At 59.6% G+C, this 115,343-nt stretch carries 95 protein-coding genes, 2 tRNA genes and 1 riboswitch (2 of these 98 cut by a window edge); of the genes, 30 read left to right on the top strand and 67 right to left on the bottom strand.

Annotated elements, in window-relative coordinates; genetic code table 11:
• The 12 genes from lysS to ACTQ0H_RS00970 form a co-directional block, all read right to left on the bottom strand.
• Positions 1-916, bottom strand: the start of a protein-coding gene (lysS, locus tag ACTQ0H_RS01025; protein ID WP_154514782.1) for a lysine--tRNA ligase. Its footprint begins 1,049 nt before the window's first position; 916 of the gene's 1,965 nt are visible here — the first part of the coding sequence; its start codon is at positions 914-916; its stop codon lies beyond the left edge, outside the window.
• Between the two features lie 79 nt (positions 917-995).
• A complete protein-coding gene (gene greA / locus ACTQ0H_RS01020) occupies positions 996-1,466 on the bottom strand; it encodes a transcription elongation factor GreA (RefSeq protein ID WP_006234960.1) in 471 nt (156 codons plus the stop codon).
• A 106-nt stretch (positions 1,467-1,572) separates the two neighbouring features.
• Positions 1,573-1,848: a twin-arginine translocase TatA/TatE family subunit gene (gene tatA, locus ACTQ0H_RS01015; protein ID WP_195838497.1), complete on the bottom strand. Its 276-nt coding sequence runs from the start codon at positions 1,846-1,848 to the stop codon at positions 1,573-1,575.
• A 112-nt stretch (positions 1,849-1,960) separates the two neighbouring features.
• Positions 1,961-2,037 (bottom strand) — tRNA-Pro (locus ACTQ0H_RS01010).
• A 49-nt stretch (positions 2,038-2,086) separates the two neighbouring features.
• Positions 2,087-2,983 carry a 4-(cytidine 5'-diphospho)-2-C-methyl-D-erythritol kinase gene (ispE, locus tag ACTQ0H_RS01005; protein ID WP_441067650.1) on the bottom strand — a complete coding sequence of 299 codons (897 nt, stop codon included), beginning with the start codon at positions 2,981-2,983 and terminating at the stop codon, positions 2,087-2,089.
• A gap of 2 nt (positions 2,984-2,985) precedes the next feature.
• A complete protein-coding gene (locus ACTQ0H_RS01000; protein ID WP_118206416.1) occupies positions 2,986-3,282 on the bottom strand; it encodes a Veg family protein in 297 nt (98 codons plus the stop codon).
• 114 nt (positions 3,283-3,396) lie between these two features.
• Entirely contained in the window at positions 3,397-3,843 is a 447-nt protein-coding gene (gene dtd / locus ACTQ0H_RS00995; RefSeq protein ID WP_117797049.1) for a D-aminoacyl-tRNA deacylase, read from the bottom strand.
• A gap of 3 nt (positions 3,844-3,846) precedes the next feature.
• A complete protein-coding gene (gene rdgB, locus ACTQ0H_RS00990; protein WP_441054895.1) occupies positions 3,847-4,488 on the bottom strand; it encodes an RdgB/HAM1 family non-canonical purine NTP pyrophosphatase in 642 nt (213 codons plus the stop codon).
• 142 nt (positions 4,489-4,630) lie between these two features.
• Positions 4,631-5,356, bottom strand: a complete 726-nt coding sequence (gene rph, locus ACTQ0H_RS00985; RefSeq protein ID WP_117799672.1) for a ribonuclease PH — start codon at positions 5,354-5,356, stop codon at positions 4,631-4,633.
• Positions 5,357-5,409: 53 nt separating this feature from the next.
• A complete protein-coding gene (murI, locus tag ACTQ0H_RS00980) occupies positions 5,410-6,294 on the bottom strand; it encodes a glutamate racemase (protein WP_117769301.1) in 885 nt (294 codons plus the stop codon).
• A 53-nt stretch (positions 6,295-6,347) separates the two neighbouring features.
• Positions 6,348-7,259: an HAD family hydrolase gene (locus ACTQ0H_RS00975; protein WP_441538161.1), complete on the bottom strand. Its 912-nt coding sequence runs from the start codon at positions 7,257-7,259 to the stop codon at positions 6,348-6,350.
• A 130-nt stretch (positions 7,260-7,389) separates the two neighbouring features.
• Entirely contained in the window at positions 7,390-8,907 is a 1,518-nt protein-coding gene (locus ACTQ0H_RS00970; RefSeq protein ID WP_441538163.1) for a Mur ligase family protein, read from the bottom strand.
• Positions 8,908-9,109: 202 nt separating this feature from the next.
• Here ACTQ0H_RS00970 and ACTQ0H_RS00965 point away from each other — a divergent pair, with 202 nt between their 5' ends.
• The 3 genes from ACTQ0H_RS00965 (at position 9,110) to ACTQ0H_RS00955 (ending at position 11,530) form a co-directional block, all read left to right on the top strand.
• Positions 9,110-9,325: a hypothetical protein gene (locus ACTQ0H_RS00965; RefSeq protein WP_441538165.1), complete on the top strand. Its 216-nt coding sequence runs from the start codon at positions 9,110-9,112 to the stop codon at positions 9,323-9,325.
• Between the two features lie 203 nt (positions 9,326-9,528).
• A complete protein-coding gene (asnB, locus tag ACTQ0H_RS00960; protein ID WP_441538167.1) occupies positions 9,529-11,397 on the top strand; it encodes an asparagine synthase (glutamine-hydrolyzing) in 1,869 nt (622 codons plus the stop codon).
• Between the two features lie 57 nt (positions 11,398-11,454).
• A tRNA-Val gene (locus tag ACTQ0H_RS00955) sits at positions 11,455-11,530 on the top strand.
• A gap of 348 nt (positions 11,531-11,878) precedes the next feature.
• Here ACTQ0H_RS00955 and ACTQ0H_RS00950 read toward each other — a convergent pair.
• The 12 genes from ACTQ0H_RS00950 to ACTQ0H_RS00895 form a co-directional block, all read right to left on the bottom strand.
• Entirely contained in the window at positions 11,879-13,162 is a 1,284-nt protein-coding gene (locus ACTQ0H_RS00950) for an aminotransferase class III-fold pyridoxal phosphate-dependent enzyme (protein ID WP_441538169.1), read from the bottom strand.
• Positions 13,163-13,230: 68 nt separating this feature from the next.
• On the bottom strand, positions 13,231-14,211 hold the full coding sequence (argB, locus tag ACTQ0H_RS00945; protein ID WP_441535956.1) for an acetylglutamate kinase: 981 nt from the start codon (positions 14,209-14,211) through the stop codon (positions 13,231-13,233).
• Positions 14,212-14,292: 81 nt separating this feature from the next.
• Positions 14,293-15,561: a bifunctional glutamate N-acetyltransferase/amino-acid acetyltransferase ArgJ gene (gene argJ, locus ACTQ0H_RS00940; protein ID WP_441535955.1), complete on the bottom strand. Its 1,269-nt coding sequence runs from the start codon at positions 15,559-15,561 to the stop codon at positions 14,293-14,295.
• Positions 15,562-15,695: 134 nt separating this feature from the next.
• Complete coding sequence (argC, locus tag ACTQ0H_RS00935; protein WP_427795080.1) at positions 15,696-16,766, bottom strand: N-acetyl-gamma-glutamyl-phosphate reductase; 1,071 nt, start codon at positions 16,764-16,766, stop codon at positions 15,696-15,698.
• 263 nt (positions 16,767-17,029) lie between these two features.
• A complete protein-coding gene (locus tag ACTQ0H_RS00930) occupies positions 17,030-17,440 on the bottom strand; it encodes a pyridoxamine 5'-phosphate oxidase family protein (RefSeq protein ID WP_427718303.1) in 411 nt (136 codons plus the stop codon).
• A gap of 54 nt (positions 17,441-17,494) precedes the next feature.
• On the bottom strand, positions 17,495-17,941 hold the full coding sequence (locus tag ACTQ0H_RS00925; protein WP_441063642.1) for a pyridoxamine 5'-phosphate oxidase family protein: 447 nt from the start codon (positions 17,939-17,941) through the stop codon (positions 17,495-17,497).
• Between the two features lie 30 nt (positions 17,942-17,971).
• The gene (locus ACTQ0H_RS00920; RefSeq protein WP_441535954.1) at positions 17,972-18,772 is read right to left on the bottom strand and encodes an energy-coupling factor transporter transmembrane component T family protein; all 801 of its coding nucleotides are present in this window, start codon (positions 18,770-18,772) and stop codon (positions 17,972-17,974) included.
• Positions 18,772-20,676 (bottom strand): energy-coupling factor transporter ATPase, encoded by a 1,905-nt coding sequence (locus ACTQ0H_RS00915; RefSeq protein WP_441547695.1) that lies wholly within the window; start codon positions 20,674-20,676, stop codon positions 18,772-18,774. The genes ACTQ0H_RS00920 and ACTQ0H_RS00915 overlap by 1 nt, the downstream gene beginning before the upstream one ends.
• Positions 20,673-21,263, bottom strand: coding sequence for an ECF transporter S component (locus ACTQ0H_RS00910; RefSeq protein ID WP_441042574.1), 591 nt, complete (start codon positions 21,261-21,263; stop codon positions 20,673-20,675). Before ACTQ0H_RS00910 ends, ACTQ0H_RS00915 begins: the two co-directional genes overlap by 4 nt.
• A gap of 5 nt (positions 21,264-21,268) precedes the next feature.
• Positions 21,269-21,461, bottom strand: a riboswitch (FMN riboswitch).
• A 371-nt stretch (positions 21,462-21,832) separates the two neighbouring features.
• The gene (gene groL, locus ACTQ0H_RS00905) at positions 21,833-23,470 is read right to left on the bottom strand and encodes a chaperonin GroEL (protein WP_441538174.1); all 1,638 of its coding nucleotides are present in this window, start codon (positions 23,468-23,470) and stop codon (positions 21,833-21,835) included.
• Between the two features lie 96 nt (positions 23,471-23,566).
• On the bottom strand, positions 23,567-23,860 hold the full coding sequence (gene groES, locus ACTQ0H_RS00900; protein ID WP_427718293.1) for a co-chaperone GroES: 294 nt from the start codon (positions 23,858-23,860) through the stop codon (positions 23,567-23,569).
• Positions 23,861-24,781: 921 nt separating this feature from the next.
• Positions 24,782-26,425 (bottom strand): amidohydrolase, encoded by a 1,644-nt coding sequence (locus tag ACTQ0H_RS00895; RefSeq protein ID WP_441538176.1) that lies wholly within the window; start codon positions 26,423-26,425, stop codon positions 24,782-24,784.
• A 304-nt stretch (positions 26,426-26,729) separates the two neighbouring features.
• Here ACTQ0H_RS00895 and ACTQ0H_RS00890 point away from each other — a divergent pair, with 304 nt between their 5' ends.
• Positions 26,730-28,193 (top strand): M20 family metallopeptidase, encoded by a 1,464-nt coding sequence (locus tag ACTQ0H_RS00890; RefSeq protein ID WP_441067625.1) that lies wholly within the window; start codon positions 26,730-26,732, stop codon positions 28,191-28,193.
• A 140-nt stretch (positions 28,194-28,333) separates the two neighbouring features.
• Here ACTQ0H_RS00890 and ACTQ0H_RS00885 read toward each other — a convergent pair whose 3' ends face one another.
• The 11 genes from ACTQ0H_RS00885 to ACTQ0H_RS00835 all read right to left on the bottom strand — a co-directional run bounded on the left by ACTQ0H_RS00885 (position 28,334) and on the right by ACTQ0H_RS00835 (position 38,784).
• Positions 28,334-29,605 carry a zinc-ribbon domain-containing protein gene (locus ACTQ0H_RS00885; RefSeq protein WP_441538178.1) on the bottom strand — a complete coding sequence of 424 codons (1,272 nt, stop codon included), beginning with the start codon at positions 29,603-29,605 and terminating at the stop codon, positions 28,334-28,336.
• A gap of 150 nt (positions 29,606-29,755) precedes the next feature.
• Positions 29,756-30,778: a YitT family protein gene (locus ACTQ0H_RS00880; protein ID WP_441538180.1), complete on the bottom strand. Its 1,023-nt coding sequence runs from the start codon at positions 30,776-30,778 to the stop codon at positions 29,756-29,758.
• A gap of 207 nt (positions 30,779-30,985) precedes the next feature.
• Positions 30,986-31,507: an Asp23/Gls24 family envelope stress response protein gene (locus ACTQ0H_RS00875; protein WP_441538182.1), complete on the bottom strand. Its 522-nt coding sequence runs from the start codon at positions 31,505-31,507 to the stop codon at positions 30,986-30,988.
• Between the two features lie 44 nt (positions 31,508-31,551).
• The gene (locus ACTQ0H_RS00870; protein WP_427795557.1) at positions 31,552-31,929 is read right to left on the bottom strand and encodes a DUF2273 domain-containing protein; all 378 of its coding nucleotides are present in this window, start codon (positions 31,927-31,929) and stop codon (positions 31,552-31,554) included.
• A complete protein-coding gene (locus ACTQ0H_RS00865) occupies positions 31,922-32,467 on the bottom strand; it encodes a hypothetical protein (protein ID WP_441015154.1) in 546 nt (181 codons plus the stop codon). Before ACTQ0H_RS00865 ends, ACTQ0H_RS00870 begins: the two co-directional genes overlap by 8 nt.
• Positions 32,468-32,632: 165 nt before the next feature.
• Complete coding sequence (locus ACTQ0H_RS00860; protein WP_154514825.1) at positions 32,633-33,439, bottom strand: YebC/PmpR family DNA-binding transcriptional regulator; 807 nt, start codon at positions 33,437-33,439, stop codon at positions 32,633-32,635.
• Positions 33,440-33,604: 165 nt separating this feature from the next.
• Positions 33,605-35,788, bottom strand: coding sequence for a DUF6020 family protein (locus tag ACTQ0H_RS00855; RefSeq protein WP_441547694.1), 2,184 nt, complete (start codon positions 35,786-35,788; stop codon positions 33,605-33,607).
• Positions 35,789-35,933: 145 nt separating this feature from the next.
• The gene (gene lgt / locus ACTQ0H_RS00850) at positions 35,934-36,755 is read right to left on the bottom strand and encodes a prolipoprotein diacylglyceryl transferase (protein ID WP_154514827.1); all 822 of its coding nucleotides are present in this window, start codon (positions 36,753-36,755) and stop codon (positions 35,934-35,936) included.
• Between the two features lie 109 nt (positions 36,756-36,864).
• Positions 36,865-37,143, bottom strand: a complete 279-nt coding sequence (locus ACTQ0H_RS00845) for a NifU family protein (RefSeq protein ID WP_370450539.1) — start codon at positions 37,141-37,143, stop codon at positions 36,865-36,867.
• A 176-nt stretch (positions 37,144-37,319) separates the two neighbouring features.
• Positions 37,320-37,844, bottom strand: a complete 525-nt coding sequence (locus tag ACTQ0H_RS00840; RefSeq protein WP_154514829.1) for a deoxycytidylate deaminase — start codon at positions 37,842-37,844, stop codon at positions 37,320-37,322.
• Between the two features lie 88 nt (positions 37,845-37,932).
• Positions 37,933-38,784, bottom strand: a complete 852-nt coding sequence (locus ACTQ0H_RS00835) for a type III pantothenate kinase (protein WP_154514831.1) — start codon at positions 38,782-38,784, stop codon at positions 37,933-37,935.
• A 306-nt stretch (positions 38,785-39,090) separates the two neighbouring features.
• Here ACTQ0H_RS00835 and ACTQ0H_RS00830 point away from each other — a divergent pair, with 306 nt between their 5' ends.
• On the top strand, positions 39,091-40,791 hold the full coding sequence (locus ACTQ0H_RS00830) for an OPT/YSL family transporter (protein WP_441547693.1): 1,701 nt from the start codon (positions 39,091-39,093) through the stop codon (positions 40,789-40,791).
• A gap of 209 nt (positions 40,792-41,000) precedes the next feature.
• Positions 41,001-42,140, top strand: coding sequence for a DUF389 domain-containing protein (locus ACTQ0H_RS00825; RefSeq protein ID WP_441015161.1), 1,140 nt, complete (start codon positions 41,001-41,003; stop codon positions 42,138-42,140).
• Between the two features lie 69 nt (positions 42,141-42,209).
• Here ACTQ0H_RS00825 and ACTQ0H_RS00820 read toward each other — a convergent pair whose 3' ends face one another.
• The 4 genes from ACTQ0H_RS00820 to ACTQ0H_RS00805 form a co-directional block, all read right to left on the bottom strand.
• On the bottom strand, positions 42,210-43,922 hold the full coding sequence (locus ACTQ0H_RS00820; RefSeq protein WP_441547692.1) for an aryl-sulfate sulfotransferase: 1,713 nt from the start codon (positions 43,920-43,922) through the stop codon (positions 42,210-42,212).
• A 328-nt stretch (positions 43,923-44,250) separates the two neighbouring features.
• Positions 44,251-45,210, bottom strand: a complete 960-nt coding sequence (locus ACTQ0H_RS00815; protein WP_154514839.1) for a 3-hydroxyacyl-CoA dehydrogenase — start codon at positions 45,208-45,210, stop codon at positions 44,251-44,253.
• A 281-nt stretch (positions 45,211-45,491) separates the two neighbouring features.
• Positions 45,492-50,255: an acyl-CoA dehydratase activase-related protein gene (locus ACTQ0H_RS00810; protein WP_441547691.1), complete on the bottom strand. Its 4,764-nt coding sequence runs from the start codon at positions 50,253-50,255 to the stop codon at positions 45,492-45,494.
• Positions 50,256-50,266: 11 nt separating this feature from the next.
• On the bottom strand, positions 50,267-50,977 hold the full coding sequence (locus ACTQ0H_RS00805; protein ID WP_427728052.1) for a TetR/AcrR family transcriptional regulator: 711 nt from the start codon (positions 50,975-50,977) through the stop codon (positions 50,267-50,269).
• Positions 50,978-51,063: 86 nt separating this feature from the next.
• Between ACTQ0H_RS00805 and ACTQ0H_RS00800 the strand changes: the two genes are divergently transcribed.
• The 5 genes from ACTQ0H_RS00800 to ACTQ0H_RS00780 all read left to right on the top strand — a co-directional run bounded on the left by ACTQ0H_RS00800 (position 51,064) and on the right by ACTQ0H_RS00780 (position 57,733).
• Positions 51,064-53,316, top strand: coding sequence for a hypothetical protein (locus ACTQ0H_RS00800; protein WP_441547690.1), 2,253 nt, complete (start codon positions 51,064-51,066; stop codon positions 53,314-53,316).
• A 165-nt stretch (positions 53,317-53,481) separates the two neighbouring features.
• Positions 53,482-54,237 carry a hypothetical protein gene (locus ACTQ0H_RS00795; protein ID WP_441547689.1) on the top strand — a complete coding sequence of 252 codons (756 nt, stop codon included), beginning with the start codon at positions 53,482-53,484 and terminating at the stop codon, positions 54,235-54,237.
• 48 nt (positions 54,238-54,285) lie between these two features.
• Complete coding sequence (locus ACTQ0H_RS00790; RefSeq protein ID WP_441547688.1) at positions 54,286-55,614, top strand: hypothetical protein; 1,329 nt, start codon at positions 54,286-54,288, stop codon at positions 55,612-55,614.
• A gap of 2 nt (positions 55,615-55,616) precedes the next feature.
• The gene (locus tag ACTQ0H_RS00785) at positions 55,617-56,690 is read left to right on the top strand and encodes a hypothetical protein (RefSeq protein WP_441547687.1); all 1,074 of its coding nucleotides are present in this window, start codon (positions 55,617-55,619) and stop codon (positions 56,688-56,690) included.
• Positions 56,691-56,698: 8 nt separating this feature from the next.
• Positions 56,699-57,733, top strand: a complete 1,035-nt coding sequence (locus ACTQ0H_RS00780) for a hypothetical protein (protein WP_441547686.1) — start codon at positions 56,699-56,701, stop codon at positions 57,731-57,733.
• Positions 57,734-57,965: 232 nt separating this feature from the next.
• Here the strand turns inward: ACTQ0H_RS00780 and ACTQ0H_RS00775 are convergent, their stop codons facing one another.
• The 3 genes from ACTQ0H_RS00775 to ACTQ0H_RS00765 all read right to left on the bottom strand — a co-directional run bounded on the left by ACTQ0H_RS00775 (position 57,966) and on the right by ACTQ0H_RS00765 (position 61,118).
• Positions 57,966-59,012, bottom strand: coding sequence for a hypothetical protein (locus ACTQ0H_RS00775; protein WP_441056371.1), 1,047 nt, complete (start codon positions 59,010-59,012; stop codon positions 57,966-57,968).
• Between the two features lie 164 nt (positions 59,013-59,176).
• Positions 59,177-60,010, bottom strand: a complete 834-nt coding sequence (locus tag ACTQ0H_RS00770) for a hypothetical protein (protein WP_441056370.1) — start codon at positions 60,008-60,010, stop codon at positions 59,177-59,179.
• A 10-nt stretch (positions 60,011-60,020) separates the two neighbouring features.
• A complete protein-coding gene (locus tag ACTQ0H_RS00765) occupies positions 60,021-61,118 on the bottom strand; it encodes an RtcB family protein (RefSeq protein WP_441547685.1) in 1,098 nt (365 codons plus the stop codon).
• A gap of 222 nt (positions 61,119-61,340) precedes the next feature.
• Here ACTQ0H_RS00765 and ACTQ0H_RS00760 point away from each other — a divergent pair, with 222 nt between their 5' ends.
• Both ACTQ0H_RS00760 and ACTQ0H_RS00755 read left to right on the top strand, forming a co-directional pair.
• The gene (locus ACTQ0H_RS00760; RefSeq protein WP_441547684.1) at positions 61,341-62,351 is read left to right on the top strand and encodes a helix-turn-helix transcriptional regulator; all 1,011 of its coding nucleotides are present in this window, start codon (positions 61,341-61,343) and stop codon (positions 62,349-62,351) included.
• A 7-nt stretch (positions 62,352-62,358) separates the two neighbouring features.
• Positions 62,359-65,646, top strand: a complete 3,288-nt coding sequence (locus tag ACTQ0H_RS00755) for an ATP-dependent helicase (RefSeq protein WP_441547683.1) — start codon at positions 62,359-62,361, stop codon at positions 65,644-65,646.
• A gap of 24 nt (positions 65,647-65,670) precedes the next feature.
• On the opposite strand, the gene ACTQ0H_RS00750 is transcribed toward ACTQ0H_RS00755, so the two are convergent.
• From ACTQ0H_RS00750 to ACTQ0H_RS00725, 6 genes are all read right to left on the bottom strand, one after another.
• Positions 65,671-66,120, bottom strand: a complete 450-nt coding sequence (locus ACTQ0H_RS00750) for an HAD hydrolase family protein (RefSeq protein ID WP_441547682.1) — start codon at positions 66,118-66,120, stop codon at positions 65,671-65,673.
• Positions 66,074-66,529, bottom strand: a complete 456-nt coding sequence (locus ACTQ0H_RS00745; protein ID WP_441547681.1) for an HAD family hydrolase — start codon at positions 66,527-66,529, stop codon at positions 66,074-66,076. The genes ACTQ0H_RS00750 and ACTQ0H_RS00745 overlap by 47 nt, the downstream gene beginning before the upstream one ends.
• A gap of 87 nt (positions 66,530-66,616) precedes the next feature.
• The gene (locus tag ACTQ0H_RS00740) at positions 66,617-66,955 is read right to left on the bottom strand and encodes a P-II family nitrogen regulator (protein ID WP_441547680.1); all 339 of its coding nucleotides are present in this window, start codon (positions 66,953-66,955) and stop codon (positions 66,617-66,619) included.
• Positions 66,956-67,107: 152 nt separating this feature from the next.
• Positions 67,108-68,385 carry an ammonium transporter gene (locus tag ACTQ0H_RS00735; protein WP_441063671.1) on the bottom strand — a complete coding sequence of 426 codons (1,278 nt, stop codon included), beginning with the start codon at positions 68,383-68,385 and terminating at the stop codon, positions 67,108-67,110.
• Between the two features lie 198 nt (positions 68,386-68,583).
• Entirely contained in the window at positions 68,584-69,603 is a 1,020-nt protein-coding gene (locus tag ACTQ0H_RS00730; protein WP_441063672.1) for a putative ABC transporter permease, read from the bottom strand.
• Between the two features lie 3 nt (positions 69,604-69,606).
• Positions 69,607-70,143: an HD domain-containing protein gene (locus tag ACTQ0H_RS00725; RefSeq protein WP_441063673.1), complete on the bottom strand. Its 537-nt coding sequence runs from the start codon at positions 70,141-70,143 to the stop codon at positions 69,607-69,609.
• A gap of 227 nt (positions 70,144-70,370) precedes the next feature.
• Here ACTQ0H_RS00725 and ACTQ0H_RS00720 point away from each other — a divergent pair, with 227 nt between their 5' ends.
• From ACTQ0H_RS00720 to ACTQ0H_RS00695, 6 genes are all read left to right on the top strand, one after another.
• Complete coding sequence (locus tag ACTQ0H_RS00720) at positions 70,371-72,152, top strand: 1-deoxy-D-xylulose-5-phosphate synthase (protein WP_441063675.1); 1,782 nt, start codon at positions 70,371-70,373, stop codon at positions 72,150-72,152.
• Between the two features lie 650 nt (positions 72,153-72,802).
• Complete coding sequence (locus ACTQ0H_RS00715; protein ID WP_441032898.1) at positions 72,803-73,798, top strand: glutamate ABC transporter substrate-binding protein; 996 nt, start codon at positions 72,803-72,805, stop codon at positions 73,796-73,798.
• Positions 73,799-73,936: 138 nt separating this feature from the next.
• Positions 73,937-74,596 carry an amino acid ABC transporter permease gene (locus ACTQ0H_RS00710; RefSeq protein WP_154514877.1) on the top strand — a complete coding sequence of 220 codons (660 nt, stop codon included), beginning with the start codon at positions 73,937-73,939 and terminating at the stop codon, positions 74,594-74,596.
• The gene (locus ACTQ0H_RS00705) at positions 74,593-75,426 is read left to right on the top strand and encodes an amino acid ABC transporter permease (protein ID WP_373094275.1); all 834 of its coding nucleotides are present in this window, start codon (positions 74,593-74,595) and stop codon (positions 75,424-75,426) included. The genes ACTQ0H_RS00710 and ACTQ0H_RS00705 overlap by 4 nt, the downstream gene beginning before the upstream one ends.
• 36 nt (positions 75,427-75,462) lie before the next feature.
• A complete protein-coding gene (locus ACTQ0H_RS00700; protein ID WP_117840240.1) occupies positions 75,463-76,227 on the top strand; it encodes an amino acid ABC transporter ATP-binding protein in 765 nt (254 codons plus the stop codon).
• 87 nt (positions 76,228-76,314) lie between these two features.
• Entirely contained in the window at positions 76,315-77,124 is an 810-nt protein-coding gene (locus ACTQ0H_RS00695; protein ID WP_427793644.1) for a gamma-glutamyl-gamma-aminobutyrate hydrolase family protein, read from the top strand.
• A 71-nt stretch (positions 77,125-77,195) separates the two neighbouring features.
• Here the strand turns inward: ACTQ0H_RS00695 and ACTQ0H_RS00690 are convergent, their stop codons facing one another.
• Both ACTQ0H_RS00690 and ACTQ0H_RS00685 read right to left on the bottom strand, forming a co-directional pair.
• The gene (locus ACTQ0H_RS00690) at positions 77,196-79,076 is read right to left on the bottom strand and encodes a diguanylate cyclase (protein ID WP_441063676.1); all 1,881 of its coding nucleotides are present in this window, start codon (positions 79,074-79,076) and stop codon (positions 77,196-77,198) included.
• Positions 79,077-79,287: 211 nt separating this feature from the next.
• Positions 79,288-80,085 carry an alpha/beta fold hydrolase gene (locus tag ACTQ0H_RS00685; protein WP_441063677.1) on the bottom strand — a complete coding sequence of 266 codons (798 nt, stop codon included), beginning with the start codon at positions 80,083-80,085 and terminating at the stop codon, positions 79,288-79,290.
• 236 nt (positions 80,086-80,321) lie between these two features.
• On the opposite strand from ACTQ0H_RS00685, the gene ACTQ0H_RS00680 reads away from it, so the two are divergent.
• From ACTQ0H_RS00680 to ACTQ0H_RS00670, 3 genes are all read left to right on the top strand, one after another.
• On the top strand, positions 80,322-81,098 hold the full coding sequence (locus ACTQ0H_RS00680) for a radical SAM protein (protein WP_441063678.1): 777 nt from the start codon (positions 80,322-80,324) through the stop codon (positions 81,096-81,098).
• 169 nt (positions 81,099-81,267) lie between these two features.
• Positions 81,268-82,155: a type I methionyl aminopeptidase gene (gene map, locus ACTQ0H_RS00675; RefSeq protein ID WP_441063021.1), complete on the top strand. Its 888-nt coding sequence runs from the start codon at positions 81,268-81,270 to the stop codon at positions 82,153-82,155.
• Positions 82,156-82,278: 123 nt separating this feature from the next.
• Entirely contained in the window at positions 82,279-83,220 is a 942-nt protein-coding gene (locus ACTQ0H_RS00670; protein ID WP_441547679.1) for a D-2-hydroxyacid dehydrogenase, read from the top strand.
• 285 nt (positions 83,221-83,505) lie between these two features.
• Here the strand turns inward: ACTQ0H_RS00670 and ACTQ0H_RS00665 are convergent, their stop codons facing one another.
• Positions 83,506-84,891 carry a M18 family aminopeptidase gene (locus tag ACTQ0H_RS00665; RefSeq protein WP_441063020.1) on the bottom strand — a complete coding sequence of 462 codons (1,386 nt, stop codon included), beginning with the start codon at positions 84,889-84,891 and terminating at the stop codon, positions 83,506-83,508.
• A 161-nt stretch (positions 84,892-85,052) separates the two neighbouring features.
• Here ACTQ0H_RS00665 and ACTQ0H_RS00660 point away from each other — a divergent pair, with 161 nt between their 5' ends.
• Both ACTQ0H_RS00660 and ACTQ0H_RS00655 read left to right on the top strand, forming a co-directional pair.
• Positions 85,053-86,138, top strand: a complete 1,086-nt coding sequence (locus ACTQ0H_RS00660; protein ID WP_441063019.1) for a carcinine hydrolase/isopenicillin-N N-acyltransferase family protein — start codon at positions 85,053-85,055, stop codon at positions 86,136-86,138.
• A gap of 140 nt (positions 86,139-86,278) precedes the next feature.
• Entirely contained in the window at positions 86,279-87,358 is a 1,080-nt protein-coding gene (locus tag ACTQ0H_RS00655) for a 6-phosphofructokinase (RefSeq protein WP_154514896.1), read from the top strand.
• A gap of 512 nt (positions 87,359-87,870) precedes the next feature.
• Here the strand turns inward: ACTQ0H_RS00655 and ACTQ0H_RS00650 are convergent.
• Both ACTQ0H_RS00650 and ACTQ0H_RS00645 read right to left on the bottom strand, forming a co-directional pair.
• Positions 87,871-90,636, bottom strand: coding sequence for an FtsX-like permease family protein (locus ACTQ0H_RS00650; RefSeq protein ID WP_441063018.1), 2,766 nt, complete (start codon positions 90,634-90,636; stop codon positions 87,871-87,873).
• 5 nt (positions 90,637-90,641) lie between these two features.
• Positions 90,642-91,343, bottom strand: a complete 702-nt coding sequence (locus ACTQ0H_RS00645; protein ID WP_427718202.1) for an ABC transporter ATP-binding protein — start codon at positions 91,341-91,343, stop codon at positions 90,642-90,644.
• Positions 91,344-91,657: 314 nt separating this feature from the next.
• Here ACTQ0H_RS00645 and ACTQ0H_RS00640 point away from each other — a divergent pair, with 314 nt between their 5' ends.
• Positions 91,658-92,893, top strand: a complete 1,236-nt coding sequence (locus ACTQ0H_RS00640) for a chloride channel protein (RefSeq protein ID WP_441063017.1) — start codon at positions 91,658-91,660, stop codon at positions 92,891-92,893.
• A gap of 206 nt (positions 92,894-93,099) precedes the next feature.
• Here the strand turns inward: ACTQ0H_RS00640 and ACTQ0H_RS00635 are convergent, their stop codons facing one another.
• The 3 genes from ACTQ0H_RS00635 to ACTQ0H_RS00625 all read right to left on the bottom strand — a co-directional run bounded on the left by ACTQ0H_RS00635 (position 93,100) and on the right by ACTQ0H_RS00625 (position 97,010).
• Complete coding sequence (locus ACTQ0H_RS00635) at positions 93,100-93,678, bottom strand: methylated-DNA--[protein]-cysteine S-methyltransferase (RefSeq protein ID WP_441538205.1); 579 nt, start codon at positions 93,676-93,678, stop codon at positions 93,100-93,102.
• Positions 93,679-94,374: 696 nt separating this feature from the next.
• The gene (locus ACTQ0H_RS00630; RefSeq protein WP_154514908.1) at positions 94,375-95,400 is read right to left on the bottom strand and encodes an aspartate-semialdehyde dehydrogenase; all 1,026 of its coding nucleotides are present in this window, start codon (positions 95,398-95,400) and stop codon (positions 94,375-94,377) included.
• A 221-nt stretch (positions 95,401-95,621) separates the two neighbouring features.
• On the bottom strand, positions 95,622-97,010 hold the full coding sequence (locus ACTQ0H_RS00625) for an aspartate kinase (protein ID WP_154514910.1): 1,389 nt from the start codon (positions 97,008-97,010) through the stop codon (positions 95,622-95,624).
• 103 nt (positions 97,011-97,113) lie between these two features.
• Between ACTQ0H_RS00625 and thrC the strand changes: the two genes are divergently transcribed.
• Positions 97,114-98,631: a threonine synthase gene (gene thrC, locus ACTQ0H_RS00620; protein WP_441063016.1), complete on the top strand. Its 1,518-nt coding sequence runs from the start codon at positions 97,114-97,116 to the stop codon at positions 98,629-98,631.
• A 203-nt stretch (positions 98,632-98,834) separates the two neighbouring features.
• Positions 98,835-99,716 (top strand): homoserine kinase, encoded by an 882-nt coding sequence (gene thrB, locus ACTQ0H_RS00615; RefSeq protein ID WP_154514914.1) that lies wholly within the window; start codon positions 98,835-98,837, stop codon positions 99,714-99,716.
• A gap of 395 nt (positions 99,717-100,111) precedes the next feature.
• On the opposite strand, the gene ACTQ0H_RS00610 is transcribed toward thrB, so the two are convergent.
• The 11 genes from ACTQ0H_RS00610 to ACTQ0H_RS00560 form a co-directional block, all read right to left on the bottom strand.
• Positions 100,112-100,810, bottom strand: a complete 699-nt coding sequence (locus ACTQ0H_RS00610) for a helix-turn-helix transcriptional regulator (protein WP_441063015.1) — start codon at positions 100,808-100,810, stop codon at positions 100,112-100,114.
• On the bottom strand, positions 100,776-101,459 hold the full coding sequence (locus ACTQ0H_RS00605; RefSeq protein WP_441063014.1) for a DUF3990 domain-containing protein: 684 nt from the start codon (positions 101,457-101,459) through the stop codon (positions 100,776-100,778). Before ACTQ0H_RS00605 ends, ACTQ0H_RS00610 begins: the two co-directional genes overlap by 35 nt.
• A gap of 101 nt (positions 101,460-101,560) precedes the next feature.
• On the bottom strand, positions 101,561-102,151 hold the full coding sequence (gene yihA / locus ACTQ0H_RS00600; protein ID WP_055252447.1) for a ribosome biogenesis GTP-binding protein YihA/YsxC: 591 nt from the start codon (positions 102,149-102,151) through the stop codon (positions 101,561-101,563).
• Positions 102,152-102,193: 42 nt separating this feature from the next.
• Positions 102,194-102,931, bottom strand: coding sequence for a 5'-methylthioadenosine/S-adenosylhomocysteine nucleosidase (mtnN, locus tag ACTQ0H_RS00595; RefSeq protein ID WP_441048673.1), 738 nt, complete (start codon positions 102,929-102,931; stop codon positions 102,194-102,196).
• Between the two features lie 79 nt (positions 102,932-103,010).
• Positions 103,011-104,129, bottom strand: coding sequence for a serine hydrolase (locus tag ACTQ0H_RS00590; RefSeq protein ID WP_441063013.1), 1,119 nt, complete (start codon positions 104,127-104,129; stop codon positions 103,011-103,013).
• Between the two features lie 227 nt (positions 104,130-104,356).
• Positions 104,357-105,175 carry a pyruvate formate-lyase-activating protein gene (gene pflA, locus ACTQ0H_RS00585; protein WP_441063012.1) on the bottom strand — a complete coding sequence of 273 codons (819 nt, stop codon included), beginning with the start codon at positions 105,173-105,175 and terminating at the stop codon, positions 104,357-104,359.
• 187 nt (positions 105,176-105,362) lie between these two features.
• Positions 105,363-106,217, bottom strand: coding sequence for a DegV family protein (locus tag ACTQ0H_RS00580; RefSeq protein ID WP_441063011.1), 855 nt, complete (start codon positions 106,215-106,217; stop codon positions 105,363-105,365).
• Positions 106,218-106,767: 550 nt separating this feature from the next.
• Positions 106,768-107,019, bottom strand: coding sequence for an autonomous glycyl radical cofactor GrcA3 (grcA3, locus tag ACTQ0H_RS00575; protein ID WP_055252439.1), 252 nt, complete (start codon positions 107,017-107,019; stop codon positions 106,768-106,770).
• An 85-nt stretch (positions 107,020-107,104) separates the two neighbouring features.
• Positions 107,105-109,156: a formate C-acetyltransferase gene (gene pflB / locus ACTQ0H_RS00570; RefSeq protein ID WP_427718174.1), complete on the bottom strand. Its 2,052-nt coding sequence runs from the start codon at positions 109,154-109,156 to the stop codon at positions 107,105-107,107.
• 469 nt (positions 109,157-109,625) lie between these two features.
• Positions 109,626-110,648, bottom strand: a complete 1,023-nt coding sequence (locus tag ACTQ0H_RS00565; protein WP_441040829.1) for a 2-keto-3-deoxygluconate permease — start codon at positions 110,646-110,648, stop codon at positions 109,626-109,628.
• 108 nt (positions 110,649-110,756) lie between these two features.
• Positions 110,757-111,506, bottom strand: coding sequence for an SDR family NAD(P)-dependent oxidoreductase (locus ACTQ0H_RS00560; RefSeq protein ID WP_427728112.1), 750 nt, complete (start codon positions 111,504-111,506; stop codon positions 110,757-110,759).
• Between the two features lie 288 nt (positions 111,507-111,794).
• Between ACTQ0H_RS00560 and ACTQ0H_RS00555 the strand changes: the two genes are divergently transcribed.
• The 3 genes in view from ACTQ0H_RS00555 to ACTQ0H_RS00545 are tightly spaced (each overlapping or abutting the next) and all read left to right on the top strand, a layout consistent with a single transcriptional unit that may run on beyond the window.
• Positions 111,795-112,244 (top strand): MarR family winged helix-turn-helix transcriptional regulator, encoded by a 450-nt coding sequence (locus ACTQ0H_RS00555; protein ID WP_154514934.1) that lies wholly within the window; start codon positions 111,795-111,797, stop codon positions 112,242-112,244.
• Positions 112,241-114,607, top strand: a complete 2,367-nt coding sequence (locus ACTQ0H_RS00550) for an ABC transporter ATP-binding protein (protein WP_441063010.1) — start codon at positions 112,241-112,243, stop codon at positions 114,605-114,607. The genes ACTQ0H_RS00555 and ACTQ0H_RS00550 overlap by 4 nt, the downstream gene beginning before the upstream one ends.
• A protein-coding gene (locus ACTQ0H_RS00545; RefSeq protein ID WP_154514936.1) for an ABC transporter ATP-binding protein crosses the window boundary here: on the top strand, positions 114,607-115,343 show its beginning. Its footprint extends 1,120 nt past the window's final position; the window shows 737 of its 1,857 coding nt (coding positions 1-737); the start codon lies at positions 114,607-114,609; the stop codon falls past the right edge of the window. Before ACTQ0H_RS00550 ends, ACTQ0H_RS00545 begins: the two co-directional genes overlap by 1 nt.

Raw genomic sequence — 115,343 nt, 5'->3', positions numbered from 1 at the left:
CGGGGTTGCCGATGGCCTTGTTGGCAGCCTTGATGACGCCCTGGGCGAGCGCCTTCATACCCTCGAGATCGGAGAAGGCACGGTAGGCCTCCATCGTGGTGAACTCGGGGTTGTGGGTGAGGTCCATGCCCTCGTTACGGAAGATACGACCGATCTCGAAGACGCGCTCAAAGCCACCGACGATGCAGCGCTTGAGGTGCAGCTCGGTAGCAATGCGCAGGTAGCACTCCTGATCGAGAGCGTTAAAGTGCGTGATGAACGGCTTAGCCGTAGCGCCACCCTGAATGGTCTGCAGAATGGGAGTCTCGACCTCCATGTAGCCGTCGGACTCCATAAATCGACGGAAGGTGGAGAGGATCTGCGAGCGCTTGCGGAAGGTCTCGCGGACATCGTCGTTGGCGATCAGGTCGACATAGCGCTGACGATAGCGGGTCTCCTTGTCGGAGAGACCGTGGAACTTCTCGGGCAGCGGGCGAACGGCCTTGGAGAGCAGGGTCGCGCTCTTAGGGGCGACGGAGAGCTGGCCGCGCTGAGTGCGCACAACCACACCGGTCACACCCAGGATATCGCCAAGGTCGAGGGCCTTGAGCGTATTCCAGGCTGCCTCATCCATGTCGTTGATGCGGCAGAACAGCTGAATCTCGGCCGTTGCGTCGCGCACGACGATGAACATGATCTTGCCCTGACCACGCTTGGCGACCACGCGGCCGCCGATCTTCACGACGTCCTCGGTGTCTTCGCCATCGGCAAGATCGGCATACTTAGCCTCGATGTCGGCAACGTAGTCCTCGATCTCGGAGTGCTCGGGATAGGGGTTCTGGCCCGCCTCGAACAGGGCGGCGCGCTTGGCCAGGCGCGTGGCGCGCTCGTCGTTGAGCGTCGATGCCTGCTCGGCGGCGTTCTGGTTCTCTGCCATAAGTTAGCTCCTCAAACTAAAACGCTCCCCAGGATTCGGTCCCAGGGAGCGAAAACATACCTTTACGCGGGACCGTGGTCTAGCGTGCGATCTTGGCGATGGTGTAGACGCGAGTCTTGCCGGAAGGCGTAACGACCTCGACGGAGTCGCCCTCGCCGTGGCCGATGATGGCGTGGCCGACCGGGGACTCGTTGGAGATCTTGTGCTCGAGCGAGTTGGTCTCGGTGGTACCGACGAGCGTGACTTCCATGACCTCACCGTTGGGATCAATCAGCGAAACGGTGGAACCGATGGAGACGGTCAGATCGCCCGTGGTGGCAGCAACCTGAGCGTTGGCGAGAATAGCCTGAATCTCGGCAATGCGAGCAGCATTCTGAGCCTGCTTGTCCTTGGCGGCATCGTACTCGGAGTTCTCCGAAAGGTCGCCAAACGCGCGGGCTTCCTTGATGTCCTCGACGATCTCCTTGGCGTAATCGCCCTCACGCCAAGCGAGCTCCTCGACGAGCTTCTGGCGGCCCTCAGCGGTCAGTACGATCTGGCTTGCGTCCATACGGATATCTCCCCAACTATGATGTAACAATCAACTGTCAACATAACGAAAAAGACCGGCTAGCCTGCGGGCAAGCCGGTCAGGTGCTCACCCCAAAGGGATGGGACTACTCTGCGTCCGCGTCGCCGTCCTCTGCCTTCTTTTTCTTGGCGGCGGCGAGCTGGGCCTCGAGCTCTGCGATCTTCTTGTCCTCCTCGGACTCCTCGACCACAACGTCCTCGGCCTGCTTGGTCTCGTCCTTATCGTCGCCCTCCATACCCTCGCGGATATTCTTGACGGTAGAGCCGAGGGACTTGCCGAGCTTCGGCAGGTTCTTGGGCCCGAAGATAATCAGGACAACGACGAGAATAATGATGAGCTCAGGAGCCCTCAGTCCAAACATGTAGACCTCCACAAAACAGCGAGACAAGCTCGAATGAGTATACCGCGGGTATCGCGGTATCACAACAATAGCTAAAAAAAGGGACCGCAAGAAGCGGTCCCTCCTCATGCTCTGGTCGGGTTGACTGGATTTGAACCAGCGACCCCTGCGTCCCGAACGCAGTGCTCTACCAAACTGAGCCACAACCCGTTAGCTCGACTATAGTAACAAAGTTTTTCGCCGCGTGCTAGAGAAATTTTTATTTCTTTGGCGCGTCGATTTGTACCGTGTTGGGAATAAGCTCAGTCGCGCAGGACCACCAGCCATTTTGCTGGGCGGCGTCGGCAAGCCTTTCGGCCGTGGCGGCGGTGTCGCAAATGGCAAACGAGCAGGCACCCGACCCGCACACGTCCACGGCAACGGTTCCCTCCTGTTCGCTCAGCCAGTCGAGAACCGCCTGGATCTGCGGCTCCATCAAAGCAGAAATGACGCCCAAGTTGTTATGGATGAGCGAATACGCCATCTTCGCATCACTCACGCTAAGAGCCGATACAATGGCACCGGACGCAGTCGCGGGCACCGGGGCCTCGTCAAAACGTCGATAGGCCTCAATTGTCGAAACGCTCGCCTCCCGCGGCTTGACCAGCACAACGGGCGTCACAGGAAGCGCGGGGTACTCAGTTGCCAGAACGTCTCCCCCACCCACGTAGAATGCGGGGCTCGTATGCAAAAAGAACGGCACGTCGGCGCCGATGCCACGCGCAATCTCATCCAGCGCAGGATCAGTGCGGTCGATGCCCCACAGCTCAGCCAGGGCAACGATAACCGCCGCGGCATCCGTCGAGGGGCCGCCCAGGCCGGCGCACAGCGGGATGCGCTTCTCAATCGTCACGCACACGTTTGCCTCGCGCCCGAAATGATCGGCCATGGCGACGGCGGCGCGGTAGGCAGTATTCTTTTGCATGGGAAAATCTGATGCCGGAACCGTCTGGACGGTCAACGCCTGCGCCGGCGTGACCGTCACGGTATCGGCTAGGCCGACAGCTGCCATCAGGGAATCGACTTTGTGGTAGCCGCGGGTATCGCGCTCGGTATGAACCCCCAGGTAGAGGTTAATCTTTGCCGGCGCAGTAAGGATGAGGGACCGATCGGTCACCGTTAATGCTCCTCGAGCTGGTTGCCGAGCGGAGTAAAGATGTGCTCGCCGCTCTCGGGGTCGAACAGTTCAACCTGACCGGTAAGGACGTCGATGTACTGGTAGGACTGACGCGACTTGCGGCCGCGGCGCTCGTCAACCTCGACGATAAAGACAGCCGGGTGGACGCTCTTGATGGTACCCATGCGCTCGACAACGCGGGTACGGCCCATGTTGGCCTTCACCTTGACGCGATCGCCCACCATATCGGTCAGCTTCTCGTGGATGTCGTCGACGTAATTGACTTCCATCTCTTCCATGAACAGGGCCTCCAGAAGGTGCAATTCAAAAAGGGGATAATACCCCTAAGATAGACAAAACTCTAATACTATAGCACCCTGTTACAACCCCACGCAAGTAGCTAATTAGGCTACTTACAGATTGTCGGTATCGAGGACAATGGTGAACGGGCCGTCGTTGACCAGGTCGACTTTCATGTCGGCGCCAAAGATGCCGTGCGCCACGTGGTCGACGTCCTGGGCGACGAGCGTCAGAAAGTACTCGTAAAGCTCGTTGGCAACATCGGGCGCGCCAGCATCCGTAAACGACGGACGACGGCCGTGGCGGCAATCGGCAAACAGCGTAAACTGCGACACCACGAGCACCTCGCCGTCGACATCGGCAAGCGCCAAGTTAGTCTTGCCGTTCTCGTCCTCGTTGATACGCAGCCCGCGGAGCTTGCCCCATAGTTTATCGGCCTCGGCACGCGTATCGCCATGGCCCACACCCAGCAATACCAGATAGCCGCGCCCAATGCGGCCCACGCACTCGCCGTCGACCGTCACACCGGCGTTGAGCACGCGTTGCACCACCGCACGCACGGCCTACTCCTCGCCCGTGAGTTTGGCGGACAGGTGCTCGAGTGCATGGAAACGATGGCTGATGGCGTTCTTCTCGTCCGCTGTGAGCTCGGCCATAGTCTTGCCCGGCGTATCGACCGGCAGGAACAGCGGGTCGTAGCCAAAGCCGTGGTCGCCGCGGCCCTCGTGTGCGATAACGCCCTCGCAGGCACCCTCGCCATAGGTGACCAGGCCGTCTTGGTCGATGAGCACAACGACGCTCATAAAGCGTGCGGTGCGATCCTCGTCTGCCACGCCTTCCAGATTAACGAGAAGTTTGGCATTGTTGGCGGCATCATCGCCGTGTACGCCCGCATAACGCGCGCTATACACACCCGGCTCACCGTCCAGCGCGTCGACGACCAAGCCGGAATCGTCGGCGATGGCCATAAGGCCCGTCTCCTCGACCGCAGCCTGCGCCTTGATGATGGCGTTCTCCAAAAACGTCGTGCCGTTTTCCTCGGGGTCCTCAAAATCGCCCAGCTGGCCGAGCGCCACAAAGCGCACCTCGGGCATGACCTTGCCCAAAATGGCCTCGATCTCGGTGAGCTTATGGGCGTTACCCGTGGCCACAACAATGGTCGCCGCCGGGTCGAGGGTGTCGATGTCAATCTTCTCAAGTGCCATAGCCGGCCTCCTTGTCTCTTATAGCAATGCCGCGTAGAGGACGACGAGGGCCTCGGCCTCTCCCCTCTCAATCAACGGCAGTCTTATACTTCGGCGTTTTCGCAGATTAAACCTGCCAAAATCAACATCACCTTTTGGCAGGTTAGGCGAGGGCTTGACGCTGAAGCTCGATGAGCTCGGCGATGCCCTTGTCGCCCAGATCGAGCAGGGCGTTGAGACGCTTGCGGTCGAAGGGCGCCTGCTCGCCGGTACCCTGGAGCTCGATCATCTCGCCAGAGTCGGTGGCGACGAGGTTCATGTCGACCTCGGCGTGGCTGTCCTCGGAATAATCCAAGTCGAGCAGGGTGTTGCCGTCGACGACGCCCATGGAAATAGCGGCAACCTGACCGGTAAGCGGAATGCGCTCGAGCTTGCCCGCCTCGACCCACATGGCAAGGGCGTCGTGCAGCGCCACCCAGGCGCCGGTGATGCTCGCCGTACGCGTGCCGCCATCGGCCTGGATCACATCGCAGTCAACGGTAACGGTGTACTCGCCGAGCGCCTTCATATTGACGACGGTGCGCAGGCTGCGGCCGATCAAGCGCTCGATCTCCATGGAACGGCCCTTGCGGTTGGCATGTTCGCGCTTGCAGCGCTTGCCGGTCGACGCCGGCAGCATCGCATATTCCGCCGTTACCCAACCGGCCTTAGCGCCCTTGCGCCAGCCCGGAACGCCCTCCTCGATGGTGGCGGCGCACAGCACGCGCGTGTCGCCAAACTCTGCCAGGCACGAGCCGTGGGCGTGCTTCATGACGCCGCGGGTGAGCTTAACGGGACGCAGCTCGTTTGCGGCGCGGCCGTTAGCGCGGTTGACCTGCATATATTCCATGGAACTATCCTTTCGGCAAAAGATGTGGCGAAGACTCCGGCGACATTGCGTGCCTAACCGAGTTCGTCGATATCGACATGCTCGATGCTTTTGAGCGGCTGGCCAAAGATAAAGCTGCCCGCCACCGCAAACTCGGCAATGTTGTCGGACGTGGTGGCAAAGCGATGCTGCGGCTCGGCGGTGTTGCCCGCCAGCTGCTCACGGCGCGTGAGGATATCGGTCAGCTCGCGAGTGGTCTCCTCGGCGGAGCTCACCACGCGCACCCCGGGCCCCAACGCATGACGGATGGGGCCCACCAGCAGCGGAAAGTGCGTACAGCCGAGCACCACGGTATCGATGCCACGATCGTGCAGTGGCTCGACTGTGGCGTTGACCAGCGCGCGAACAGCTGGCGTATCAAAAATATCCTCGTTCTCGAGCCACTGCTCCTGCAGATGCGCGCCCGAGGCGAGCTCGTGCTCGACAACCTCGACAAAGCTCGAAGCAGGGCAGCCATACACGTCCACGCCGGCATCCAAGTCCTGGATGGCGCGCGTGTAGGCGCCCGAGCGGATGGTGAGGTTGGTGGCGAGCACGCCCACACGGCGCGTGCGGGTGCTGTTGATGGCGGCACGCGCGCCCGGCGCGATTACGCCAATCACGGGGACATCGAGCACCTGCTGAGCCAGGCGAAGCGCCGCTGCCGTCGCCGTATTGCAGGCGATGACCATGATCTTGACGTCGTGTCTCGAAAGCCAGCGCCCCGCCTGTAGCGCAAACGAGCGCACCTCGTCCTCGGTGCGGGTGCCGTAAGGGCAGCGCTTGGTATCGCCAAAGTAGTAGACGGACTCGTGCGGAAGCGCCGTCGCAATCGCGCGCGCAACCGTCAAGCCGCCCAGGCCCGAGTCGAACACGCCGATGGGGCGCGTATCACCGGCCAGATTCTCGATATCGGACATTACCTCACCAGATTCTCTCTCGAAAAGATATGGCCAAGCGTAACGGCACTGCGCTATGAACGGGCCGCGACGAGCAGCTCCGCCGTCGCCGCCCAGCCGTCAACGATCCTGCCACGCGTGACAAAGGCGTTATCGCAGGACGCAAGAAACTCGGACGCGCCGGCGCTGGTCAGACCGTTCTCAACCAGGCAGAACGTGCCCACGTGGTCGGCCATGTAGAAATCAGACTCGGAATCGCCGAGTGCCAGCGTCTCGTCGCGCTCGATGCCCAGATGCTCGCAGAAACGCGCGACCGCCACGCCCTTGTCGAGACCCGACGGATTGATGTTAAAGGCACGACCGTCCTCGACGCGATCGAGCTCGAGGGTCGTCGGCTTGGACAGATGAGTCAAGTGGCCGTTGCAGGCCCAGACCAGACCGCAGCCGGCCTCGTCGAGGATGGCCTGCGCCTCCTCATCGGGAATATCGCCGCGCATGCCGACGGTGACCTCGCGGTACTTATAGCCAGTCGACATGTCGTTGTGATACTCGATCTTGTGCGGCCAGCGAGCGAGAATCTTCTCGCACACGCCGGTCTGCTCAATCACCTGGTGCGGCGTAAGGCCGCAGGCGGGGTCGTAAGGCATGTCGCCGGTCAGATACTCCCAGTCGTTGGCCTTGAGGTCGTACATGACCAGGCCACCCATCTCGCCAATGTAGGAGTTGAGGCCGAGCACGCGGGCATCTTCGTGGATCATGGTGCGGTTGCGACCCGAGGTGGGAATTACCTGGATGCCAGCGCGGGCAAGCGCCACGACGGCCTCGACGAGCTTGGTCGAGGGATTGCCGTCGTTGTCGCGCAGCACGCACGAGCCGGGCGCGAGCATCGTGGCGTCCAGATCGGTAAAGACATACTTGACCTTGGCAAGGCGCTCGCGCATCTCGCCCGAAAGCTCGGCAACGGTCGGCAGGGTGTTGTGGGACATGGTCACTCCATTTATTACGTAGAAAAGACTTAATCTTGGTACCGCGTTTTCCCTAAGGTGAACACGCTTGAGAGGCACCGCATCATCGGGCGTCGATGATTCGCAAACGCCATCCTAAAGGCAGCAGCGCTTAGGCGTCGTACGCCGCAAGGATGCGCTTGAGAACCGAGCCATCACGCTCGCAGGGCTCGGGTCCGTTCTTGCGCAGCATGCACTCCTCCTCGCCCTTGCCGGTCACGATAACCACAGCGGAGCGGTCGGTCTCGCGCACCGCCGTCTCGATAGCGGCGGCACGGTCGCACACGATCTGCCAGCTATCGTTTCCCTGCGCCTGGACATTGCGCGCGATCTCGGCGCAGATGTCCTCGACGTCCTCGGGGCCCGGGTCATCCTCGGTAATCACGATGCGATCGGCGTACTTGCCGGCAGCGATACCCATCGTAGTACGGCGATCGACACCCTTGCCTCCCGTTGCACCAAAGACAACCGCCAGCTCGCGCTCGGGATAGTTCTCGCGCAGGTCGCGCAAAAGCGTCTCGAGGCTCATGCCGTTGTGCGCATAGTCAACGACGCCCAAAATCTTGCCCGATGCAGACGGATAGAGCTCCATGCGACCGGGAACAAAGACGCCCTCAAAGCCATGGACGATGCCCTCTTCGGAAATGCCGAGGGCCTCGGCGCAGGCAATCGCGGCAAGCGCATTGGACACGTTGAACTTGACGGGCGTGGGGATCACGATGTCACGCGTAAAGCGCGGCGTGCGGACCGTGGCGATCACGCCGCAATCGCCGTTGCGAATGGCCAACGCACGCACGTCGGCGCGTCCATCGGTCAGCGAGAACGTCACCGTGCGCTCGCAGCGGGACGCCGCCTCGAGCACGCGGTCGACGTGGTCCATATCGAGGTTGACCACGGCAAAGCGGCTCTGCGAAAAAATCTTGAGCTTGCTGGCAAAGTAATCCTCGAGCGTGGGGTGCTCGATCGGCGAGATATGGTCCTCACCGATATTGGTAAAGGCGCCCACTTCAAAGTCAATCTTGCCCGTACGCTCGTATTTGAGGCCCTGGCTCGACGCCTCCATGACCAGCCACGGAACGCCCGCCTCGGCGGCATGTGCGATACGCGACTGCAAAAGGAAGGACTCGGGGGTCGTTAGCTTAGAAGGACCGGCCTCGATACCGTCATCGAACTCGATACCCGTGTTGAGGGCTGGTCGATGACGGCCCGTGAGCTTAGCCTCGTTGGCAAGAATGCCACGCAGATAAAAGCTGCAGGTCGACTTGCCCTTGGTGCCCGTAAAAGCGCAGACCTTCACCTTCCCCGAGGGATGACCGTAATAGGCGTCCGCCACCACAGCGAGCGTACGGCGGATATCGTTGACGATCACAGCGGGAATATCGACGTCGTAATCGACCTCGGACACGTACGCCACGGCGCCTTCGGCAATCGCCGAGACCAGATACTCGGGCTTGAACGCACGGCCCTTGCAGACAAACAATGTGCCCGGACGTACCTGGCGCGAGTCGTCGGTCGCAAACTCGATGCGCTGGTCGCAAAGAGTATCCGGCTTGGAAACAACAAGGGCCTCGGCCTCGAGCAGCTCCACATAGCGCATCAAAGCCAGCTTCTCCTTCGTCGTACCCGACATATAACGACCTTTCTCGCTAAACCTAACCTTAAAAGAGCAAAAACCGTCCCAGATGAATCCGGCCGCGCCCCTGTATTATCAACCATCCTAATATGCCACCTGACCTTGCGAGTGTCTCAGCACCCTAAAAACTTGCAAGGACCAGCGCACGGTTAATTCGAAATAACAAAACCCCCGCCCTACAAATGCGCGTGATGCAGGGATGACCAGTGAGTTTGTCATGCTCTACAAGGACACGTCGCTGTTTTCGAGTGTCGGCGTCATGGAACTCATGCTGTTCTCCAAAAACCTCACGGCCACCACGGGCAACATCACATCCTACATTTGCGCCGCACCCTACTATCTGGTTGTGACGATTCCGCTCATCCACGTCGTCGCCAAGGTAGAGCACCGCCTTGCCAAGCGCGGCAGGCGCTAGCCCCTCTCGCGCTCTCGCACACAGCAATCGTCGCAGTCACGGCCCGCCGCTTCACCCAACGTGCGGGCCGTGGTTTTTCGGTCCCCTCGGCGCTTATGCCCCATCACGAAGCAAAAGATTGGCATGATAGTAAGGATTGATTGATATCGACTGCTGCAAACCTTGCGGCAGCGCACCTAAGCCGTCAGCAGAAAGGATCTTGCATGTGCGGTTTTGTCGGTTTTACCGGTACAGATGAACAGAGTGAGCTGGTTCTCACGGCCATGATGAATCGCATCATCCATCGCGGGCCGGATATGGGTGGCCAGCACATCGTCGATAACGTCGCCCTCGGCTTCCGCCGTCTTTCGATTCTCGACCTTTCCGAGGCTGGCGCTCAGCCCATGTCGAGCGATGACGGCAAGGTCACCATCGTCTTCAACGGCGAGATCTACAACTTCCAGGAGCTTCGCGCCGAGCTCGAGGCTGCCGGCTACGTCTTCCACTGCAACGCCGACACCGAGGTCCTGGTGCACGGCTACGAGGCGTGGGGCGAGGACCTGGTCAACCGCCTGCGCGGCATGTATGCGTTCGTGATTCACGACCAGAACAGGAACAAGCTCTTCGGCGCCCGTGACATCTTTGGCATCAAGCCGTTCTATTACTACCGGGCCTCCGACGGCTCGCTGCTGTTTGGCTCCGAGATCAAGAGCTTCCTGGACCACCCCAAGTTTGAGAAGGCCGTCAACCGCGACGCGCTGCGTCCCTACCTCACGCTGCAGTTCCCTGCCACGGAGGAGACGTTCTTTAAGGGCGTGTTCAAGCTTGCCCCCGCGCATTGCTTTACGTACGACCTTACGACCAACACTATGGACATCAAGCGCTACTGGAGCTGCGACTTTACCGATGACAACTCCAAGAGCTTCGAGGAGTACGTGAACGAGTGCGACAAGGTCGTGCACGAGAGCGTTGCCGCGCACCGCATCGCCGATGTTAAAGTTGGCTCGTTCCTCTCCGGCGGCGTCGACTCCAGCTACATTGCCGCCTGCCTCATGCCCGACACCACGTATTCCGTCGGCTTTGACTACAAGAACTTCAACGAGACCAACTACGCCGCCGAGCTTTCCGACAAGCTTGGCATTAAGAACGTGCGCAAGATGATCACCGCCGACGAGTTCTTCGACGCGCTACCCGATATCCAGTACCACATGGACGAGCCACAATCGAACCTCTCCAGCGTGCCGCTGTACTATCTGGCACAGATGGCCGCCGAGGAAGTTACCGTCGTCCTTTCGGGCGAGGGCGCCGACGAGCTGTTTGCCGGCTACGAGTGGTACGAGGACACCCCCGAGATGCGATCCTTCAAGAAGCGCGTGCCGCTCGGCGTGCGCCGTGCCCTGGGCTCGCTCGTTCAGCATCTCCCCTACTTTAAGGGTCACAACTTCCTGACCAAGTGCGCCGAGGTCCCCGAGCGCTGGTACGTGGGCCAGGCAAAGGTGTTCGACCCGTCCGAGGTTGACGAGGTTCTCAAGCCAGCTTACGACACCGGCAAGAACGCCTCCGAAATGTGCGCAGAGTACTACAAGCAGGTCCCCGACTGCTGCGAGCTCTCTAAGAAGCAATACCTGGATATGAACATGTGGCTTCCGGGCGACATCCTGCTCAAGGCAGACAAGATGTGCATGGCACACTCCCTGGAGCTCCGCGTTCCGTTCCTGGACAAAAAGGTCATGGAGTTCGCCGAGCATATTCCCGCCAACTACCGTGTCAACGAAGAGGGCTGCAAACTTGTCCTGCGCCACGCCGCCAATCGCACGCTGCCCGATGAGTGGGCAACACGCAAGAAGGTTGGCTTCCCGGTGCCAGTTAAGTTCTGGCTGCGCGAGCAGAAATACTACGACTACGTCAAGGAGTACTTCACCGCACCGTGGGCTGCCGATTTCTTTGACACCGATGCGCTCATGAAGCTGCTCGACGATCACTTTGAGGGCCGCGCGCTCAACCAGCGCAAGATCTACACCACGCTGACGTTCCTCATTTGGTACAAGCGCTTCTTTATCGACGAGAACAAGGGCACCGAAGTCGCCGCTTAGATTTCGTTATGAATTAGCGGTGAACCCCGCAGGGTTTCCGCTATACTCAATTCCCGCGGGCGATTGGCGCAACGGTTAGCGCAGGTGCTTTACACGCACAAGGCTGGGGGTTCGAATCCCTCATCGCCCACCACTTGATTGAAAAGGCTCCCAGCGATGGGGGCCTTTCCCTTTTGGGCCCAGTGCAGAGGGATTCGAACCCGCAAGGGTGCGGAGCTGAGGAAACGCGAAGCGTTTTCCAGCGCAGCACGCGAGGAGCGGAGCGACGAAGCGGAAGCGGGCGGCGCCAGCCGCACGCGGACATCCCTCATCGCCCACCACTGAATTGGAAACGGTCCTCGCAAGGGGACCGTTTTTGTTTGCACACGGCCTATCCCAGCCATGGTAAATCGATAGCAAAACGGGCTCCAGTTTGCCCAATCGTGCGCCAAACGGCACGTGACGGTCTGGAACCCGCTTCAAACTGCTATGCCTGATGGCGCTAAGCTAAAACACCCGCCAGGATCTCGATTAGGCTGTCCACATCGGCTTCCTCGCACACGAGCGGCGGCAAGAAGCGCAGTGTATGTGCACCTGTAGCGTTAATCACGGTACCAGCCACCAATGCGCGAGCCACAACGTCGTGCGCATCACCCGCAGCATCGTCCAAATCGCAGCCGAGCATTAGGCCGCGACCACGCACCTCGGTAACATGCGGCAGCTTGGCGAGCCTTGCCTCCATATAGGCACCCACCTTGGCGGCATGGTCTGCGTAGTCACCGCGCACAAGCGCGGAGAGCGTCGCGGCACACGCCGCGATGGCCAAGCAGCTGCCGCCGAAGGTCGAACCATGGTCGCCGGACTTAAAGATGTCAGCGATTTCTTTCTTTGCCACCACGGCACCCATGGGCACGCCGTCGGCGATGCCCTTGGCAAGACTCATGATATCGGGCTCCACACCATAAGTCTGGAACGCAAACGGCTTGCCGGAGCGGAAAATACCACACTGGACCTCGTCGGCGATCAGCACGGCACCCACCTCGTGTGCCAAGTCGCGCGCCGCAGCCATAAACTCCTCAGTCATGGGATGCACACCGCTTTCGCCCTGGATCGGCTCGAGCATCACAGCGCAAATCTCGCTTCCCAACTGCTTAAAGATTGCGTGCAGTTCATCTACATCGTTGGGTGTGCATGCCACAAAGCCACCCGGCAGCGGGCGGAAACTGTCCTGCAGCCAATCCTGCATGGTCGCCGCAATGGTCTCGAGCGTACGACCATGAAATCCGCCGCGCATACACACGATGGTGTTGCCACCGTTGCCGGCACGTTTGGCATACAGACGCGCGAGCTTCATAGAGCCCTCGTTGGCCTCGGCACCGGAATTGGCAAAGAACGTCTCCCACACCTGCTCGCCCGCAGCCGGAGCGCCAAGCGCCGCCGCCGTGGTCTCGTCGCCAGCGGCAATCGCGTCGGCAAGCACGCGCGCACCGTCCGCATCGTCGTTGGCGAGCTTGGACAGCAACGCCGCGACCTGGCCGCGCTGCTCAATGTAGAAGTAGTTGGAGACATGAAGGAGCTTCTTGGCCTGGGCCTCGAGCGCCGAGAGCACCGCCGGGTTGCCGTGGCCTAGGCTGCATACGCCAATACCTGCAAGAAAGTCGAGATATTCGCGACCGTCGTCGCCGGTGAGCTTCATGCCGTGGCCCTCGACAAACTCGACCGGCGAGCGGCCAAAGGTTTGCATAACGTAGTGGGATTCGAGCGATTGTTGAGCTGCAAGTGACATGAGATGCCTTTCGTTAAGCGCCAGGTGGCGCGGACTGTGGGTGTAACGGTGTGACGATTTCTAACCAGCTAGACCGTCTGGAGCTTCTCGACCTCGTCGAGGTTCTCGGTCAGGCGCGCCGCAAAGGTCGAAAGCGGGTGCGGGTGCGTATCAAATTCGTAGGCCGTCTCGGTAGAGTGGATCACGGTGCCGACGCCGGCATCGGTCAGCAGCTCCAGGAGCAGCGAATGCGGCGTGGTACCGTTAATGATGTGAGCGCGAAATACGCCGCCGACAAGCGCATCGACGGCTGCGCGCAGTTTGGGAATCATGCCCTTATCGACCTCGCCGGCGTAGAGCATCTCATTAACCTCGTCGAGCGTTAGGTTGGAGATGAGCGAGTCTTTATCGCTAAAGTCCTTGTACAGGCCGTCGACGTCGGTCAAAAAGATCGCCTTGTGCGCGTGGAGCGCCGCCGCAACGGCACCGGCGGCGGTGTCGGCGTTGATATTGAAGAAGCCACCGTCCTCCCCCGCCGCGACGGTAGCGATGACGGGAATATACTCGCTATCGAGCAAGTTCTCGATGTAGTCGGTGTTGACATGCGTCACTTTGCCCACGCGTCCGAGCTCGGGGTCGAGCGGCTCGGCGATGAGCGTGCCGGCGTCGCTGCCCGATACGCCCACGGCCAAGTTACCGTGGTGGTTGATTGCCGCCACCAGCTCTTGGTTAACCTTGCCGCCCAGCACCTCGCGCACGATATCCATGGTCGCCGGCGTGGTCACGCGCTGGCCGTTCTTAAACTCGACGGGCATATCGTAATGGCTCAGCGCCTCGTTGATGGCTTTACCGCCGCCATGCACGATGACGGGGCGCATGCCGATAATCTTGAGCAAAACGATGTCGCTCATCACGTCGCGACGCAGTTGCTCGTCTACCATGGCGGCCCCGCCATACTTGATAACGACCGTCTTGCCGGTCAGGTTTTTAATCCACGGCAGCGCTTCGAACAGCAGCTGCGCAGTTGCTTCGTTGGATTCGCTCGAACGACAATCGCGTGCGAATTTCATAATCTGCCTCGTCTTTCGTATCGTTATCGCGCTGTGCTCCGCTGCCCGCAATCGCGGCGAGATGCGCAGCGTGCCTGGAGTCTAGGAGCGGTAGTCACCATTGATTGAGATGTACTCGTGCGTGAGGTCACAGGTCCACACGGTCGTTGCCGCGTCGCCTGCGCCCAGGTCGGCCGAAATCACGATCTCGGGCGCCTCAAAACGTCGCAGGGCCTCGTCCTCGTCAAAAGGAACAGTCAGGCCATCGCGGCAGACGGGCATGCCCATCATGTCGATGGAAACGTCTTCCTGATTAAACTTTACGCCGCACTTGCCGAGCGCCATGGCAACGCGACCCCAATTGCAGTCGTGGCCAGCGATGCAGGTCTTGACGAGCGGCGAGTTGGCGACGGCGCGGGCGGCGATATCGGCTTCCTCGTCGTTGGCGGCGCCGGTGACGTTAACCGTCACGAGCTTTGACGCACCCTCGCCATCGGCCGCGATGTTACGCGCCAGGCTCTCGCACACCTCGTGCACGGCAAAGGCCAGCTCGTCAAAGGCGTCAGTGCCCTCGACGATGGCCTCGGCATCCGCGGCGGCAGCGCCAGAAGCCAGCATGATACAGGTGTCGTTGGTCGAGGTATCGGAATCGACCGTCACTTTATTAAAGGTCTGTTTAACGGTCGAGAGCAGTAGGGTGTGGAGCGCCGCCGACTCGACGGGGGCATCGGTAGTAATGACCGCGATCATGGTGGCCATATTGGGCATGATCATGCCCGATCCCTTGCACATGCCGCCCACCGTATAGGTATTGCCTGCGTGCCCCGCGGCCTCGCTGCTGTAGCGAACGGCATACTCCTTGGAATGCGTATCGGTCGTCATGATGGCACGGGCTGCATCGGCGCCGCCATGGGCAGAGAGTGCCTCGTAGGCGGACGGAATTGCCGTCTCAAACGTGTCGATCGGCAGAATCTGTCCGATCACGCCCGTGGAGGCAACTAAAATCTGTTGGGGTTCACAGCCAATGACCTGCGAGGCGATATTGCACGTCTCACGCGCACAGGCAAGGCCGGTCTCGCCCGTGGCGGCGTTCGCGTTGCCGGAGTTGATTGAAACACCGGCGATGATGCCATAGCCCTTGTCCGTACCGCCCAGGTTGGCACGGCTCACCTGCACGGGCGCCGCACAAAAGCGGTTAGTCGTAAACACGCCGGCCCCGGGACAGGGTTTATCGGGCACAACGAGCGCGTAATCCAGGCGCTCGGGATTCTTGCGGAATCCGGCATGGATGCCCGCCGCCTTAAAGCCGGCTGCCGCCGTTACGCCGCCCTCTACGGCACGAATCTTGATATCGAACTGCTCAGCATTCATCGTCTTTACGACTCCTTATGTCAAACAAAAAATGGGCATCGGTTGGTGCGCCATGCCAGCCACAATCATGAGACCAGCTTAAAAGTGGCGCCAAACTCGATACCCGACTACCAAATCGTTAATAATCGAATGTGCTACACCGGGCACGCCACTGTGGGCAAGCCTCGTCGCTCGTCAAAACCAAAGACGATGTTGGCGCACTGGACCGCCTGGCCCGCAGCGCCCTTGCACAAATTGTCGATGGCGCCCGTCGCCACCAGCACGCCCGCACGCTTGTTGAGCGCAAGGCCGATCTGGGCGGCATTGGTACCGACAACCGAAGCCGTCTTGGGCTGCTGGCCGGCATCGAGCACGCGCACAAAGGTACGACCGGCGTAGAACTTCTTGTAATGGTCGACGGCATCCTCAAGAGTCAGCGCTTCGAGAGCCTGCGTTGCGAGCGGCAGCGTCACCGTAGAGAGCAGGCCGCGCTTGAGCGGTGCCAGGTGCGGAGTAAAGACGACGCGATCGGTAAGGCCCAGAATTTGCTCGATTTCTGGCGTATGGCGATGTTTTCCTACGCCATAGGCCTCCAGATTCTCGTCCGCGCTGCAAAAATGGGTGCGGGTGTTGCACGACTTACCGGCACCCGTCACGCCACTGATGGCGTCGACGACTACGGGGCCGCTCTGGGCCACCCAGCCCGCACGCACGGCAGGCGCGGCAGCAAGACTCGTTGCGGTGGGATAGCAACCGGCGCAGGCGACCAGTACGGGCTTGCCGTCGGCGTGGTCGGATGCAGCGGTCTCTAAGTCCTGGCAGAACAACTCGGGCAGACCGAAGGCACGTGTTTTAAGCAACTCGGGGCTCGTGTGCTCGGCGGCATACCATGTCTCAAAGACGGACGCGTCGCTCAGACGGTAATCGGCCGAAAGATCAAAGCAAGAGACACCCGACGCAAGCAGAGCGGGCACCTGTGCCATGGCAGCCGTGTGCGGCACGGCGAGAAATACCGCATCGCAGCTCTTGAGTTCAGGGGCGTCATGCGTGGTGAAAACCAGATCGCTCACGCCAGCAAAGCTCGGATACACCGCGGACAGCAGCTGGCCGGCATCGGCGTTGGACGTAATGGCAACAAGTTCAAACTCGGGATGGCCGAGCACGAGGCGAATAAGCTCGGCGCCGGCATATCCAGCCGCGCCGACGATTCCAACCTTTAAAGACATATCGGACTCCTTGTCTGCGGTCTTATGCGTCGTTGCGCATTCCGCAGCCGTCGTTATGAGGTAGGTTGAAACTTTAGCACCCGAGAATGCATATTTACGCAAATAATTTGTGTCTTCATGCATTGAAGCATACCCGACACATTCGCTTGAAAGAATTGACAAAAAATAAGCGAGCTCTGCATTAGCCGCAGCGCATCATACTGCTGGCCAATGCGGAGCCCACCTTATACGGAATACCAAACTTAAGGGTCGCCCAGAGCAGCCTAGAGCTCGACCGGAACCCATTCGTCGTGATTGCAGATAAAAGCCTCGGGGTCCTCGACGCTAAAGAAGACAAGCGTGGGATCGTTAGGCCCCTCATAGTGCTCGCTCAAGCGCTCAAGATGCTTCCACCCGGCCTCGCGCATTTCATCCGAAGCCCGGTCGTCCAGACCCGCACGTCCGCGCAGGATCAACCAACCATGGCCCGGCCACCAACTCGTGGCCTCAAAGCGCTGGTTTTGCAGCAGCTCTTGCCACACATCTTTGGTGCGCGCCGTTACAAACCACAGTTTGCCGTCCTGAATCTGCGCAAACGAGAACGGACGCACATGCGGCTGCCCGTCCACGCTCGTCGCTAGGTACCACGCCGGCACCGACGTCAGATACTCCAGCACCGTATTCAATCCGTCCACGTTTCCTCCTGTCATCTGACCAGTCTTTTTGGAATGGGCAGCCAATTTGGGAAATTAAAGCTCGAGGAGCTCTTCGCTGCCGTCGATATCGCAGAACCGCGCGGCGATGTTGCGGACCGAGAAGAACGCAAGGCGGTCATCGTTGGCACTATCGTGTTGCTCGCCAATGCCCACCATGTGCTTAAAGCCCGTCTGGCGCACCTTGTCACTCACGAATGCATCGTCCTCGAGTGCGGCCTCGCCAGTTAACACGATCCAGCACTCCCCCGGCTTCCAGCCCGACACCTCAAACTTGGGATTCTTGCTCAACTCCGCCCACACGTCCTTGTCGCGCGACGTGCAAAACCACAGCTTGTCGTTATCGACCATGGCAAACGAAAACGGCCTCACGCGGGGCTGATGCCCGTCGTTTGCATCGGTCGTGGCAAGATACCACGCCGGAATGCGCCTGAGATACGAGCAGACGCGTTCGAGCTGAGCCGTGCGATCGATGTCGGTCATAGAGACCCCTTTCTTGCGCTCGAATCGAGCTTAGACGAGTTGAAGATTGATAACGACAACGCATGCCACCAGCAGCGCCATCGCCACCGCGGCCAGTGCATCCCCGCGGCCAAACGTAAGCGCATGCAGACGCGTGCGTCCCCGCTCGCCGTGATAGCAGCGCGCATCCATGGCGGCCGAAAGCGTCTCGGCATGACGGAACACGCCAGTAAACAGCGGAATCGCCACACTGCCGAGCATGCGCACGCCACCGAGCGGACCGCCCGTCACGCGCGCGCCACGGCTTGCCTGTGCATCGGCCGTCTGTTTCATCTCGGTGGCAAATTGTGGCATAAACCGCAGTGCGATACCCATAATCATGCCGAGCTCGTGCGCCGGAAGCCCCACGCGCGCGAATGGTGCGAGCAGGCGCTCAAAACCCGCGGTGAGGTCGAGCGTCGGCGTGGTGAGCGTAATGGCGCTCATGCCGGCCATCATCATCGTCAGACGACACGCCATAAACGTCGCAGAACGCAGCGAGCCCTCGCTCACCTGCAAAAAGCCAAACTGCCACAAAATGCGGCCACTCTGATCGGAAAACAGGTTGAGCACCGCGACCACCACGACAATCGCCAGCAGTGGTGCCATCGACGATAGGACCCGACGCAACGGAACCCGGGCCGCGACATAGACCAGCACGACAAAAATTTCGACCGGAACCAGCCCGCGGAAGCTGCCGACGGTGAGCGCAGTGATCAGAAATGCGAAACCTAGGAGCAACTTAGTGCGCGGATCCAGGCGATGCACTGCGCTTTCCCCCGGATAGTAGCTGCCAAATGAGAATGCCTCCATTAGCAGCCCTCCTCTTGCGTGGCCATCTTGAAACCAGCCTGACGCGACGCCCTCAAAGGTCCGTCCGCGCAGCCTAGCAGCATGCCGGACAGCTCGTCGGCCAGCGACTCAACCGTATAAAGCTTGTCGCAGCGGAGCGGCACACCGGCTTGCACGAGCGACAATGCCATGCGCTGCGCAGCGGGAACGCCCAAACCGATCGATTTGAGCTCGTTCGCGTGCGCAAAAACCTGTGCGGGCGTTCCATCGGCAAACACCGCGCCCTCGTTCATCACAACGATACGGTCACAACAATTTGCCAGGTCATCCATGCTGTGCGAAACCATGACAACGGTCAGGCCCTCACGATGGAGCCGATCGATGAGCTCCAGGAAATCCCTGCGCGCAGCCGGATCGAGCCCCGCCATGGGCTCGTCGAGCACCAGGACCTCGGGCTCCATGGCGAGCACGCCGGCAAACGCCACGCGGCGCTGCTGACCGCCCGAAAGCTCAAAGGGGCTCTTGTCGCCTATCGCGGCAAGGTCGAGGCCCACGCGCGCAAGCGATGTTGTGACACGGCGAACAACCTCGTCTTGCGGCAGGCCAAGGTTGCGCGGGCCAAACGCCACGTCCTGCGCCACGGTCTCGGCAAATAGCTGGCGCTCGGGATACTGAAACACCACGCCGACCTTGGCCTTAACCGCGGCGGCGCCTTTCTTGCTTGATAGGTCGAGCCCCAGTGCGCAAACGCTCCCCTCCTGTGGACGAATCAGCCCGTTGAGATGCTGAACCAGCGTTGATTTACCCGAGCCGGTATGACCCGCCAGGCCCAGAAACTCGCCGCGACGCACCGTCAGCGAAACATCACGTAGCGCCCAGGGGCTGTTTGGATCGTTGCCCCAAAGAGCCTGTTTGCCCGATGCGCCCACAGTGGTCGAGCGCTTGCGCCATCGGCGGCGCTCGCGGGCGCTCAGCGAGTAACTATGCGAGAGGTGCGAAATCTCGATGACGGGTTCCGACGCGACCATCCCGTCGGCTGCAGAGGATGCATGGTCAAGCACACGAGAATCGGATGCGGAGGGCCGCCCAGCGACGTCCGCCCCGCTCCGCTCAGCATAAACCTGTGCAATCTCGGCGACCATATCCGCCTCACGCACCTGCGCGCAAACGGGTACGCCCTTCGCGCGGAGTGCCCTACCTAGACAGCACGACGCCGGCATATCCAGGTTGAGCTGGGCAAGTTCGTCCGCCCGCGTCAGAATCTCCTCGGGCGCACCGAGCATGGCAACGCGCCCCGCCCGAAACACCGCGACACGATCGGCCTCGGCGGCCTCTTCCATAACGTGCGTAATCATCACGATGGTCATGCCGCGATCGTGCAACGAGCGGCAAACCTTCATGAGACCCTTACGTCCACGCGGATCGAGCATCGAGGAAGCCTCGTCCAATATGAGCACGCGCGGTTCCATGGCGAGCACGCCGGCAAGCGCCACGCGCTGCTTTTGGCCGCCCGAAAGTGCATGGGTCTCGCGGCGCTCAAAGCCCACCAGGCCCACACCCTTCAGCGCCTCGCGTACGCGCTGCGCAATTTGCGCCGATGGCACGCCAAGGTTTTCGGGACCAAACGCAACGTCATCTTCGACAAGCGTTGCCACCAGCTGATCATCGGGATTCTGGAATACCATGCCCGCGGTCGAACGAATGTCGTAGACCAACTCGGGATCGGATGCATCCATGCCGTTGATACGCACCGTTCCTGCATCGGGCTGCAGCAGCGCATTCAGATGCTTGGCAAACGTCGACTTGCCCGACCCATTGCCGCCGAGGATGCAGAAAAACTCGCCATCCTCGATGTTCAGATCGATACCGTCGAGCGCCGGCGTGACACCGTCATAGCTAAAGGAAACGCCTCGACAATCAATCATGCGCGGCCTTTGACCTGGTTCTTTTTAGGCGTGATGAGGTTGGAGACCGCCTTGTACACTGCAAGCGTGAGCACCGAGTTGAGCACGGTCTTGATAAGGTTGAACGGCAGCACGGCAGGAACCATGAGCGGAGCGATCGCATCGACCGAGCCATACCAGAACCATACGCCAATGGTAAGGTTTGCGACCATAGACAGCGCCGTAGCGGCAATGACGCCGAACACCAGGCCAATCACGGCACCCTTATAGGTATGCATCTTCTGGTAGACGATAGCCGCGGGCAGAATGTAGCCCAGCGTGGCAACCAGGTTCATAAGCGCACCGACCCAGTCACCCGTGGTGAGCGCGTGAATAACGATAGCCATAGCGGCAACAGCAGTACCGGTGCCGGGACCATACGCAAAACCGCACACCATCGCCGGCACCAGCGACGGGTCGTAGGTCAAAAACGGCGCCGAAGGAAGGATGGGCAGCTGCACGTACATAAACAGGGCGCCCAAGGCGCACATCAGCGCCATGGTAACGAGCTGTTTGGTGCTCCACCTATTCGTGTTCTCAAAATGGATATGCTGCGACTGTTCAGACATAAGATCACCTGCCTCTTTCATCCGGACTCTAACCGTTGGTACTGGGATTTCACCAGTTCAGCCGACATGCGAACCAACGCACGCACGGGTCGCGGACTCATCGGCTCGGACGCAGGTACCTCGCCTGCGCCACGGCGCCCCTCTGGCACCGTCCGATTTACCGCCAGTGGGGAATTTCACCCCGCCCTGAAACAGCAATTGGAAGTGTAGCACGAGCAGGTATTCGCGCAAGTATGTCAAGGGTAATTTATGGTGGGGATCAGTTGCCGCAACAACCACGTTCCCCACCCTCCCCAAAGTAACGCGCTTTTCGCGGCAAAGCCGCGAAACAGCGTCCGGGATACGTATCCCCAACAACCACGTCCTTCTCCGCCCGCCGACTTCAAGGCCGTAAACGCAGGGGATCCGGGGGCGTGACGGGGTTTCTCTCCGGAACATTCCGCAGGACGCAAAGAGGCTCCGCAGCGCAAAGCGCGATGCGGAGCCTCTTTGCATGTCCGAGGACGTTCCGGAGAGAAACCCCGTCACGCCCCCGGGATTCCCGGTGGGAGTTCTAGACCTTGTCGGCCTTAGTACATACCGCCGCCCTGCTGACCGGCGGTAGCAGCAGCGATAGCATCCTCAAGCTGAGTGTTCTTGGGCACATCGGAAACCGTGGCCTCGGTGATGAGGATCAGGCTGGCGACAGAAGCAGCGTTCTGCAGGGTGACGCGGCTGACCTTGACGGGGTCGAGGACGCCCATCTCGATCATGTCGCCCCACTCGCCGCTGGCAGAGTTGAGACCCTGGCCAGCGGGCAGCTCGGCGACCTTGTCGACCACGACAGCGCCCTCAAAGCCAGCGTTCTTGGCAATGGTTGCGACCGGAGCGGTCAGAGCCTTCTTGACGATGTCGACGCCGATCTTCTCCTCGGGGTCGTCGATCTCGACTGCATCGAGCGCAGACACAGCGTCCATGAAGGCGACGCCGCCGCCAGCGACAATGCCCTCCTCGACAGCAGCGCGGGTTGCCTGCAGGGCGTCCTCGACGCGGTGCTTGATCTCCTTGAGCTCGGACTCGGTGGCAGCGCCGACCTTGATGACGGCAACGCCACCGGAGAGCTTGGCCAGGCGCTCCTGGAGCTTCTCGCGGTCGAAGTCAGAGGTGGTGTTCTCCATCTCGCCCTTGATCTGAGCAATACGGGCGTCGATGGCCTCCTTAGAGCCAGCGCCGCCGACGATGACGGTGTTGTCCTTGGAGATGGTGACGGACTTAGCGGTACCGAGCATATCGGCGGTGATGTCAGCGACCTTCACGCCCAGCTCGTCCAGAGCAGCCTGACCACCGGTGAGGACGGCGATGTCCTCGAGAATGCGCTTGCGGCGATCACCGTAGCCCGGAGCCTTGACGGCGCAGACGTTGAGGGCGCCGCGGATCTTGTTGAGGACGAGGGTGGGCAGAGCCTCGCCGTCGATGTCCTCAGCGATGATGAGCAGGCCACGGCCAGCGCGCTGGACAGCCTCGAGAACAGGCATGATGTCCTGGACGCTGGAGATCTTCTGGTCGGTGATGAGGATGTACGGATCCTTCATCACGGCCTCCATGCGGTCGTTGTCCGTGACGAAGTAAGCGGAGACGTAGCCCTTATCGAACTGCATGCCCTCGACGGTGTCGATGGTGATGTCGAACGTCTGGGAATCCTCGACGGTGATGACGCCGTCCTTGCCCACGACTTCCATGGCCTCGGCGATCTTCTCGCCGACCTCGGGGTCACCGGCGGAGATGGTACCGACGGAAGCAATCTGCTCCTTGGTCTCGACCGGCTTGGCCTGCTTCTTCATCTCGGCGACGGCGGCGTTGACGGCCTTGTCGATGCCGCGACGGATGGCCAGCGGGTTGGCGCCAGCGGCGACGTTGCGAAGACCGTCGTTAACGATGGCCTGAGCGAGCAGGGTTGCGGTGGTGGTGCCGTCACCCACGGTGTCGTTGGTCTTGGTGGCGACCTCCTTCACCAGCTGGGCACCCATGTTCTCAATGTTGTCCTCGAGCTCGATCTCCTTGGCGACGGAAACGCCGTCGTTGGTGATGGTCGGGGCACCGAACGTGCGCTGCAGGGCGACATAGCGACCCTTGGGGCCCATGGTGACGGTAACGGCATCGGCCAGAGTGTTGACGCCCTTGGCGAGCTTAGCGCGGGCATCGGTATTGAACGTAATGTTCTTTGCCATGGTAGGTAATCCTCCAAAAGAAATGTGACTCACGTCGCCGCTTCCGAGTCCTATGCGGCGACCGCGTTCAAAGACGAATCAGAGAGCCTGATGAGACTAGGCCTCGACGACGGCGTAGATGTCGTCGGCGCGCATCAGCAGATACTTCTCGCCGTCGACCTTGACCTCGTTGCCACCGAACTTGCCGTAGATGACAACGTCGCCTTCCTTGACGTCCATGGGGATGCGCTCACCCTTGTCGTTGACCTTGCCAGCGCCAACGGCAACGACGGTGCCGCGCTGCGGCTTCTCCTGAGCGTTGCTGGCGATATACAGACCAGAAGCGGTCTTCTGCTCGGCCTCGTCGGGCTTGACCAGAACACGATCTGCAAGCGGTTTCAAAGACGACATGCTTGTCTCCTCCTTTTTGGGCCGCGTGGTTATGCCACGCGAATTAACCCTATTTGTTTGCGTACGCGTTGAATGGTACCCACGAATGGCGGGTTATACAACACAGAGTCAAAAAATCTTATTTTTTGACACTTAGATTTTCTGAATGCCGGGGGGATAACTTGTGCGCAGCTCCCGTGTGGCGCCGGAGGGGCGGGGCATAAGGTTTCCTGCTCGGGCAGTCCTGCTCGCACGAAGGCCACATTACGTGGCCTTCGGCTCGTGCGGAACTCGCGATAAACCTTATATCCCGACCCTCCGGAGCCACACGGGAGCCAAGTTAACTAGTTCGGGCGCGGCATTCAGAAACGTCAGTGCAGCAAAATGGCGATGCGGATAGGAACATGGCCATGGCTTTCGCTGCATGCACGGGTCCCCTGGGGAGCACCGTGCATTTTTGGGAGTATTCAGCAGACCAGGATGGCTGTATACGCGCCAGACACATCTTATTGGTCCCAAGGACGCCTTCGACCGGCGATTTGGGTCGGCAGGCAGACCCCATCAGGGCATAAAGGCATGCCTCGTGCCTGCCCGGACGCCAAAATGACGTCAATCCCCATGACATTACCCGACCGCAACGGCGCCGGCAGAGCTCGCAGTGCTGAATACTCCGTTTTTTGCACGGCCCAGGCGGGGGTACATCAGGGCCAGAAAGAACATCCCAACCTTTTTATGCAATCTGTAATGGGAAGTATGCAAAACACCATGAGGCAGCATTGCAAATGTCCAATTTGAACGCGCGGGGCAGCAGAGCCTCCACCCCACGCACAAATCCGGCAGAGCAGGGACGCTCATAACGATTCCCCACCGATATGCAGACGTGGCTCGAGCGCCATCCCAAAATAAGTCGCCCGGGCCGCGTTTAACGACACGGCATGAGCATCAGCGCTCGTAGATGAGGTTACCGGCTAGGTAGGTGGCCTGAACCTTGGTGGCTTGCAGCTCTTGGGGGTCAACGGTGAGCGGGTTTTGGTCCAAGACCACCAGGTCAGCATACTTGCCGGGCTCCAAGCTGCCGAGGTTTTGCTCGTCGCCTGCTGCATAGGCGCTGCCCAAGGTGTAGTTGCGCAAAGCCGTTGCCGCGTCGATGCGCTCGCTCGGCAACCAGCCGCCCTCGGGCCAGTGGCTTTTGGGGTCCTGGCGTGTGATAGCCGTGTAGAGCACGTCCATGCTGGTAACGGGCGTGATGGGGCTGTCGGTACCGAAGGCTTGGCGAATGCCGCGCTGCTTATAGGTTGCGAACGGCCACATGATGCGGCTGCGCTCCAAGCCCAAATCGCGCTCCGGTCCACCCGGGTCGAGCGTAATGTGGCAGGGCTGGCTCGAGGCGACCACGTTGAGCTTGCGCAGGCGGTCGATGTCCTCGGGCAGGAGGTTCTCCAGGTGCTCGAGCGTGTTGTGGCCGTGCTGGGGCAGGCCGTACAGACCGGCGGCTTCCTCGAAGATATCCAGCGCGGCATGAATCGCACCGTCGCCGATAACGTGGATGCGCACGGCGCGGCCGCGCTCCGCAGCCGCCAGAACCAGCTTGCGCATGCGCTCGGCGGAAACCGTCAGACGGCCTTGGTCGCCCGGGAAGCGCGGATTGGCATAGGGCTCGGTGAGATATGCCGTATGTTCGCTCGACACACCGTCAAAGAACTGCTTAAAGCCCGGCGCCGAAAGCAGTGCGTTGTTCGCGTAACGTGCCTGCAGCTCTTCTAGACGCGACTGGTCATCCAGCAGCGTGGGGAACAGATGGGCACGAATGCCCAGCTTGCCGGCTGTCTGCAGTTTGTCGTAGACGTCGTCGCGGATAAAATCGCAGCCCGGCATGGGCATGAGCGACATGTCGCAGATCGAGGTGATGCCCTGCTCGGCCATGCGCCTCATTTGATCGGCGTAAGCGCTTGCGATGCGATCTTCGCCCAGCCACTCAAGGCAGCGCGGCAACAGCTGCATGGCAGCCGCCTCGTGAGCAATGCCCGTGAGCTCACCGTTTGCGTCCTTGTCGTAGCTGCCGCCCGCTGGCGGCTCGCTGTCGCGCGTGACGCCGAGCGCCTCGAGAGCGCGACTGTTGAGCCACAGCGTGTGGCCGTCGCCCGAGTACATAACGCAGGGACGATCGGGAAATACCGCATCGAGCGACGCCTTGGTAGGATGCTCGGGCGGGTCCCAACGGTAGTCGCGCCAGCCCTGCGTCACAACCCAAGCGTCGTCGGGCAGATCCTGGGAAAACTCGAGCGCGTGCCGCACCAGCGCCACCTCGGACGTGCCCCCATCCATGAGCATATACGGCGAGGAACCGACCGAGGTATGAAAGAAGTGCAGATGAGCGTCATGGAAACCGGGGCAGACAAACTGCTCGCCGTAGTCGATAACCGGCGTGGCGGCAGGCGCGGCGGCGATCACGTCATCGGGCTTGCCGACTGCGACGATACGGTCGCCTGCGATGGCAATCGCCAGCTCACGGGCGGTATCGATGCCATCTTGCGAGGTAAAGACGTTCTTAGAGCGGATAATCCGATCGATATGTTGCATGGGCATCCCCATCTCTGGCAGGAAATTCAACACCCCCGAGTGTACTCCACCGCCACAGTTGCAAAACGTCAAGCGGTAAACGGCACCTTTCCCAACCCCAACGGCCCCGCCTGCCCCTTGTGGACGGGGTAGAAATGGTAGATTTCAGGCTTGACAGCCGCATCCAAGGCTGCGTGCATAAGCAATTTGGACCTGTCAAGGTTACGGAGGTATCCATTTCTACCATTTCTGCCCCGTCCCCAAGTGGCAGGTGGCATACTGGAAAGAGCCTGTACGATTTTGCGATAAACCAGCAAGGAGCAAATCGACCATGACGAAGACCAAGGCACAGCAGATTATGGCAGCGACCGAGGCCCGCGCGGCTGATGACGTCACCGCAGCCATCCAAGATATCGCCGCCGAGTTTGAGCCCTACATCATCAAGCAGCGCCGGCACTTCCATAAGCACCCGGAGCTGAGCCTCGCCGAAGAGCGCACGACTTCTGACATCGCCAACCAGCTCGACGCCATGAATATCCCCTACGAGCGCCCGCTTAAGACGGGCCTGGTGGCGACCCTTCGCGGCACCGCACCCGACGCCTACCGCGAGGACGGCACGCCGCGCCGCCGCATCCTGCTGCGCGCGGATATCGACGCCCTACCCGTCACCGAGCAGACCGGCGAGGAGTTCGCCAGCGTCAACGAGGGCTGCATGCACGCCTGCGGCCACGACTGCCACATTGCCATGATGCTCGGCACGCTGCAGATCCTGCGCCATATGACCGACGACATCCACGGCGAGGTCCGCATCGTCTTCCAACCCAGTGAGGAAAACGGCCAAGGCGCCAAACTCATGATCGGCACGGGCGTGCTCGACGGCGTCGATGGCGCCTACGCCGCACACATCTGGAGTGAGGTCGACGCCGGCACCGTAAGCTGCGAGCCCGGTCCGCGCATGGCCAATACCGACTGGTTCCGCATTGATGTCCGCGGCACCTCGTGCCACGGCGCCATGCCCCAGCGCGGCCACGACGCCGTCATGGTGGCGGCCGAGATCGTCAACGCCCTGCAGACCATCGTTTCGCGCGAGATCAGCCCCTACGAGCCGGCCGTCATTACCGTCGGCGAGCTGCACGGCGGCACCGCGCGCAACGTTATCGCCGGTACCGCCTACCTCGCCGGCACGGTGCGCACCTATGGCGATTCGACGCACGAGGAAATGCCCGAGCTCATGCGCCGCATCGTAGAGCACACTGCGGCGGCCCTGGGCGCCGAGGCTGAACTTACCGACTACACCATCGCCAACTACAAGGTCGAAAACGACGTCGCCTCGAGTGAGCGTTGTCGTCAGGCCGTGGTCAAGTGTCTGGGTGCAGCCGGCGAAGGCCATTATCGCGGCACGCTTTCGGGCGAGGATTTCTCGGAGTACCTGCGCCGTGTACCGGGTGTGCTTGCCTTTGTGGGCACGCGCAACCCCAAGATTGGCGCCACGTACGCCCAGCACTCCTGCTTCTATAAGATCGACGAGAGCGTGCTCGCCAAGGGCTCCATGGTAGCCGCTCAGTATGCCATCGACTTTTTGGCCGAGCCCACGCAAGAGGAGCTCGACGGCCCCGCTATCGCCGCGGTTGCCGAGACCAATCCCGATCTGGCAGCCAAGCTACGCTCTGCCAAGGCAACGGCCGCCGAGGCCCGCGACGCCATGCACGACGCCCGCACCGCCCGCCATGCCGCCATCAAGGGCATCCACGAAGCTCGCACCGCCGCTCGTCACGAGGAGAAGCACAACGAGTAGTCGAATCGCGACCATCTCGCAGCCGTAGCCACATCGCGATGTCAAAGCGGGGGCGGACGTTTCGACACGTCCGCCCCCGCTCATTCGTCAAGCACTATTTCTACCATTTCTATCCCGTCCCCAAATGGCAGGTGACAGGGCTACTCGTCTTGCGGGTCCTCGTCGGAGCTTGGCTCGGGTTCCGTCTCGGGCGCGGGTTCCGTCTCGGGCTCGGGCTCCGTCTCGGGCTCGGACTCCGTCGTGGGCTCGGACTCCGGCGCAGATCCCAGGACAGACTCAGGCGCGACATCCGGAGCGCTGTAACCCGAAGGAGCGGACTTCTTCTCGAAGGGCAATACAAACGTCAGGACGTCATCCTTATCCTCATCGGCCCACTCGCTTGCATAGCGTGCGACCCAATAGCCAACGGCACGGTGCTTGAGCATCTTGCCAAAGACCGTTAGAAATACGGTGACGAAAGCGATCAGCACCAGGAACAGCACGAGTGAGATGCCACCGCCGGTAACAATTGCCTCAATACCCGTAGGACGATAGTAGTAGCTATACATACCGACAGAGGCAATAGCGCCAAAGACCGCCGTCAAGATCCATGTGACAACGTTGGCGACCAGGCCCGTCAAAAACTCGGGAAGGAATGAAGCGCAAAACAGCTTGGTCTTATTGTTCTTAAAGGCCGCCCAGACCTTGTCGAGCGAAAACGCGCTCTCGACGCGACCGGTCACCGCAAAGTGCATCACGGCGATATCGGCGAACATCTTAAAGAAGACTCCCAGGACCGCCGTGGCAATCATAGCCAGGACAAGCAGGCCAAGCGAGCCAAACAGCGCAGTCTCGAGCGCAGAAGAGCCGTAATACGAATACGAGCCCGCCGCGCCAATTACCACGCTCTCCACCAGCGAAAGCACTACACCAATAACGGGAATGGCAGCGATAATCTCGAGCACGACCGAAATAACGCTCGAAAAGACCCCGAGGCCAAACGATGTGGAACGCATCAACGGACGATCCATGCCGTCATCGATCTTAAGCGACAGGTCGCGACCCCACTCGATGCCAAAGCCCGAACCGCACACACTCGCCACGCAGGCGGCCAAAAAGCCGATGGCAGCTGCAATACCGCCGATAACGGGAATGAACAGCACGAGCACCGACACGACGCAGATAAGCGCCGGCAAAAAAGCAATCTGGCACACGCGCTGCAGCACGCCCGGAGTCTTGGTCATGTCTTGGAACGCCTGAGCCACACAGCCCTTTGGCGCATTCGCCACGGGCGGTTGCGGAACAAACTGCTGGGGCCGAGACTGTCCCTGGGGAGCGGGGCCGGCGGCCCTGACCTCGGTATTAGGGGCACCGCACACGCCGCAGAACTTGTCGTTATCGCCCATGGGGGCGCCACACTGCGAACAGAACATCGAAATCATCCCTTCGTATCTAGAGCGAATCACCCAGATCGCAAACGACGTCTTTGGCAACATTATCGCGCAATGTGGGGACAAATACCCCAAGATGACCGATTTGAAACGTAGGCGGCTTTATTCAATGGTTCGAAGGGTATATCCGCGCTAGTTCGTGCCGCGGAAGCCCTTGCCCACGATCTCGGAGCTGTCAACGATCGTGATAAACGCATCTGGATCGATATCGCGGGTATAGCGGCGCAGTTGCACTGCCTCGCGACGGCTCAGCACGCTCATGATCACCGTCACGCAATTGCCCGAGAAGGCACCGTAGCCGCGGCTGATCGTTGCCGTGCGGTTGAGATGCTTGACGATAAACTCCTCGACTTTGCGCGGTTCGGAGCAAATAATCGTACAGACCTTGCGCAAGTGAATGCTCTCGATGGCCTTGTCGACCACAAGCGTCTTGGCAAACAGGCCGAGCACGCAGTACAGGCCAACGCGCGGACCGTACAAAAAGGCCGCGATAGTCACGATGCCGATATCGACCAGTAGCAAGGCGCGTCCGATCTCGAGCGTCGTGCGACGCTTGAGGATCATGGCAAGGATATCGGTGCCGCCCGTCGAGGCGCCAATATCAAAGACAATGGCACTGCCGAGCGCCGGCAAAATCACGGCAAAACACAGGTCGAGCCACATATCGCCCGTCATCGAAACATCCGGCGGAATGAAGAGCTCAAACAGCGAGACGTAGGCCGAAAGCGCAAACGAGGCAAAAACGCTCCAAAGGATTGCCTTGCGCTCCAAAAAGATAAAGCCCAAGACGACGAGAACCGCATTGATGATCCACATAAAGACGCCGACGGGCAGAGTCGGGAACAGCGTGGAAAGAATGACCGACACGCCCGAGGTTCCGCCGAAGGCAAAGTGATTGGGGGTTTTAAAGGCCACGATGGCGAACGCCGTGAGGATCAGGCCCAGATTGAGCTCGGCGAAAAAGCGCGGGAAGCCCGGCTCCTGGCTGCGCTTGCGGCCGGCACGCTCGCCGCGCTCGATATCGGCGCGATCGACCACGCGCTCCATCGGCACCACGGGAGGACGATGCACCTCCTCGGCGGCACGCGATGCCGCCTCTGCCGCGGCGGCCTCAATCGCCCATGCCTTGCTTTCTGTTTCGTGCTCGTCGGCCATTACGGCAACCCCTCGTTAACAATTTGGAAACAATGCGCCCATTAGGGTAACGCGGAACGCGAAGATTGCAACCCTAAGTTAGACGAGCGGAATGACTACATCGAGGGCATATAGAAAACGGTCGACCGCACTTTTGCTTGCGCGGTCGACCGTTTAGCGTTTTCGCAGGTAAAACCTATCGAAACAAACCTGTCCCTATTTGGTAGGTTACTCGTGCTGGCTGGTGCGATGCTCGTACTCCTCGGGGGTGATGACATCCTCGATGCGCAGGTTGACGCCTGCCACCTCAAGGCCGGTCATCGCGGCCAGACGCTCGGTCACGCGCGCCTTAACGTCGTCGAAAATCGCGGGTGCGTAGGCGCCGTACTCGATAATGACGGAAATGTTGACGACCACGCGGTTGTCATCGGTGACCTCGACCGTCACGCCCTTGGTCAGGTTCTCGGCACCAAACTGCTCCTGCACAAAGTGCATAAGGTTGCCCTTCATGCCCAGGACGTGCGGCACCTCGCGGGTGGCCATGGCGACGATCTTCTCGATCACACCGTTGGAATAGGTCAGCGAATCCTCGGACTCGCCCGCTTCCTCGTCATCCTCGTCCGCATCGTCGGCGGGCTCGGCCTCGACGAGCGCCCCGTCCTCGAGCGTTACGTCCTCAGCCTCGGCGGCGACGGTCTCGTCTGCCTCGAGCTCGGTATCGGCCACATCGACCTTCGTGTTAAAAGCCATGGTTCCTCCTTATGCCCACCGCGCACGCGGCGGTCGAATACATACTAGCGGCCGCTAAACAGACGGCCGAAGAAGTTGACGATCCCGTTCTCGCCGTCACGGATCTGGCCAATCACGGCGCCGATCAGCACAAAGAATGCGATGACGAGTGTGTCCCATAGGCCGAGCGTGAGCACCAGCACGGCGAGCACAAAACCAGCGACGGCCCCGAGCGTGGTGTTGGGATGACGGACGGCATAGCTCCAGATGGCCGCCCCCGTACCCTTAATGAGACCCATGGCCTCGTCAAAGTCGTTGGCGGCGCTGTCGTGCTGCTCGCCAGCCTCGGGGGTGGTGTCGGCGGACTCGCTCGCCGGCGTAGCGTTCTGGTCGATCGTCAGGCGCGGGGTGCGGACGGTCTTGTCTTGATTGGTATCACTCACCGGAAACCTCCACGGTCTGGACGGTAGTCTTGGACGGCAAAAAACGGACGCGCGCGGTCGTGCCCGGCGTGCCGAGCATGGTGTCGCAGGCCTCCTCGATACGTTGCTGCATCGCGGTTGCAAGGGAGGCCACGTCCCGGTCATCGAGCGCGATGGCGTCGACCTTAAAACGGACGAGCGATTCGTCGGAACCCTGCACGCGCGCCTCGACATGCTCGACCATCACACGGTCGTCGCGCTCCGCCGCAGCGCGAGCGCACGAGGAAAGCGCTGCGAGGGTGACCTCGATGTTGCGCTCCCCCGCCGGATGTACGCAGGACGGCTCGCGACGCGCGAACATCAGGCGGAAAAACCCGATGAGCACGCCAAGTGCCACGATGGCGGCGCACACCGTAACGACGACGCGAGGCATGGTGTCACGCAACAGCAGCATAAAGCGATACGTATACGGTCCCCAGAACTGGCAGACAAGCGTGCCCAGCGCCACGATGGCGGCGGCAAGGTACACGGTTGCTAGGGCTCGTTTGAGTACGCGCACGCGCGCTCCCTTCAGGTTTCGGTCCACAGAATGCAAAACGATTCGCATCATTATAAAAGAGCCGGGTCCGGTGCCATACGCACGCGGATCCGGCTCATCTATTCCACGAGGCTTGTATGCTCGCTTCATTATGCCCAGATATGCACGGCTTAACCCGTGCAGGCGCTACTCCTCCTCGAGGGCAGCGATGACCTCGTCGGTCATGTCCATGGTGCTGTAAACATCCTGAACGTCGTCGAGCTCCTCGAGACGGTCGATGAGGCGCTGGACCTTCTTGGCGTCGGCACCGGAGACCTCGGTCGGGGTGGTCGGAACCATAGTGGTCTCGGAGCCCTTGACCTGGATGCCCTGTTCCTCGAGCGCCTTGGAAACAGCCATGACGTCGTTGGCGGCGGTCCAAACGATCCACTCCTCGCCGGCGTCCTCGTAGTCGTCGCCACCGGCCTCGGCGATAGCCATCATGAACTCTTCCTCGTCACCGGCAGCACCGTTGGCGATCATGGTCTCCTTCTTGGCGTTCTCGTCCAGGATCTCCTTGGCGACGACGATCTGGCCCTTGCGCTCAAACTGGAAGGCGACGGAGCCGGAGGTGCCCAGGTTGCCGCCAGCGTGGGAGAAGGCGGAACGGACATCGGCGGCGGTACGGTTGCGGTTATCGGTCAGGCAGTCGACGTAGACGGCAACGCCGGCGGGACCATAGCCTTCGTACACGATGTTCTCGTAGACGGCGGCATCGGCACCCGAACCGAAGGCCTTGTCGATAGCGGACTTGATCTTGTCCTTGGGCATGGACTGAGCCTTGGCCTTGGCAACGGCAGCGGCGAGGCTGGCGTTGTTCTCGGGCAGCGGGTCGCCGCCGAGACGGGCAGCAACGGTGATGTTGCGGCTCAGCTTGGAGAAGAGGGCGGAACGCTTGGCGTCCTGCGCGCCCTTACGATGCTTGGTTGTGGCCCACTTAGAGTGTCCGGACATACGTGTCTCCTATCGGTTTCGACCTAAAGCCCAGCGCAGATGCTCGGGCAATATAAACAAACGTCGTTATGATATACCTACTGGCCTGCGAGATAAACCCCAAAATGAAGGCGTCGTGATGATGCAGCCCCTTGGTGCAAAGTAACCTGTCCCCTTTGCACCAAGTTAGAACCAGAGGAGGTCGCTGCGGGTGATGGTGGCGCCGATGGCGAAGGGCATGCAGGCGATGACTGGATACAGGTAGCGCATGTAGGTCGAGCCGTTGCAGGGACCGATCAGGCACACGGCGAGCACACCCAGCAGCGGCACCCAAATGGCCAGCCCGCGCCACGAATGACGACGTAGCAGATAGACCACCACAGCGATCATGATCCACACATAGGTGGCCGAGCTCATGGTGAGCGAGATAAACGGGATGCGTTGTACTGCCACGCGATACAGGTTGATCAGGTGGTCGCACCAGCGCACAACCTTGCTATCGACCGGATGGAAGTCGAAGTACTTGAGGTTATCGGGCTTCGCCATGATCTCGGCACTGCGCGCCGTGCTGTAGACCCACGCATCGCGGGCACTCGGATAAAAGTAGCCGTAGTAGTTATTGATGAGCGCCGAGATATAGCACTCGGGATCCTTTTTGAACATCTGGGCCCACGCCTCAAAATAGGCCTTGATGTCCTCCTGCGAGGCGTACTCGTTAAAACAGTTTTTTACGGCATCCGACTTGTCGGGGTTGTAACGGCGGCCCAGATTCTCGTACTTGAGCACCCGATCGATCGCAGCGCGTTCCTTATCGGTCACCAGACCGTCGCAGGGAGCTTCCTCAATCGTGCCGTCGTCTTTGACCTTGGGGTTAACGCCCGAATTAAGGCCGTCGTGCTTTTGGACGAAGCGCGCCGTCTGTTGAAACGGAATCGAGAGGATCTCGCGCTTGGAGCCCGGCGTGATATCGTGCGCGGGCATAAAGACCTTGGTAAAGTACATGTTGGAGGCAAGGCAGAGCACGAGCACCGCGAGAACGCCGGCCCAGCGGAAGCGCGGCGTGGCGCATGAGGGTGCGACGCCAGACTGTTTGACCACGCGACGGGCCACATGCGCGTCCCAGGCGCAAAACGCCGCCGCAATCACGCAGGCCGCCAACGGAAAGACCAGGCCGCCATTGCGCAAAAACGTGGAACCCATGGCGCCCAGCACGAGCAACAGCCAGTCGTGGCGCGCAAAGAGCACAGGCGTGCGCTCGCCCGCGCGCTCGGCATTGACATCGCGACGGGGCAGGCCACATGCCACGAGCTTGACGGTCTGAACGAGCAGTACCAGAAACGCATCGGCAAACAGTACGTCTTTGGTCAGCAGCGCCGCGTAGTTGGAGAACATCGGCATAAACGCAAAGAACAGCAAGATGACGCCGCGGACCGGCAGGCTCACGCCCAGCTTGCGCAGCGACGATATGGAATAGGCCACGCAGGCGGCCGTGATGACAAATTGGGCGCAGGTGTAGATGGCAAGACCCGCATTGGCGCTATTGAATAGCGAAAGCCCCAGTTGCACACACGAGCCGATGATGGCCGTGTGCACCACCGGATGATGGCCGTTGAGCAGCACGTTGGGGTTAAGCAGGCGCAGGTAGTCGCTCGTGCCGTTGGGGTAGTTGAACCATTGGCGGATCTGCGCGCCCGTATCTCCCATAAAGAGGCCGGGCAGCGAGGCGATAAGCGTGGGCGCCCAGACAATCATGAGTACAAGAAACGGCCCAACAAAAGGATGGACCGAGAGCACGGCGTGGGTAACACGCCACACGCGGCCAAAATGCGCCTCCGAAAACGGAATGCGGCGAGAACTCAACCAATCCAAAAACTCAAAAGCCAGATAGAAGGACACAATCGCCAGAAGCATCCAGCCCGCGCCGCCAATCCAGGCGCAGATAACACGCGCCTTGTCGCCCAGCACAATCTCGGCCGAATCGGTGAGGTCGTAACTGCGGCCGAACACCATGCAGACGGCAAAGAACAGCGACGGCAGCACGACCGAGGGGCGCCAAGCGTCACCGCGGCCAAAGAACACATAGCGAAACGGCAGCGTGAGCAGGCAGGCCAGCGCGAGCAGCATCACAGCGTCGGTATGGCCGGCAAATGAGAGGAGTACCTCGTAGCACACGTAAAGCATGCCCGTCGCCTTGGGATCGATCGCCAGGACCGCGTTGCTCGACACCGGGGCGGGATCGATGGAAAACGCCGTGGTCGCCAGCAGGGCGAGCAAAAATGCGACGAGCGTCTGCTTGGCGGGATAGCGCTTAAACCAAACGATGCGGGCGGCGTCGCGCGCAGCCGTTGTGGAGAGATCGGAATCCTTCACAGTCCGAAAAGCCTTTCTAGAAACCTGCCAAAAAGGGACAGGTTTATTTTGGCAGGTTTTATCTGGGGAAACGTTACGGTTCTGTCATCGTTGCCTGGCAAAACCACCACAAAGGTGCCTGTCCCCTTTGTGGTGTATGTGGTGGTTAGGCGTCGAGATAGATGCGCTGGGGACGGTTGCGACGGAGGGCAAAAATGATGAGCGCCAGGCCGGCGATCACGAGCGGCAAACTCAGCAGCTGGCCCATGGTGATGACGCCGCCCAGCAGATAGCCCAGCTGGGCATCGGGCACGCGCACGAACTCAACGAGAAAGCGGACGATGCCGTACCCCATCACAAACACACCCATAAACGTACCCTGGGGCAGCAGCGGTTTTTTGCGGCTGAGCACCTGCAGAATGCAAAAGAGCACAATGCCCTCGAGGAATGCCTCGTAGAGCTGGGATGGATGGCGCGGCATATCGCCCGCGGTGCCGCCAAAGATCACGCCCCAGGGCAGATCGGTCGGCTTGCCCCACAGCTCGCCGTTGACAAAGTTGGCGCAGCGCCCCAGGCACAGGGCCAGCGGAGCACCGATAACGGCAAGGTCGGCGATGGTCCAGGCGTCGAGCTTGTACATGCGGCACACGAGCACGCCGCCGATGATGCCGCCCACCAGGCCGCCATGGAAACTCATGCCGCCTTCGTTGGTGGCAAAGATCTCGAGCGGATGCGCCCAGTAGTAGCCGTCACCGTAAAAGATGACGTAGAACAGACGGGCGCCAATGATGAGGCCAAAGACCACACCAACCACGACACTCATCAGGTCGTCGACCGTAATGTCAAAACCCCAACGACGCTGCGTGCGGTACATGACGACCGCCGTGAGCAGAGCTCCGACCACATAGGCCAAGCCGTACCAGTAGATGGTGATGGGCCCCGCCGAAATGGCGACAGGATCAAGCATATGGTAGAGGTCGTTGAGCATATCGGTCCCCCTGTTCCCTACATACAAATGCGGCCGCGGGCCTTTCGCTCGCAGCCGCACGTTTGGGCATGACGTCTATGCGGAGCACATCGCCCGCAGCTTTCGCTTCTCAGAACGGCGCATACTCGTCGTACAGATCCTCGGCCTCGCCGGAGGCATTGACCTGCTCGACACGCGTAACGCCGGGCACGTGCTCCTTGAGGATACGCTCGACGCCCATGGAAAGCGTCAGAGCGCTCATGGGGCAACCGGCGCAGGCGCCCTGGAGCTCCAGCTTGACGACGCCCTCGTCATCAACGCCCATATACTCCATGTCGCCGCCGTCGGCCTGCAGGTTGGGGCGAATCTCTTCAAGAACCTTCTTAAGCAGCTCTTCGTTAACAGCCACAGGGGCTCCTTTCTCACAATAACGCGGGCGCGCCCGCGGACAGAGCTATGTTACTACAGCCATGTACCCGCTCGCGAGCCGTCCATGCGCGCGGACACGACTTTCACGAGCAGTCAATTTGGGACGGGGCTTAATTAGCCGCTTTTGCCAACGCCCGGCGCTCGTACACGCTGCCGCTACTGCTGCGTTTGTTCCCCGGTACCAATGTGGACATCGACGATAACCTGGCGGAAGCTAATGCCACAGGAGTCGAGAATGCGGCGACTGATGCGGCCGTCGTCGGTGTCGGCGTACTTATTGTCCAGATAGACAACCTCGCCCACACCTACCTGCGCCAGAATTTTGGCACAGTCGTGGCACGGGAACAGCGTGACGTAGACCGTGGAACCCTCAAGGTCCTTGAGCGAGCCGCGGTAGTTGAGCACGGCGTTGGCCTCGGCATGAACTACGTAGTTATGTTTGTCCTGCAGCGGGTCATCGCTCGTACCCCACGGGAAAAAGTCGTCGTTGAGCGCCGAGGGCGTACCGTTGTAGCCCACCGAAAGAATGCGGTGGTTGGTACTGGCGATGCACGCGCCCACCTGCGTATTGGGATCCTTGCTGCGGCGCTGCGCGGCGATGGCCACGCTCATAAAGAACTCGTCCCAGCTAATAACGTCGCGGCGCTTGCCCGACGCGGTTTGATGAAGATCGTCCGACATGGCAGACACCTCCGAAATCGAAATAGTTTGGCCCATTGTAGCAGGTGAAAGGCGGGGCTGTTTCCTCCCGGCGCCGACGTCCTTGGCTTTATGCGCGGCGAGGCTTTTGGTTGATGCGGTACAGCTCGGCGAGACCCCGCAGCGTCAGCGCGTCGTCTACCGTCAGGCTGTGGCCGACCAACGCCGCGAGCGCCTCGGCATCGTCGCCGGTGATGACAATGGGCACGCTGCCCTCGCCTGCCGCCTTGGTCGAGCGCATCTCGGCAAGCACCATGTCGAGCATGCCGTCGATACGGGCCACCTCGCCCAAGACCACGCCCGAGCGCATGGCCTCGCGCGTGTTGCGACCGATCACATGCGTGGGTGCCGAGGGCTCGACTTGCGGCAGGCGCGCCGCAGCGGCCGAGAGCGAGCGAGCGCCGAGCGCCAGCCCCGGCGCGATAACACCGCCGACAAAGGTTCCGCGCGCATCGATGACCTCGATATTGGTCGTAGTGCCCAGGTCGATCACGATGCACGGAGAGCCGTAGACGGCACGGGCCGCCACGGCGTCGGCGATGCGATCGGGACCGATCTCGGCCGGGTCGTCGTAGTGCACGGGCATGCCGGTCTTAAGTCCTGGCCCCACGGTAAGCACGCGCCCCGTGCAGGTACGGGAAAGTGCCGCCTTCCACGGGCGCTCGAGCGCCGGCACCACACAGCTCAGCACTGCTGCCGCGGGAACGAGCACACCAGGCATGCCCGCATCGGCTGCCAGTGCGCCCATGACCCGCGCGAGCCTCATGCGCGCCTCATCGGCCGTAATGCTCGGCGGCGTCGTGATCTCGCACGTCGCAAGCGGGCATTCCTGCGCCGCGGCCGAATCCTCGGCAAACAGACCAAAGCGAATGAACGTGTTGCCCACGTCGACCGTCAATATATATGCGCACCCATTAAGCATCGTCGGCGCTCCTTTCGTCTGCCCAGCAGTATATCCCCTACCCGAACCAGCCATCCCAGGTAGTCATTTTGGGACGGGGCTATTTTAGCTACCCCAATATGTCGGTTGATATTTGCCCCAATCCCAGATAATTCGTCGACTGTCAAAGGGTAGCTAAAATAGCCCCGTCCCAAAATGACTACCTTGCCGCTATACTGATGCGCGGTCGTGCGCGAGCTCACGCGGCGGCCCTTGGTAACCCGACTTCCCGCGCCGTATCCGTAGCGGCGCTTACGGGGGAAGCGGATATACGCAAAGGAGTTCTATATGGGCAATCCCTCGAACCGCACCTCTATGCGCGGTCAACTCACGCTGCGCGGCGTCGTCATCGGCGTCCTTGGCTGCGTGATTATCACGGCAAGCTCGGCCTACACGGCCCTCAAGATGGGCGCCCTCCCCTGGCCGATCATTTTCGCTGCCGTCATCTCGTTGTTCTTCCTTAAGCTCATGGGCAATGCCAGCCTCAACGAGGCCAACGTTACCCACACCATCATGTCCGCGGGTGCCATGGTCGCCGGCGGCCTGGCGTTTACCATCCCGGGCGCCTGGATGCTGGGCTATGCCGACCAGATCAGCTGGCTCGACATGTTTATCGTGGCGCTCGCCGGCACCATTTTGGGCCTTCTGGCAACGGCGCTCATCCACCGTCACTTTATCGTGGACGCCGCGCTGGAGTTTCCCACCGGCAACGCCGCAGCCCAGACCCTGCGTGCTACCGAGGCCGGCGGCAAGACCGGCAAGCAGCTCTTTGGCTCCATGGCCATCGCAGGCATCTATAGCGTGCTGCGCGACGCCCTGGGCGTGGTGCCCAGCATGCTGTGCACGCTCAATATCCCCGGCGTGACCTTTGCCATCTACAACTCGCCCATGTTGCTGTCCATCGGCTTTTTGGTGGGCTTTGCCCCCGTCGCCTTCTGGTTTGCCGGCGCGCTGCTGGGCAACTTTGGCATTATCGTCGGCGGCACCGCTGCCGGCCTGTTCGATATTGTGACCGCGCAGGGTATCGTCAAGTCCTTAGGTATGGGCCTTATGATGGGCTTTGGCGTCGCCGTCGTCCTTAAAGACATCCTGCCGCAGGTCGCCGGTATCGTCCGCGGTCTTGCCGCCGACAGCTCCACCGACACCGACGAGCAGTCGCTCATCTCGGGCTCGCTTAAGCTCGACGCCGGCATCATCGGCCTGGGCACCGCCGCCATCGCCGTGATCATCGCCATCGCGCTCGACCTTGGCCCCGTCCCAGCCGTCATCGTCACACTGTTCACCTTTGTCACCACCATCATGAGTGCGCAGAGCTGCGGCCAGACGGGTATTGACCCCATGGAGATCTTTGGACTCATCGTCATGCTCATCGTAGCGGCCTTCGCGCAGCTTGCGCAGGTCAAGCTGTTCTTTATCGCCGGCATCGTGGCCGTGGCGTGCGGCCTTGCGGGCGACGTCATGAACGACTTTAAGGCCGGCGCCGTGCTGGGCACCAACCCGCGCGCACAGTGGATCGGCCAGGCCATTGGCGGCATCGTGGGCGCACTGGTCGCTGCCGCCGTCATAGTCGCGCTCGTCACCGCCTATGGTCCGGACGCCTTTGGTCCCGACAAGAGCTTTGTGGCCGCGCAGGCAAGCGTAGTCGCCACCATGGTCTCGGGCATCCCGAGCGTGCCGTGGTTCGCAGGCGGTTTTATCGCCGGCATCGTCATGTATTGGCTCGGCATTCCGGCCATGATGATCGGTCTGGGCGTGTACCTGCCGTTCTACATGTCGCTCACGGCCTTCTTGGGCTCCTGCGTCAAGCTCGCCTACGACAAGTGGGCAGCCCACCGCGACGCCGCCGGTCTTTCGGGCAAAGAGAAGGCTTCCAAGGATGCTGCCTTCCAGGAGCAGGGCCTGGTCGTCGCCAGCGGCCTGTTGGGAGGCGAGTCCGTCGTTGGCGTTATCCTGGCGTTTGTCTCCGTCGGCCTAAGTCTGCTGGGCTAAACCCAACAACAATGTACCCGTACAGAGCGCGGGGCCGGATACCATCCGGCCCCGCGCTCTGTATCTGTCGAAACACTCGGCCGCAACCGCATTTGACGTCCCCCTTACCTGCTCGTCTAAGTTTCACGTCAAGATGACCACCCCGCCCGCCACGGTGTAGAGTACATGCTGCGAGCGCACCCGCGTTCCTGCGGCAATACGAGGTGGACATGGAACTCGACAAACAACAGATCAAGCGACTACGCAAACGCCATCACCGGCGCCACGGCATTCGACCTGCCCATAGTGAGGCCCTGGAGAACACCGGCCGCTTCCTAAAGCGCGCATTCAACATTCGCGAGGGTCGCGCGCCCTATCACGTGATTCGCAAGCGCTTTGTAAACGGGGCGCGGCTGACCGGCTCGCACTTATGCATCCTCATCATCGCCATGCTCATCGCGAGCATCGGCCTCGATATCGACTCGGACATTGCCATCGTGGGCGCCATGCTCATCTGCCCACTCATGGGATCGGTCCTTGCCATGGCATATGGCATCGCCACGCTTGACCGCGAGATTGCCGTCGAGGCCGTCGCCGGCCTCGCGCTACAGATGGCCTTTTGTCTGATCACGTCCACGCTGTATTTTAAGCTCTCGCCCCTTGGCACCACCACGGCCGCCATCATCGACAACTCGACGCCCACTGTGTGGGACCTTGCCGTCGCGCTCGCGGGCGGCTTTGCGGGCGGGCTGGGCAACTCGCGTGACCAGGAACCTGCCACGCTTATCGCCGGCGTGGCCGTGGCGACCGCGCTCATGCCTCCCCTGTGCGCGGCGGGCTATGGCATCGCCATTGCAAGCGGGTCACTGTTTCTCTCGGCGCTTTATGAGTTTGGCATCAACGTGGTCTTTATCGCACTGGCTGCCGAAGCCGTGCTGCTTCTTTTGCGCGTGCCGCTCAAGCGCGACCTGAACGGCGACGGTATTGTGACTGCTGAAGAAAACGCCGAGGTCAACGAGCTATCACGCAAGGTGCGCCGCCGCATCATCGTGGGCACGGTGATCTTTGCCATCCCCTGCATTATTATGACGGCGGGGTCTATTGGCTCGGCGCAGGCCGGTGTGCAAGACGGCTACGGCGTCACTGAAACCACGCGCGAACTTGCGGCGGTGCTGCCGGGCTTTAAGGATTACACCGTCGCCGTCGAGACCTCGGCTACCGAGGGCGACAAGGAGGGCGTTGTCGAGCGCCAGACTGTCGCTCGCGTAACGACAAGCGAGACGCTCGGGGCGCACGACCGCCGTGTTGCCCGCAAGCTCATCGACCTCAACGTACCCGAACTCGATCGCGTGGAGTTTGACGTGAAGTGATGCGGAACGTGAGGTAGGCCCGGTACGAGCGCGCGCAGCCGCGGGGCACAGGCACAGCCAAGCGCAGCGCTACAGCTCGTACTTGTACACGCGGTAGATGTACTTCTCGGCTTCCATCTCGTACGTGGCAATGGGCAGTCCATAGCGATCGTACTCGGCAAAGGTCTTGGCTATGCCCGATGCCACGAGCATGCTATTCGAATCGCCGACGCGCTGCGCACTACTTACGTAACCTGAGAACGGCACTGCGATCTGGTCCACAAGCTCGTAGGTGCGCGCGGTCTCGTCCACCGTAAAAATGCGCCCAAACGAATGCGTTCCCTTGCTGTAGTCGGTCACTACCGCAGCGCCCAGCTGGCCCCAGTCGAACTTGGGATAGCTCTCGGCAGCACCAAAGTTGTTGTCGTATAGCAGCACCTGGTAGCGACCAGTCGCGGTCGTCTCGTCGTTTGGCAGATAGGTCACACTATGCTGGCCTGCGTTGAGCGAAAAATCGCCTTGAGCCTGCAGCAACTTGTCCTCAAAGCCCGAGCCGGCCCAAAACTCTGGCGAGCCCATAAGCCAATCGACCGTAGGCGTACCGTAGATATCCGTGAGCTTGATGACCGTTGAGGTCTCGCGCGAGCTGAGCAAAACGGTGCCGCCGCCGAGCCACTGGATCGTGTTGATGTGAATCCAATCCAGGTCGCCGTCCGAGGCAACCTTGGCGCTTGCCTTGAGGTCGGGGAATATATCGCCCAGGTCCACGACGAGAGAGACGTCACCTGTTGTTATGTCGACCTTAATGATGAGGTCCTCTACATTAACGCGATCGTCCTTATCTTTTTTGGCAGCCGCGCGATCGACGTCCAAATCGGCTTCGGAGCCGGCGTGACTCGCCAGCACCAGCAGGTTGCCATCGTCATCGAAAGCGTAGTCGTGGTGTAGCTCGTAGTCGCCCGTGCTCCAGACGTTTACCACCTGGCCGATGGCGTTGATCTGGGCCATCTTGGTAGTCGAGACGCTCATGATCATGCTGCCGTCGCCCGGGAACAGCAAGCGGTGGCTGCGGTAGCCGACAATCGGCACCTCGCCGCGAATCTGGCCGTCGTTGTCGTAGAGGTACATAAAGTCGAGCTTGGACGAGTCGTTGCCCAGAATAGTAAAGAGACCATCGGCAAGCGGCGTATTGGACTCCCCCGACGTGACGGCGAGCTGCTCTTCTTCCTCGCCTTTGAGAGCCGGCGTCTTGACCGTGAACGTCGAGGTGCGGCTGATACCATCTTGTGCCGTGCAAGTGATGGTTACCGTGTTTTTGTGGTTGGGAATGAGGCCGATGACCTTGAACTCGTGTTCCGTGGCCGGCGCGTCGCCGCCGTGGGGCGTATGGGAAAACGCGGCGACCTTGGGCGTGTCACCAGTCTTTTTGCGACCGGCGACCTTGTAGGAGACGGTTACGGAATCCGTTGTCGCAAAGCGAACGTAGCAGCTCAGGGTATCGGTGCCAAAGGGATCCTGCGCGATAAACGGAGTGGTCTCGTTGTAGCCGCCGTCAGCGTACTCGGCATCGAGCCGCTCCTTGATGGCCGCCTGCTTCTCGACGTCGTAGGTCGCGACAATCTGCTTGTGGAGTTTCTTTTGCTCGTCAGTGAGCTCGTTGCTCGCAGTAGATGCGGCGCCCGTGCCGGCCCCGCCGACCGAGCAGCCCATGAGCCCTGTCCCGGCAAGCGCCAGCGTGCCCGCCGCACCCGCAAGAGCCGCTCGACGCGAAAACAGTCTGTTGTCCTTGTCACTCAATTCCATATCGTTACCGTCTTTGAATACCATTGTTGTTCCCTCATATACCACGGCGTTTGCCCAGCCCTGTCTAATTATGACTCGCAGTTTAACAAACGCCCCTTAATGCAAGTTTAAGCTTGTAGCGATACGGAAACGCGGGGCGCGAAGGGAATCCGCAACCCTTCCGCTCCCAAGTGATCAATCGGGGCGGCCGCGATGGTGCTCGATCCAGTCCACGGCAAAGTCGACAAGTTCGCGTTGGCGCATAAAGCGGATTGTCCCGTTGCCGAGCGGCGCTGCGGCGCATCGACAATGCAAAAGATACGTTTCTCAATGTTGCCGAGGAATCTTTTTAGTACTTGAAGAAGCCCTCGCCCGAGCTTTCGCCCAACTTGCCTTCGTCGAGCATCTGCTTGAGGACGGATGCCATGGCCTTAAAGTTGTAGGGCATCATCATCTTTTTGAGCAGCGGGCTCACCAAGCCCGGCACCTTCTGATACTGCATGACGATGTTATAGGCCGTCTGGATACCCACGGTGTCGAACACGCGGAACGGGCCCTTGGGCGCGCCAGTGCCGCGCGTCCATGCGAGGTCGATGCTCTTGGGGTCGCTGACGCCCGAGACGTACAGGTCAAGGCCCGACAGCAGCCACGGTACCAGCATGGAATTGAGCAGATAGCCGTTCTTTTCCTTGTTGACGGGCAGGGCAAGCATACGGATGTCGCTGGCAAAGTCGACGAGCTCATCGAAATAGCGCTTGTCGGTCTGGTCCTGAGCCATGACCTCGGTCATGTTGTTCTTCCAGATGGAGTTGGCAAAGTGCAGCGACAGGTACTTCTCGGGGCGGCCAGTGTACTTGGCAAAGGTGCTCGGCAGCAGCGTGGAGGAGTTCGTCACGACAACGGTCTTTTGCGGGAGAACCGGGGCGAGCTTCTTGTAGAAGTCGATCTTTGCCTGGGTGTCCTCGGCCATCGACTCGATAACCAGATCGGCGTCGGCCACTGCCTTGGCAAGATCGAGCTCTAGCTTGAGTGTGGAGTAGGCACGCTCGACGGCGGCGAGCGCCGCCTCCTTATCGAAGGGCTGGTCGCTATCGGCGATACCGGCACACCACTCGCCCGTGCCGTCCGCCATGCCCTCGATAGCCGCGATGTACTCCTCGCGCACATGATCGATCTTGGGCTGAGTGCGGCCGATGCTTCCCTCGCTGCGCAGCCAGATCGTCACATCGAAGCCGCAGTAGGCAGCCTGAAAGGCAATCTGGCTTCCCAACACGCCGCCACCGGCAACACAAACGGTCTTGTAGCTCATAGGAACAGTCCTCTCTTACGTAATTCCATGGATGTGTATTTATTCAACCGTAAGGATGACACGCGCTAGAGGTGGGTTCCATAAACGGACGGTAATTTGCGGCGAACGGCTACATATGTTCATTATCTCAGGGTTCCAAGGGCGATTTTTGGTGCCACTGACACGTAGCTTTCGGAAGAGGTGATAGTTGGGGCGTTTACGCAGCATACGTCCAGCAAAAACGGGTGGTAGCCGATACGGCTACCACCCGTTTGTCTCATATCTAGCACATAGCAGGCCAACTACTTCTTAATGCCACGTCCCAGACGCTTGGCGACCGATGCAACGGCCTCCTCGCTGACCGAGCCACAGCTCACGCAGCCATCATGGGCATGCATCTGGCCGGTGACCTCGTCCATCGCGAGCGGCGCCACCTTCTCGAGCTTAAAGCCCTTACCGGCGCGCCTGTTCTCCTTGGCCACGCTGATCATGAGCTTAATGCGGTTGAGCTGGTTGACCTCGGACGCGCCGGGGTCGTAGTCCACCGCGACAATGTTGCTCTCGGGGTGCTGACGGCGCAGTTCCTTGATCACGGCCTTGCCCACCACGTGGTTAGGCAGGCACGCAAAGGGCTGCGTGCAGATGATGTTGGGCGCGCCATGGTCAATCAGGTCGAGCATCTCGGCCGTGAGCAGCCAGCCTTCGCCCATGTTGTTGCACACCGAAAGCACCGTACGGGCCTTGTCCGCCATGGTGCCGATGCGCTCGGGCGCCTCAAAGCGGCGGGACTTTTGGAGCAGCTCTTCCACCGGCGTACGCATCCAGTCCACGAGCTTGATGAGCGCCTGCATACCAGCGCGCGTGGTTGCAGAGCTTCCGAGCTCATCCTTCTGCAGCTCGGCGTTGCTCATGGAGTACAGGAAGAAGTCGAGCAGGCCCGGCACCACGGCCTCGCAGCCCTCGCGCTCGATAACGTCGACCACGTGGTTGTTGGCTGTAGGGTGGAACTTGACCAAGATCTCGCCGACCACGCCCACGCGCGGCTTGGTGCCCTCACCCACGAGCGGCATGGTGTCGAACGCGCGGATGGCCTCGCGGCACAGCTTGGTGTAGTTGTGGCGGTTGAACTTGGGCGCCAGCTTGCGGGCGCGCGCCATGTACTCCTCGTAGAGTGCGTTGGCGGCACCGGGCGTAGCCTCGTATGGACGACAGCGATAAAGCATCTGCATCATCACGTCGCCAAAGAGCACCGCGTAGACTGCCTGCTTAAGCAGCGCCGGCGTAATCTTAAAGCCGGGGTTGTCCTCACCGAGCGCCACCGCCGAAAGCGAGATCACCGGAATCTCGGGGTGGCCGCTCTCGCGCAGGGCCTTGCGGATGAGTGCGATGTAGTTGGTGGCACGGCAGCCGCCGCCGGTCTGGCTGATAACCACGGCCGTCTTGGACAGGTCGTACCGGCCGCTCTCGATGGCCTCCATAATCTGGCCGGTCACCAAAATGGACGGGTAGCAAATGTCATTGTTCACATAGCGCAGGCCGGCCTCGACGGCGTCGTGATCGGTCGAGGGCAGCAGTTCCAAGTTGTAGCCGGCACCGCGGAACACCTCTTTGACCAGGTCAAAGTGGATCGGCGCCATCTGCGGGCACAGGATGGTGTAGCCCTCCTCGCGCATCTGCTCGGTAAAGGGCACCTTGGGCCACGCGGTCGATGCGCTCTCGCGCTGAGCCTCGAACGTGTACTTGCGGCTCGCGAATGCGGGGGCATCCGTGGAGGGAGCCACCGGCGCGGCATCGCCCTGCTCGTAGGTCTCACCCGCGGCCGCGGCCTCGGCCAAGCGCTCGGCCTCCTGGTCCTTAAGCGCGGCCATGAGCGAGCGGATGCGGATGCGCGCGGCGCCCAGGTTGGACACCTCGTCGATCTTGAGCACGGTGTAGATCTTGCCGCTGGCCTCCAGAATCTCCTGCACCTGATCGGTAGTCAGAGCGTCCAGGCCGCAGCCGAAAGAGTTGAGCTGGATCAGGTCCAGGTCGTTGCGCATCGTCACAAAACGGGCGACGGCGTACAGGCGGCTGTGGTACATCCACTGGTCGACGACGCGGATGGGGCGCTCGGGCTTCACCAAGTGCGCAAGCGAATCCTCGGTAAAGACCGCAAAGCCAAAGCTCGAGATAAGCTCGGGCAGGGCGTGGTTGATCTCGGGGTCGTTGTGGTAGGGGCGGCCGGCGAGCACGATGCCGTGACCGCCGTGGTCCTCGACCCACTTAAGGGTCTCCTCGCCCATGGTCTGGATGTCCTCGTGGAAGCGTGCATCGGCCTCAAAGGCAGCGTTGACGGCGGCATCGACCTCGGAGCGCGTGATCTTGGGACCGCGCACGCGACCGCGACCGGCCTCAGCATCGGCCACGCGGTCGACGGCAAGCACCTGGTACAAGCGGCGCTTGAGCTCGGTCTTGTCGTGATAGGGCACAAACGGGTACAGGAACTCGATGTTCTGCTCACGGATCTCGTCGATATTGAGCGCCAGCGCCGTGGGGTAGCTCATGACGATGGGGCAGTTATAGCAATTGCCAGCCGTCGGATCCTCCTTGCGCTCCCAGCGCACGCACGGCATCCAGATAAAGTCGACATCGCGGTCGATAAGGTTCATCACGTGGCCGTGGCTCATCTTGGCCGGATAGCACGCGCTCTCGGACGGCATGGACTCGATGCCCGCCTGGTAGGTCTTCTTGCTCGACTGGTCGGACAGCTGCACGCTAAAGCCCAAGCGCGTAAAGAACGCGTGCCAGAAGGGGTAGTTCTCGTACATGTTGAGTGCGCGCGGGATACCCACGGTGCCGCGCGGGGCCTCGTCGGGGCTCAGTACCTCGCGATTAAAGAGCAACTCGTTTTTCTTTTTGAAGAGGTTAGGGGCCTCGGTCTTTTGCTTTTTGTGGCCGGCGCCCTTCTCGCAGCGGTTGCCGGTAATGAAGCGCCTGCCGCCGCCAAAGTCGTTGACGGTGAGCTGGCAGTTGTTGGAGCAACGGCCGCAGCGGACGTGCTTTTGCGTCACAGTGAGGTGCGCGATGTCCTCGGCCGAAAGGATGGTCGAGGTGCCGTCGGCGCCAGCGCGATCGCGGGCGAGCAAGGCCGCACCATAGGCGCCCATGCAGCCGGCGATGTCGGGACGCACGGCGTGAACGCCGGTGAGCTGCTCAAACGCGCGCAGCGTGGCATCGGACATAAAGGTGCCGCCCTGGACGATCACCTGGCTTCCGATCTCCTTGGGATCGCGCAGCTTAATGACCTTGAACAGGGCATTCTTAATGACGGAATAGGACAGACCGGCCGCGATGTCGCCCACCGTGGCACCTTCCTTTTGCGCCTGCTTAACACGCGAATTCATAAAGACCGTGCAGCGACTGCCCAGGTCCACCGGAGCCTTGGCATGGATGGCGGCGTCGGCGAACGCGCGCACGTCCATGTTCATAGAGACGGCGAAGCTCTCGATAAAGCTACCGCAACCCGACGAGCAGGCCTCGTTGAGCATGATGTGCTCGATGACGCCGTCCTTTACGCGCAGGCACTTCATGTCCTGGCCGCCGATGTCCAGGATAAACTCGACGCCGGGCAGGAACGCCTTGGCGCCGCGTAGGTGCGCGACGGTCTCGATCTCGCCGGAATCGGCCTTGAGGGCCTCGATGAGCAGCGCCTCGCCGTAACCCGTGGTGGTCACGTGGCCGATGGTGCAGCCGGCGGGGATGTGGTTGTAGAAATCGGCCATGATGACCTTGGCCGTACCCAGGATGTCACCGTTGTTGTTGCCGTACCAGGTATGCAGCAACTGGCCGTCCTCGCCCACAAGCGCGGCCTTCATGGTGGTGGAACCGGCGTCGATACCGATGAACACGCGACCGGTGTAGCCTTCGAGCTTGCCCTTGGGGACGACTTCCTGGTCGTGGCGGGTCTTGAACTCGGCAAAGTCCTCGTCGGTGGCAAAGAGCGGATCCAGACGCTCGACCTCGGCGCCCTGTGTGTCACCCAGGGCATCGATGGCCTCGATGAGCTGCGGGAACGTGCTGAGCTTATTGGACTCGTGCGCCATGGCGGCGCCGCTCGCCACAAACAGGTGAGCATTTTGGGGCACGATGCGATGCTCCTCGTCCAGGTTGAGCGTGAGGTAGAAGCGATGGCGCAGCTCGGAGAGATACTGCAGCGGGCCGCCCAGGAAGGCGACGTTACCGCGGATGGGACGGCCGCACGCCAGGCCCGAGATGGTCTGGGTCACGACGGCCTGGAAGATGGAGGCGGCCACGTCCTCGGGGCGGGCGCCCTCGTTGAGCAGCGGCTGGACGTCGGTCTTGGCAAAAACGCCGCAGCGGCTGGCGATGGGATAGATGGTGGTGGCGTTGGCCGCGAGTTCGTTAAGGCCGCTGGCGTCGGTGTGCAGCAGGGTTGCCATCTGGTCGATGAACGCACCCGTGCCACCGGCACAGGTGCCGTTCATGCGCTGCTCGATGCCGTTATCGAAGTAGATGATCTTGGCGTCCTCGCCGCCCAGCTCGATGGCGACATCGGTGGCCGGGATGAGGGTCTCGACGGCGCGCTTGCTGGCGATGACCTCTTGGACAAACTCCAGGTCGAGCCACTGGGACAGCAGCAGGCCGCCCGAGCCGGTAATGGCGCAGGTCATTTGGGCCGTCGGCAGCACGGCCGCAGCACCCTCGAACAGGTCGCGGGCGCAGGCGCGGACGTCGGTGTGGTGGCGCTGGTACTTGGCGTAGACGATCTGGTTGTCATCGTTGAGCACGGCGAGCTTAACGGTGGTGGAGCCAACGTCGATGCCCAGGTGCAGGTTGCCGTGGGCGTTGTCGGGGTTGAAGATTGCGCCTTCGGGGGCGTGGGCGGCGGTGGCTGGCTCGCTAGCGACGGACGTCTCCCCTGCCGCGTTCTTGGCATCGGCAACTGCCTCGGCAACTTTCTCGGCAGCCGCGGTCGCGGCCTTCTGCGCGGCGTCCACCACGGTGGGCGCAGCCTCGCGTGCGGCGGCGACCATGCGGTCCTTGATGCCCTCGACGAGTTTGCTCATTGTCTCTCCTCTTAGTTGTTGGACTCGACGGTTGCGGGGGTGTCGGCCGCGTCCTCGAGCTGCAAGTTCAATAGCTTCATGCCGTACTCCGGCACGTTGATATCGATGGGTTGGCCATACAGGTCACCAGGACGCACAAAAGCGAGCACCGTCATCATGCGCGCCATGGCCTCGGGCGATTCGGTGAGCCCACGCTCAAACCAGCGCTGAATCATGCCGACCTCGGCACTCACGACGTAGGTGACGTAGTAGTCAAAGAACGTGCCCAGCGCCAGGCCCAAAATGCCCGTCTGTGCACGCGGCACCACAGCCTCACGCGCGGTGTCGATAATCCTTTTAATGAAGGCCTGGTCGCCGCCCGGACCCAGCAGAGCACCGATCAAGTCGCGGTTGGCCGCAAGATAACGCAGTAGCTCAACCGAACCGGGCGCCGGCTCGAGCTCATCGATGTTGTGATAAAGATCGGGCAGCCGAGCTGCGGTGATGAGCTCAATACGCTCACGGATCTCGGCCAGCAAGCCGTCCTCGATTTGATTGATAAAGTCGGGGATATCGCGGTAGTGCGAATAGAACGTACGGCGCGTAAGGCCGGCGCGCTCGGTGAGCGACGCGACGTTAATGCGCGAAAGATCGCCGCTTTCGGCTAGTTCGCTGGCAAGTGCCTGGCGAAGGGCACGCTGCGAGCGAAGGGACCGGCGATCGCATTTCTCGAGCTGGGACAAGCGTCCTCCTTGTTACTCTGCCTGTGCGCTATTGCACAGTGCGAGTATTATTGCACACCGTGTGCATCAACACGTAAAGGCAATATTTGGATGCGACGAAGGGGCAGTCCCTTTGCCACATCGAGCCGCTGCTTGGTCCCGTTAATGGGACCAACAATCGCCACGCCCGTTTCATCATGCCGGTAATGATCGATAAGGAGGCCGACATGAACAATCAGGCATGCGATGGCATCACCGATGCCGGCAAGGACCTCGTCCTCAGCTGCATCAAGAGCCAAGAGCTGCGCGACCACATGCGTAAATACCTATACTGGCCAGCGCCAATCATCGACGGCTCTCTTAAGACGCTTGATGAAAAACGCACCATGCTCGAGCAACTCCGCAAGGAGGTTTCGCCGGAACTGGTCGAAGATATCGATTCGCATCTCGCCCAGCTCAACAGCGCACTCGATATGCTCCACAACATCGAGCGCGACCGCGGAATCCTCCTACTGCACGTCATGGTCTACAACGAGGAGGAGCGCGACGCCGACGCCCTCGACGGTCCCTTCCCCACCGCATCGTGGGAGGCCGCGCAGGCACTCATGAAGCGCTACATCGAAGAGTATCCTGAAGACGACTGGTCCGAATCGTACTGGAAGATCGACCTATACACCCCGGAAGACCTTCACGAACATCAAATGGCGCAGTCCTCCCTGGCGTTTGCGGCAACCAAGGATGGCGAGCTTATATTTCTCCGCGATCAGCGCAATAACCGCACTCGCAAATCGTATGTCGAAAGCGCCTGGCGAAACGATAGCAGACGGTTCTGCAACAGCAACGAACCCATCTATACGCCGTGGGTCCCAGGCGACATCCTCAAAATCGACGGTCGCCCCTTTGATCACGGGCCTCGCTTTGCCATTGTGCTCGAAAACGACTACGAGCACACGCTCCGGGGACAGATCTGGTGCGCAGGGCCTAGTAAAGATCACGGCGTTAAGGAGGGTTCACTTTCATCCGGCACCTACAGCGACAGTCTCCTGGACCCCTTCATCCCCTCCGCCCTCTACACCGCCGAGTGCTACACCGGTGAGCTGCCGGACGACTGCGCTTTTATGCTCGAGCTTTCGCAGATGCTGCACGACAGCCCCGACTACGGCAAGCAATGGTCCGAAGGCTCGGTCGGACATGACTGCCTTCAGCCGTATCGCAAGCCCGCCAACCAAAGCGAGCTGGATATTCGTCCGGACATCTTCGAGTTTTTAGACTCGCACAGTATTAAGGAGCATCTTCAACGAATCAACTACGAGCTCACCACGCCCGTAGCGGCTTTCATTGTCAATTGCTCGCATAAAGCAACGCTGCAGCAAAAGCTCGAAGGCTGGCAAAAGATCATCGACAATATGCCCAATTGCACCATGAACCGCAGAAACGACACGGTCGTCATCCCGGACTTCCATGCCTTTCTGCGCAATGTCATCAAGCAGGAGAAACGAAAGCTCGCGCACCTTAAAAGGACGGACGGTCAAAGCCTGTACTTCTTTGCGGACTACTCGTGGGACCGGCGCGGGCAGGGCGGCTATCTTTACGGCCCGTACAGCAGTTATCAAAAGTGCTTCGATGCCATCTGGAAAGAGCTCGACGGTGACGATCCCAAAGCCATCAGGATCACTCGTCGTCCCATCGACCCAGACGAAGACCACTATGCCGACGACATGGTCTTACTCAATGCGAACGGCGAAGTAATGTCTTGCGATTACCGCAACAAAAGCGAGTGGGACGAGGCGGGCACCGCCAGCGATTTCGAGGACATGTGGTTTGATATCCCAACGCCCCTCCATGCCGGAGACATCGTCTGCAACCTCCAACGCCCCGACAAGCCGATGGTGCTGTTTGACCTGCAAACTTGGGGATCCGAACGAATCGACAAAGAGCTGGCCTCCTCCGTCTACAAAGAGCGCCTCGTTCAAAAGGCCGACAAGCTATTGCGCTGGCACCGATATGACGGCGACACCAGCGACATGTACGCCTACGGCTGCCAAGTCTCATCCGCCTTGCATTTCCCCTTCTACATTGGGGAGCCTGAGGGCTTTCTTTTGGACATCGACTATTACCGCAAGCCGCTCAAGTCAGAGGAGCGAATCCTTTACGGCGTCAGGGCATATGTCAAAGGCGACCTGGCGGTTGATTCGCTCGCCGCAATGGCCAGCGCATGCGAGCTACAGGCGCTGGCGGAGAAAAAGGCGCGTGGCTTCGAGGACGCAGACAGCTGGCTCAAGGACCGCTACCCAGAACTGTTCGATGCGACGGCCGATCCCTTCTTAGAGGAAGACGGCGGTTGCGCCAGTTACGCTTAGTTTTTGAAACGCCACTACCGATTGTCCTTTCAGTACGCGCACACTCATGTACCAGTGCGTTTCCAAAAGTATGTTTGACGCGAGATTCATATGGGACCCGTTAATGGGACCACAAAGCACAACCTCTGATGGATGCTAACGGCAACGACCGAATTGGAGGTTGCAATGGACAGCCAAGCAGATACCGTGATCACCGATGCCGGCAGGGAGCTCGTTTGCAGTTGCATCAAGGACGATGAGCTGCGTGCTCATATGTTCAAACACATGGGAATGGCAGATGGCTCCCTCTGTAAAACCATCGGCGGCTCCCTCAAGACGCTCAACGAAAAACGGACCATGCTCGAGCATCTTCGCAAAGAGGTCTCATCGGATTACGCCGAGACAATCGACTCCGGCCTCGAACAACTCGACACTGCACTCGATATGCTTTACAACGTTGACCGTGACCGCGGTATCTTGCTGGTCTCCGGCGTGTTTTACAGTGAAGACGAGCGCGGGCACGACACCTTTGATGGCCCCTTCCCCGTTGCCTCTTGGGATGCCGCTCAAACCCTTATGAAGCAATACGTCGATGACGACCCCGATGAAGATTGGTCCGAATCATTCTGGCAGATTAAGCTCTATACCGCCGAAGACTTACACGACCGCCCACGTGCTCAAGCCTCGCTGATATTCGCCGCAACCATGGCTGGCGATTTGGTCTTTTTGAGCGACCGCCGGAATCAGCGGACTCCGCATCAAAGCATCAATCACTTGCCGTGGAACAATAGCAAGCACTTCTGCGCCAATGGTGAGGTCTTTTACACCCCCTGGGTCCCCGGCGACATCATCAAGATCGACGGTCGGCCCTTCGACCACGGCCCTCGTTTCGCCATCGTGCTCGAAGACGACTACGATAGTTCGTTCAAAGGCCAGGTTTGATGCGCCTATCCGAGCAAAATCTACGGCGTTGAGGAAGGCAATCTCCGCTTGAGGGATTTCACGGACGGCTTCCTCGACGACTTCACACCCTCTGCGCTCTACACCGCCGAACGCTATATCGGCGACTTGCCCGATGATTGCTCCTTTATGCTCGAACTCTCGAAAAAGCTGCACGATGACCCCGGCTGTGGCAAACATTGGTCGGATGGATCGGTCGTACACGACTGCTTGCAGCCATATCGCACATCGGCCGGCGCCGGCGTCAACGCCATACGTTCGGACATTCTCGAGTTTCTCGACTCGCCCGATATCAGAGAGCATTTGGAAGGCATCGGCTACGAGCCCACCACGCCCGAGGCGGCGTTCATCGTCGACCATTCGAACGAGAAGACGCTGCAACAGAAGATTGAGGCCTGGCAAAAGATTCTCGAAAATATGCCCAATTGTGCGATGAGCAGGCGATACGGCACGTTCAATATCCCCAACTTCCATGTCTTTCTTCGCGACGTCATCAGATGGGAGCGCAAGAAAATCGCCCGGTTCAAACAGCCTGGCAAGCACATGTATTTCTTTGAGGACAAGACGGGAAGTCCCCCTGAGAGCGGGTGCAATTATGGCCCCTACACCAGCTACGAAAAATGTTTCGAGGCAATCTGGAATGTGCTTGAGGAGGAGAATCCTACCTCGGTTGAAGTAACACGCCGCCCGATCAATCCGGACGATGGCCACTATGCCGCCGACAAACTCTTGCTCAACGCGAAAGGCGAGACCATGGACTGTCAACTGCGCTGCATCGACAAGGAACGCGAGGGAGAAGACCCCACTTTTGCCTTTGAGCTGATGTGGTTTGACATCCCGACGCCATTCCATGCCGGCGACATCATCTGTTGTCACGGCGACCCTAGCGACCCCATACTGCTTCTCAATATGCAGACATGGACCACGCAGCGGGTCATAGATGAGCTTCCGCCTTCCACCTACAGGGAATGCGCCTCAAAAAAGGCCGATGACCTGCTCAGGCACCATCGGCAAAATGGCGATACGAGCGACATGTACGCCTACGGCTGTCAGATTGAATATCCCCTGGAGTACCCCGTCTATATCGGAGAGCCGAGTTGTTTTCTTCTCGATATGGAATACTGCCGTACCCCGCTCAAGCCGGAGGCGAGAATTCTGTACGGCGTGCGGGCATATCTCGATGGCAATCTGGGTCTTGACTCACTTATTGCGCTATCAAGTCTTTTCGAGCTGCAGGCGCTGGTCAAGAAAAAAGCCGAGCGGTTTGAAGGGGAAGACGGCGGGCTCAAGACCCGCTATCCGGAGCTGTTCGATGACACGATAGCCCCGCCAGCACGATTCAAAACAAAGAGGAGCTAACCATGGACATCTTGGATTTTGTGGACTCCCGGGACATTCGGGAGCATCTCCGCCGCATCAATTTTCAACCCAACACCATTGAGGCCGCCTATCTGGTTTGGTTTTCGAAGACCGCCACGCTCGATCAGAAATGCGAAGCTTGGCAGGAGATCGCCCGAACCATGCCCAATTGCTCGCTGGAGGCAACCCATGCCGGTCTTGGAAGGCCGGCCATCCCCGATTTCCATGCTTTTTTGCGCTGGACAATCGATTACAACAAGCGGTGCGTCAATGCGTTTGCGAGTAGGACGGGCTACGTTTATCAGTATGAAGAGGAGATTGTGCCCGACGGGCAACTTTGTGGGGCCTTCGGCGCGCCATTCAGCTGTTATGGGAAATGTGCCGAGGCGTTGCGCGGTGATGATGAGCTGGCGAGCCGTCCAGAGGCACGCGTACGCATCACCCGGTGCCCGCTCGATGCCGACGAAGAACATCGCCGGGAAGATTGGCTCCTAGTGAACGGCAAAGGTGAGGCCCTTTCCGTCTATTGTCCTTCCGCCGGCCCCATTGAGAACGATTGGGAGATCGCGTTCGAGTTCATCTGGGTCGATATCCCCACGCCGTTCCACACCGGCGATATCGTCTGGACGCCGCAAGGCAGTGTCCGTGAGCCGTTCACGTTGTTCGATCTGCCTACGTGGGACCGGACAAAGCTCGAGGCAGAGCTTCGGCAGGCAGACCGTTCTGACGAATGGCTTGATCATGCGCAGCAGCGCCTCGAGCACTATCGCCATGCAGGGGATATCAGCAACATGCGTGCCACTGGCTGCTCGATTACCTACAACGAGACGTTTCCCCTCTACATCGGAGAGCCAGACCCGCTTTACCTGAATCTTGAGTACTATCGCAAACCACTCGAAGACGAGCAGCGAATTTTAATCGCCGCCCAGGCCTACCTGCGCGGCGACCTGTATGTCGACTCACTCATCGCGTTTATCGACACCATAAGGATGGAGTCCAAGGCAAAGCGCAACCTGGAAGAGCTGCGTCTGGATCAGGCGCCGCTCAAGGAGAAGTACCCGCAGCTATTTGAATAAAGGTCGTCATGCCCGAATCCACAAGAAGTCGCACCAACAACTCGGAGACTATCGTGCACGAAGAAATAATCAACTTGATCGACTCTCCGGAGCTGCGAGAGCATTTGCTGCATAATCCGCAGCTCCTGAGCGGCGACCATTACATGCAGATTGTCGGTGGAGCACCGGTTGAAATTACCCGCAAACGAGAGCTACTCGGCAGACTGGTTGCTGGCGGGTGCAACTCGTCAGACGACACCCCTTACTGGCACTATCGGCAGATTTGTATCGACTACATCGATGACTGCTTGGACGCGCTAAAGGCCGTCGACGGAAACAGGAAGGTGCTGCTTATTAGCGAAATTAGCTTTGTCGACAACAAAGTGGGATCCGCCATCACGCATGGCCCCTTCCCCGTGGCATCGTGGGCGAACGATCGGGCGGCAATGAAGGCATATGCAGAAAAGTGGAGCGGGTTGACAGACCTGTCGGCCTCGTATTGGATGATCGAGCTGTTCAACCTTGCCAACGGCCCGAGCTGTTCATATCCATACGACGGCTTTCTGCAGCCGGACTACACTTACTACGCCAATGCCGCCGGCGAAATTCAATACATCTGCAGGGAAGAAGAGGGCGAATGTGGCGAGGTGCTCGACTGCATTGTGGGTGGAATCTTTGGGCCATTGTTCAAAGGAGCGTACGTTGACTTGCCCACGCCGTACAAAAAGGGCGATATTCTTGAAATCGACTGCCGACCATGGGCGCCAGGACCTTGTTATTGCCTGGTAGCAAACTCGAAATTGGACTGCCTGTATCCCGATGGCAATGGGCAGATCAGATGTGGCTCTATCCCCTACGGCAGCTGCTTTGCCGGATGGGCGTATACGAACTTGATGCTGTCGCCCGTGTTCAGGGCGAGAAAAGCAACGCAACCTTTACCAGAGGAATACGCGTTCTTGCAAGCGATTGAACCGAATCAGATAGATAACCTGCTAGAAGAGTGCGCCAGCAGCAAAGAGGAAGAGCCGATTTGGCTGGATATATATCGGCATCGCGCACGCTGACGGACACCAGAGATGGACTATAGCGACCCTCAATAACTGGTTTTGTTCGCGCTCTTCAAGCGGTGCTCCAACCCTCATTGTTACGAGAAGAGCCGCACCCAGTCCAGGCACGGCTCTAGTAAGAATATCCAAACAGCTTGATTAATAATGGCCATACCTTAAACCTGCCCAAGCCAGTACTTAATATCGCGCTTAAGCGGCGTCTTTCCCATTAATCAATCGAACGTTGAACTTATTTGACGATTTTCTTCATTTTCTTCTTGGCATCGTCAAGACGGCGACCCTTGAAGTAATACCAAATAAGCCTATCAACCTCCTGAAAGCCAATGCTATCTTCAACCGTTTTAATCGTCAGAGAGGAATCTGACGGAGACTCATACGAAAACTCATTCGAATGCTCGCCTCGCCAGAGGTTAATGCCATCGCATACACTTCTATACAGCTCACGGTAATTCCGGTAACCCGAAGGCGAATCGTCATTGACATAATCCGAAATCAACTTTTTCAGCTTTGAATAGCTCATTTTTTCGATATCAGTCCGATCGGAATAGGCCCAAATATAATAAGGAAGAACCTCCCCGACAACGGAATCGTAGATACAATATCTATCCCCAAGCCTGCCTTTTATACATGTGTGATGACAGAATTTCGATGCAAATGAAACATTGTTTTTCTTAAAGTCGGTAAGGCCCTCATCACGCAAATAATTCTGAGCATATCGAGCGATAAGATGAACCGCCTCGGCGTCTCCGCCCTCGCCTCCACCATTCGGGTCGCTCTTCAGGGCTTCGATTAGTTTCATTTTGTTTTCAATAATTCCGCGGGCAGTCAGCGCTGCGCCACCGGTCAACAACCATTTAGACTTCCGACTATTAGAACTATTTCCCTTTTCAGAACTCTCGTTATATTTTTCCTCAAGTTGAGGAATATCAATTTCTGGGATAACGTTCTTGATTTCGCCAGCTTTGACTGCATCGCTATATCTCTTTCCCAGCACCGCTAAGTGTGTTGAGTTCACTTTATTGGTGTAGTAAACAGCCTGTTTAATAGCATCCTCATCGCCGCCAAGAACGTCGCGATACATTTTGCCAACAAATTTTTCGTCTGCTATGTCATAAGACGAGTTATGCTCGATCATGGCCTGAACAAATCTAATATTCTTATCGCTAAACACTGGGAAGCCGTTCTGGTCCAAGTCAAATAAATATGGATTGGCAGTTCGCTTCACTCCATCGTCCTCTTTCGTCACCGGATTAAAAACTATCTCTTGACGACTCATGCGAACTCCTTCCCAGAGCTGTTCAGTCATGGTGCTGATAGGTCACAACACTTTAATTATTATGGTAATTCCTGGCCCACTTAGAAGCATCTTTTTGGCTGTTGAACGGTCACTTTCTGCTGGCAAACGCGCTGCTAGCCGAGCAGTTGTTATTGGTTATGACCTCAACCGAAGACTCGTGCGCAGGAAGGCTCCACGCCATCGGAGCTCATGTGGACCAAGACGTCCGTATTGCAGTGTGTCTCGGCGAATTCCGCGCCATCTTCTCGGTCCTCCACCGCGAAACAGCCTGCCAGAATGGCGGATGTCGGGCTGAGCATGTTGCGCAGGTCGCGCAGGATTGCATTTATCGGGCGGTTGTCGTCGAGCATTTCGAGTCCGTCGATTACGACTACGACGTCCTCTAGCACCGCCCTATTCCACGCCTGGTCGCCGAGCAGCCAACTCGTTAAAAGGTCTATGGTCATGTTATCTTCGACAAAGATGCCCAGGCTGCGCTGCTTGATCCGCATCGTTGCGCGGACCGTCTCAACCTGTTGTTCCTCAAGATCTTTCGGCACCTTGGCCCCCATCTCGGCTCGAATCAGCCGGGCGACCGCATCCTCTTCACGCTCCCGCATCGGCACGTAAAGCACAGTGCACTGCTCGCTCAGGCATAAAACCGCATGCGCCAGTACGTTCGAAACGTCTTCATGCGCGCCGCCAATCACGCTAAGCTTGCCGAGTCCAATACCGCCGCCCAGGATGTCGTCAACAGGCGTACCAGTCTTCAATACCTGCAGGACCTCGAACACCGATGTTTCCATGACATGATCGAGCTCGGAAGTCAGTCGATCATGGAAACGGCTTATGTCAAAGCCGTCATCGCCCCGTTCTTCACGAATCCAACCACGCTGGCTCGCATTTGTCGGCGGCATCACGCCTGATAGGCCCATCATCTCGCCCAAACTCACAGAACGGCCAATTCGGTCGTCCCTGGAGTCAATCTTTAGCGTCATCGCAACCCTCCTAACGCCTACCACGCTTACCAGTAGCCTTAAAATTCCAAATCGGCTTGAGTCGGTGAATAACATCAACCGTCGGGTCCATGAGTCTCAGTACATCATCCGCAGGCTTATACGCTTCGGGCGACTCATCGAGCGTCGTCTCGCATGCACTCGGACAGTAGATGCCGGCATCGCGCATCTCGTTAACGAACGACCTGGTATCGAGCGTTTGGAACGCTTTGGTGCGGCTCATCGCACGACCCGTCCCGTGCGGCGCCGAGCAGTTCCACTCCTCGTTTCCCTTGCCGCGTGCAATAACGGCACCGTCGCGCATGTTGAACGGAATCAGCACTATCTCGCCTGCATGAGCGCTAATGGCGCCCTTGCGAATCATGCCGCCTTCCGAGATGTAGTTGTGCATGGTGGTAAAGCCGTCTCCGTCGAGTCGAATTCCCGTACGCTCAACAATCTGTGTGACAATCGCCTTGCGGTTCTGATTCGAGAAGCGCTGGCAGTTATGCATATCGACGAGATACTCGGCAGAAAGATCTCCCACGAGATACTTAAGCTCGTCGGGGATATCCGCTGTGCACGCCTTCTGCGCCAGCGCCTGATGATGCTCCGCCGTCTGCTTGCCCATGTTGCGCGAGCCGGTGTGCACGACCAGATATTGGCACCCATCCTCGTCCTCGTCGAGTTCAATGAAGTGATTGCCGCCGCCCAGCGTGCCCATGGAGCGCTCAACCTTGCGCTTGTCCTGCAGCCAATCACGCGACCCCATGTCAAAGTCCGCGAGTGCGCAGGCAGGATCGCGATGAAGGCAAAAGCCCGTGGGCACCGCGCGCTTCACATCGCGATTGAACTGAATGAGGTCATCGCGCGCAATGGTCTCCGCAAGCGGCACACAATACATCCCGCATCCGATGTCGACCCCCACCAGGTTGGGAATCACCTTGTCGCCCAAGTTTGCCGTAAAGCCAATCACGCAGCCCTTGCCCTTATGGGCATCGGGCATGATGCGGATCTTGGCACCTTCAAACGCCGGGCAGCTGGAAATCTCCTCGATCTGCTCCTTGGTTGAATCCTCAAGATTCTCGGCAAAGACTTTGATGTCTGCCATCGCATTTCTCCTGTTCTGATCCTTGTAAACCGGAACCGGCCCCAAGCCAATAGAGCGCATGTCACACCATCCAGCCAAACCGCCGATTTCCGTTTAACCACCTTTCGCCCTATTCGAGCTCTTATTGCTGCGAATACTACGGTCGCGCGGACTACAATGAGTCCCAATAACGGGTCTTGTTTTGTATCTCCGCCTGATACCCTACCGGCGAAAGGAGACAACGTGGCGAACAGACCAAATCAAAAGCTCAGGCTTCTGTTCCTGCTTAAAACCTTGATGGAAAAGACCGACAGCACGCACGGGCTCACAACGCAGCAGATCATCGAGGAGCTCGCCTATCACGACCTCGAAGCCGAACGCAAGGCCATCTATCGCGACCTGCAAACGCTTCGCGACTTTGGGCTCAACATCAACCAGCGCGGTGGCAGGGAATGGGCCCTGGCTTCGCGCCCGCTCGACCTGCAAGAGCTCATCATGCTTGTTGACGCCGTGCAGAGTTCGCCGTTTTTGACCGATGAGTTGACTGACCACCTCATCGGCAAGCTGCAGAGCCTCGCCAGCCTGGGCGAACGCGAGTTGATGCACAAGCGCGTCGACGTGCCTTCGCGCGTGAAGATGCAAAACTCCGATGCCCTGCTCAACATCGACTTGATTCAGCAGGCTATGCGCGAAAAACGCAAGATCCGCTTCCATTACTTCCACTACGACGCCGCCAAGCAAAAGGCCCTTAATCATGACGGAAAGACCTACGAGCTCACGCCTGTACGCCTTATCTACTCCGACGAACTCTATTACATGATCGGGTTTCGAGATAAATGGGCTAATGCCGGCTCGGGTCATCAGCCGTTCACGCCCTACCGCGTCGACCGCATGCTCGATGTTGCGGTGTCCGAGGAGCCCGCGACCAAGGATCCGCGTATCGCGGGCTATGTGCTCGAAGATCACGTTTCGCCGTCGTTTGGCGTTTACGCGGCCGACAAGACCACCGTCGTGCTGGAACTCGATGACCGCGCAATGAACCCGCTCATCGACAAGTTCGGGCTCGACGCCGTTGTGTTTGAGAACCAGGATGGGCGCTTGCTGGCGACCGTCAAAGCCCCGCTGTCTCCGCAGTTCTTTGGCTGGCTGCTGCAACTCAGCACGTTCATTAAGATCGTTCAACCTCAAAGTGCCATCGATACGTATCTTGACTATCTCGATAGCACGCGTGCGCTCTACCAGAAAGACAGGTAATACTGCCATGAACATGACCCCCAACTTTAACGTATCGTTCGAGCGCCTGAATCCCGAACAGCGCGAGGCCGTCGAATGCCTAGATGGTCCGTTGCTCGTCATTGCCGGCCCCGGCACCGGCAAGACGCAGCTGCTGAGCCTGCGCGCGGCGAACATCTTGGCCAAACGCGACGCCGCCCCTAGCAACATCCTCTGCCTCACCTATACCGAGGCGGGCGCGGAGGCCATGCGCAAGCGCCTGATTGAGCTCATCGGCCGCGACGCCTACGGCATCGAAGTCAGTACGTTCCACGGATTTGCAAGCAGCATCAGGTCGCGCTATCCCGAGTACTTCATGCGCCCTTCGACCGACACGCTTGTTACCAGCCTGCACCAGCAAGAAGTTTTTGATCGGCTGCTCAAATCGCTGCCCTTTGGTTCTCCGCTAGGCGGAGGGTCACCCGATATGCCTGCACAAAACATCGGTAAGATGATCGGCTTTGTCTCCAAAATCAAACGCAGTGGCCTGGACTACGACACGCTGAGCGCCATCGCGCAGCAGAATATCGACGCCGCTACCTGGCTCACCGAACATTCCGAGCTGCTTTCGCTCGCCTGCGAAAGGGCAAGCGCCGTGTTGGCCGAACGCTTTGAGGAAGAGGTCGAGCGTGTCTGCGCCATGGCACCCACATCGCTCACCCGCCCGATTGACTGTCCCGCCGGCACGTACGTGCCGTACATTCTTGAGTTGCGCGACACCGTTCGCCGCACCGAGCTCATCGATGAGAAGGGCAAATCCTCGGGATACACCAAGGTGCGCGATGCCTTCTTTGGAGGCAGCAACTCTCAGGGGCGCACGTTTAAGATTGTGGAGCAGAGCGAGCGACTCAAGACCGCTTGCGACGTCGCGCGTCGCTACCAGAGCGAGCTCGACCAACACCATCTCTACGATTACGACGACATGATCGGCGACTTCGTTAACGCCGTCGAGCACAACGACGCGTTGCGCCAAGTGCTCCAGGACACCTATACCTATATCCAAGTTGACGAGTTCCAGGACACCAATGGTGCCCAGATGCGCATCATCGAGCTGCTCTGCGACGGCGTTGATGCGCCCAATATCATGGCCGTTGGCGATGACGATCAAGCCATCATGCGTTTTCAGGGCGCCACGATCGAATGCGCCAACCAGTTTGCGGCCGAGTTCTCGCCCCGGAGCATCGTGCTCAAGACCAACTACCGCTCCACGCCCGCCATCGTTGAGCTTGGTCAAGCTATCGCACGGCAAATTGAATATCGCCTCGACGCCAGCTCGAACAAATCAATCGTGGCGTTTAGGCCCCAAGGTGACCAGGTCAACTTTAGTGAGAACGTCTTCAGCGGCAAAGCCGAAGAATACGCCGCTGTCGCTGCGAGCATTAAGCAGCGGCTTGAGTCCGGCTACCTCAATGACTGCGAAGATCCCAATGAAGGAATTGCAGTCATCTCTGCCAAACACGCCGCACTGCGTTCGCTTATCCCCTTCCTCGTTAAGGAGAACGTGCCGTTTTCCTATCGTGAACGGCAAAATCTCTTTGCCTCCGAGCGCATGCAGACGACGCTGGCGCTGCTGCGCTGCGTTGCCGCGCTTACTCGCGGGAAGAAGGAGCTCGCCAGCAGCTATCTTCCGCAGATCATCTGTGCCACCGAGCTGGGCGGCGACCATCCATCGTCCGTGACGTTTGCGCTCAGCGCCAAGCGAGACCAGCATGGCGACTGGATGGCCGCCATGCGCGAGAGCAATATCGCCCGCGTCAAAGAGCTGCACGACGACCTTATGCAGTGGGCGGCCGAAGCCGGCGCCTCCCCGGTCAGAGCGTTGCTCTTTAAGATTGTCGAACGCAGCCTTGGCTATTATCAGGATCATAAAAAACAGGATCCGCTGGGTGCCGCCGAATTCAATGCCGGCATCCGCGCCCTACTCGCCTTTGCCGAAGGTGAAATGGGAGACGCGCGCCGTATGGGACGCGCGCTTCGCCTGCCCGATATTGTCGACAAGCTCGATGCCGCTCATAAGTTTGGCGTGAGTATCGACGCATCGATCAACCTCGGCGCGCCGGGAGCTGTTCGCCTCACCAGCGCCCATAGCTCTAAGGGCCTGGAGTTCGACTGCGTCTACCTGCTCGATGCCGACGACTCCACTTGGCACAAAGGCGCCGGCGGCATGAGTTTGTACCCATCCAACCTGCTGATTCGTGATGAAAAGGACAACGACGACGCGCGTCGCCTGCTGTTTGTCGCCATCACGCGCGCTAAGCGACACCTCGAGCTGTACCGCGCCGGCGGGTTGGCTTTGCAGGAGCTCACGGGGCTTATCGACTCTTGCGAAGTTTCTGCTGAGACAGACCAGCTCAGCGTTGCAATCGAAACCGAGTGGCGCGACAGCTACGTGTTTGATACGCCCGAGCTCCGCGCGCTTTTGGAACCTCATACCGACGTGAAGTTTCTTTCTGCCACAGCGCTCAACAACTTTGTGACGTACGAGCCTGGATGCGCAAATAGCCAGCACTTCCCTGAGAAGCAGATTGTGCGCCTGCCCACGGCGCCCACGATCCAAACCGAATTCGGCACCATCGTTCACGCGATGTTCGAGGAGATCGTTAATAGAATGGCAGCCGATGGCGAGGCGGCGATTGAGACAATTGAGGCCGAGTATCGCCAGCAGATTTCGTGGCTCGATTTTGCCCCCGAGGACGTCCATCGCTATTCGGAGCGCTTCGAACGCATTTGTCGTGCATTCGTCCCCTGGCTTGTCGAGCATGTGCATGGCTATCGCTGCGTCACAGAGGCGAATATGCAGTGCCTGACCACCGAAGGAACTCCGCTCTTTGGTTTTCTCGACCTGCTCCTCGTTGACGATGCAGCTAAAACGGTAAAGATCGTTGACTACAAGACTGGCTTTGGCAAAGAAGTCCCTGCAGGCTACCATCGTCAGCTCAAGTTCTACAAACTGCTGGTCGAAGCGTCACCCGAGTTTTATGGCTACACCGTCACTTCCATGGGCGACTACTATGTAGAACCCGACAAGACAACGGGCGAGCTCCGCCCGCCGTTCGCGACAACCGCCAACGCCGACGACATTGCCGAGCTCGAACAACTCATCGATGCCGTATGGTCGCGCATTGAACACGGCGCTTGGGATACCAGCGCTTTTGAGCAGAGCGATGCCCATGAGCTTGCCATCGAGGAGCAGAAGGGCTGCCGCAAAAAAGCCGACAAAACCGAGGTCATGCAGCGCGCCTACGAGCACTGGCTAGTCGAGAACCCCGGAATGTGACAAAGTGGCGGTCCCTTTGTCACATTATTCGATGATGGTGCGGGAGTTTTGCTTGCGCATGGTGGCAAGCATGTGTTTGGGGACGGCATGGGCCATACAACTGCCGATGGTCGCGCTCGCGGCGGCCTTGGCGGCATCGCTGCCGTTTTTGGTCGCGTAACTGTGGCGGAAACGCTTGAGCATGGCGATGTCGTTGCCGCCGTCGCCGTAGACCGCGACCTCATCCTCGGCAATACCGTAGTAGCCCGCCAGCCAAGCCACGCTCTCACCCTTGTTGCACGCCACGTCCGTGATCTCGAACATCACCGGATCGAACGGCGCGTTGACCACGCGGTCCGAGCGCTCGGCCAAATATGCCTTAAGGTCGCGCTCCAGCTCGGGCGAGGTCACGCGACAATTGATCTTGCATACGTCATGGCGCAGGATGTCACCGATCGACTGGTCGAAATATTGCTCCTCGTGATACCCCCCCACGTGCACGCATGCCGCGCATCACGATGCGCTTGATAGGACTGTCCTTTTTAAAGCCCGCCTGGTGCATCTCGAACGATCCGCTCGAGAACATGCCATCGGGCGTGGAGCAGTCGAAGCAAATGTCCGGGAACGCCTTGAGCAGCTCCTCGGTAACCTGCGGGTCGATGGTCCAGGTCTTGAGCACCTCGCCATGGCTGTTGCGCACGATGGATCCGTTGGAGCAGCAGGCGTCGAGTGCCAGACCTGTAAAGCCATGCTCGCCAATCGGCAGCGTCGAGCGCCCGGTTGCGGGAACCACATGCAGGCCAGCCTCGGTCAGCTCGCGAATGGCACGGCGAATGGTCCCGTCTGCCTCGTGCAGGGCATTCAACAGCGTTCCGTCTAAGTCACTCGCAAACATCTTGATCATGAGCATGCCTCTCCTTCGTCTGCACGATATTGTAGACGAGAACGGGCGCGCCCCAAGAGAGGCACGCCCGTCAGGCGAAAGATTGTCCTACACCGCGGCGGGGCCGTGTTCGCCGGTGCGGATGCGGATAACTTCCTCGACCGGCTCGACCCAAATCTTGCCGTCGCCGACGGCGCCGGTGCGGGCGGCGTTGCAGATGATGTCGACAATGCCGTCAACATGCTCATCGGCGCAGACGAGGGTGAACTGCACCTTAGGGATCGTGTTGACAAGCAACTCGTTGCCGCGCACGTATTCCTTCCAGCCATGTTGCGCACCGCAGCCCTGCACCTGGTTAATAGTCATGCCACGAACATCAGCAGCAAACAGCGCGTCCTTAAGAACCTCAAGCTTTTCCTGACGCACGATAGCCGTGATCTTTTTCATAATGAATTCCTCTCAATAAAAGAAATGAATTGCCATTCAACGACGCGGGTTTTCGAGGTGCCCGAGATTGCCCCGAAAGAGGAGCGCCGCGTACTTCGGTACGCAAGCGACGGTTTGAGGGGTAAGGTCAGGTGCCTGGGAAAGCCGTGCTGCTAATCGAGCCCAGAGAACGAAGGATAAGCGCTCTCGCCGTGCTGACTCGCATCCAGGCCCAGCGCCTCGTCCGCCTCGTCCACGCGCAGGCTACCGTGGAACAGCGCCTTGACCACCGCAGCGATCACCAAATCGAACACCAGTACAATAGCGACCGTCACCACAATACCCAAGATCTGCGAGATGAGCAGCGACACGTCGCCCGTGTAGAACAGGCCGCCCTTACCGGTCCACGAGAGCTCCGGCACGCAGAACAGGCCCGTGAGCACGCCGCCCAAGATGCCGCCGATGCCGTGGCAGCCAAACGCGTCGAGCGCATCGTCGTAGCCAATCTTGGTCTTAAGATGGCTGATAGCCAGGTAGCAGACAGGTGATACGATCAGGCCCATGACCAGCGCTGCCCACGGCTCGACAAAGCCCGCACCCGGCGTGACCACCACAAGGCCCGCAACCAGACCGGTGCTGGCACCCACCAGCGTGGGGCGACCGGTATGCACGCGCTCGACGACAAGCCACGAGACCATGCCCGCCGCGCTGGCCGTCACGGTGTTGAGGATGGCGAGCGCGGCCACAGCGTCGGCCTTAAACTCGCTGCCGCCGTTAAAGCCAAACCAGCCAAACCAAAGCAGGCCGGCGCCCAGCGCCACAAACGGCACGTTATGCGGGCGGTAGCTCACCATGCCAAAGCCGCGACGACGGCCAAGCATTAAACAGAGAATCAGGCCCGTCAGACCGGACGAGATGTGCACCACGTCGCCGCCCGCAAAGTCGAGCGCGCCGATGATGTCGCCGATAAAGGAACCCTCACCGCCCCAGACCATGTGAGCGAGCGGCGCATAGACCACGAGCAGCCAAATGCCCAGGAAGGCCGTCATGGCACCAAACTTAATGCGGCCGGCCAGGCTGCCCGTGACGATAGCAGCCGTGATCATGGCAAATGCCATTTGGAAGGCGATGTTGATGATTTGAGGGTAGACGGCACCGTCCGCAGCATTGCCCTCGGCCGCCTGCAGCACCTGGTTGAGCACCGGCAAGCACAGCAGCTGGTCAAGGCCTCCAATAAACGGGCTGGAACCATCGCCACCGTAGGCCAGCGACCAGCCGGCGACAATCCACAGCACACCAACCAGGCCAATGGCGCCAAAACACATGAGCATGGTGTTGATGACATTTTTGCGCCTGGACAGGCCGCCATAGAAAAACGCCAGACCCGGTGTCATTAAAAACACGAGCATGGTGCAGATGAGCATAAACGTTGTCGATCCCGTATCGTACATTCGCTCCCCTTTGGTCGCATGAACGTTGTCGGCGCCCATAATGCGGCCGAGGGGCAACTGGTGTAGACCAGATACGGCGTTGTTAAACGCTGCGTTGTCGAATGGAAACGGTGCCGCAATCTTGGAAACGGCGCGGCAACGGAAGCGAAACGAACGGGAAATACGCGAGCAAGGGAGCCGTGTGCGCGCCCATCCCGGCTAGCGCCGAAACAGCTCGTGGGCGCGGTCGCGGAGATTAGTTGCTCGAATGACACCCTCGTAGCGATTGATACGCAAGCGCGGGAAAGCATTGAAGAAGCGCAGGTCGCGACGGCTGAGCGACACACTCGGCACCGGACGGCTCATGCGCTTGCCGGCAAGGCGACGACTGAGCGACGGACGCGGCATGCTCGGCGCGGCATCGGCCACGCGGCGGGCGGCAAGCGCCAGGCCGCGAGCACCATCCGAGATAAACGTCGGCATCGAAGCCTTCTCACGAAGGGCATCGAGCGCCGCGTCGCCCAGCTCGGCCAGCCACGCGTTAACGGCGCGGCTACGGATATGCGTCTGCGCTACCGAGTCAATCGTCGAATCGGGAATACGTTCGAGCATGGAGTCCGAGGCATCGGCAAGCGACTCATTGATGCGGTCGGCAAGGTCGGCGCGCACACGCTCCAGCTGATCGGACAGACGCTGCCAGCTCGCCAACGAGCACACCGCATCAACCATCATCGCGACCGCGACGATAAAGGCGGACAGCCGCACAATCAGCACCGGCAGATGGCCAAGCAGCCCCAGCAATGCCGGCTCCACTAAACGACAAATGCACAACGCGCCCAGGCCAAACGCGCAGGCCCAGTACAGGCAGATACGTCCGTGCAAGTTAAACGGCAGGTGCGAGTAGTCCCAAAAGCGTGCGCCTGTTGTCTTTTCCAATAGAAGGCCCACACTGTACTCGATTACGCTGCACACAAGCGCCGCGGCGACAAATTGGCTCGAGGCATCCGGAATCCCGCGCAGCAAAAGCCAGCAGGCTATGCCGCCCACACCATAGATAGGGCAACACGGCCCCAGCAAGAATCCGCTGTTGGCAAAGCGTCCTTGGTTGAGCATGGCGCAGACTGTCGACTCCCATGCCCAACCGCAAAACCCGTAAAAGGCAAACGAGAGCACCAGTGCCGAGAGCGGACAGGCGGCAAGCGTCGCGCCGTCAAATGCCATGTCGATCGCGGTCCCCACCGTCTACCCTCTCCTCTTTTCGCTCGATTCTTCACTCACGCCATCGTCTGCCTCGTCCTTGCGCGGCAGACGGCCGGCGACCGTCTCACGCAGAGCACACCATTTATCCGCCAGGCACACAATCCATGCCTCACGACACGTCGGCGGCACCGGCACCAGCGGAAACATATGCCGCACGATAATATTCCGCTCGCGCGACGTCAGCTCAAAATCTTCCTCCGCACGGGCTAGGGCAAAAAACGGATGCCGAAAGCCATGCAGCCGATGGCTCGGATCGGGATCGTGCCAATCGTAGAGAAAGTAATCGTGCAGCAGGGCTCCGCGCAGCAACGAGGCGCGGTCGACCGAGATACCGACACGGCCCAAGCGCTCGGCAAAGGACAGGCTCGCCCGCGCTACCGAAGTCACATGTGCATAGACCGTCACATCGCCATGCTGGATAAACTCGCGCGTCAGGTCCAAGCGGCCCGCCTGCGCCAGTTGACGGGCGGCATAGTCGACCTCGTGCGCGATTTTCTCGGCACGAACGACATCGGACATGCTGCCTCCTTCCAGCGACTCACGGCGACAAGCCACAGCCTGCACGCATTGAATAAATCATCATCGAATCTATCAGTATGGCATCGGACAAAACGTTTTGCCCCACCAGTTGGCGAATTACCGCGCCGCCGTCACATATCAAACGCCAAAATGTGCGAGACTGTTTTGTGCAATTGTGCCGGCCGAGGGAGCGCCGGCGCTCGATTCGCATGGAGTAACCCACAACGATGCTGCTTACGCAAACGACAACGCCCGAGGACGTCAAGGCTCTCGACCGCGCCGAGCTTCCGCTGCTCTGCGGCGAGATCCGCCAGGCAATCCTCGAAAGCTCCGCCGCCGTCGGTGGGCACGTTGCCCCCAACCTGGGCGTCGTTGAGCTTACGGTTGCGCTTCATCGCGTGTTTAACTCCCCCATCGACAAGATTGTCTTTGACGTTTCGCACCAGACCTACGCCCACAAGGCGCTGACGGGGCGCGCGTACACCTATATCGATCCGGAGCGTTATGGTGAGGCTTCTGGCTTTGCCAATCCCGACGAGTCCGAGCACGACCTGTTTGCCATGGGCCATACCTCCACGTCGGTGAGCCTGGGCTGCGGCCTTGCGCACGCTCGTGACCTGGCGGGCGACACGTATAACGTCATTACCGTTATTGGCGACGGCTCGCTTTCGGGCGGCCTGGCGTTTGAGGGCCTCAACAATGCCGCCGAGCTCGACAGCAACTTGGTCATCATCGTCAACGATAACGACCAGTCCATCGCCGAAAACCATGGCGGCCTGTATCGCAATCTGGCCGAGCTGCGCGCCAGCAACGGCGCCTGTGAGCGCAACGTTTTCCGCGCGATGGGGCTCGACTACCGCTATCTGGACGCCGGTAACGATGTGTTAGCCCTCGTCGACGCGCTGCAGGAACTACGCAATATCGATCATCCCATCGTGCTGCACGTCTCCACCGCCAAGGGCAAGGGCTTTGAGCCGGCCCAGAGCGACCCCGAGCGCTGGCACCATGTGGGTCCGTTTGACATGGCAACCGGGCGCAAGCTCTGCCCGGGCCATCCGAGCGAGCCTGCGCCGCGCACCTATGCCGACATTACGGGCGAGGCACTCAGCGCCGCCATCGAGCGCGATCCGCGGGTCGTGGGCATCACGGCCGCCACGCCCTACATCATGGGCTTTACACCCGAGCTTCGCGCCGCGGCCGGCAAACAGTTCGTCGATGTGGGCATTGCCGAGGAGCACGCCGTGACCTTTGCCACCGCGCTTGCGCGCTCGGGCGCCAAGCCAGTCTTTGGTGTGTACGGCACGTTTTTGCAGCGCGCCTACGACGAGCTGTGGCACGACCTGTGCCTCAACGACACCCCCGCAACCATCCTGGTGTTTGGCGCGTCAATCTTTGGCACCACATCCGAGACGCACCTCTCGTTCTTTGATATATCCATGCTGGGCGGACTTCCCAACATGCGCTATCTGGCACCGGCCTGCATGGAGGAATACCTGTCCATGCTGAGCTGGTCGCTCGACCACCGCGAGCATCCCGTGGCGATCCGCGTTCCGGGCATTGGCCTGGTTAGCCGCCCCGATTTGGCGCCCGCCGAGGACACCGACTACAGCGCCGTTCGCTACGACGTGGTGCGTCAGGGCCGCGACGTTGCCGTGCTCGCGCTTGGCGATTTCTTTGAGCTGGGCGAGCGCGTGACAAACCGCTTGGCTGCCGAATACGGCATAGAGGCCACGCTCGTCAACCCGCGCTTTGCAACCGAGCTTGACCGCGAGTCTCTCGATGGCCTTGCCGCCGAGCATCGCGTTGTCGTCACCCTCGAGGACGGCATCTTGGACGGTGGCTGGGGCGAGCGCGTCGCGTGCTACTTGTCCTGCACGCCCGTGCGCACGCGCACCTTTGGCATCGCCAAGGGCTTTCCCGACCGCTACGACCCCAACGAGTTGCTTGCTCAGAACGGCATAACGGTCGAGAACATGGCCGCCGAAGCAGTACGCCTGCTGAACGAGTAGAAAAACCTCCGCAAGGGAAGCACCCCTGCGGAGGTTTTTATTTTCCCAACTCAATTGTCTCGATCTGTAACACCTAGAGGGCAAATCCTCGCCCAATTTGTTACAGATCTAGACAAACCGTCTTTGCCCCTGTTGTTTGTCTCAATCTGTAACAGATAGAGACCTTTTGTCCGTCCAGATGTTACAGATCGAGACACTCAAGTCCCCCTAAAGAGAAAATCTCAATCTGTAACAGTTACTCGGCAAAAATGGCTGCAGATGTTACAGATCGAGACAAAACAGCGAGGCAAGCCGCCACATCTGCAAGAACTACCACAAAGGTGCCCGTCCCCTTTGTGGTAGTTTTAAGTCATGGTCGGCGCGAAAAACGAATAGCCGTTCATACGCGATCTCCTTACTTATATATGTCGCGTTGCCGCCATTATAGCGACCGCCGCGAGCGACCATGCCGTCTGCAAAACGCTATCTCAGCTGCAATAACTGACGTTTGCCCAGATAAAACCTGCCAAAATAAACCTGTCCCTTTTTGGTAGGTAGAATTACCCATAAGGTAAGTATGTTTCTGAGTTATTTCGTGTTGACCCATTTGAGCGCGATAGGGTATAACTCTATTCAACCGCTAGGGATTTTATTGAGAAAGGTGTTCTACCATGAGCAAGAACCTCTCCCAGCAGGTCGTTTTCGACCGTCGCGGCTTCATCGCCGCCACCTTTGCAACCGTCGCCGGCCTTGGTCTTGCCGGCTGCTCCGACACCAGCGCCGAGGCCGACAAGGGTTCCGCCGCCGGCTCCTCCAAGAGCCCCGAGGACACCGAGGCTTCCACCACGCTCGATGCCAAGGCATTCGACAAGCTCATCGACAACGGCCCCAAGGCCGATGATGACGCCATCGCCGCCAGCACCTGGGCCACGGCCGTCAAGGACGCCGGCGTCTTTAAGATCGGTGGCGTTCAGACCTCCACGCTCTTCTCCCTCCTCAACGAGAAGGACGGCAAGACCCGTGGCTTCGACGCCGGCATCGCGCAGCTCCTGTCCAACTACATTCTGGGCGAGAACAAGGTCGAGATCACCCAGGTGACCTCGGACACGCGTGAGTCCGTCCTGCAGAACGGCCAGGTCGACGCCGTCTTTGCCACCTACACCATTACCGATGAGCGCAAGAAGCTTGTCTCCTTTGCCGGCCCCTACTACTACACCCAGCAGGCCATCCTGGTGCTCGCCGACAACGACGACATCAAGAGCGTCGACGACCTGGCCGACAAGAACGTCGCCGTCCAGTCCGGCTCCAACGGCCCCGCCATCCTGGAGGAGTTCGCCCCCAAGGCCAGCCAGCAGGAGTTCAAGACCGACGAGGAGGCCCGTCAGGCACTTCAGCAGGGCCGCGTTGACGCCTACGTCATCGACAACAACATGCAGCAGAGCGCCCTGGTCCGCGAGCCCGGTAAGTACAAGATCGCCGGCAAGCCCTTCGGCAGCAAAGAGCCCTACGGCATCGGCCTGCCGCTCGATTCCGACGGCGTCGCCTTTGTCAACGACTTCCTTAAGAAGATCGAGGACGATGGCACCTGGACCGAGCTGTGGCAGATCTGCATCGGCGATCGCACGGGCGACACCAACGTTCCCGAGCTGCCCGAGATCGGCGCCTAGACAGCGAGCCCAGTAACGGCCGCTACGAAACCATACGGAAACGCACGATGCGCTTTATTGCGCTAAACTGTTTCCACACTGAGTTGTCGGGGCTTCCGTACACACGGGAGCCCCTTTCCTTATCGGCGGGAGGTCCGCATGAGTCTCTCCGAGCTCTGGTCGCTCTATGGCCAGAACTATATCGACGCGCTGCTAGCAACCTGGGGCATGACGCTTGAGTCGTTTGCTATCGCCATGGTGCTGGCCGTCGCCGTCACCGTGATGCGCGTGTCGCCGCTCAAGCCGCTGCGCATTTTTGGCGACCTGTATGTTCAGGTCTTCCGTAACATCCCCGGCATCGCGCTGCTTATCATCGTCGTCTATGCGCTGCCGCCGCTCAAGGTCGTCCTGCCCTACCGCACCTGCGTTATCGTCGCCACGGTCCTTTTGGGCTCGGCCTTTGGCTCCGAGAACTTTATGAGCGGCATCAACACCGTCGGCGTCGGCCAGGTGGAAGCCGCGCGCTCGCTCGGCATGAGCTTCAGCCGTATCCTCGCCAAGATCGTGATTCCGCAGGCGCTGCGCTCGAGCGTGCTGCCCATGACCAACCTCTTTATCGCCGTCATGCTCACCACCGCACTCGGCAGCCAGGTACCGCTTCAACCGCAGGAGCTCACCGGCGTGGTGAGCTACATCAACACGCGCTCGCTCGGCGGCGTCGCCGCGTTCTTTATCTCGGCGCTCGGCTACCTGGGCACGGCCTTTGTGGTGAGCCACATTGGCAACTACATCGATAAGAAGGTGAGGATCCTCCGATGAGCAAGCATTCCACCTCCGCGCTCACCATGCGCGATGCGCTCTACGAGGCCCCCGGCCCCAAGATGCGCGCCAAGATTCGCATCGGCACCGCTATCTCGCTTGTTGCCGTCGCCGCGCTCGCCGTCCTCGTGTTGCAGCGCTTTTATGTGACCGGTCAGCTTTCGGTCCACTATTGGTATTTCTTTACGCACCTCACCACCTGGAAGTTCCTGCTTGCCGGCTTTGAGGGCACCGTTAAAGTCGCACTCACCGCTGGCGCCATCGCGCTGGTGTTGGGCCTAGCCCTTATGCTCGGCCGCACCAGCGACATTAAGCCGCTGCAGCTGGTCTGCCGCGTGCTCACCGATTTCTTCCGCGGCGTACCGAGCCTGCTGTTCATCTACTTCTTCTTTTTGGTGCTGCCTCAGTACAAAATTGCGCTGCCGTCGTTTTGGATGCTCACGCTCCCCGTCGCGCTCGCTGCAGCCGGCGTGCTGGCCGAGATCTTTCGCGCGGGCGTCAACGCCGTGCCGCGCGGGCAGGTCGAGGCAGCCCAAGCGCTCGGTCTCTCCAAAGCTAAAATCACCTTTAAAATCGTGCTGCCGCAGGCGATTCGGTTTATCATTCCGTCGTTGATTTCGCAGCTTGTGGTCGTAGTCAAAGACACCACCGTCGCCTACGTGGTGAGCTACCCCGACCTCATGCAAAATGCCCGCGTGCTCATTACCAACTACGACGCCCTCGTGTCGGTCTACCTGGTAATCGCGGTCATCTACATCCTCATCAACGTCGCGATCAACAAGGCCGCTGTCTACGTTTCGCACAAGACCGGCGCGACCATCATCCGCTAACGCTTTACCATTTCCAGTCATAAGGAGCCGAGCACCATGGCACAGAGCACCTCTTCCACCGGCAATCAGCCGCTGATCGAGCTCAAGCACGTCGATAAGCACTATGGCGATCTGCACGTCCTCAACGACATCAATCTCTCGGTCGACCGCGGCGAGGTCGTCGTCGTGATCGGCCCCTCGGGCTCGGGCAAGTCGACCATGTGCCGAACCATCAACCGCTTGGAAACCATCGACTCGGGCGAGATCCTCATCGAGGGCGAGCCTCTGCCGCAGGAAGGCAAGGACCTTGCCCGTATGCGTGCCGAGCTGGGCATGGTGTTTCAGCAGTTCAACCTGTTCGCACATATGACCGTGCTGCAGAACGTCATGCTGGGACCGGTCGACGTGCTGGGCGTCTCCAAGGACGAGGCTCGCGAGCGCGCCATGGACCTGCTGGGCCGCGTGGGCGTTGCCGAACAGGCCGATAAGGTGCCCGCACAGCTCTCGGGCGGCCAGCAGCAGCGCGTAGCCATCGCCCGCTCGCTTGCCATGCAACCCAAGGCCATGCTTTTTGATGAGCCCACGAGCGCCCTTGACCCCGAGATGATCAACGAGGTGCTCGAGGTCATGGTCCGTCTGGCCCAGCAGGGCATGACGATGATCGTCATTACGCACGAGATGAACTTTGCCCGCCGCGTGGCCGACCGCGTCGTGTTTATGGCCGACGGCCAAATCGTGGAAACCGGCACGCCCGACGAGTTCTTCGACCACCCCCAGACCAAGCGCGCCCAGGACTTCCTCAACTCCATCAAGGGCCACTAACCAGCAACCCCGTGGGACAAATCCATTGAAAGTGTTGTCCCACGTCTCTCATGCGCCCTGTCACCTTCAGATTCGAAAGCAGCATCCATGATCGGAACACGTACTTCCTCGTCCTATACCCCGCACGTCGACGTTGCCCCCTCCGACCGTCCGCTCATCCTGGTGGCGCCGCGTTGGGAAGAGGCAAAGCCGTTTTTGAGCGAGACACTCTCCCCCAACGAGGAAATCGCCAGTGTTTTTGTCGATGCCATCCTTGCCGCCGGCGGCCTGCCGCTGCAGATGTCCATCACCGAGGACATTGAGGTCATCCGTCATTACGTCGATATCGCCGACGGCATCGCTATTCCCGGCGGCCCCGATGTCAATCCCAAACGTTGGGGCGATGATCGACCCTACGACCCCACCCTCTGCTGCGAGATCCGCGATAGCTTTGAGTTTAAGCTGGTCGACGAGGTGCTCCGCGCCAAAAAGCCGCTCTTTACCACCTGCCGCGGCACGCAGCTGCTCAACGTCGCCACTGGCGGCACCCTGTGCATGGACGTACCGAGCCTGGGCGCGCGCGAGGGCCGCACGCAGTGGCGCCATACCCACGTGCTCAACGACCCCGTGCATCCCGTCGAGGTCGTGCCGGGCTCGCTTCTGGAGCGCGCGGTTGGCGGGCACAGGCTGATCCAGACCAACTCCGCACACCACTGCTGCGTCGAGCGTCTGGGTAAGAGCACGCGCTTGGTCGCCAAGGCAACCGACGGCGTTCCCGAGTGCATCGAGGTCGAAGGCCAGCCTTTCTGCCTGGGTGTGCAATGGCATCCCGAGTACACCTGGCAGACGCTCGAGACCGACTTTAACCTGTGGAAGTCGTTTGTCGAGGCGGCGGCCAAGGTAAAGCAGGCCCGCTAGTTCGCGAACCGCACAACAGATAAGGACGCCCCGCCGGCCACATGGTCCGACGGGGCGCCCCTTTGCCTAGCTTAAACCGAAGGGAACGCGACAACGTCCGCAGGGCGCTCCAGCGTCTCGGCAATGCGATCGCGCACTTCGAGCAGACACTCGATAAGCAGCGGATTGAAAGCGCCGCACTCACCGTCCAGAATCATCCGAATCGCCTCTTCTTGCGAAATGGCGTCCTTGTACACACGCACGCTCGTCAACGCATCGTACACATCGGCCACCGAGACCACCTGAGCGGCAATGGGGATATCGTCGCCCTTAAGACCGTCAGGATAGCCCGTACCATCCCAACGTTCATGATGCCAGCGGGCGATTTGGTACGCATAGTCCAAAAGGGCACTTCCTTCATGGTTTCTGCCCAGATTGCGCAGCATGTCGGCGCCAATGGTAGTATGCGTCTTCATTATTTCAAACTCTTCGGGCGTCAGACGTCCGGGCTTGTTGAGAATCGCATCGTCGATCGACATCTTGCCGATATCGTGCAGCGCCGACGCCAACGCAATCGAAGAACGCTCCTCGTTGCCAAGAGAGTACTTGTCGCTCCGTCGCGCCAAGTCGCCAAGCAGCAGCTCAGTCAACTTCTCGATATGCGTGACATGCCTGCCGCTTTCGCCATTACGGACTTCCATGACGCTCGCCATGATGTCGACGAGTATACGGCTGTTATTGACGCGCGCATTGTACTGCTGCGACAGCAGACTCATCAGACGACGCTGTTTGGCATACAGTCGAATAATATTGTTGACGCGACGACGCACAATGCGGTCATCGAACGGGCGACTGATATAGTCCGAGGCGCCCAAATCGTAAGCACGTAACACCACGTCGTCGGTGTCTTCGCTCGAGATCACAATAACAGGTAGGCTATCGAGGGCTGCCTGACGCGAAAGCTCGGCCAGCACCTCACAGCCGCTCATGTCCGACATGACAATATCGAGCAGCACGAGGGACAGGTCGCCACCATAACGGTCAACCGCATCGAGCGTGGCGCGACCGCTATCGGCTTCTAGAATGCGATAGTCGTCCTTGAGCATCTCACCGAGGATGGACCGGCTCACTTTGGAATCGTCGGCAATCAGCACCAGGGGCTTTTGGCTTTGGAAGGCCTCGATGGAATCGGCATCGGTCACGACCGTACCGGCTTTTGTCTTAGCGTGGCTCAGTAACTGGACAGCGCGGCCAACGCCCTCATCGACCGTCTCGCCATGAATGCGAACGCCACCAACACATGCCGTCAAGCTCACGTACTCATGGCCCGGAATAATCGTGGCATGAACGGCATCGGATACCTGATGCAGGCGACGGGTGAAGTCATCGGAGGGAATATTGGGCATGACGACCACAAACTTGTCGCAGCCATAGCGCACAAGCTCGTCAGTCGAACGAATTCCGCTGCGTATGGCTGTCGCCACAGCACCGAGCGCAAGGTCGCCGGCATGACGGCCACACGTATCATTGACGACCCTAAAATCATCAAGGTCGATCACCGCAACGCCGGCATTCATGCGGGCGTTGCGGAGCTTTTCCTCGTAATATCGGCGATTGCGCACACTCGTCAGCACGTCGGTGTAGGCAAGGTCCTCTTCTGTGGCCTCTTGCTCATCAATCGGACGCACCATCAGCAGGACGCGAGGCTCGCCCTCGACCTTTAGAGGGCGCAGACGGGCGCGGTACTCAACACCATCGTTGAGCAGTTGCTCCGATACCTCATCGGAGTCTTCCAAGGCCTCAAGACTCGACTGACGCAGACAAGGGCAGCGGTCGCCGGCGAGTAGGCAGTTAGGCTCGCTCTTAATCTGTTCGGCAGAAAGCAGGCGCACCACGGGGTAGGTCTTCGCGACGCGGGCGACCTCAGCGGCAGCCTCCTCGTCGGTTAGATTGGCCTCGTGACTATTGAGCATATGGGGCCCTTTCGATAGTTTCGCATGGTAGCGATGGGTTCCAATTGTTACAAGGGTAACACCTTGCCGATGCAGGTAAGCACGTGAATGCTGTTACATTTTTATGAGTTGGCAGGCGACGCGATTGAAGCCGCAGACGTGAGGTTTTGAGCACATTTGTTAACACGGCCGAAACGTTTGCGGGTGAAGGCTGTTTCGGCTATTGCAAGCGCTAGAGCCCCAGGATGCCACGAACAGTCTGGGCAGCCGCTGCCGGGCGATCGCGCAGGCCGTTGTGCGCGCCGGGAACCATTACGAGTGGACAGTCCAAAAGCTCAGCCGCCATCCTCGTGCCCGCCTCGCGGGGCGTGCCAATCGAGAGTTCACCCAAGAGCACGGCGGCCACCGTTTTCGACGCGCGAACGCTATCCCAATCGGGAACGCAGGTCATAGTAATCCCGTATTCGTTTGCCATGAAACTGCGGCCGTTGCGCAGGGCATGCTTGGCTTCTGCCTCGGTTAACTTGGGGGCCTCAGGGTCCGAATCGCCGATGGCGCCAAGGAAGGCCCGTAACGCCCTGGAGACCTTTCCCGCAGCGATCATCTCGAGCAAAACCGGGGCCGCGCCCAGGCCGGCGCCCTCATCCGTCACGGCAGGTTCATGCAGAATCGCACGCGAGATTATGGCGGGGTTTGCACGGAGAAGCTCCAGGGCCACCAGCGTACCGGCACTGTGCGCGAGGACATTTGCCGGGGCGCCGGCATGTTGGATAACAGCTCGCAGGTCGGCAGCCTGAACTGCCAGATCGTAGCGTCCGTCTGCCGCATCGTCGCTCTCGCCGCAACCACGACGGTCATAGGCAATGAGGCGATAGTCACGGGTGAGCTCGTGGGCGATGCCGTCAAAAAATGTGCCGTCGACGCACGCACCGTGCACGCACACCAAGGCGGGCGCATCGGACGATACATCCGGGCCGGCATACTCGCGGCAGGCAATCGTGGTGCCCGCATTTTCGACCGTAAAATCCATGTTGTGATCCTATCGTCAACGCCATCAGGCCGCACCGAGGTGCGACTTGGATAGTCTGGCGCCATGTTGCGCATACTTAAGTGCGTTTACTGTACCCGACTCGCACCCTTTCATGATAGGGTTCCGAAAACTCACCAGACTGCACAGTTTCGGCTTAGACAACAGTGTCCAGACCCGCGATTGGCACGGGGGCCAATGCTATGCTTAAGTGCAACTGTCCCGAGGAGCATATGCCTATGTCTACGTTTTTGAATGCCAGCCCCATCTTTGGGCCCGTCCGCAGCCGACGCCTTGGACTCTCGCTCGGCGTCAACATGATGCCTGCCAGCGGCAAGATTTGCACCTTTGACTGCATTTACTGCGAAAACGGACTCAACGCCGAACGCCCCTGCCACGAGCCACACAACACGGCTGCCGTGGTGCTCGACGCACTCGAAGCCAAACTACGCGAGATGACGGTCGAGGGTGAGCTGCCCGATGTAATCACGTTTGCCGGCAACGGCGAGCCCACCGCCGCACCGGAGTTCCCGCAGGCTATTGCCGGCGCTGTCGCGCTTCGCGACCAGTTGGCCCCGAACACCAAGATTGCCGTGCTTTCCAACGGCACGCGCGCCGACCGTCCCCAGGTGCATGATGCGCTCATGATGGTCGACGACAACATCCTCAAGCTCGATACGGTCGATCCGGCATTTATCCAGCTGCTCGACCAGCCCGTTGGTCCCTACGACGTCGAGCACCAGATCGAGACGTTCGCGAGCTTTGACGGTCACGTTATCATTCAGACGATCTTTTTGACCGGTGAGTATCAGGGCAAGCCCATCGACAACACCGGCGAGGAGTACGTTGCCCCCTGGCTCGCGGCGCTTGAGCGCATTCGTCCGCAGGAGGCGACCATCTACACGGTGGCGCGCGAGACACCAGTCGCCGGCCTTGCTAAAGCGGCTCCCGAGGCGCTCGACGCGATTGCCACACGCGTGCGCGCCCTCGGCATCCCCTGCCAGGTGAGTTACTAGCACCCGTCTGCCCAAGAGCAGCTAATTTGGGACGGGGCTTTTTTGACTGCTTTTGGGAGCGATATGGGCGGCGCAAGGCCGCGCGGACAAAAGCAGTCAAAAAAGCCCCGTCCCAAATTAGCTGCTCTGCGGGTGGGCTATACTAGCTGCGAATGAAAGGAAGTTAGCCATGTTTGACAATGGACCCGTGCCTGGCCGCAACGACGCTTGCTGGTGCGGCAGCGGCAAAAAATACAAGAAATGTCACAGCTCCTTTGATGAGCGCCTCGAGCGCCTGTGGGAAGAGGGCTGGAACGTCCTGCCCCGCACGCTCTATAAGACGCCTGCCGATATCGAGGGCATCAAGCGCTCGGCCGCCATCAACGTGGGCGTGCTCGATTATGTGGGTGAGCATATCGCCGCGGGCATGACCACCAACCAGATCGACCAGATGATCTACGACTACACCGTCGAGCATAGTGGAACGCCGGCCGACCTCAACTACGAGGGCTACCCCAAGAGCGTGTGTACCTCGATCAATGACGTAGTCTGCCACGGCATTCCCTGCGATACGGACGTACTGCACGAGGGCGACATCATCAACGTGGACTGCTCAACGATCTTAGACGGCTATTTTAGCGACTCGAGCCGCATGTTCTGCATCGGCAAGGTCTCGGCCGAGCGCCAGCGCTTGGTCGACGTCACCCGCGCCAGCGTGGAGGCGGGTCTGGCAGCCGTCAAGCCATGGCTGCCGCTCTCCGTGATGGCCGAGGCCGTACAAAAGACGGTCGAGGACGCCGGCTTTAGCGTGGTGCGCGAGTACGGTGGCCACGGCATTGGCAAGGAGTTCCACGAGGACCCGTTTGTGGGCTTTACCACCGAGGCGCCCGACGTGGACACTATCATGGTTCCGGGCATGGTCTTTACTATCGAGCCCATGGTCAACGCCGGAGCACCCGACATTAAGATTAGCAAGGGCGATGGGTGGTGCGTGCGCACCAAGGACGGCAGCGACTCGGCCCAGTGCGAGGTACAGCTCGTGGTGACCGAGGACGGCTACGAGCTGCTGAGCTGGTAGCCGTAGATGCGCCGGATGCTGACGGGCACGCTCGTCTTACATCCGGCGTTTTATTTGAACGTTTTGCCTGATAAAACCTGCCAAAATAAACCTGTCCCTTTTTGGCAGGTTGAGCGGAGAGGAATGCTTGTGAACATCCTGGTTTTGCTGCCCGTCAACGACCGCCATCGTGCAATTCTTGAGTCGAGCGCTCCGGGCGAGGATTTTATCTACACGAGCGCCGGCGATATCACGCGCGAACAGGTCGCCGATGCCGACGTGATCCTGGGCAACATCGACCCTGACATGCTCACGGCATGCGACCATCTCCAGCTGTTGCAATTGCAGACCGCCGGCTATGACGACTACCTTGCCGCCGGCACCGTGCCGGCTGAAGCCAAGCTGTCTTGCTCGATCGGCGCCTACGGTCAGGCCGTGAGCGAGCACATGTTTGCCATGGTCCTTTCCATGATGAAGCGCCTGCCCGGCTATCACGACTTGCAGCGCGAGCATCGCTGGGAGGATTTGGGGCCGGTCACCTCGCTCAAAAACGCCAACGTGCTGGTGCTGGGCGCAGGCGATATCGGCGGCTACTTTGCCACGCTCTGCCGCAGCATGGGTGCGCATGTCCGCGGCATCAAGCGCCATCCGCTCGTCTACCCCATTGTGTTTGAGGACATGGACGGCATGGATGCCCTGTCTGAGCGCCTGGCAGAGGCCGACATCGTCGCATCCTTTATGCCCAGCACGCCCGAGACCCGCGGTCTGGCGAACGCCGAGTTCTTCGCCGCGATGAAACCGGGCGCGTTCTTTGCCAACGGCGGCCGCGGCGATCTTGTGGTCGCCGACGACCTGGTTGCCGCTCTGGAATCGGGACATCTCGCCGGCGCCGCGGTCGACGTCACCGATCCCGAGCCGCTGCCCGCCACAAGCCCGCTGTGGGATGCACCCAACATGCTCATCACGCCGCACGTCTCGGGTTGGTTCCACCTGGCCGCCACGCTCAATAACGTGGTCGACATCGCCGCGGAGAATCTGCGTCACCTGCTGGCCGGCGAAACTTTACGTTGTTGGATTGAGCATTAGATTGTTCCGGCGTTTTACCAAACGCCGGAACCCCTCGACGCTGCGAGCCCGCCGTTTGGCCAATCTGCCGTTCAATTTCAAAGGCGCGACCAGAAGGTCAGCGCCTCTTCATTTCACGGCACCTTGGCTCAAACGGCGGGCTCTCGCTGACTTTTGCTCTACCTGCGGCGGTTCCGCTGGCGTCGGCTTCATCTGCAAGCCTTAGCAGCTCCGTCTTACCGTTGACATTGCGGCATTTGCCCAGATAAAACCTGCCAAAATAAACCCGTCCTTTTTTGGCAGGTTTTAAAGCTCCACACTTTCGGCACCGTTGATGTTTAGGTCGCGCTCGTAGAAAGCCGTGAGGGCACGGATCGCGTACATCACGTCGCGCACGCCACCGGTCTCGTAGCTCGAGTGCATGGCCAGCTGCGGCAGGCCCACGTCCACGGCGTGCATGCTCGCCTGCATATTGGACAGATTGCCGAGCGTGGAGCCACCCGCCATATCGCTCTTGTTGGCAAAGGCTTGCGTGGGCACGTCTGCGTCATCGCAGATGGCCTGGAACACTGCGCGGCTAAAGGCATCGGTGCAGTAGTGCTGGTTGGCGGCTTCCTTGATGACGATACCGCCGTTGAGCACGACCTGGTTGTGGGCATCGCACTTTTCGGCGTGGTTGGGATGCACGGCGTGCGCGTTGTCGCAGCTCACGAGCATCGAGGCGGCAAGCGCACGGTGGTACGACTCGTCATCAAAGCCCAGCGACCCGTTAATGCGACGCAACGCATCGGCCAAGAACGTCGACATGGCGCCCTGCTTGGTCTCGGAGCCAACTTCCTCGTTGTCGAAGCAGCAAAAGACCGAGATGTCATGCGCATTCTCGGCGCCCAAAAATGCCTGCAGCGAGGTGTAGGCGCAGGCTAGGTCGTCGAGCTTGGGCGTCGAGATAAACTCGTCGGCCCAGCCCCAAATGCGCGCGTCCTGACGATTGACCAGAAACAGATCGCGGCCCAGAATCTGCTCGGGCTCGACGTCCAGTTCGTCGGCGATCAGAGCATCAAAGTCGCCCTGCTTAAGCTCGCCGGCGCTGATGAGCGGGCACAAGTCGACGGCGCGGTTGGGTGCAAAGCCCTCATTGACGCCACGGTTCATATGGATAGCAAGGCTCGGAATGATAGCGACCTCGCGCTCGGTGGCAAGCAGGCGGCTCTCAATACGGCCGCCCTCGCGCACCAGCACGCGTCCAGCCAGCGCCAACGGGCGATCGAACCAGGTGTAGTCGATCATGCCGCCGTAGGCCTCGGTGTTCAGGCGCAGCGTCTCGCCCGCGCCGTCAAGCTCGGGCACGGCCTTGACCTTAAACGTCGGAGAATCGCTGTGCGACGCCGTGAGCTGAAAATGATAGTCGCCGGCAACGCCGTCCTCGCCCCACGTCGCGGCCAGGTCCTCGCCCACCTTAAAGGCGATAACGCTCGAGGTGTTGCGCTGCGTGTAATAACGCCCGCCCGGCTCGATGTCCCATGCCGCGTTCTCGGGCAGGTAGGTAAAGCCCGCCTCGTCGAGCTCGGCCATAATGGTCGCTGCCGTATGGAACATGCTGGGGCACGCCTCGATAAAGTCGATAAGGTCGTTGGCGGCCTCGATATCGTCGGCCGTCACATGCGCGCGCTCGGGCGTTTCCTGATCCGTCATGCTCTCCCCTTTCGCTGGGTTGATGGTCCCCTCCAGCATACCCCGCCACGCCAGCGCCGCACTCTTCATTCCATGTTTAATCCCGTGCCACTCACCAGGTTGAGCCATCATGCCCGCGCTCCTTTTGCGATAATTACGCTAACAGGACGAGAGGAGCCGTCATGAAGCCACGTAACATTGCCATCGCCTGCGGTGTCGCGGGAGTCGCCGTCGGCCTTGCCGCTGCCACCGGTATCCTTTACCGCAAGCAAATCAAGTCCGCCGCGTCGCTCAAACGCTTGACCGGCTACGCGGATGGCTATGACCTGTACGCAATCGACATCGCCTACGACTACGATCTTGATCGCATCATCGCCGCTGGCGTGCGCGACGACCAGGCCTACATCGATGCCGTGGTGGCGCAGGTGCTGCCCGGTGTGCCGGCACATGTCCAGGCTCCCCAGTTTGCCTGCAGCGCTTTTGTCGCCGTAGATGCCGAAGGCCGCGTGCGCACCGGTCGCAATTACGACTTTAAGGACGACACCTCGGCGCTGCTGGTGCGCAATCACCCACGCGGCGGCTATACCTCCATCGGGTTTGCCGCCCTTAACAACCTGGGCGATAACACTCCGCTTGACTCCGTCGCCGGACGCGCCGCCGCACTCATGGGTCCGTTTGCCCAGCTCGACGGTGTTAACGAATGCGGCGTGTCCGTTGCCGTACTCACCCTGGATTCCAAGCCCTGTGACCAGGACACGCAACGCCCTGTCATCAATACCTCGCTCGCCATCCGTCTGGTGCTCGACCGTGCCGCCACCACGCAAGAAGCTGTCGACCTGCTTTCCGCCTACGACATGCACGCCATGGCAGGACGCGATTATCACTTCTTTATCAACGACGCCACCGGTGACGCGCGCGTAGCAGAGTGGGATCCGCACGATCCGGACCGCGCTTTCAAATCGACTCCTGTACGCCAGGTTACGAACTTCTACCCCTGCTATGGCGACGAAGTGCTGCCCAACCAAAAGAACGGCGAGCTGGGCCATGGTAAAGAGCGCGCCGTCGCAATTGCCGATGTCCTTGACGCCCATGTCGGTGCCCAGGACGAAACGATTGCCTGGGAAGCCCTGCGCGCCGCAGCGCAAGAGCCCAATCCGGAAGACATCACCAGCAATACGCAATGGTCGGTCGTCTTTGACAATACCGAACCCGCCGCCGCTATTACGCTGCGCCGCCACTGGGGCGACGTCGACGCCTTCGCGCTGTAAGGAGCCAGGCCCGTCGACCTTACGCTCGCCTGACGTTGTTTACATTTCTATACGCTTGAGCTAACACGTTTTACCCCCGTATCAACAGTGTGCGGGGGTAAACTTATGCGCATGTTATAACTTGCCCGGAAGGATTCATCATGCTTAGGATCGGTCTTCTTACCAGTGGCGGCGACTGTCAGGCGCTCAACGCCACCATGCGCGGCATCGTCAAAACGCTTATGACCAATAGCGAAGAACCTATCGAGATCTATGGTTTTGAGGACGGCTACCAGGGCCTTATCTACAGCAGGTTCCGCGTCATGACGCCTGCCGATTTTAGCGGCATCCTCACCCGCGGCGGCACCATTTTGGGCACGAGCCGCACGCCGTTCAAGCGCCTGGACATTCCCGAGGCCGACGGTGTCGAGAAGGTGCCCGCGATGGTCCACACCTATCACAAGCTGCAACTCGACTGCCTGTTTATGCTGGGCGGCAACGGCTCCACCAAGACTGCCAACCGCCTGCGCGAAGAGGGCCTCAACGTTATCGCTCTGCCCAAGACCATCGATAACGACACCTGGGGCACCGAAATGACGTTTGGCTTTACGAGCGCCATCGATGTCGCCACCAAGTGCATCGACGACATCCACACCACCGCCTCGAGTCACGGCCGCGTGTTCGTTATCGAGATCATGGGCCACAAGGTTGGCTGGATCCCGCTGTACGCCGGCGTCGCGGGCGGCGCGGACGTCATCCTGATTCCCGAGATTCCCTACGACATGGGTAACGTCATCAAGACCATCGAGCATCGCATGGAGACCGGCAGCCGCTTTACGATCGTGGCCGTCGCCGAGGGCGCTATCTCCAAGGAGGACGCGGCGCTGCCCAAGAAGGAGTACAAGAAGAAGCTCGCCGAGCGCACGAGTCCGTCGATTGTCTACGACATTGCCAAGGAGATCGAGGCCAAGACCGGTCGCGAGACCCGCGTCGCCATCCCCGGCCACACGCAGCGCGGCGGTCAGCCCGACGCCCAGGACCGCATCTTTGCGACCCAGTGCGGCGTTGAGGCGGCACTGGGCTGCCTACGCGGCGAGTTTGGCTACATGATTGCCCTGCGTGACGGCAAGATGTGCCACATGCCGCTCGAGGAGGTCGCCGGCAAGCTCAAGTTTGTCGATCCCCAGAGCGACCTGGTACGCGAGGCCAAGGCGCTGGGCATCAGCTTCGGCGACGAATAGCCTCGGCCGAAATCCATCCCATCGGGCCCTCCGACCCCGACCGACGATTTCGATTTGGCTCCTCCCTTGACTCCGTCAAAGGTCGCCAATCGAAATCGTCGGTCGGGGTCGGAGGGCCCTGCGTTTACATGCTCGCCGAGGCTATTCGTCTTCTTGCTGCGGGTGCCTAGGGCAGGAGGCGCCGTGCATTTTTGGGAGTTTTCAGCAGCCGAGGGTGCCTGCATACTGAATTTTGGGCGAAAGGCAGGCGCCATGGGCCACATCTTGTAAAAACGAGCGGCTCTTGAGGCGTTGGGAGCTCAGAATCAGGGCTTTCAGCGCAGTTTTGTGCGCCCGCTCCCATACTCGTGGACTCCGGAATGCTGAATTCTCCGGAATTTGCACGCCGCCCCTGGGGGTACCTGCGGGTAAAAAGCAACCGCCCCGCCAAAATATGCATTCTGCGGGGCGGTTTATACAAAAAAGCGACTGCGGCACGTCACAGCTCGCTACAACTTGAATCCAAGAACAGGTTACTCGGCGCTCTTGAGGGCACCGACCATATCAATCTTGTTGAGGGTTCGGTTGGTGACGAGGTTGACGATAATCGTAAAGCCAAACGAAAGCACCACAGCGAGCACGAAACTCAGCGGCTCGACCTCAACATCAAAGTACAGCGACGGCATCTGAAGAACGTACGTAAAGCTCTCGGCAAGCAGGCCACCCAGCGGCACGCCCAGTGCGGTGCCAATCGCCGTAAGGATCAACGTCTCCTTATTGACGTAGTGGTGCACCTCGCCACGGCGGAAGCCCAGCACCTTGATGGTCGCCAGCTCGCGTTCGCGCTCCGAAATATTCGTATTAGACAGCGTAAACACCACCACAAACGACAGGCACGCCGCCATAAAGGTCACAAGCACTACGACCGAATTGATAATCGTAAAGTTCGACTCATAGTTCTCCCAATGCTCGGCCGTACTCGAAATCGTAAGCCAACCGTCACTCTTAAGCTTCTTGCTAAACGCAATCTGGTCGGCCGACGAGCCCTTAAGCAGCACAAAGATGCCGTTAAGACGCGCGCTTCGGCCGAACGCGCGCTCATAGGTGCCCTGCGTCATATAAAGTGTGTTGCCCAAATAATTAAGCGAGATATCGCTAACCTTGACCTTGGTAACATTGAGCGACGAATCCTGGACCTGCGCCGTATCGCCCGGCTGAATCCCCAGCACCAGCTGTGAACTCTTGCTTAAATACACGTCCCCGTCACGCAGGGCGAGCGGTTCTTTGGACTCATCCTCCAGGCGCACGTAATCGCCCAAGTCACCCGTGCGGTCGTCGGGCACCACGATGAGCTGTACGGTCTCGCTCCTACCGCCAAACGTAAAGGTGACGTTGTCGGTCATAATCGGCAGGGTCGAGGTCACGCGTACGCCGGAGTCGCTGGCCGCGCTACGCTCTTCCAGCGCCGCACACGTCTGAGCATAGTCATCGGGATTGGCGACCGCCAGCAAGTCATAGCGCGTGATATGCCCATACTGTTTGGGCGAAAGCGCCACCGACGTATCGCGGATGCCCATACCGCAGATCACGAGCGCCGTGCAGCCGGCGATACCGAAGATGGTCATAAAGGCACGTTTTTTGTAGCGGAACAGGTTACGCGCTGCCACCTTGTTCAAAAAGCCCATGCGGCGCCAAATAAAGCCGATGCGCTCAAGCAAGATGCGCGAGCCGGCTCGCGGGGCCTTGGGACGCATAAGCGAGGCTGGGGTCTCGGCCATCTCGTGGCGGCAGGCGATAATCGTGGCACCCACCACGCCCACGGTAAACAGCGCCACCGAGACGATCGAGGACACGATGTCGTACGAAAGCAGCATCTGGGGCAGTGAGTACATGTCGTCGAACACCGTAAACAGGAACAGCGGCAACCCCACAAATCCGATGATGTTGCCGAGTACGCCGCCGAACAGACATGCCCACAGCGAGTAGTCCACGTATTTGGACAGGATTCGCCCGCGTGAATAGCCGAGCGCCTTGTACAGGCCAATGAGCGTGCGCTCCTCCTCGACCATACGAGTGGCGGTGGTAAGGCTGATGAGTACGGCTACGACAAAGAAAATAAATGGGAAAACCGTGGCGATGGCCTCAATCGAAGAGCTGTCGCTCTCGACGCTTGAGTAGCTTGCGATGTTACCGCGATCCTGGATGTACCAAGTGCATTCGCCCAGATCGGAAAGCTCGGCGCGTGCATCGGCAAACTGCTGGTCGGTGGCGGCGCGGCGCTGGTCCAAATCGGCCTGAGCCCGAGCGCGCTCCTCACTGCCCTGGGGCATGCGGTTGATGTTGTCCTGCTCAATCCCAAAGAGCATATTCGCCTGGCGCTCGGAGGCATCCAAGCTTGCCGGCGCGTCGACCGTCAGCTCTTGGGCGCGCACCTTCTCACGCTCGTCGCGAATCTTCTCGATATTACCCTTGACCTCGTTGATCTTTGTCGTGTAGGCATCTGAATAGGAGTTGAGGCTCTTGGCTCCCTCGACGATCACGTGGACCGCGGAGTAGGAAGAAGATGTCGCGGCATCCTCGCTCACATAGAACTTATAGTCCGCAGCCGAAGCAGCGCGAAAGGCGTTGACTGTCGAGTCGGAGCTCACATCAGTAGGATCGAGGACCTCGGCCGTAATGGTGTAATCACCCGCGGCAAACTGGTCCTTGGCGCTTTGGTTCGACGAGCTCGCGTCATTGGCGGCAAAACTCACCGTGTCGCCGAGCTTTTTGCCCGAAGCCTTCAGGAACTTCGAAGTCACCGCGACCTCGCCGGCGCTCTCGGGCAAATCGCCGCTCACCAGCACCGGTTGATCGATATTCTTCCTGGAAAGGCTCTGCACGACTACACGCTCGCGCGTGGTACCCACGGCGGTGTAGGCGGTCTCGGTGTAGATGCCCTCGGCCGTCTCGACGCCGTCGACCTCTTGAATGGCCGCAAGATCGTCGCGCGTAAGGCCATAGGTCGACTGCACGTTAATGTCATAGACATTCTGCTGGTCAAAATAGACGTCGACCGAATCGCGAAGATCCTCGCAGCCCGCCTTAAGACCGCACATCACGCTCACGCCGAGCGCGGTAATGACCACGATAGATAGGAAGCGCTTAAGACTGCCTCGGATTGTGCGGGAGATGCCACGGCGAAAAACCGTCGGCGCCATATCATTTGAGCTTTGAGCGGTACGGTAGGTCGCGAACTCCCGATCGTGACCCACGTGCTCCGTATCGTGGTTTTGGCTGTTTTGGCGATCTTGGTCCATGGGCGCTACCACTCGATCGTCTCGATAGGCACGGGATTTTGCTGGACCGTCTCGCTCTCCACACGACCGCTCTTAAAGCAGATCAGGCGATCGGCCATGGGCGCGAGCGCGGAGTTGTGCGTGATGATGATGACCGTAATGCCCTGCTTGCGGCAGGTATCCTGCAGCAGCTGCAAAATCTGCTTGCCGGTTTTGTAGTCGAGGGCACCCGTGGGCTCATCGCACAGGAGCAGCTTGGGGTTCTTGGCCAGTGCGCGGGCGATGGACACGCGCTGCTGCTCGCCGCCCGAAAGCTGCGCGGGGAAGTTGGCGAGGCGCTCGCCCAGGCCAACCTGGCGAAGCGTTTGCTCGGCATCGAACGAATCGGGGCAGATTTGCGCCGCAAGCTCGACGTTTTCGAGCGCCGTCAGGTTGGGAACCAGGTTATAGAACTGGAAGACAAAGCCGACGTCGGCGCGGCGGTATTCCACGAGCTGCGCCTCATTGGCGGAACTCACGTCGCGCCCATCCACCGTTACGGTGCCGGAAGTCGCCGTATCCATGCCGCCCAGAATGTTGAGCGCCGTGGTCTTGCCGGCACCCGAAGCACCCAAAATGATGGCGAGCTCGCCACGCTCGACCGTAAAGCTCGCGCCGTCCAGCGCGTGAATGCGGGCATCACCCTCGCCGTATGCTTTGACGACGTCTTTGAATTCGATATAAGCCATCGATTAATTCCCATCTGGTCGGATAACTCTTTAGTATTACCCATTTCGCACCGACCAAAAAGGGACAGGTTTATTTTGGCAGGTTTTATATGGGGAAACGAGGGTGCGGGCAGGCACCAGGACTGTCCACGGCAACCATTTGACCCAAACCGTATCCACCGCTATGATGCCACTGCGGAATGAATGTCTCCGTTGGGTGCGCCAGCCAAGCTGCCGCGTTACCCTAAACCGCCTTGTTGCTGATGACTTCTGCTGTTACGTGATGCCCCTAGGCATCACGCTGCGGCAGGAGTCTTTTTTGTTTTGGAGGAGAAGTGTCGGAAAGCAGCGCATCGAGCAGAATCAAACGTCTGCTCAACACCTATAGCGGTCTTGTGCTTATGGGTGCCGTCGGAATCCCCGTCGGTATCATCGTTGGCGCCATCTGCGCGCTCTTTGGACGCGTGCTTTTGGCGATCGGCGCCTTCCGCGACGAGCACATCACCCTGCTCCTCCCCTTCCTCGCCCTTATGGGCCTTGCCATCGTGTTTGCCTACCGCGCTTGGGGCAAGGGCACCGACCGCGGCATGAGCCTGGTATTCGACGTAGGCCACGGGCGTGAGGACGCCATCTCGCCGCGCTTGGTGCCGCTCATTATGCTGAGCACGTGGGGGACGCACCTCTTTGGCGGCAGTGCGGGACGCGAGGGTGTGGCCGTGCAGATCGGTGCAACCGTCTCACATTGGATCGGCCGACGTCTACCTTTCCGAGACCCCGGCAACACGTTTTTGCTTATCGGCATGGCCGCCGGCTTTGCCGGGCTCTTTCGAACGCCCCTTGCTGCCACGGTCTTTGCTATCGAAGTACTGGTCGCAGGACGCATGGAATACCGCGCGCTGTTTCCCGCGCTTACAGCCTCGCTCGCCGCAAGTATGGCCTCCGGTGTCCTGGGACTCGAGAAGTTCGAGGTCGCCGTTGTCGCCTCATGCGCGCTTGACCTCCCCGGTCTTGGACGGCTTGCGGTACTAGGCATCGCGTTTGGTATGGTAGGTGGAGCTTTTGCCTGGTGCCTTGCCCATACCAAGACCCTTGCGGCGCGGCTGCTCCCCAACCCCTATGCGCGCATCGCCGCTATCGGCATCGCGCTATCGGCGATTCTGTTCGCACTGTGGCAGGGTCGATACTGCGGCCTTGGCACCAACCTGATATCGGCGGCGCTCAACGGTAACGGTAAGGTCACCATCATGCCTTGGGACTGGGCGCTCAAATTCGTACTCACCATCGCCACACTTGCCGCAGGATATCAGGGTGGTGAGGTGACGCCGCTGTTTTCCATCGGAGCCAGCCTGGGTGTCGTACTCGCCGGGATTCTCGGCATGCCCGCCGAGTTCTGCGCCGCGCTGGGCTACGCAGCCGTCTTTGGCAGCGCCACCAATACGCTGCTCGCACCCATCCTTATTGGCTGCGAAGTCTTCGGCTTTGGTAATCTGCCGATGTTCTTTATTGTCTGCGTCGTGGCTTACCTGTTCAACATGGATAAGTCGATCTACGCCCTGCAAGAGCGAGCGTAGAAAGATGTCCAAGCAGGTGGTCTCAACCGGAAACGGCGTCCCACTCTGAGGCTGTATTCCGGGACACGGTTTCCGCTTGGGACGCCATTCGGAAAGCGCATCCCGCTTTAAAACGGAATTCCGGGACGTGGTTTCCGTCTGAGTCTCCATTCGGAAAGCGTGTCCCGTTCTTTCACGGCATCTTGGCTATGCAAAGTGCTCGAACGCTAGTCCTCGTACGCGCCCTCAAGCCGAAGCAGCCACTCCTTGCGATCGAGCCCGCCGGCATATCCGTTAAGCGAGCCGTCGGCGGCAACCACGCGATGGCACGGCACGATAATCGAAATAGGGTTGCGAGCGACCGCAGCTCCCACCGCACGAGGAGACACAACGGGGTCCTCGTTCCCCGGCACCCGATGGCGGGCGGCGACACGAGCCGCAATCTCGCCATACGTGGCGACCTCGCCACGCGGAATAGAAAGCAGCTCAAACCAGACTTCACGCTGAAACGCCGTACCGATCATATGCAACGGCGGCGTATACAGAGGCTCCTGCCCTGCAAAATAAGCATTCAGCCAAGCCCACGAACGCTCAAGCACCGAAGAAGCCGCACCATGAGCCGGACTCGCCGACGACATGCCACCAGCACCGGAAACCGCATCGGCCCCTTCAACATGTTCGGAGTCTTCCCGGAGAAGCGTGGAGCCAAAGTGCTCCTGCCCCTCAAACCAAAGCCCCGTCAGGCCGCGGCCATCAGCGGCAAGCAGGATTTCGCCCAAAGGCGAAGCAAACGTCGTCGTGACCACCAGCGGCTCCTTTCAAAACTCCGCACCATAATACCGCGAATTGTGCAGACAACCTGTCTGATACGCCCGGGCAGGCTCGTAATTGTTTAAGCGAGGCCGCTTTCCCCAATCAAGCGGAGAAGACGCGGGGCTTCGACGCCAGAGCGGTACCCATGCCAGCTGAGCTCTAATACTTTTCCCGAGAAGTGAACGAGTAAAAACGAGGCCCCGGAGCATCCACACTTTTTGATTACAAAACCGCAGGATTCGCGCAGCAAAGCCGCAGGAAATAGCGGTCAAAATATGTCAATGCTTCGGGGGTCCAAAATAGGTCGTTCACTTCTCGGGAAAAGTATTCAACTTCAATTCACCCCAACCCCAAAGTCACCTCAGGCAGCAGGCGCGAAGCGCCGCAGCTGCCGTCACGGACCCGCAGTCCCCAAAGGAGACAGGCGCAAAGCGCCGAGGCCGCCGCCGGGACCAGGGCCCGCAACGGCCACGCGCCCTCACATCAGCCCAGCGGCCCCAACCAACAACGGCCCCATCGCAGGCCGCTCGCAGCCGAGTCACCGCAGGCGGGGCCGGGCTCAGCTTTCAGAACACTCCGCAGACCAGTGCGGCGCCTTGTCCGCGGCTCCGAAGGAGCAGGACAAGGCGCCGCACATGATCGAGGACGTTCTGAAAGCTGAGCCCGGCCCCCGCCGGACAGTTCCACCGCTACTCGCAGAGCAGCTTGGCGATCTGGACGGCGTTGGTTGCCGCGCCCTTACGGATTTGGTCGCCACAGCACCAGAAGGTGATGCCACGCGCGGCCTCGGGGTTCGAGATGTCGCGGCGCACGCGACCGACCCAAATCAGGTCCTGGTCGGAGGTGTCCATCGGCATGGGGAATCGGTCGTGCGCATCCTCGGCACCCAGGTCGTCGACCAGCTTGACACCCGGGGCAGAAGCCAGCGCAGCACGGGCTTCCTCGACCGTAATGTCGCGCTCAAACTCGAGCGTAATGCTCTCGGAGTGCGAGCGCAGCACAGGCACGCGCACACAAGTGCAGTTCACGCGCAGCTCGGGCAGGTGCATAATCTTGCGACCCTCGTTTTGCAACTTCATCTCCTCGGAGGTAAAGCCCTCCTCCTTGACGCCGCCAATCTGCGGAATCAGGTTGCTCGCCAACTGGGCGGCAAATGCGCGCGGCTCGGGAATCTCCTCGCCACGACCCAGGGCGGCCAGCTGGGCCTCGAGCTCGGCCATACCGGGAGCACCAGCGCCCGAAGCCGCCTGGTACGTCGAGACGATCATGCGCTTCACGCCGGCGAGCTTGTGCAGCGGCCAGGTGGGAACCAGGCCGATGATAGTTGCACAGTTAGGGTTAGCGATAAGGCCGTGATGCCACTTGATGTCGTCGGCATTGATCTCGGGCACGACGAGCGGCACCTCGGGATCCATACGGAAGGCGTGGCTGTTGTCGACCACGACGGCGCCACGCTTGACGGCCTCGGGCAGCAGCTCCTTGGCGATATCGTCGCCGGCAGCGCCGAGTACGATGTCGCAGCCCTCAAAGGCCTCGGGGCAAGCCTCCTCAATAACAACCTGCTCGCCGCGGAACTCAACGGTCTTGCCCGCAGAGCGCGCGCTCGCCAGCAGCTTGAGCTTGCCAACCGGAAACTCCTGCTCGTTGAGGCACTCGAGCATCTGGGTGCCCACGGCCCCCGTCGCGCCCAAAATAGCAACCGTGTACTGTTTCATGCTTCCCCCTTTAAAGGTTGTGGCTTTTGCCCGCACGCCGAGCAGGCAGGATATTCTTGCCCAGTGTATACAAGAACGGGGCGGACACGAAACCCACCCCGTCGAAACGAAACCGAAACGAAACGCCCCGCGCTAGATTTTTTGGAACATGCCTCAAAAACCCACTCATGCGCCAAAAGGTAGATTTCTAGACATATCCCAAAAATCTACCGGGATGGTCGCTATTTGTGGAGGGCAGCCAGGGCGGGTTCAATCGGTGCAGGAGCCTCCAGATCGGAGACCTTCACAATGCCGTTCTCGTCGGAGAAGGCACGGTAAATGGTCTGAATCGCCAGGTCGAAGTCCTTATCCTCGACACCGATAATGATGTTGATCTCGTCGCAGCTCTGCGAAATCATGCGCACGCTCACGCCAGCCTGGCCGAGCATGCCAAACAGGTGGCCAGAAATACCTGCGCGGCCGCGCAGGTTACGGCCGACGGTCGCGATGAGCGCCAGGCCCTCGACAACCTCAATCTCGAGCGGCTCAACCTCCTGCTGGATGTCGCCCACGAGCGAGTACAGCGAATCGTGCACATCCTGCTCCTGCACCACGGCGCCAAAGCGGTCGACGCCGGTGGGCATGTGCTCGACGGAAACGTCATAGCGCTCGAAGACCGAAAGTGCACGGCGCATAAAGCCGACGCGGGGCTTGGTGCGATCGCGGGCTACGTTGATGGCGACAAAACCGCGCTTGCCGGTCACGCCGGTAATGATGGGCTCCGCCTCGCCCTCATCAGCCGTCTCGCTAATGATGGTGCCGGGGTCCTGCGGCGCATTGGTGTTCTTGATGACCAGCGGAATACCCGCCTCGCGCACGGGGAACACGGCCTCCTCGTGCAGGACGCTTGCGCCCATGTACGAAAGCTCGCGCAGCTCCTCGTAGGTAACGCGCGCAATGGGCTGAGCCTCGGGAACAATACGCGGATCGGCAGAGTAGAAGCCCGAAACGTCGGTCCAGTTCTCGTAAAGGTCGGCGTCCAGACACTTGGCCAGGATCGAGCCCGAGATATCGCCGCCGCCACGATCGAGCAGCTTAATCTGGCCCTCACGCGTCGCGCCGTAGAAACCGGGCATAACAAAGCCGCCCTGCTGACCGTACTCCTGCACCAGCTCGGAGGTGCGGTTCATGCTGAGCGTACCGTCGTGATGGAACGCCACAACCGTCGCGGCGTCCAGGAACGGCAGGCCCAGGTACTCGGCCATCAGGCGAGCGGTGAAGTACTCGCCGCGGCTCACAAGCTCCTCGGTGGAGTAGCCGCCCGAGCGGGCGCGCTCGGCAAAGGCCGCGAACTCCTCACGGATGGGATAGGTGAGCTCCAGCTCGTCAGCGATATCAAAATAGCGCTGGCCAATGTCCTCGAGCAGCTCCTCACACGACACGTGATACTTAACGTGCGCGTTAACCAGGTAGAGCAGGTCGGTCACCTTGGTGTCGCCCTTAAAGCGGCGACCGCAGGCGGAAACCACCACAAAACGGCGGGCCGGGTCGGCATCGACGATGGCCTTGATCTTCTTAAAGTGTTCGGCGTCGGCGACCGACGAGCCGCCAAATTTGGCAATCTTAATCATGGGCTGGAGGTTACCTTTCTAAAAGCCTCTGCGAACCTGTTTTGCGCGCTCTGATACCATGGTTTCACCGATTGGGACCAAGGCATCCGAGGAGCAGTGTTATATGGGAACTTATCATAGTACACGAGGACGCACTTTATCGTGCTCAAGTAAGGTGGCAATCCGCACCGGCATCGCTCCCGACGGGGGTTTGTTTGTCTCGGACGAGCTCGGCACCCAGCAGGTCGATATCAGCTCGCTTGCAGATAAATCGTACTTTGAAATCGCTCAAGATGTGTTGGGAATGTTACTGAATGATTACACGGGCGAAGAAATTTCGGCCTGTGTGAATGAGGCATATCGCGGCACGTTCGCGAGTGAAGAGGTTACGCCGCTCGTCAAACTCGACGCTGCGCCGGGCGCTGACGCCCCTCAGACCTATGTGATGGAGCTCTTTGGCGGCCCCACGAGTGCCTTTAAGGACGTCGCCCTGCAGATGCTCCCCCGCCTCATGGCCCGCACTTCCGCCAAGGACGGCGGCGCCGAGCGCATCATGATCGTCACCGCCACGTCGGGCGACACCGGCAAGGCCGCACTCGCCGGTTTTGCCGACGCTCCGGGCACGGGCATCACCGTCTTTTATCCCGAAGGCAAAGTCAGCCGCGTGCAGAATCTGCAGATGTCCACACAGGAAGGCGATAACGTCGCCGTCTGCGGCATTCGCGGCAACTTCGACGATGCCCAGAGTGCCGTCAAGCGCATCTTTGCCGATAAGGAGCTTGCCGAGCGCTTGGAGGCCGCCAGAACGGTGCTTTCGAGTGCCAACTCCATCAACGTCGGCCGTCTGGTGCCGCAGGTCGTCTACTACTTTGCCGCCTATGCGCAGCTGTTGCGCGCCGGCGCCATCGAGGCCGGCGACGCTGTGGAGTTCTGCGTACCGACCGGCAACTTTGGCGATATCCTGGCCGGCTACTATGCCAAGCGCATGGGTTTGCCCGTCGCCAAGCTCATTGTCGCGAGCGACAAGAACAACGTGCTGGCTGACTTCCTGACCACCGGCGTCTACGACCGCAACCGTCCGTTCTTCACGACCATCTCGCCGTCGATGGACATCCTCATCAGCTCCAACCTGGAACGCATGCTCTACTTCCTGTCCGATGGCGACTGCGAGCTTGTTGCCGGCCTTATGGAGCAGCTGGCAAAGACTGGTCACTATGAGGTTCCCGCCGACCTGCTGGCAAAGATTCAGAGCGTCTTTGGCTGCGGCTGGGCCAGCGAGGACGAGGTGCGCGCTGCCATCAAGAGCTGCTGGGATGCGAACGGCTACGTGATCGACCCGCACACCGCTTGCGGCTATCACGTCTTTGAAAAGGTCGCTCCCGCCGAGGGGGCCAAGGCCCGTGTGCTGCTTTCGACCGCCAGCCCCTACAAGTTCCCGCGTGCCTGCTGCGATGCTCTGGGTCTCAACGTTCCCGAGGACGACTTTGAGGCCATGCGCGTGCTCGAGCAGGCCACCAATACGGCCGCACCGGCACAGCTCGCCGAGCTCGAGTCCAAACCCGTCCGCTTCGAAGACGTCTGTGACGTCGATGAGATGGCAAGCTACGTCGAGTCTGCAGCAAAAAAGATGGCTACCAACTAAAACCCTCATTAGGCGCCGGCGAAAGCCGGCGCACCTTCTTTTATCAGATAACCCCCGGGATGATGACGAACGCGCACAGCGTGCCTGGCTGTTTAGTTCGTCGCGAGTTCCGCACGCAAAGGAAAGCACTTAATGTGCTTTCCGTCTTGCGCAGGACTGCCCGAGCAGCGAACTAAACAGCCAGGCACGCCAGGAGGACCCACATGATCAAAATCACCGTCCCAGCAACCAGCGCCAACTTGGGCATCGGCTACGACACCCTCGGCATGGCCGTCAGCCTCTACTCGCACTTCACCTTCGAGCGCGCTGACAAGCTCACCATCACGGGCTGCCCCGAGGAGTTCCAAAACGAGAACAACCTGGTCTACGTCAGCTTTGTCGATGCGCTGGCCGCATGGGGCGAGCCGGCTTTTCCCGTTGCCATCGACATTCAAACCGATGTACCCGTCGCTCGCGGCCTGGGTTCCAGCTCCACTTGCGTCGTCGCTGGCATTATGGCCGCCGCCGCACTGACAGGCCACACCGTCGACCGCGCTGAGCTCGTCCGCATTGCCACCGAGGTCGAGGGCCATCCCGATAACGTCGCTCCCGCCATCCTGGGCGGCGCCGTCTGCTCCTTTACGCCGACCGATTCGCTCCCCCAGTGCCTGCGCTACGAGGTGAGCGATCGCTTGCGTTTTATTACCGTGATTCCGCCCTACGAGGTTCACACGAGCGAGGCGCGCAAGGTCGTGCCGCAGGAGATTCCGCTCTCCACCGCCGTATGGCAAATGGGCCGTATCGCCGGCATGACGCGAGGCCTGGAGGCTGGCGACCTCGACCTGATTGCCGCCGCCAATGACGACCGCATCCAGGAGCCCTATCGTCGTCGCCTGATTCCCGACTACAACGCTGTGCGCGACACCTGCCTTAACGGCGGCGCCAAGACCATCTGGATCAGCGGTTCGGGCTCTACCCTTATGGCTGTGACCGACGACACCATCGTGGCAAAATTCCTGCAGGTCAAGCTGCGTGAGCAGTTCCCCAAGTGTGAGACGCACATTCTGACGTGCGACACCGAGGGCGCTCAAATCGAGTACCTGTAGCGCCCTGTCTCATTGCTCTCACCGGTCTCCTTGGGGCTTCCCCTGAAAACGTCCTCGATCATGAATTGCCCCGTCGTGCGCTTCGCGCGACGGGGCAATTCGATCTGCGGATTGTTTTCAGGGGAAGCCCCAAGGAGACCTACGCGACCTCGACAGGATAATCGCATTCGCTGATTTAATATTGCGCTCCTTCGGAGCTGCGGATAAGCGGGCCTCGTGCTGCGGAATGTTTTTAAGGGGATGCCCCCGGGTGGCCCTATGGCAACGTGGCTAGCGATGTCTATAGGGACCCACGCTTTGAAAGGGCGCCGGGCTGAAATTATGGCCCTTTATTGATAGGGGCTCTTGCTAGGCTGTAGCACTTACCAGCAACAGACTTCGACTATGTGCTTGGTTTACGCCGCACTGGGTTCCTTGTATTCGAAGACTGGTTCTAGGAGGTCTTCGATGTTGCAGTGGAGGGCTTTTGCTATGGCTCTCACGCTTGTTACCGAAGCCTCATTGATGTTTCTCTGGCGCTGCTCGTACATTTGGATTGAGCGGAGTGACACACCCGATTCGTATGCTAGGTCTTGTTGGGTTTTCTTAAGCTTCTTTCTTGCTAACGCAAGTTTGGTTTGCCTGGACGCTTTTTTCGCCATATCGCAGACGAGGCGAACCACTCGTTCCTCCGAGGCTTCGTGCCAGGGGTAATACAGACTGCGCAGCACATCAAATGGAACGACATGCAGCAAATCTTCGAAAGACTCTCCTAGGCGCCACTGCAGGTATGCCAGCATCCAGCCCGCCCAATATTCCGGCGTCTTCTCAAATCGATAGGTGCAGTCCGGTATAGGCCTGTTTTGATAGCCCGACCTTTCAGCGATAAGCGCGAACAGCTCAACACCCGATTTCCCCGACACTACCCATGCGTTGCCGCGTTCAAACTCGCGAGCAACCCCGCTCAGGCAAAAGAGTTCAGCAACTTCAGATCCTTCTGCTCCATAGTCATTGACGGCATAGTCGAAGCAGTCGCCGAGGTTGTTCATTGCGTCCTCGAGGTAGTAGACGGGATATGTCCTACTCGGTCCACGATCTGTCAACTCTTGGATCATTTAAATCAACCCTCCCTGCCATTAAATCCCTAATGTCGATACCTTCGGAATCGAACCCATTGACCGTATCCAAGTATTTGCGTCGAGCATTCTGCTCTCGCTCAAAACGCTTGGGATAAAACTCAGACCCCGAAGCCCGCTTCCAATCGCAGAATCTAATCATCGAAAATGCGCGCTCGCTCATAAGGGCATATTGGATACCCAAATCACCCAAGCACATGATACGTTGCAGCTGTCTGAGCGATATCATGCCGCTGACAAACTGTCTTGCAAACGAAAAATAGGAGTCGTCAGCACGATAGCCTCGAATAACGTCATAAGGAGATGTATCAATTAAGCAGTTATCAAGTAGATAGCGAAGCCCTTCACGCGCCAATGGCGTCGAAACATTGAACTCTCTGTTATTCGCCAGAATTGCAAGCCAATTGAGGATTGAAAACTCCCCAGACTCCAAATCCAAGACCGAAAGGCCATCTAAATCAAGCTCATATCGATTGGCAACGCCATCAGACTCGGTCCGGCATGCCCATTCCATCGCCATTTCCTCATGTGGCGTGCAATAAAACCCGCGACCATAGTCATTGAATTGTCTGCATTTATCCAACGACGGACATTCGACAACAACCTCCGACCCGTGCCAAAGCTCCATATCGACCTCCAAATAAAAATATCACCCCAGTGATAGTGTACCAACAACTATCACTGGGGTGATATAGATGGATGAAAACTATTGTCTGCCAAGAGCCCCTACTAGAGGCAGGCCTCGGCAATGCGGCGCTTGAGCTCGTCGATGCCGGTGCCGGTCTGGGAGCTTGTGATGATTACGTTTTCGGCCGGGACGTTGAGTTGCTTTTTGATGGCTGCCGCTTGGCGTGCCTGCTGGGTGCGGCTGAGTTTGTCGGCCTTGGTGAGGCAGACGATAAAGTTGAACTCGTTGCCCTGCAGGTAGTCGATCATGTCATGGTCGAGCTTGCTGGGGTCATGGCGAATGTCCACCAGCGACACAACCAGGTTAAAGCTGCGCTCGGAGTCGAAGAAGTCGCCGATGAGCTCGGCCCAGCGGTCGCGCTCGGCCTTGGAACGACGGGCGAAACCGTAGCCCGGCAGGTCCACAAAGTGCACGTCGTCGGCCTCGAAGAAATTGATATTGCTCGTCTTGCCCGGCGTGCTCGAAACCTTGACCAGGTTCTTGCGGCCAAAGAGCTTGTTCATGATGGACGACTTGCCCACATTGGAGCGGCCCACAAAGCTCACCTCGGGACAGGTGGACTCGGGGATCTGCGAAACCTTGCCGTAGCTGGCGACGAACTTGGCAAGCTGGTAGTTAATGGAATCGGCCATGGATACTCCTTGGTCGTAGGTTCTTACAATAGGGGTGCACGATTACGCAGCGGCGATGCAGCGGACGATATCGAGTGTAATGCCGCTCGCGGTGCGGGCGTACTCGTCCAAATCGAACTCTCGCTCGCAAAACGCGTCATATGCCTCGTCACAATTATCGCTGATAGCACGCAGCACCAGACAATCGACACCGTTCTTGGCTGCAATATGGGCAATCGCAGCACCTTCCATCTCAACGCAATCGGCATGCGTCGCCTCGATGGCGGCGGTGCGCATGGCGTCGCCCGTTACAAAGCGGTCGCCTGTAGCGATAGTGCCAACCAGGAACTGTTTAGGGTCCTTCTCCGCAGCGGAATCAGAAGCGTAAGCATCGATAAACCCATGTTCGGCAAGCACGGTGGTGGCGATGTCAACCAGAGCCGGTGTCGAGGCAAACTCCTCAAGCTCCGGCGCCGACTCGGCGATGAGCGCCGTGTCGGTATCCAGATAGCGCAGGCACTTGCCAATAACCACGTCATTGATATGGAGTTTGGAGTTTAAGCCACCCGCAATGCCCGAAAACACAACGGCCTGCGGAGCATATTTGCTGATGAGATGCTGTGTTGCACCAGCGGCGTTTACGGTTCCCATGCCAGCGGTCGTGGCGACCACTGACAGACCGTTGAGCTCGCCGCTTACAACGCTCAAGCCTGCCTCTTGCGACACATGGGCACCGTTCAGTTCTTCTTTAATCTGCGCAACCTCTTTTTCGAGTGCACCGATGATTGCGATGGTAGGCATACCATCCCCCAAACCTGTGAAAACTGTTTATCCACGGTATGGTACCAGCATTTTGACTCAACCGCGCAATACGAAGCCGTTAGGCCAGCGCAGCGCGGGTATCGTAGAGCGCCTTGGCGATGGCGGCCACGGCCTCACTCGAACGGTCACTCCACGGCATCGATGACATGATGCTCATAATGTAGGTGTCGCCATCGACATCGATGAGGCCAGCATCGCACGTCGCATTGCAACCTGCCTCGCTGATCCAGCCGGCTTTGTTACGCACCATGGCATGGTCGTCCGCAATGCCGTCACGGATAAAGGACCGGGTCGTAGAGGCCAGAAGGCCCGACAGCCATTGCGACGTCTCGCTCTCACGGATCAAATACTCGCTCATCTCGCGCCACAACTTGGCCGAGGTGCGCGGGCAATAGGTGGGGAAATCGCTCATTGGATCGAGCGCGACCTCGTCTTCGACGCCGAGTGCGGCAATCCAATCCTCGTAGCCATCTTGATCAAACGTTGCACGCAACGCGACAAACGAGTCGTTATCCGAGTTGACGACCGAGGTCTCAATCAGGTCGCGAACCGTCAGCCAGCCCATACTGTAGCCGCCATAGGTGCCCAGAGTATCATCGAGCGATACTTGCCCTGTCTCGACCAGTAACTCGCAGACGTAGAGTACATAGAGCGCCTTGTAGCTGCTCGCACCGTACACCTCGGCGTTCGCGTTATACGTCACGCCCTTGCCGCTCGACAGATCGTAAAACACCACGCCCACGTCGCCCAATTCCTGGGCCTGATCAAGGGTATCTTGGAGCGCGGCGAGGCTCTCATCCTCCAGGGCGGGGATCTGGTCATCAACCAGTGAGAAGGTCTGCACGGTATCGCCTGAGGGAATATCGTTAAAGTCCGCCTTCGAAAGCCTCGTCTTGAGGCTCGCTGTCGACAGGGTTTGATTTGCGGTGGCTTTAGATTTAGAGACCTTTTTGTTTTGCGTCTGTACCGTTGACGCATCTGAGTGTGCCGTTCGCTCCGACGCGTAGGTTTTAGCGGTAATTCCGAGGATAATAACCGCCAACGTTAGCATCCCAACGGCGGCAATCTTCGTCACGCGGATGCGAGCGTCGGCAAGGCCACGCGAAGACGTGCCCTTCGTCTCATATCTGCTGCTATGCTGCGGCACATGCTCGTCCCGCGATGCGTCGTTTCGCACGTGGTCTCCTGGCTGCTCCCGTTCATATACGAGCAGCATAATACCGAGCAGGCATTTCTTTCCAAAGATATTCAGAAGCGTTTAAGGTGTCTTTAAAGAAACCACAAGCGTATTTATCCAAATGGCACGATTCTGTTGCACATCTCACCGCAACCCAGAGAGCAGTCTTTTTGGGACGGGGCTCTTTTAGCTACTTCTCCACCCTACCGGCCCCAAATGAGCTACCCCTAGCCGATAGCGTTTTTGAGTTCCGCGCGGCGCTTTTTCATGCCCGTCATGACGGCGTTGCGCAGCTCGGGCATGCGCGCGGTATCCATCTGTGGAACGCCCTCGAGCTTATAGGGAATCCCCAGCTGCTCATACTTGACGACGCCCATCGTGTGATACGGCAGCATTTCCAGGCCCACCACGTTATGCCACGGGGCAATCAGACGACCGAGTGCCTCGCACTCCTCTGCCGTGTCGGTAATGCCCGGTACTACCACGTGACGGATAACGACCTTGATCCTGCGACGCGCCAGCTCATCGCCAAACGCCAGGATGCGCGCAGGATCGCAACCGGTCAGCTTTTTATGCTCGACGGGATCGGCGTGTTTAATGTCGAGCAGCACCATATCGGTCTCGTTGAGTACGGCATCGAACTTCTCGGGATGCGTGGGGTCGAACGCATAGCCGCAACTATCCAAGCAGGTATGTACTCGACCATCGGGGTTGTTGTGCATTGCGCGGAACAGGTCGGCCAAAAACTCAGGCTGCAGGAGCGGCTCGCCGCCGGATACCGTAATACCACCGCTGCGGTAAAACTCATGGTTGCTCTGGAACTCGTCCATCAGGTGCTCGACGGTCACCATGGTGCCGCCGTTAACCGACCAGGTATCGGGGTTGTGGCAATACGCACAGCGCATGGGGCAGCCCTGAACAAACACCACAAAGCGGATGCCGGGTCCATCGACCGTTCCCATCGTCTCGATCGAATGCACGCGGCCCAGGGCAAACGCGGAGTCCTCAGGACGAGCGTCCATACCCTCGAGCTTCATCTCAGCCATTCCCGATACCTTGCCTCTCATTGGTTTTTAGATACATAAATGCCAGAGTCATTCTAGCCTATATGTTTGATGGCGAAACGGTTTAGCGGTCAATTGGATTGTCCTATTTGGCCCCATGCAAAAGCGGCGGGAAGGTTGTCGCAACCCGCCCGCCGCCGCGGCAATAGAAATCGATAGACGCCAGGCGTTACGCCTTGAGCGTGAGCACCGCGCCGAAGGCGGTCGGGCCGCAATGGCTCGAGATGACGCCGCCGACCTGAGTCCAGGTAACGTCCTTAAAGCCCAGGTCGTGCGCATAGACTTCCATGTCGTCGCGCAGCTCCTCGGAAAGGCCTACCGAATACGCCAGGCCAATGTGCGAGTAGTCAATTTCGCCCTTCGCAACCATGTGGTCAATAAAGGCGCGGGCGCACTTGAGCATAGAGCCGCGAAACTTCTTGGTCGCCACGAACTTGCCACCCGTTACCTCGATGCAGGGCTTAATCTTGAGCAGATGGGCGCCTAGGAACGCGACGTTGGACAAGCGACCGCCCGCCTTAAGGAAGGCAAGGTCGGTAGGAACAAAGCCCAGCAACACGCGGTCCATAACGGAGCTCGTAAAAGCAAAGATCTCGTCGACGGTGGCATCGGGATGAGCCTCGATGTATTTGGCGGTCTCGACGACAACAAGCGACTGGCCCACCGAGACAAAACGCGTGTCCATGGAGAACACGTAGTCGCGCCCCTCTGCCGCGATCTTCGAGGACTGATGCGAACAGGTCGTGGCCTCGGAATACGCAAGATGCAAAATGGTCGCGTTGGGCTGCTCGGCGTGAATGCGGTCGTACACGCGAGAGAAATCTGCCGGCGCGCAGCCGCTGGTCTTGGGCATCACGCCAAACTCGTTGCAGCGCGAATAGATCTCGAGCGGATCGATCGAGCCGTCCTCGACGGTCTCGTCACCAATCGTGACATGCATGGGCACACGCACGATGCCGTAGCGTTCGCAGAGCTCTGGCGTCACATCCGAACCAGATTCAACCACGATTACGTACTTGCCCATTCTTATCACGACCCATCTCGACGTTGACTTTTTAATATGTGACGCACGTCCGCCGTCCTGCTACAGAACGGCCTCCAAGCGCCAAAGAGACGCCGTCCCTTGCACAAAACAAAGGACAGCGTCTCCCTGGAAAACTCCGTTCTTAACTGAGATTTTACACGCTTTATTACTAAGTGTTACTTACTCCGCAAACGGTAGCTATACGCGATAAACGGTAGCAAGTAAGTATCCAGAACGCTCAACCCATTAGGAGAGTTCCGCCTAAAGGGTGACTACAAAGGACCCCCGCCGGGGCTGTTTGGGCTACCTCCCAAAACATTCCGCAGGACGCAAGAAGCCCTCGCCGCACGAAGTGCGCAGCGAGGGCTTCTTGCATGTCCGAGGACACCAATTTAATTTAGCGTGGTTCCCTAAAGTGCGATAACGCAGGAGACCCGGCAAGGCCGGGAGCACTTTGCCTCGCAAACATTCCGCAGCCGCGAAGCGGCGAGGACGTTTGAGAGGCAAAGTGCGTAGGCCTTACCGGGTCTCCGGTGGGAGTTGAGTCCCTTTAGAACTTGTTGTGGAAGGTACGCGAAATGACCTCGTCCTGCTGCTCCTTGGTGAGCGTGTGGAAGTTCACGGCATAGCCGGAAACGCGGATGGTCAGCTGCGGGTACTTCTCGGGGTGAGCCTGAGCGTCGAGCAGCGTCTCACGGTTGAAGACGTTGATGTTCAGGTGGTGGCCACCCTTCTCGGCGTAAGCGTCGAGCATGTGGACCAAGTTATCGGCCTGAGTCTCGGAAACTTCAGAAACCTTCATAATGTGTCTCCTTCAATCGATCGGCGCCGGCCGAAACCGGCGCACTAATCAGTAATCGTTATTGTTAGTATAGCACTAACAATAGTTACTCGCCCAGCTGATCAAGGTCGATATCACCAAAGAACACCTGGTCCTCCTTGCCGAGCGCGCCCGGGATGATGGAGAAGGTGTTGGAGATGCCGTCCTGGGCATCGCGGAACGGGAGCTTGGAAACCGAAGACAGCGAAGCGATGGCGCCCTGGCTATCGCGCTTGTGCATGGGGTTAGCACCCGGGGCGAACGGCTGGCCAGCCTTGCGGCCGTCGGGCGTGGAGCCGGTCTTCTTACCGTACACGACGTTGGAGGTAATGGTCAGAACCGAGGTCGTGGGCACGGAGTTGCGGTAGGTGTCGTTCATGCGTATGTACTCCATGAACTGGTGCACAACGTCGTGAGCGATCTGGTCGACGCGGTCGTCGTCGTTACCGTACTTGGGGAACTCGCCCTCGGTCTCGAAGTCGACGATGATGCCGTTCTCGTCACGGACGGGGTGAACCTTGGCGTACTTGATGGCGGACAGGGAGTCAGCCACGACGGAAAGGCCAGCGATGCCCGTAGCGAACCAGCGGTGCACGTGCTTGTCGTGCAGAGCCATCTGGATGCGCTCGTAGCAATACTTGTCGTGCATGTAGTGAATGATGTTCAGCGAGTTGACGTACACGCCAGCGAGCCACTTCATCATGTCGTTGTACTTGGCCATAACGTCATCGTAATCGAGCGTGTCGCCCTCGACGGCGCGATACTTGGGGCCGACCTGCTTCTTGGAGACCTCGTCAACACCGCCGTTGAGTGCGTACAGCAGGCACTTGGCCAGGTTGGCACGAGCGCCGAAGAACTGCATCTCCTTGCCAATGCGCATGGAGGACACGCAGCAGGCGATGCCGTAGTCGTCGCCGTGGTAAACGCGCATGAGGTCGTCGTTCTCGTACTGGACCGAGGAGCTGGCGACAGAAGTCTTGGCGCAGAACTTCTTGAAGTTCTCGGGAAGACGGGTCGACCACAGAACGGTCATGTTGGGCTCGGGGCTGGTGCCCATGTTCTCGAGCGTGTGCAGGTAGCGGAAGCTCATCTTGGTAACGAGCGTACGGCCGTCAACACCCATGCCGCCGATGGACTCGGTGACCCACTGCGGATCGCCGGTAAACAGGGCCTGGTACTCGGGGGTACGGGCAAACTTGACCATGCGGAGCTTCATGATGAAGTGATCCACGAACTCCTGGATCTGCTCCTCGGTAAAGGTACCGTTGGCAAGGTCGCGCTCAGCGTAGATGTCGATGAACGTAGAGGTACGGCCGATGGACATAGCGGCGCCGTTCTGCTCCTTGACGGCAGCGAGGTAGGCGAAGTACATCCACTGGATGGCCTCCTGCGTGTTGGTAGCAGGTTTGGAAATATCGAAACCATAGGTCTCGGCCATCATCTTGAGCTCGCCGAGGGCGCGGATCTGCTCCTGCAGCTCCTCGCGATCGCGGATGTTGTCGGCGGTCATGACCGTCGGGGTGGAAGCCTTCTGGGCCTCCTTGTCCTTGATCAGGTAGTCGACGCCGTACAGGGCGACACGACGGTAGTCGCCGATGATGCGGCCGCGGCCATAGCCATCGGGCAGACCGGTGATAATGTGAGCCGAGCGGCAAGCACGCATCTCGGGGGTGTAGACATCGAAGACGCCGGCGTTGTGGGTCTTGCGCTCGAAGGTGTAGCGCTCGACGACGTTCTCGTCGATCTTGTAGCCGTGCTGGCTGGCAGCCTGGCAAGCGATGCGGATACCACCGTTGACGTGCAGAGCGCGCTTGAGCGGCTTGTCAGTCTGAAGACCGACGATGGTCTCCTTCTCGCGGTGGGCGTTATCGATGTAGCCAGCGGGGTGGCTCACGATACCCGTGACAGTCTTGGTGTCCATATCGAGGACGCCGCCCTGCTCGCGCTCCTTGAGCAGCAGGTCGAGAACCTCGCCCCACAGCTCCTTGGTACGCTCGGTCGGACCGGCGAGGAACGATTCGTCGCCCTCGTAGGGGGTGTAGTTCTTCTGGATGAAGTCTCGGACGTCAACCTCTCCCGTCCAGATGCCTTCCTTGAAGCCTTCCCATGCCTCCTGCATTGTGTAACCACGCTCCTAGTTACGTATAATGCGGCGCTCTCTCACACCGCTGCTTATTGAATTCTTGAATGTTCGGGTTGAATGACCGGCTTCTTCCGTTCTTCACCACACGTTGGTATAGGAAAAAACGTTTGTCCACCTTGGAACTGCAACCCAAAACCCAAGATTTCACCCGTCTGAGAAGGATAACATAGCCACCCCCTTCATCAGGGCTGTTATATGTTTCTTTTTTTATACCATTAGGGCGTTTTTAACAAATCCGCAGGAAATGCGAGCGTGAACAACTACCGTTCACCGATTTGTTTGGTATTTTTCCTTGCCTTTGTACGACGTTCACTCTAGCTGTTATGCCAGCTTTATCAGGGTAAAGTGTCCCAGAGACCCACAGAAACTGCAGGGCGGCCCCGGGATTTCCCCCGGGGCCGCCCTGTGGCGTGGCTAGTTATTTAGCTTTGATTGCCGCTTGGCATTAAGCGGCTGCGGTGACCCTGTCGGCCGCGGCCTTTTTGCTGTCGCCGTGACCCTGGCCCTCAAAATGCTTGTAGCACCAGCTGGTGACCAGCGGGGTCAAAATGGCCGTCACGATGGCACACGCTGCAACCTGCGCCGTAGCCGTCGCGAGCACGGCGCCACCGTACATGGCCTCGTTGACACTCGCCATGGCGGCAGGCGTGGCCACATTGGCTCCGGCGCAGCTCGAAATGGCCGCACCTGCGACACCCGTACCGCCCGTGAACTTATCGACCGCGATGACGGGAATTGCAAAGACCACCGAGCAGATCACGCCGAGCAGGATGCCGGGAAGACCGCCGTTGATGAGCTGGCCAAAGGTCATGGTCGAACCCATGGCAAAGAAGACGAGCACGATGATGGCGGAAAGTGCCGGAGCCATCATCTTCTTAAAGCTCGGGAAAAGGTTACCCAGAATAATGCCGACGACGATCGGCAGGATGGCGCCCACGAGCGACCAGCCGATCGGAGCCTGGCCAGCAGCGCCGAGCACGATCATTGTGACCGGAGGGCCGACAACGAGTGTGGTGATGGCGACGGCGCCACGTTCGGCCTCGTTGCCCATGGTGCCCATCAGACCAGCGTACATAGCGTTGTTGGCGCCGGTGCAAGCCGCCAGCATCACCATGGCAGAGATGCCAAACAGGTTGTCGTTGAATACATAAAGGATGAGCAGCGACACGGCAACGACCACGATCTGCTTGACAGCGATGATGATGGCGCCGCGTGCAGCGGCGGCAGGCGCACTTTTAAACGAAATCGTCGTACCGACGATGAGCAAAAAAGCGCCCACGAGTGGGCTTGCACCCTGCTGGGTCATGCCAAGCGTAAAGCTGCCGAGCGTTTTGAACAGGTCGGGGAATAGCGTGTTGAGCAAGCAGCCCAGCAAAAGCGGCACCAAAATATTGGCGCCCGGGATGGACGACATCTTAAAGAACGGCTCCTTTGCAGCCGGCGCCTCCACCGCAGTCGATTCACTCATATATATCTCCTTTGGATGCATGCGAATCGTAGCCGCACGCGTCTATGTCAGAAAGAAAGCGACAACCCCGATTCGCCAGGGTCGCCGCCAAACGATTACCGCGGGGTATTACCCGTCCAGGACGATGCCGCCGTCGCAGTCACCGATCTCGCCGTTCACGAAGCTGGCGAGGTCGGAAGCGAAGAACAGCACCATCTGCGCAGGCTCGCTGGCCTGGGCGGCGCGGCCCAGAGGAATACCGTTGATGATGCGCTGAGAGTTCTCGTCAGAAAGGATCGACGTCATGTCGGTAAGCGTGAGCGACGGGCACACAGCGTTGCAGCGGATGCCGAACTTACCGCCCTCCTTGGCGACCGCCTTGGTAAGGCCGTTGACACCGGCCTTGGAGCTCGCGTAGGCCGCGGTGCCGAGCAGGCCGCCGCCGATCTTGCCAGCAACGGAGCTCACGTTGACGATAGTGCCGGCATGTGCCGCCTTAAAGTGCGGGTACACGGCATTCATCATGGTAAAGGTGCCGTTGAGGTTGATGTCGATGGTGCGACGCCACTCGGTGTCGTCGATCTCGTCAAACTTCTTGGTGCTGATGACACCGGCGCAGTTGATCAGGATGTTGGTTTGCGGCAGGTCCGTAAAAATCTGCTCGACGGTCTCGCGCGCCTTGGGCGCATCGGCGACATCGAGCTGATAGAACTTGTTGCCCTCGCCAAGCTCGGCCACAGCCGCCTCGCCCTTAGCAGCGTTCCTTGCGATGAGCGCGACGTGTCCGCCGCCCGCAACGATACCCTTGGCAATCTCGAGGCCAATGCCCTGAGTGCCACCGGTAACGATCGCGGTTTTACCCGTGAAGTCAAATGCCATGACTCCAACCCCCTTGATTCAGATGTCTCCTTGCGGGAAGTTGGAGCATCGCACATGGCGATAAATGAGTCCCAGTCGTCATGGTGGTGACAACCCCTCGCCTAACCGCGGGCATGATAGTTCTTTGAAACGCTTCAGCAATTGAATTATTTTAAGTCTTTATGCGCTCTTTATATTGCCTAGTGGCCAAGTAGATTTTTGGGACATGTCCAGAAATCTACCGAATAGGATGGTTGAGTGGGGGTATTATTTTTCACCGAAAATAGTTTCTAGTGTTAGGGGTTTTCGGTGAAAGATACCGATTTCCGTGAACTTGGGCGTCAGCTCCTTACCGAGTTCGGCAGTATGCATCAGCGCATTTCGCGCTTTGCGGACAAAGCCCTCAGTGGTGAGATGGCCGTCATGCGCGCCCTCATGCTCGCTGGCGGTTCGCTCACGCCAAGCGAACTCGCCGATCGTGCCTGGGTCTCGAGCGCCCGCATCGCCAATATCCTGCGCGCTCTCGAAGCCAAAGGCTGGGTCGAGCGCGAGCACTCAAAGACCGACCGTCGTCGCGTACACGTCACGGTGACCGACAAGGGATTCCATGATCTCGAAATCAAGCATCGGGAATTCGAGGACCGCACCGCGGCCTTCCTCGAGCAGCTCGGCGAAACAGATACCCAAGAGATGGTGCGCCTTCTTAGGCGTGCCAACGAAATTATCGACCGCAATCAAGAAAGGAGAGATGCCGAGTGAGGATTCTCAAGCTCTTTAAAAAGCATGTCCTGGCACTGTTCGCAGCTATCGTACTTATCGTAATCAGCTGCAACGCCGATCTAGCGCTGCCTACGTATATGAGCGACATCGTCGACGTGGGCGTGCAGCAAGGCGGTATCGCCTCGCCCGTACCTGACACCATTCGCACCGAATCGCTCGACGACCTCGAACTCTTTATGAGCGATAAGGACGCCAAAGCTGTGGAGGCCGTGTTTAGCAAGGCGGATAATAACGGCATTCGAACGTACAAGGGCACCGAGGAGGAGCGCGCCGACGGCGGCAAGATTGCCGACATCGTGAGCCTGCCCGAGACCGTCGTCCTTTCGTTCAACCAGGGCATTGACGCCAACTCCATGGATGACATGATGGGTTCGTCCAGCGAGAATAACAACAACGCCGCCCAGGCCATGCCCACCCCCGAGCAGATGGCGGCAATGACGCCCGAGCAGCTCGCCGAGATGCAGCAGAAGGCCGCGGCAGCGCAGAACATGCAAAAGCAGATTGATACCGACGGCGGTAAGATCACCATGAAGAGCCTGCGCCTAGGCGTTGAAGGCGGCCTAATCGACCAGGGCAAGCTCGTCGAGGGCGCCAACGATATGGCGGACAAAATGGGCTCCATGTCGGGTTCCATCGTGACCCAACGCGCCGTGAGCTATGTACAAGACGAGTACAAGGCGCAGGGCATCGACCCCGCCGACGTGCAGAACGCCTATCTGGGCCGCATGGCAACCACGATGTTTGGTCTGTGCCTGATCTCGCTCATCGCCACCATCCTGACCGGCGCCGTGGCCTCGCGCACCGCCTGTTCCATCGCACGCGACCTGCGCCGCGAGACCTTCAACAAGGTTATGCACTTCTCGCCGGCCGAGGTGGGTAAGTTTAGCCAGGCCTCGCTCATCACCCGCTGCACCAACGACATTCAGCAGATTCAGATGGCCGCAACCCTGTTTATCCGCATGTGCCTGATGGCCCCCGTCATGGGCATCGTCGCCGTCATGCGCGTCCTGGCCAACCACACCGGCCTGGAATGGACCATCGCTGTGGCCATCATCGCGGTCTCGGCCGTCGTCGGCGTGCTTATGGGCCTCACCATGCCCAAGTTCAAAAAGATGCAGAGCTTTGTGGACCGCGTGAACCTCACCGCCCGCGAGCTGCTCGACGGCCTTATGCCCATCCGCTCGTTCAACCGCGAGGAGCATGAGCTCGAGCGTTTTGACAAGGCTTCGCTCGACCTAATGACCACGCAGCTCTACACCAATCGTGCCATGAGCTTTATGATGCCGCTCATGATGCTCGTCATGAACTGCATCACCGTGCTTATCGTCTGGTTTGGCGCGCAGGGCGTGTCCGATGGCGTGATGCAGGTCGGCAACATGATGGCGTTTATCTCCTACACCATGCAGATCGTCATGGCGTTTATGATCCTCACCATGGTTTCGGTCATCCTGCCCCGCGCCGAGGTCGCAGCCGAGCGCGTGGAAGAGGTCATCACCTGCCCCACGAGCATCAACGACCCCGCCTCGCCCAAACTGCCCGCGGCCAGCGCACCGCGCGGTGAGCTCACCTTCCGCGACGTGAGCTTCCAGTATCCCGATGCCCGCGCCGACGTCCTTAGCGGCGTGAACTTCACCACGCATGCCGGTCAGATGCTCGGCATCATTGGTTCCACGGGCTCGGGCAAGTCCACGCTCGTACAGCTGATTCCGCGCTTATACGACGTCACGGGCGGCAGCATTTCACTCGACGGCATCGACGTGCGCGATATGACCCTTTCCGAGCTTCGCCGCCGCATTGGTTACATCCCGCAGCAGGGACGTCTGTTCTCGGGCACCGTGGAGAGCAACCTTAAGTTTGCCGGCGACATGGTAAGCGACGAGAACATGCACGAGGCCGCGCGCATCGCCCAAGCCGAGGACTTTATCGCCGAGCGCGAGGGCGGCTACGACTCCCCCATCAGCCAGGGCGGCTCCAATGTCTCGGGCGGTCAGCGCCAGCGTCTGGCCATCGCCCGCGCGTTGGCAAAAAAGCCCGAGGTCCTGGTGTTCGATGACTCGTTTAGCGCCCTCGACTACAAGACCGACGCGCGCCTGCGCGAAGAGCTTGCCAAAAACGTTACCGACGCCGCGCTCGTTGTCGTAGCCCAGCGCATCGCGACCATCATGCACGCCGACCAGATCATCGTGCTCGACGACGGTCACGTGGTGGGCACTGGTACGCACGAGGAGCTGCTGCACATCTGCCCGGCGTACCTGGAGATCGCACAGTCGCAGCTTTCCGCCGAGGAGCTGGGGCTCACTCAAGAAGAAATTGCAGCCGTTATGGAGGGAGGCGAGCACTAATGGCAGACGAGACCAAGACTCAGATTCCCAAGCCCACCCGCCAGCGCGGTCCCATGGGCCGCATGGGTGGCATGGGCCGCGGCGAGAAGGCCAAGGACTTTAAGGGCGCCATGCGGCAGTTGCTCGGCTATATCGGTCAACACAAGGTTGCCGTGCTTGCCGCCGTCGCCTTTGCCGTGTGCTCGGTCGTCTTTAACATTGTGGGACCCAAGGTGCTCGGCCAGGTTACGACCAAGCTGTTCGAAGGCCTGGTCGCCAAGGTCAACGGTACCGGCGATGTCGACTTTGCCTGGATCGCCAAGACGCTCGGCTTTTTGCTCTGCCTGTATCTGGCAAGCTCTGTTTGCAGCCTCATCCAGGGCTGGCTCATGACCGGCGTCACGCAAAAGATTTGCTACCGCATGCGCAAGGAGATCGCCGCCAAGATCGCTGTCGTGCCGATGAGCTACTTTAACGGACACAGCAAGGGCGATGTGCTCAGCCGCATCACCAACGACGTCGATACGCTGGGTCAGTCGCTCAACCAGAGCGTGACGCAGCTCATCACGTCGGTGACGCAGATTATCGGCGTGCTCGTCATGATGCTGTCGATCAGCCTGCCGCTTACCGGCGTCACCGTGCTCACACTGCCGGCCGCCGCGATTATCCTGACCGTGATGATTCATTTCTCGCAACCGTACTTCCGCGAGCAGCAGCAGGTCCTGGGCACCGTCAACGGCATTATCGAGGAGGACTT

Source organism: Collinsella sp. LCP21S3_A3, from assembly GCF_052118905.1.
GTDB lineage: Bacteria > Actinomycetota > Coriobacteriia > Coriobacteriales > Coriobacteriaceae > Collinsella.
This window is presented reverse-complemented; position numbering and strand designations above follow the sequence as displayed.

What these genes read in the sequence shown, in the direction of transcription:
- ACTQ0H_RS00770 (WP_441056370.1), bottom strand. Translation starts at nt 60,010, where the DNA reads ATGACGCTAAAGATTGACTCCAGGGACGACCGAATTGGCCGTTCTGTG.
- ACTQ0H_RS00735 (WP_441063671.1), bottom strand. Translation starts at nt 68,385, where the DNA reads ATGTACGATACGGGATCGACAACGTTTATGCTCATCTGCACCATGCTC.
- ACTQ0H_RS00780 (WP_441547686.1), top strand. Translation starts at nt 56,699, where the DNA reads ATGCCCGAATCCACAAGAAGTCGCACCAACAACTCGGAGACTATCGTG.
- ACTQ0H_RS00875 (WP_441538182.1), bottom strand. Translation starts at nt 31,507, where the DNA reads ATGGCTTTTAACACGAAGGTCGATGTGGCCGATACCGAGCTCGAGGCA.
- ACTQ0H_RS00860 (WP_154514825.1), bottom strand. Translation starts at nt 33,439, where the DNA reads ATGTCCGGACACTCTAAGTGGGCCACAACCAAGCATCGTAAGGGCGCG.
- ACTQ0H_RS00975 (WP_441538161.1), bottom strand. Translation starts at nt 7,259, where the DNA reads ATGTCCCACAACACCCTGCCGACCGTTGCCGAGCTTTCGGGCGAGATG.
- ACTQ0H_RS00885 (WP_441538178.1), bottom strand. Translation starts at nt 29,605, where the DNA reads ATGTTCTGTTCGCAGTGTGGCGCCCCCATGGGCGATAACGACAAGTTC.
- ACTQ0H_RS00670 (WP_441547679.1), top strand. Translation starts at nt 82,279, where the DNA reads ATGCTTGTGAACATCCTGGTTTTGCTGCCCGTCAACGACCGCCATCGT.
- ACTQ0H_RS00965 (WP_441538165.1), top strand. Translation starts at nt 9,110, where the DNA reads ATGACCAGTGAGTTTGTCATGCTCTACAAGGACACGTCGCTGTTTTCG.
- ACTQ0H_RS00655 (WP_154514896.1), top strand. Translation starts at nt 86,279, where the DNA reads ATGCTTAGGATCGGTCTTCTTACCAGTGGCGGCGACTGTCAGGCGCTC.
- ACTQ0H_RS00920 (WP_441535954.1), bottom strand. Translation starts at nt 18,772, where the DNA reads ATGGAGGCATTCTCATTTGGCAGCTACTATCCGGGGGAAAGCGCAGTG.
- ACTQ0H_RS00565 (WP_441040829.1), bottom strand. Translation starts at nt 110,648, where the DNA reads ATGAGTGAATCGACTGCGGTGGAGGCGCCGGCTGCAAAGGAGCCGTTC.
- ACTQ0H_RS00765 (WP_441547685.1), bottom strand. Translation starts at nt 61,118, where the DNA reads ATGGCAGACATCAAAGTCTTTGCCGAGAATCTTGAGGATTCAACCAAG.
- map (WP_441063021.1), top strand. Translation starts at nt 81,268, where the DNA reads ATGTTTGACAATGGACCCGTGCCTGGCCGCAACGACGCTTGCTGGTGC.
- ACTQ0H_RS00680 (WP_441063678.1), top strand. Translation starts at nt 80,322, where the DNA reads ATGTCTACGTTTTTGAATGCCAGCCCCATCTTTGGGCCCGTCCGCAGC.
- ACTQ0H_RS00740 (WP_441547680.1), bottom strand. Translation starts at nt 66,955, where the DNA reads ATGAAAAAGATCACGGCTATCGTGCGTCAGGAAAAGCTTGAGGTTCTT.
- mtnN (WP_441048673.1), bottom strand. Translation starts at nt 102,931, where the DNA reads ATGCCTACCATCGCAATCATCGGTGCACTCGAAAAAGAGGTTGCGCAG.
- greA (WP_006234960.1), bottom strand. Translation starts at nt 1,466, where the DNA reads ATGGACGCAAGCCAGATCGTACTGACCGCTGAGGGCCGCCAGAAGCTC.
- rdgB (WP_441054895.1), bottom strand. Translation starts at nt 4,488, where the DNA reads ATGGCACTTGAGAAGATTGACATCGACACCCTCGACCCGGCGGCGACC.
- ACTQ0H_RS00795 (WP_441547689.1), top strand. Translation starts at nt 53,482, where the DNA reads ATGGACAGCCAAGCAGATACCGTGATCACCGATGCCGGCAGGGAGCTC.
- argJ (WP_441535955.1), bottom strand. Translation starts at nt 15,561, where the DNA reads ATGAATGCTGAGCAGTTCGATATCAAGATTCGTGCCGTAGAGGGCGGC.
- ACTQ0H_RS00695 (WP_427793644.1), top strand. Translation starts at nt 76,315, where the DNA reads ATGATCGGAACACGTACTTCCTCGTCCTATACCCCGCACGTCGACGTT.
- ACTQ0H_RS00665 (WP_441063020.1), bottom strand. Translation starts at nt 84,891, where the DNA reads ATGACGGATCAGGAAACGCCCGAGCGCGCGCATGTGACGGCCGACGAT.
- ACTQ0H_RS00880 (WP_441538180.1), bottom strand. Translation starts at nt 30,778, where the DNA reads ATGGCCGACGAGCACGAAACAGAAAGCAAGGCATGGGCGATTGAGGCC.
- ACTQ0H_RS00685 (WP_441063677.1), bottom strand. Translation starts at nt 80,085, where the DNA reads ATGGATTTTACGGTCGAAAATGCGGGCACCACGATTGCCTGCCGCGAG.
- grcA3 (WP_055252439.1), bottom strand. Translation starts at nt 107,019, where the DNA reads ATGAAGGTTTCTGAAGTTTCCGAGACTCAGGCCGATAACTTGGTCCAC.
- pflA (WP_441063012.1), bottom strand. Translation starts at nt 105,175, where the DNA reads ATGGCTGAGATGAAGCTCGAGGGTATGGACGCTCGTCCTGAGGACTCC.
- ACTQ0H_RS00915 (WP_441547695.1), bottom strand. Translation starts at nt 20,676, where the DNA reads ATGATTGATTGTCGAGGCGTTTCCTTTAGCTATGACGGTGTCACGCCG.
- ACTQ0H_RS00910 (WP_441042574.1), bottom strand. Translation starts at nt 21,263, where the DNA reads ATGTCTGAACAGTCGCAGCATATCCATTTTGAGAACACGAATAGGTGG.
- ACTQ0H_RS00825 (WP_441015161.1), top strand. Translation starts at nt 41,001, where the DNA reads ATGGAACTCGACAAACAACAGATCAAGCGACTACGCAAACGCCATCAC.
- asnB (WP_441538167.1), top strand. Translation starts at nt 9,529, where the DNA reads ATGTGCGGTTTTGTCGGTTTTACCGGTACAGATGAACAGAGTGAGCTG.
- ACTQ0H_RS00840 (WP_154514829.1), bottom strand. Translation starts at nt 37,844, where the DNA reads ATGTCGGACGATCTTCATCAAACCGCGTCGGGCAAGCGCCGCGACGTT.
- ACTQ0H_RS00580 (WP_441063011.1), bottom strand. Translation starts at nt 106,217, where the DNA reads ATGGGCAAGTACGTAATCGTGGTTGAATCTGGTTCGGATGTGACGCCA.
- ACTQ0H_RS00650 (WP_441063018.1), bottom strand. Translation starts at nt 90,636, where the DNA reads ATGGACCAAGATCGCCAAAACAGCCAAAACCACGATACGGAGCACGTG.
- ACTQ0H_RS00895 (WP_441538176.1), bottom strand. Translation starts at nt 26,425, where the DNA reads ATGCCCATGCAACATATCGATCGGATTATCCGCTCTAAGAACGTCTTT.
- ACTQ0H_RS00605 (WP_441063014.1), bottom strand. Translation starts at nt 101,459, where the DNA reads ATGGAGCTTTGGCACGGGTCGGAGGTTGTTGTCGAATGTCCGTCGTTG.
- ACTQ0H_RS01000 (WP_118206416.1), bottom strand. Translation starts at nt 3,282, where the DNA reads ATGGAAGAGATGGAAGTCAATTACGTCGACGACATCCACGAGAAGCTG.
- ACTQ0H_RS00755 (WP_441547683.1), top strand. Translation starts at nt 62,359, where the DNA reads ATGAACATGACCCCCAACTTTAACGTATCGTTCGAGCGCCTGAATCCC.
- pflB (WP_427718174.1), bottom strand. Translation starts at nt 109,156, where the DNA reads ATGCAGGAGGCATGGGAAGGCTTCAAGGAAGGCATCTGGACGGGAGAG.
- ACTQ0H_RS00745 (WP_441547681.1), bottom strand. Translation starts at nt 66,529, where the DNA reads ATGATCAAGATGTTTGCGAGTGACTTAGACGGAACGCTGTTGAATGCC.
- ACTQ0H_RS00560 (WP_427728112.1), bottom strand. Translation starts at nt 111,506, where the DNA reads ATGGCATTTGACTTCACGGGTAAAACCGCGATCGTTACCGGTGGCACT.
- ACTQ0H_RS00890 (WP_441067625.1), top strand. Translation starts at nt 26,730, where the DNA reads ATGACGAAGACCAAGGCACAGCAGATTATGGCAGCGACCGAGGCCCGC.
- argB (WP_441535956.1), bottom strand. Translation starts at nt 14,211, where the DNA reads ATGAAATTCGCACGCGATTGTCGTTCGAGCGAATCCAACGAAGCAACT.
- ACTQ0H_RS00610 (WP_441063015.1), bottom strand. Translation starts at nt 100,810, where the DNA reads ATGATCCAAGAGTTGACAGATCGTGGACCGAGTAGGACATATCCCGTC.
- ACTQ0H_RS00775 (WP_441056371.1), bottom strand. Translation starts at nt 59,012, where the DNA reads ATGAGTCGTCAAGAGATAGTTTTTAATCCGGTGACGAAAGAGGACGAT.
- thrB (WP_154514914.1), top strand. Translation starts at nt 98,835, where the DNA reads ATGATCAAAATCACCGTCCCAGCAACCAGCGCCAACTTGGGCATCGGC.
- ACTQ0H_RS00720 (WP_441063675.1), top strand. Translation starts at nt 70,371, where the DNA reads ATGCTGCTTACGCAAACGACAACGCCCGAGGACGTCAAGGCTCTCGAC.
- yihA (WP_055252447.1), bottom strand. Translation starts at nt 102,151, where the DNA reads ATGGCCGATTCCATTAACTACCAGCTTGCCAAGTTCGTCGCCAGCTAC.
- ACTQ0H_RS00925 (WP_441063642.1), bottom strand. Translation starts at nt 17,941, where the DNA reads ATGACCGACATCGATCGCACGGCTCAGCTCGAACGCGTCTGCTCGTAT.
- lgt (WP_154514827.1), bottom strand. Translation starts at nt 36,755, where the DNA reads ATGCTCAACGACCTCTACCATATGCTTGATCCTGTCGCCATTTCGGCG.
- ACTQ0H_RS00645 (WP_427718202.1), bottom strand. Translation starts at nt 91,343, where the DNA reads ATGGCTTATATCGAATTCAAAGACGTCGTCAAAGCATACGGCGAGGGT.
- ACTQ0H_RS00705 (WP_373094275.1), top strand. Translation starts at nt 74,593, where the DNA reads ATGAGCAAGCATTCCACCTCCGCGCTCACCATGCGCGATGCGCTCTAC.
- ACTQ0H_RS00700 (WP_117840240.1), top strand. Translation starts at nt 75,463, where the DNA reads ATGGCACAGAGCACCTCTTCCACCGGCAATCAGCCGCTGATCGAGCTC.
- ACTQ0H_RS00690 (WP_441063676.1), bottom strand. Translation starts at nt 79,076, where the DNA reads ATGCTCAATAGTCACGAGGCCAATCTAACCGACGAGGAGGCTGCCGCT.
- ACTQ0H_RS00715 (WP_441032898.1), top strand. Translation starts at nt 72,803, where the DNA reads ATGAGCAAGAACCTCTCCCAGCAGGTCGTTTTCGACCGTCGCGGCTTC.
- ACTQ0H_RS00820 (WP_441547692.1), bottom strand. Translation starts at nt 43,922, where the DNA reads ATGGAATTGAGTGACAAGGACAACAGACTGTTTTCGCGTCGAGCGGCT.
- argC (WP_427795080.1), bottom strand. Translation starts at nt 16,766, where the DNA reads ATGTCTTTAAAGGTTGGAATCGTCGGCGCGGCTGGATATGCCGGCGCC.
- ACTQ0H_RS00950 (WP_441538169.1), bottom strand. Translation starts at nt 13,162, where the DNA reads ATGTCACTTGCAGCTCAACAATCGCTCGAATCCCACTACGTTATGCAA.
- ACTQ0H_RS00810 (WP_441547691.1), bottom strand. Translation starts at nt 50,255, where the DNA reads ATGAGCAAACTCGTCGAGGGCATCAAGGACCGCATGGTCGCCGCCGCA.
- ACTQ0H_RS00630 (WP_154514908.1), bottom strand. Translation starts at nt 95,400, where the DNA reads ATGAAACAGTACACGGTTGCTATTTTGGGCGCGACGGGGGCCGTGGGC.
- ACTQ0H_RS00625 (WP_154514910.1), bottom strand. Translation starts at nt 97,010, where the DNA reads ATGATTAAGATTGCCAAATTTGGCGGCTCGTCGGTCGCCGACGCCGAA.
- groL (WP_441538174.1), bottom strand. Translation starts at nt 23,470, where the DNA reads ATGGCAAAGAACATTACGTTCAATACCGATGCCCGCGCTAAGCTCGCC.
- tatA (WP_195838497.1), bottom strand. Translation starts at nt 1,848, where the DNA reads ATGTTTGGACTGAGGGCTCCTGAGCTCATCATTATTCTCGTCGTTGTC.
- ACTQ0H_RS00785 (WP_441547687.1), top strand. Translation starts at nt 55,617, where the DNA reads ATGGACATCTTGGATTTTGTGGACTCCCGGGACATTCGGGAGCATCTC.
- ACTQ0H_RS00830 (WP_441547693.1), top strand. Translation starts at nt 39,091, where the DNA reads ATGGGCAATCCCTCGAACCGCACCTCTATGCGCGGTCAACTCACGCTG.
- ACTQ0H_RS00710 (WP_154514877.1), top strand. Translation starts at nt 73,937, where the DNA reads ATGAGTCTCTCCGAGCTCTGGTCGCTCTATGGCCAGAACTATATCGAC.
- groES (WP_427718293.1), bottom strand. Translation starts at nt 23,860, where the DNA reads ATGTCGTCTTTGAAACCGCTTGCAGATCGTGTTCTGGTCAAGCCCGAC.
- rph (WP_117799672.1), bottom strand. Translation starts at nt 5,356, where the DNA reads ATGGAATATATGCAGGTCAACCGCGCTAACGGCCGCGCCGCAAACGAG.
- murI (WP_117769301.1), bottom strand. Translation starts at nt 6,294, where the DNA reads ATGTCCGATATCGAGAATCTGGCCGGTGATACGCGCCCCATCGGCGTG.
- ACTQ0H_RS00660 (WP_441063019.1), top strand. Translation starts at nt 85,053, where the DNA reads ATGAAGCCACGTAACATTGCCATCGCCTGCGGTGTCGCGGGAGTCGCC.
- ACTQ0H_RS00815 (WP_154514839.1), bottom strand. Translation starts at nt 45,210, where the DNA reads ATGAGCTACAAGACCGTTTGTGTTGCCGGTGGCGGCGTGTTGGGAAGC.
- ACTQ0H_RS00835 (WP_154514831.1), bottom strand. Translation starts at nt 38,784, where the DNA reads ATGCTTAATGGGTGCGCATATATATTGACGGTCGACGTGGGCAACACG.
- ACTQ0H_RS00970 (WP_441538163.1), bottom strand. Translation starts at nt 8,907, where the DNA reads ATGTCGGGTACGACGAAGGAGAAGCTGGCTTTGATGCGCTATGTGGAG.
- ACTQ0H_RS00725 (WP_441063673.1), bottom strand. Translation starts at nt 70,143, where the DNA reads ATGTCCGATGTCGTTCGTGCCGAGAAAATCGCGCACGAGGTCGACTAT.
- thrC (WP_441063016.1), top strand. Translation starts at nt 97,114, where the DNA reads ATGGGAACTTATCATAGTACACGAGGACGCACTTTATCGTGCTCAAGT.